Annotated in this window: 105 protein-coding genes, 2 tRNA genes and 1 pseudogene; 50 read left to right on the forward strand and 58 right to left on the reverse strand. The window is 60.4% G+C overall.

The window, feature by feature from the left end; translation table 11 throughout:
* Positions 1-174: 174 nt before the first annotated feature.
* A complete protein-coding gene (locus AC1DJO_RS15835) occupies positions 175-1,515 on the forward strand; it encodes a PIN domain-containing protein (RefSeq protein WP_477971643.1) in 1,341 nt (446 codons plus the stop codon).
* Positions 1,516-1,536: 21 nt separating this feature from the next.
* A complete protein-coding gene (locus tag AC1DJO_RS15840; RefSeq protein ID WP_477971645.1) occupies positions 1,537-1,884 on the forward strand; it encodes a YaaC family protein in 348 nt (115 codons plus the stop codon).
* Between the two features lie 128 nt (positions 1,885-2,012).
* Here the strand turns inward: AC1DJO_RS15840 and AC1DJO_RS15845 are convergent, their stop codons facing one another.
* Entirely contained in the window at positions 2,013-4,352 is a 2,340-nt protein-coding gene (locus AC1DJO_RS15845) for a hypothetical protein (protein WP_477971647.1), read from the reverse strand.
* 116 nt (positions 4,353-4,468) lie between these two features.
* Positions 4,469-5,353 carry a hypothetical protein gene (locus AC1DJO_RS15850; RefSeq protein WP_477971649.1) on the reverse strand — a complete coding sequence of 295 codons (885 nt, stop codon included), beginning with the start codon at positions 5,351-5,353 and terminating at the stop codon, positions 4,469-4,471.
* A gap of 114 nt (positions 5,354-5,467) precedes the next feature.
* On the opposite strand from AC1DJO_RS15850, the gene AC1DJO_RS15855 reads away from it, so the two are divergent.
* A complete protein-coding gene (locus tag AC1DJO_RS15855; protein WP_477971651.1) occupies positions 5,468-6,028 on the forward strand; it encodes a hypothetical protein in 561 nt (186 codons plus the stop codon).
* Positions 6,029-6,091: 63 nt separating this feature from the next.
* On the opposite strand, the gene AC1DJO_RS15860 is transcribed toward AC1DJO_RS15855, so the two are convergent.
* Both AC1DJO_RS15860 and AC1DJO_RS15865 read right to left on the reverse strand, forming a co-directional pair.
* Positions 6,092-6,847, reverse strand: coding sequence for a hypothetical protein (locus tag AC1DJO_RS15860; RefSeq protein ID WP_477971652.1), 756 nt, complete (start codon positions 6,845-6,847; stop codon positions 6,092-6,094).
* A gap of 48 nt (positions 6,848-6,895) precedes the next feature.
* On the reverse strand, positions 6,896-7,771 hold the full coding sequence (locus tag AC1DJO_RS15865; protein ID WP_477971653.1) for a hypothetical protein: 876 nt from the start codon (positions 7,769-7,771) through the stop codon (positions 6,896-6,898).
* A 224-nt stretch (positions 7,772-7,995) separates the two neighbouring features.
* Here AC1DJO_RS15865 and AC1DJO_RS15870 point away from each other — a divergent pair, with 224 nt between their 5' ends.
* Complete coding sequence (locus AC1DJO_RS15870; RefSeq protein ID WP_477971655.1) at positions 7,996-8,664, forward strand: hypothetical protein; 669 nt, start codon at positions 7,996-7,998, stop codon at positions 8,662-8,664.
* 300 nt (positions 8,665-8,964) lie between these two features.
* Here AC1DJO_RS15870 and AC1DJO_RS15875 read toward each other — a convergent pair whose 3' ends face one another.
* The 4 genes from AC1DJO_RS15875 to AC1DJO_RS15890 all read right to left on the reverse strand — a co-directional run bounded on the left by AC1DJO_RS15875 (position 8,965) and on the right by AC1DJO_RS15890 (position 13,812).
* A complete protein-coding gene (locus AC1DJO_RS15875; protein WP_477971657.1) occupies positions 8,965-9,780 on the reverse strand; it encodes a hypothetical protein in 816 nt (271 codons plus the stop codon).
* A 319-nt stretch (positions 9,781-10,099) separates the two neighbouring features.
* On the reverse strand, positions 10,100-10,867 hold the full coding sequence (locus AC1DJO_RS15880; protein ID WP_477971659.1) for a metallophosphoesterase: 768 nt from the start codon (positions 10,865-10,867) through the stop codon (positions 10,100-10,102).
* A gap of 108 nt (positions 10,868-10,975) precedes the next feature.
* Complete coding sequence (locus AC1DJO_RS15885) at positions 10,976-11,950, reverse strand: hypothetical protein (protein WP_477971661.1); 975 nt, start codon at positions 11,948-11,950, stop codon at positions 10,976-10,978.
* Positions 11,950-13,812, reverse strand: a complete 1,863-nt coding sequence (locus AC1DJO_RS15890) for an AAA family ATPase (RefSeq protein WP_477971663.1) — start codon at positions 13,810-13,812, stop codon at positions 11,950-11,952. The genes AC1DJO_RS15885 and AC1DJO_RS15890 overlap by 1 nt, the downstream gene beginning before the upstream one ends.
* A 735-nt stretch (positions 13,813-14,547) precedes the next feature.
* Between AC1DJO_RS15890 and AC1DJO_RS15895 the strand changes: the two genes are divergently transcribed.
* The gene (locus tag AC1DJO_RS15895; protein ID WP_477971665.1) at positions 14,548-14,943 is read left to right on the forward strand and encodes a helix-turn-helix domain-containing protein; all 396 of its coding nucleotides are present in this window, start codon (positions 14,548-14,550) and stop codon (positions 14,941-14,943) included.
* A 601-nt stretch (positions 14,944-15,544) separates the two neighbouring features.
* Here AC1DJO_RS15895 and AC1DJO_RS15900 read toward each other — a convergent pair.
* The 9 genes from AC1DJO_RS15900 to bcsN form a co-directional block, all read right to left on the reverse strand.
* A tRNA-Pro gene (locus tag AC1DJO_RS15900) sits at positions 15,545-15,618 on the reverse strand.
* Positions 15,619-15,626: 8 nt separating this feature from the next.
* A tRNA-Pro gene (locus AC1DJO_RS15905) sits at positions 15,627-15,721 on the reverse strand.
* A gap of 90 nt (positions 15,722-15,811) precedes the next feature.
* On the reverse strand, positions 15,812-16,426 hold the full coding sequence (locus AC1DJO_RS15910; protein ID WP_477972009.1) for an HAD family hydrolase: 615 nt from the start codon (positions 16,424-16,426) through the stop codon (positions 15,812-15,814).
* A 96-nt stretch (positions 16,427-16,522) separates the two neighbouring features.
* Positions 16,523-17,563 (reverse strand): trans-3-hydroxy-L-proline dehydratase, encoded by a 1,041-nt coding sequence (locus tag AC1DJO_RS15915; RefSeq protein WP_477971667.1) that lies wholly within the window; start codon positions 17,561-17,563, stop codon positions 16,523-16,525.
* A gap of 55 nt (positions 17,564-17,618) precedes the next feature.
* Positions 17,619-20,057, reverse strand: a complete 2,439-nt coding sequence (locus AC1DJO_RS15920; RefSeq protein ID WP_477972011.1) for a cellulose synthase — start codon at positions 20,055-20,057, stop codon at positions 17,619-17,621.
* Entirely contained in the window at positions 20,054-21,100 is a 1,047-nt protein-coding gene (locus AC1DJO_RS15925) for a glycosyl hydrolase family 8 (protein ID WP_112517006.1), read from the reverse strand. Before AC1DJO_RS15925 ends, AC1DJO_RS15920 begins: the two co-directional genes overlap by 4 nt.
* Positions 21,097-23,664 carry a cellulose biosynthesis cyclic di-GMP-binding regulatory protein BcsB gene (locus tag AC1DJO_RS15930; protein ID WP_477971669.1) on the reverse strand — a complete coding sequence of 856 codons (2,568 nt, stop codon included), beginning with the start codon at positions 23,662-23,664 and terminating at the stop codon, positions 21,097-21,099. The genes AC1DJO_RS15925 and AC1DJO_RS15930 overlap by 4 nt, the downstream gene beginning before the upstream one ends.
* The gene (bcsA, locus tag AC1DJO_RS15935; protein WP_112537473.1) at positions 23,664-25,862 is read right to left on the reverse strand and encodes a UDP-forming cellulose synthase catalytic subunit; all 2,199 of its coding nucleotides are present in this window, start codon (positions 25,860-25,862) and stop codon (positions 23,664-23,666) included. Before bcsA ends, AC1DJO_RS15930 begins: the two co-directional genes overlap by 1 nt.
* A 52-nt stretch (positions 25,863-25,914) precedes the next feature.
* Positions 25,915-26,916 carry a cellulose biosynthesis protein BcsN gene (gene bcsN, locus AC1DJO_RS15940; protein WP_477949760.1) on the reverse strand — a complete coding sequence of 334 codons (1,002 nt, stop codon included), beginning with the start codon at positions 26,914-26,916 and terminating at the stop codon, positions 25,915-25,917.
* 306 nt (positions 26,917-27,222) lie between these two features.
* Between bcsN and AC1DJO_RS15945 the strand changes: the two genes are divergently transcribed.
* Both AC1DJO_RS15945 and AC1DJO_RS15950 read left to right on the forward strand, forming a co-directional pair.
* Positions 27,223-27,444 carry a hypothetical protein gene (locus AC1DJO_RS15945; RefSeq protein WP_477971671.1) on the forward strand — a complete coding sequence of 74 codons (222 nt, stop codon included), beginning with the start codon at positions 27,223-27,225 and terminating at the stop codon, positions 27,442-27,444.
* A 66-nt stretch (positions 27,445-27,510) separates the two neighbouring features.
* The gene (locus AC1DJO_RS15950; protein WP_477971673.1) at positions 27,511-27,828 is read left to right on the forward strand and encodes a DUF1236 domain-containing protein; all 318 of its coding nucleotides are present in this window, start codon (positions 27,511-27,513) and stop codon (positions 27,826-27,828) included.
* Between the two features lie 63 nt (positions 27,829-27,891).
* Here the strand turns inward: AC1DJO_RS15950 and AC1DJO_RS15955 are convergent, their stop codons facing one another.
* The 6 genes and pseudogenes from AC1DJO_RS15955 to AC1DJO_RS15980 form a co-directional block, all read right to left on the reverse strand.
* Positions 27,892-28,482, reverse strand: coding sequence for a MerR family transcriptional regulator (locus AC1DJO_RS15955; protein WP_112389606.1), 591 nt, complete (start codon positions 28,480-28,482; stop codon positions 27,892-27,894).
* Between the two features lie 110 nt (positions 28,483-28,592).
* Complete coding sequence (locus AC1DJO_RS15960) at positions 28,593-28,931, reverse strand: integration host factor subunit alpha (protein ID WP_112389605.1); 339 nt, start codon at positions 28,929-28,931, stop codon at positions 28,593-28,595.
* 110 nt (positions 28,932-29,041) lie between these two features.
* Positions 29,042-30,013 carry a beta-ketoacyl-ACP synthase III gene (locus AC1DJO_RS15965; RefSeq protein ID WP_477971675.1) on the reverse strand — a complete coding sequence of 324 codons (972 nt, stop codon included), beginning with the start codon at positions 30,011-30,013 and terminating at the stop codon, positions 29,042-29,044.
* Positions 30,014-30,032: 19 nt separating this feature from the next.
* Positions 30,033-31,079: a phosphate acyltransferase PlsX gene (gene plsX, locus AC1DJO_RS15970; RefSeq protein ID WP_112389603.1), complete on the reverse strand. Its 1,047-nt coding sequence runs from the start codon at positions 31,077-31,079 to the stop codon at positions 30,033-30,035.
* Between the two features lie 101 nt (positions 31,080-31,180).
* A complete protein-coding gene (locus AC1DJO_RS15975) occupies positions 31,181-31,735 on the reverse strand; it encodes a DUF177 domain-containing protein (protein WP_112389602.1) in 555 nt (184 codons plus the stop codon).
* 10 nt (positions 31,736-31,745) lie between these two features.
* Positions 31,746-32,335 (reverse strand): annotated as a pseudogene (locus AC1DJO_RS15980) (ubiquinol-cytochrome C chaperone family protein).
* A 191-nt stretch (positions 32,336-32,526) separates the two neighbouring features.
* Between AC1DJO_RS15980 and AC1DJO_RS15985 the strand changes: the two are divergent.
* A complete protein-coding gene (locus AC1DJO_RS15985; RefSeq protein WP_112389600.1) occupies positions 32,527-33,051 on the forward strand; it encodes an outer membrane protein assembly factor BamE in 525 nt (174 codons plus the stop codon).
* Between the two features lie 78 nt (positions 33,052-33,129).
* On the opposite strand, the gene AC1DJO_RS15990 is transcribed toward AC1DJO_RS15985, so the two are convergent.
* The 3 genes from AC1DJO_RS15990 to ribH all read right to left on the reverse strand — a co-directional run bounded on the left by AC1DJO_RS15990 (position 33,130) and on the right by ribH (position 36,413).
* Positions 33,130-35,271 carry a sodium-translocating pyrophosphatase gene (locus AC1DJO_RS15990; protein WP_112389599.1) on the reverse strand — a complete coding sequence of 714 codons (2,142 nt, stop codon included), beginning with the start codon at positions 35,269-35,271 and terminating at the stop codon, positions 33,130-33,132.
* Positions 35,272-35,472: 201 nt separating this feature from the next.
* Positions 35,473-35,955: a transcription antitermination factor NusB gene (gene nusB / locus AC1DJO_RS15995; protein ID WP_112517016.1), complete on the reverse strand. Its 483-nt coding sequence runs from the start codon at positions 35,953-35,955 to the stop codon at positions 35,473-35,475.
* Entirely contained in the window at positions 35,952-36,413 is a 462-nt protein-coding gene (ribH, locus tag AC1DJO_RS16000; protein WP_112389597.1) for a 6,7-dimethyl-8-ribityllumazine synthase, read from the reverse strand. The genes nusB and ribH overlap by 4 nt, the downstream gene beginning before the upstream one ends.
* Positions 36,414-36,747: 334 nt before the next feature.
* On the opposite strand from ribH, the gene AC1DJO_RS16005 reads away from it, so the two are divergent.
* The 3 genes from AC1DJO_RS16005 to AC1DJO_RS16015 all read left to right on the forward strand — a co-directional run bounded on the left by AC1DJO_RS16005 (position 36,748) and on the right by AC1DJO_RS16015 (position 38,282).
* Positions 36,748-37,107, forward strand: coding sequence for a hypothetical protein (locus tag AC1DJO_RS16005; protein WP_112389596.1), 360 nt, complete (start codon positions 36,748-36,750; stop codon positions 37,105-37,107).
* 118 nt (positions 37,108-37,225) lie between these two features.
* Complete coding sequence (locus tag AC1DJO_RS16010; protein ID WP_477971677.1) at positions 37,226-37,729, forward strand: cupin domain-containing protein; 504 nt, start codon at positions 37,226-37,228, stop codon at positions 37,727-37,729.
* Between the two features lie 19 nt (positions 37,730-37,748).
* Positions 37,749-38,282, forward strand: a complete 534-nt coding sequence (locus tag AC1DJO_RS16015) for a GNAT family N-acetyltransferase (RefSeq protein WP_477971680.1) — start codon at positions 37,749-37,751, stop codon at positions 38,280-38,282.
* On the opposite strand, the gene AC1DJO_RS16020 is transcribed toward AC1DJO_RS16015, so the two are convergent.
* The 5 genes from AC1DJO_RS16020 to AC1DJO_RS16040 form a co-directional block, all read right to left on the reverse strand.
* On the reverse strand, positions 38,245-38,865 hold the full coding sequence (locus AC1DJO_RS16020; protein ID WP_112517018.1) for a riboflavin synthase: 621 nt from the start codon (positions 38,863-38,865) through the stop codon (positions 38,245-38,247). The genes AC1DJO_RS16015 and AC1DJO_RS16020 overlap by 38 nt on opposite strands.
* Positions 38,865-40,148: a bifunctional diaminohydroxyphosphoribosylaminopyrimidine deaminase/5-amino-6-(5-phosphoribosylamino)uracil reductase RibD gene (gene ribD, locus AC1DJO_RS16025; RefSeq protein ID WP_477971682.1), complete on the reverse strand. Its 1,284-nt coding sequence runs from the start codon at positions 40,146-40,148 to the stop codon at positions 38,865-38,867. Before ribD ends, AC1DJO_RS16020 begins: the two co-directional genes overlap by 1 nt.
* Before the next feature lie 3 nt (positions 40,149-40,151).
* Complete coding sequence (gene nrdR, locus AC1DJO_RS16030; RefSeq protein WP_112389591.1) at positions 40,152-40,628, reverse strand: transcriptional regulator NrdR; 477 nt, start codon at positions 40,626-40,628, stop codon at positions 40,152-40,154.
* Between the two features lie 9 nt (positions 40,629-40,637).
* The gene (glyA, locus tag AC1DJO_RS16035; protein WP_112517020.1) at positions 40,638-41,936 is read right to left on the reverse strand and encodes a serine hydroxymethyltransferase; all 1,299 of its coding nucleotides are present in this window, start codon (positions 41,934-41,936) and stop codon (positions 40,638-40,640) included.
* Positions 41,937-42,285: 349 nt separating this feature from the next.
* The gene (locus AC1DJO_RS16040; RefSeq protein ID WP_112389589.1) at positions 42,286-43,593 is read right to left on the reverse strand and encodes a L,D-transpeptidase family protein; all 1,308 of its coding nucleotides are present in this window, start codon (positions 43,591-43,593) and stop codon (positions 42,286-42,288) included.
* A 632-nt stretch (positions 43,594-44,225) separates the two neighbouring features.
* On the opposite strand from AC1DJO_RS16040, the gene AC1DJO_RS16045 reads away from it, so the two are divergent.
* A complete protein-coding gene (locus AC1DJO_RS16045; RefSeq protein ID WP_477971684.1) occupies positions 44,226-44,495 on the forward strand; it encodes a hypothetical protein in 270 nt (89 codons plus the stop codon).
* A 216-nt stretch (positions 44,496-44,711) separates the two neighbouring features.
* On the opposite strand, the gene ldtR is transcribed toward AC1DJO_RS16045, so the two are convergent.
* Together ldtR and AC1DJO_RS16055 are read right to left on the reverse strand one after the other, a co-directional pair.
* Positions 44,712-45,227, reverse strand: a complete 516-nt coding sequence (gene ldtR / locus AC1DJO_RS16050) for a transcriptional regulator LdtR (RefSeq protein ID WP_112389587.1) — start codon at positions 45,225-45,227, stop codon at positions 44,712-44,714.
* Positions 45,228-45,357: 130 nt separating this feature from the next.
* Entirely contained in the window at positions 45,358-45,795 is a 438-nt protein-coding gene (locus AC1DJO_RS16055) for a DUF6163 family protein (protein ID WP_112389586.1), read from the reverse strand.
* Positions 45,796-45,927: 132 nt separating this feature from the next.
* On the opposite strand from AC1DJO_RS16055, the gene hemB reads away from it, so the two are divergent.
* The 5 genes from hemB (at position 45,928) to AC1DJO_RS16080 (ending at position 49,143) form a co-directional block, all read left to right on the forward strand.
* Positions 45,928-46,941 (forward strand): porphobilinogen synthase, encoded by a 1,014-nt coding sequence (gene hemB / locus AC1DJO_RS16060; protein WP_477971686.1) that lies wholly within the window; start codon positions 45,928-45,930, stop codon positions 46,939-46,941.
* 70 nt (positions 46,942-47,011) lie between these two features.
* The gene (locus AC1DJO_RS16065; RefSeq protein ID WP_477971688.1) at positions 47,012-47,470 is read left to right on the forward strand and encodes an RDD family protein; all 459 of its coding nucleotides are present in this window, start codon (positions 47,012-47,014) and stop codon (positions 47,468-47,470) included.
* A 167-nt stretch (positions 47,471-47,637) separates the two neighbouring features.
* Complete coding sequence (locus AC1DJO_RS16070) at positions 47,638-48,414, forward strand: arginyltransferase (protein WP_477949768.1); 777 nt, start codon at positions 47,638-47,640, stop codon at positions 48,412-48,414.
* Between the two features lie 118 nt (positions 48,415-48,532).
* Positions 48,533-48,754, forward strand: coding sequence for an AbrB/MazE/SpoVT family DNA-binding domain-containing protein (locus tag AC1DJO_RS16075; RefSeq protein ID WP_112517335.1), 222 nt, complete (start codon positions 48,533-48,535; stop codon positions 48,752-48,754).
* Positions 48,754-49,143, forward strand: a complete 390-nt coding sequence (locus tag AC1DJO_RS16080; protein ID WP_477971690.1) for a type II toxin-antitoxin system death-on-curing family toxin — start codon at positions 48,754-48,756, stop codon at positions 49,141-49,143. Before AC1DJO_RS16075 ends, AC1DJO_RS16080 begins: the two co-directional genes overlap by 1 nt.
* On the opposite strand, the gene AC1DJO_RS16085 is transcribed toward AC1DJO_RS16080, so the two are convergent.
* Positions 49,132-49,587 carry an SRPBCC family protein gene (locus AC1DJO_RS16085; protein WP_112389583.1) on the reverse strand — a complete coding sequence of 152 codons (456 nt, stop codon included), beginning with the start codon at positions 49,585-49,587 and terminating at the stop codon, positions 49,132-49,134. The genes AC1DJO_RS16080 and AC1DJO_RS16085 overlap by 12 nt on opposite strands.
* Positions 49,588-49,748: 161 nt before the next feature.
* Positions 49,749-52,007, reverse strand: a complete 2,259-nt coding sequence (gene parC / locus AC1DJO_RS16090; protein ID WP_477971692.1) for a DNA topoisomerase IV subunit A — start codon at positions 52,005-52,007, stop codon at positions 49,749-49,751.
* A gap of 217 nt (positions 52,008-52,224) precedes the next feature.
* On the opposite strand from parC, the gene AC1DJO_RS16095 reads away from it, so the two are divergent.
* Positions 52,225-53,412 carry a hypothetical protein gene (locus AC1DJO_RS16095; protein WP_112389581.1) on the forward strand — a complete coding sequence of 396 codons (1,188 nt, stop codon included), beginning with the start codon at positions 52,225-52,227 and terminating at the stop codon, positions 53,410-53,412.
* Positions 53,413-53,552: 140 nt separating this feature from the next.
* Here AC1DJO_RS16095 and aspS read toward each other — a convergent pair whose 3' ends face one another.
* Complete coding sequence (gene aspS, locus AC1DJO_RS16100) at positions 53,553-55,343, reverse strand: aspartate--tRNA ligase (RefSeq protein WP_477971695.1); 1,791 nt, start codon at positions 55,341-55,343, stop codon at positions 53,553-53,555.
* 242 nt (positions 55,344-55,585) lie between these two features.
* Here aspS and AC1DJO_RS16105 point away from each other — a divergent pair, with 242 nt between their 5' ends.
* The 5 genes from AC1DJO_RS16105 (at position 55,586) to AC1DJO_RS16125 (ending at position 61,190) form a co-directional block, all read left to right on the forward strand.
* Positions 55,586-56,977, forward strand: a complete 1,392-nt coding sequence (locus AC1DJO_RS16105) for a multicopper oxidase family protein (RefSeq protein WP_477971697.1) — start codon at positions 55,586-55,588, stop codon at positions 56,975-56,977.
* A 286-nt stretch (positions 56,978-57,263) separates the two neighbouring features.
* Positions 57,264-57,389, forward strand: a complete 126-nt coding sequence (locus tag AC1DJO_RS16110; protein WP_310298238.1) for a hypothetical protein — start codon at positions 57,264-57,266, stop codon at positions 57,387-57,389.
* Between the two features lie 99 nt (positions 57,390-57,488).
* A complete protein-coding gene (rnd, locus tag AC1DJO_RS16115) occupies positions 57,489-58,634 on the forward strand; it encodes a ribonuclease D (protein WP_477971699.1) in 1,146 nt (381 codons plus the stop codon).
* Between the two features lie 78 nt (positions 58,635-58,712).
* Entirely contained in the window at positions 58,713-59,786 is a 1,074-nt protein-coding gene (locus tag AC1DJO_RS16120) for an adenylate/guanylate cyclase domain-containing protein (RefSeq protein WP_477971701.1), read from the forward strand.
* Positions 59,787-59,831: 45 nt separating this feature from the next.
* Positions 59,832-61,190, forward strand: coding sequence for an esterase-like activity of phytase family protein (locus AC1DJO_RS16125; RefSeq protein ID WP_477971703.1), 1,359 nt, complete (start codon positions 59,832-59,834; stop codon positions 61,188-61,190).
* 60 nt (positions 61,191-61,250) lie between these two features.
* Here the strand turns inward: AC1DJO_RS16125 and AC1DJO_RS16130 are convergent, their stop codons facing one another.
* Both AC1DJO_RS16130 and AC1DJO_RS16135 read right to left on the reverse strand, forming a co-directional pair.
* On the reverse strand, positions 61,251-62,129 hold the full coding sequence (locus tag AC1DJO_RS16130; RefSeq protein ID WP_477971705.1) for an aldo/keto reductase family oxidoreductase: 879 nt from the start codon (positions 62,127-62,129) through the stop codon (positions 61,251-61,253).
* A gap of 99 nt (positions 62,130-62,228) precedes the next feature.
* Positions 62,229-62,801, reverse strand: coding sequence for a TetR/AcrR family transcriptional regulator (locus AC1DJO_RS16135; protein ID WP_477971707.1), 573 nt, complete (start codon positions 62,799-62,801; stop codon positions 62,229-62,231).
* 129 nt (positions 62,802-62,930) lie between these two features.
* Here AC1DJO_RS16135 and AC1DJO_RS16140 point away from each other — a divergent pair, with 129 nt between their 5' ends.
* From AC1DJO_RS16140 to AC1DJO_RS16150, 3 genes are all read left to right on the forward strand, one after another.
* The gene (locus AC1DJO_RS16140; protein WP_477971709.1) at positions 62,931-63,494 is read left to right on the forward strand and encodes a DUF308 domain-containing protein; all 564 of its coding nucleotides are present in this window, start codon (positions 62,931-62,933) and stop codon (positions 63,492-63,494) included.
* Positions 63,495-63,629: 135 nt separating this feature from the next.
* Positions 63,630-64,556 (forward strand): LysR family transcriptional regulator, encoded by a 927-nt coding sequence (locus AC1DJO_RS16145; RefSeq protein WP_477971711.1) that lies wholly within the window; start codon positions 63,630-63,632, stop codon positions 64,554-64,556.
* 133 nt (positions 64,557-64,689) lie between these two features.
* Positions 64,690-65,367, forward strand: coding sequence for a glutathione S-transferase family protein (locus AC1DJO_RS16150; protein ID WP_477971713.1), 678 nt, complete (start codon positions 64,690-64,692; stop codon positions 65,365-65,367).
* A gap of 12 nt (positions 65,368-65,379) precedes the next feature.
* On the opposite strand, the gene ppx is transcribed toward AC1DJO_RS16150, so the two are convergent.
* The 4 genes from ppx to AC1DJO_RS16170 all read right to left on the reverse strand — a co-directional run bounded on the left by ppx (position 65,380) and on the right by AC1DJO_RS16170 (position 71,000).
* Positions 65,380-66,903: an exopolyphosphatase gene (gene ppx / locus AC1DJO_RS16155; RefSeq protein WP_112517040.1), complete on the reverse strand. Its 1,524-nt coding sequence runs from the start codon at positions 66,901-66,903 to the stop codon at positions 65,380-65,382.
* 10 nt (positions 66,904-66,913) lie between these two features.
* The gene (locus AC1DJO_RS16160) at positions 66,914-69,118 is read right to left on the reverse strand and encodes an RNA degradosome polyphosphate kinase (protein ID WP_477971715.1); all 2,205 of its coding nucleotides are present in this window, start codon (positions 69,116-69,118) and stop codon (positions 66,914-66,916) included.
* A 65-nt stretch (positions 69,119-69,183) separates the two neighbouring features.
* On the reverse strand, positions 69,184-69,882 hold the full coding sequence (gene hdaA / locus AC1DJO_RS16165) for a DnaA regulatory inactivator HdaA (RefSeq protein ID WP_477949782.1): 699 nt from the start codon (positions 69,880-69,882) through the stop codon (positions 69,184-69,186).
* On the reverse strand, positions 69,879-71,000 hold the full coding sequence (locus AC1DJO_RS16170; RefSeq protein ID WP_112517043.1) for an AI-2E family transporter: 1,122 nt from the start codon (positions 70,998-71,000) through the stop codon (positions 69,879-69,881). Before AC1DJO_RS16170 ends, hdaA begins: the two co-directional genes overlap by 4 nt.
* 242 nt (positions 71,001-71,242) lie before the next feature.
* Here AC1DJO_RS16170 and purM point away from each other — a divergent pair, with 242 nt between their 5' ends.
* Entirely contained in the window at positions 71,243-72,316 is a 1,074-nt protein-coding gene (gene purM, locus AC1DJO_RS16175; protein WP_477971717.1) for a phosphoribosylformylglycinamidine cyclo-ligase, read from the forward strand.
* Entirely contained in the window at positions 72,313-72,972 is a 660-nt protein-coding gene (gene purN, locus AC1DJO_RS16180; protein ID WP_477971719.1) for a phosphoribosylglycinamide formyltransferase, read from the forward strand. The genes purM and purN overlap by 4 nt, the downstream gene beginning before the upstream one ends.
* A gap of 266 nt (positions 72,973-73,238) precedes the next feature.
* On the opposite strand, the gene AC1DJO_RS16185 is transcribed toward purN, so the two are convergent.
* The 3 genes from AC1DJO_RS16185 to AC1DJO_RS16195 form a co-directional block, all read right to left on the reverse strand.
* Positions 73,239-74,408: an alpha-D-ribose 1-methylphosphonate 5-triphosphate diphosphatase gene (locus AC1DJO_RS16185; RefSeq protein WP_477971721.1), complete on the reverse strand. Its 1,170-nt coding sequence runs from the start codon at positions 74,406-74,408 to the stop codon at positions 73,239-73,241.
* A 99-nt stretch (positions 74,409-74,507) separates the two neighbouring features.
* On the reverse strand, positions 74,508-75,101 hold the full coding sequence (locus tag AC1DJO_RS16190) for an NUDIX domain-containing protein (RefSeq protein ID WP_477971723.1): 594 nt from the start codon (positions 75,099-75,101) through the stop codon (positions 74,508-74,510).
* Complete coding sequence (locus AC1DJO_RS16195; protein WP_477971725.1) at positions 75,098-77,221, reverse strand: molybdopterin-containing oxidoreductase family protein; 2,124 nt, start codon at positions 77,219-77,221, stop codon at positions 75,098-75,100. The genes AC1DJO_RS16190 and AC1DJO_RS16195 overlap by 4 nt, the downstream gene beginning before the upstream one ends.
* An 83-nt stretch (positions 77,222-77,304) precedes the next feature.
* Here AC1DJO_RS16195 and AC1DJO_RS16200 point away from each other — a divergent pair, with 83 nt between their 5' ends.
* Together AC1DJO_RS16200 and AC1DJO_RS16205 are read left to right on the forward strand one after the other, a co-directional pair.
* Positions 77,305-78,174, forward strand: coding sequence for a 23S rRNA (adenine(2030)-N(6))-methyltransferase RlmJ (locus tag AC1DJO_RS16200; protein WP_477971727.1), 870 nt, complete (start codon positions 77,305-77,307; stop codon positions 78,172-78,174).
* Positions 78,175-78,231: 57 nt separating this feature from the next.
* Positions 78,232-78,825 (forward strand): glutathione S-transferase, encoded by a 594-nt coding sequence (locus AC1DJO_RS16205; RefSeq protein ID WP_477971729.1) that lies wholly within the window; start codon positions 78,232-78,234, stop codon positions 78,823-78,825.
* Between the two features lie 57 nt (positions 78,826-78,882).
* On the opposite strand, the gene AC1DJO_RS16210 is transcribed toward AC1DJO_RS16205, so the two are convergent.
* A complete protein-coding gene (locus tag AC1DJO_RS16210) occupies positions 78,883-79,518 on the reverse strand; it encodes an outer membrane protein (RefSeq protein WP_112389558.1) in 636 nt (211 codons plus the stop codon).
* Positions 79,519-79,882: 364 nt separating this feature from the next.
* Here AC1DJO_RS16210 and AC1DJO_RS16215 point away from each other — a divergent pair, with 364 nt between their 5' ends.
* The 5 genes from AC1DJO_RS16215 (at position 79,883) to AC1DJO_RS16235 (ending at position 84,343) form a co-directional block, all read left to right on the forward strand.
* On the forward strand, positions 79,883-80,650 hold the full coding sequence (locus AC1DJO_RS16215; RefSeq protein ID WP_310298191.1) for an SDR family oxidoreductase: 768 nt from the start codon (positions 79,883-79,885) through the stop codon (positions 80,648-80,650).
* Positions 80,647-82,689, forward strand: a complete 2,043-nt coding sequence (uvrC, locus tag AC1DJO_RS16220; protein ID WP_477971731.1) for an excinuclease ABC subunit UvrC — start codon at positions 80,647-80,649, stop codon at positions 82,687-82,689. Before AC1DJO_RS16215 ends, uvrC begins: the two co-directional genes overlap by 4 nt.
* Positions 82,690-82,799: 110 nt before the next feature.
* Positions 82,800-83,387, forward strand: coding sequence for a CDP-diacylglycerol--glycerol-3-phosphate 3-phosphatidyltransferase (gene pgsA, locus AC1DJO_RS16225; RefSeq protein ID WP_112389555.1), 588 nt, complete (start codon positions 82,800-82,802; stop codon positions 83,385-83,387).
* Positions 83,387-83,641, forward strand: a complete 255-nt coding sequence (moaD, locus tag AC1DJO_RS16230) for a molybdopterin converting factor subunit 1 (RefSeq protein WP_477971733.1) — start codon at positions 83,387-83,389, stop codon at positions 83,639-83,641. Before pgsA ends, moaD begins: the two co-directional genes overlap by 1 nt.
* 240 nt (positions 83,642-83,881) lie before the next feature.
* Positions 83,882-84,343, forward strand: coding sequence for a molybdenum cofactor biosynthesis protein MoaE (locus AC1DJO_RS16235; RefSeq protein ID WP_477971735.1), 462 nt, complete (start codon positions 83,882-83,884; stop codon positions 84,341-84,343).
* Between the two features lie 16 nt (positions 84,344-84,359).
* On the opposite strand, the gene AC1DJO_RS16240 is transcribed toward AC1DJO_RS16235, so the two are convergent.
* Positions 84,360-85,256 carry an ABC transporter permease subunit gene (locus tag AC1DJO_RS16240; RefSeq protein ID WP_477971737.1) on the reverse strand — a complete coding sequence of 299 codons (897 nt, stop codon included), beginning with the start codon at positions 85,254-85,256 and terminating at the stop codon, positions 84,360-84,362.
* Between the two features lie 67 nt (positions 85,257-85,323).
* On the opposite strand from AC1DJO_RS16240, the gene AC1DJO_RS16245 reads away from it, so the two are divergent.
* The gene (locus tag AC1DJO_RS16245) at positions 85,324-85,869 is read left to right on the forward strand and encodes a CGNR zinc finger domain-containing protein (RefSeq protein ID WP_477972013.1); all 546 of its coding nucleotides are present in this window, start codon (positions 85,324-85,326) and stop codon (positions 85,867-85,869) included.
* Positions 85,866-86,375, forward strand: a complete 510-nt coding sequence (locus AC1DJO_RS16250) for a hypothetical protein (RefSeq protein WP_477971739.1) — start codon at positions 85,866-85,868, stop codon at positions 86,373-86,375. The genes AC1DJO_RS16245 and AC1DJO_RS16250 overlap by 4 nt, the downstream gene beginning before the upstream one ends.
* A 248-nt stretch (positions 86,376-86,623) precedes the next feature.
* On the opposite strand, the gene ndk is transcribed toward AC1DJO_RS16250, so the two are convergent.
* Both ndk and AC1DJO_RS16260 read right to left on the reverse strand, forming a co-directional pair.
* Positions 86,624-87,046 (reverse strand): nucleoside-diphosphate kinase, encoded by a 423-nt coding sequence (gene ndk / locus AC1DJO_RS16255; protein WP_016553456.1) that lies wholly within the window; start codon positions 87,044-87,046, stop codon positions 86,624-86,626.
* An 84-nt stretch (positions 87,047-87,130) separates the two neighbouring features.
* The gene (locus AC1DJO_RS16260) at positions 87,131-87,820 is read right to left on the reverse strand and encodes a glutathione S-transferase family protein (protein ID WP_477971741.1); all 690 of its coding nucleotides are present in this window, start codon (positions 87,818-87,820) and stop codon (positions 87,131-87,133) included.
* 234 nt (positions 87,821-88,054) lie between these two features.
* Here AC1DJO_RS16260 and AC1DJO_RS16265 point away from each other — a divergent pair, with 234 nt between their 5' ends.
* The 5 genes from AC1DJO_RS16265 to AC1DJO_RS16285 all read left to right on the forward strand — a co-directional run bounded on the left by AC1DJO_RS16265 (position 88,055) and on the right by AC1DJO_RS16285 (position 93,280).
* Entirely contained in the window at positions 88,055-89,101 is a 1,047-nt protein-coding gene (locus tag AC1DJO_RS16265; protein ID WP_477971743.1) for a GGDEF domain-containing protein, read from the forward strand.
* A 50-nt stretch (positions 89,102-89,151) separates the two neighbouring features.
* Positions 89,152-91,035 (forward strand): ABC-F family ATP-binding cassette domain-containing protein, encoded by a 1,884-nt coding sequence (locus tag AC1DJO_RS16270; RefSeq protein ID WP_477971745.1) that lies wholly within the window; start codon positions 89,152-89,154, stop codon positions 91,033-91,035.
* Between the two features lie 129 nt (positions 91,036-91,164).
* The gene (locus AC1DJO_RS16275) at positions 91,165-91,983 is read left to right on the forward strand and encodes a polysaccharide deacetylase family protein (protein WP_477971747.1); all 819 of its coding nucleotides are present in this window, start codon (positions 91,165-91,167) and stop codon (positions 91,981-91,983) included.
* A 95-nt stretch (positions 91,984-92,078) separates the two neighbouring features.
* Positions 92,079-93,005: a Gfo/Idh/MocA family protein gene (locus AC1DJO_RS16280; protein ID WP_477971749.1), complete on the forward strand. Its 927-nt coding sequence runs from the start codon at positions 92,079-92,081 to the stop codon at positions 93,003-93,005.
* 56 nt (positions 93,006-93,061) lie between these two features.
* On the forward strand, positions 93,062-93,280 hold the full coding sequence (locus AC1DJO_RS16285) for a hypothetical protein (RefSeq protein ID WP_112517064.1): 219 nt from the start codon (positions 93,062-93,064) through the stop codon (positions 93,278-93,280).
* A 9-nt stretch (positions 93,281-93,289) separates the two neighbouring features.
* On the opposite strand, the gene AC1DJO_RS16290 is transcribed toward AC1DJO_RS16285, so the two are convergent.
* Together AC1DJO_RS16290 and AC1DJO_RS16295 are read right to left on the reverse strand one after the other, a co-directional pair.
* Entirely contained in the window at positions 93,290-93,739 is a 450-nt protein-coding gene (locus AC1DJO_RS16290; RefSeq protein WP_112390874.1) for a DNA polymerase III subunit chi, read from the reverse strand.
* 20 nt (positions 93,740-93,759) lie between these two features.
* Positions 93,760-95,253, reverse strand: coding sequence for a leucyl aminopeptidase (locus tag AC1DJO_RS16295; RefSeq protein WP_477971751.1), 1,494 nt, complete (start codon positions 95,251-95,253; stop codon positions 93,760-93,762).
* A gap of 187 nt (positions 95,254-95,440) precedes the next feature.
* On the opposite strand from AC1DJO_RS16295, the gene AC1DJO_RS16300 reads away from it, so the two are divergent.
* The 7 genes from AC1DJO_RS16300 to rsmA all read left to right on the forward strand — a co-directional run bounded on the left by AC1DJO_RS16300 (position 95,441) and on the right by rsmA (position 103,892).
* Positions 95,441-96,190 (forward strand): phosphatase PAP2 family protein, encoded by a 750-nt coding sequence (locus AC1DJO_RS16300; protein WP_477971753.1) that lies wholly within the window; start codon positions 95,441-95,443, stop codon positions 96,188-96,190.
* A gap of 97 nt (positions 96,191-96,287) precedes the next feature.
* Complete coding sequence (locus tag AC1DJO_RS16305) at positions 96,288-97,463, forward strand: LptF/LptG family permease (protein ID WP_477971755.1); 1,176 nt, start codon at positions 96,288-96,290, stop codon at positions 97,461-97,463.
* On the forward strand, positions 97,460-98,548 hold the full coding sequence (gene lptG / locus AC1DJO_RS16310) for an LPS export ABC transporter permease LptG (RefSeq protein WP_477971757.1): 1,089 nt from the start codon (positions 97,460-97,462) through the stop codon (positions 98,546-98,548). The genes AC1DJO_RS16305 and lptG overlap by 4 nt, the downstream gene beginning before the upstream one ends.
* Positions 98,548-100,911 (forward strand): LPS-assembly protein LptD, encoded by a 2,364-nt coding sequence (locus AC1DJO_RS16315; protein WP_112537519.1) that lies wholly within the window; start codon positions 98,548-98,550, stop codon positions 100,909-100,911. The genes lptG and AC1DJO_RS16315 overlap by 1 nt, the downstream gene beginning before the upstream one ends.
* Positions 100,912-101,096: 185 nt before the next feature.
* The gene (locus tag AC1DJO_RS16320) at positions 101,097-102,035 is read left to right on the forward strand and encodes a SurA N-terminal domain-containing protein (protein ID WP_477971759.1); all 939 of its coding nucleotides are present in this window, start codon (positions 101,097-101,099) and stop codon (positions 102,033-102,035) included.
* Between the two features lie 4 nt (positions 102,036-102,039).
* A complete protein-coding gene (gene pdxA / locus AC1DJO_RS16325) occupies positions 102,040-103,065 on the forward strand; it encodes a 4-hydroxythreonine-4-phosphate dehydrogenase PdxA (RefSeq protein ID WP_477971761.1) in 1,026 nt (341 codons plus the stop codon).
* Positions 103,065-103,892, forward strand: coding sequence for a 16S rRNA (adenine(1518)-N(6)/adenine(1519)-N(6))-dimethyltransferase RsmA (gene rsmA / locus AC1DJO_RS16330; RefSeq protein ID WP_477971763.1), 828 nt, complete (start codon positions 103,065-103,067; stop codon positions 103,890-103,892). The genes pdxA and rsmA overlap by 1 nt, the downstream gene beginning before the upstream one ends.
* Positions 103,893-104,103: 211 nt before the next feature.
* On the opposite strand, the gene gmk is transcribed toward rsmA, so the two are convergent.
* The 7 genes from gmk to fabD form a co-directional block, all read right to left on the reverse strand.
* The gene (gmk, locus tag AC1DJO_RS16335; RefSeq protein WP_112390867.1) at positions 104,104-104,766 is read right to left on the reverse strand and encodes a guanylate kinase; all 663 of its coding nucleotides are present in this window, start codon (positions 104,764-104,766) and stop codon (positions 104,104-104,106) included.
* Positions 104,767-104,769: 3 nt separating this feature from the next.
* Positions 104,770-105,657, reverse strand: a complete 888-nt coding sequence (locus AC1DJO_RS16340; RefSeq protein ID WP_112517073.1) for a YicC/YloC family endoribonuclease — start codon at positions 105,655-105,657, stop codon at positions 104,770-104,772.
* A gap of 14 nt (positions 105,658-105,671) precedes the next feature.
* Entirely contained in the window at positions 105,672-106,892 is a 1,221-nt protein-coding gene (gene mltG / locus AC1DJO_RS16345; RefSeq protein WP_477971766.1) for an endolytic transglycosylase MltG, read from the reverse strand.
* A 116-nt stretch (positions 106,893-107,008) separates the two neighbouring features.
* Positions 107,009-108,271 carry a beta-ketoacyl-ACP synthase II gene (gene fabF / locus AC1DJO_RS16350; RefSeq protein WP_112390864.1) on the reverse strand — a complete coding sequence of 421 codons (1,263 nt, stop codon included), beginning with the start codon at positions 108,269-108,271 and terminating at the stop codon, positions 107,009-107,011.
* 93 nt (positions 108,272-108,364) lie between these two features.
* Positions 108,365-108,601 (reverse strand): acyl carrier protein, encoded by a 237-nt coding sequence (locus AC1DJO_RS16355; protein WP_003502080.1) that lies wholly within the window; start codon positions 108,599-108,601, stop codon positions 108,365-108,367.
* A gap of 287 nt (positions 108,602-108,888) precedes the next feature.
* Positions 108,889-109,626, reverse strand: coding sequence for a 3-oxoacyl-[acyl-carrier-protein] reductase (gene fabG, locus AC1DJO_RS16360; RefSeq protein ID WP_112390863.1), 738 nt, complete (start codon positions 109,624-109,626; stop codon positions 108,889-108,891).
* Between the two features lie 30 nt (positions 109,627-109,656).
* Positions 109,657-110,601, reverse strand: coding sequence for an ACP S-malonyltransferase (fabD, locus tag AC1DJO_RS16365; RefSeq protein ID WP_477971768.1), 945 nt, complete (start codon positions 110,599-110,601; stop codon positions 109,657-109,659).
* Between the two features lie 205 nt (positions 110,602-110,806).
* Here fabD and AC1DJO_RS16370 point away from each other — a divergent pair, with 205 nt between their 5' ends.
* On the forward strand, positions 110,807-111,850 hold the full coding sequence (locus AC1DJO_RS16370) for an aldo/keto reductase (protein WP_477971770.1): 1,044 nt from the start codon (positions 110,807-110,809) through the stop codon (positions 111,848-111,850).
* Positions 111,851-112,153: the final 303 nt, after the last annotated feature.

The raw sequence follows: 112,153 nt of genomic DNA on the forward strand, positions 1-112,153 counted from the left end.
TCCGCTTCAAAAACAGTTCCAAACAGTTCCGCACATGAGCCCAAAACAGCAAAGGAGAAACGCAAGAGCTTGACCATCAAGACCGACACGAACGATACCTAAAAGGCGGGTCACTTCTCAGTGCAAATCCCGGGTCAACTCTCAGCGCAAATCAACAGACTGTTTTCCATCACAATGAAAGAGGGCGATCTATCGCCAGTTCTTGAGATGGTACGTCGGCTCTCGGAAAGAGGCAAGAAGGCGCTCGACCTTTACGTGAGTTCGGACATCCCCTTCCAGCTTGTCGCAGGCTTGTTCAGCGACAACCCGATCGCGTTCGCTGGTGGCATTGTCGAGATGGACGATGACGTTCGCACCTGCCTTGGCAACGATCTGGAAAGAGAGGCAGCTTACCAGCTCATCAGGAATAGCGAACGCCGCGGCGTCGTATTGGACGCTCATGCGGCTTGGACCGCTGCGACCCTCGACGTATTGGATGTCATCGAGGCTTCCCTTGGGCCAATGTACCTCCCACAATCTGCTCTCGACAGTCTGACAGAGTTCCGGGGGCATGATGACATCCGGAAATCGCCCTCCCTGACGCTCGTGAATAGAAACGGAGAAACACTCCGTCGGGAACACACCAAGGAGAGCATCGAGGAACGCGAAAAGTACGTCGACCAGCAAATCGGCAAGATCAAGAAAGCTTGTACCGTCGCACCTGTCGCAGCGCCAAATGACATCGAGCCCTTCGAAAGCATGATCTTGGAGCAGTGCGGAGAGCGTGTGTTTGATGCCGTTTACCTTTGCACCGATGGTCGGATATTATTGTCGGAAGACCTCCGCTACAGGCAATTTGCCAAGCTGATGCGCGTGGAAGGGCTTTGGACACAAGCGCTCTTGATGGAGGCCCTGAGCCGATCGGCCTTGTCGCCCCAACGATACGCTGACGCTGTCGTCAGCCTAGCCATCCTCCGCCATGCCCCGGTAGCCATCGACGCGCCCCTGATACGATTGGTCATCGACCATGATCCAAGCGGTGACCTGCGGACGCTCGAGGCGCTAGCTCGGTATATTGGCAGTCGAGGCGCGGATTACTTGTCTCATACTGGGGTCGTGCAGGAATTTATCAACGCGACCGCGGATGATCGATCCCTTGATCGGCTAGTGCGGCAGCGGTCGATCAGCATTCTACTGTGCAAACTAATCCGCCACACTGAAGACCGATGGCCCTGGGTGATGGCAGCCCTAGAAGAGCAGCTTCGCGTAGAAGACATGCAATATTTGAGAGGATGGCTCCGGGGCCATTTCCTGAATTCATCGCTAGTCTATGCCGCTCGCCGGCGTGTCAGCGCTTATGTCGTCCAGCAAGCCTTGGCCGCGAGTCGGCTCCTGTCTGACACGACGCCGGAGCGTGCACCGCTCGAGAGCGATGTCGCCCCCATGGTGACGCTGTCAACTACTCCGCGGCCACCGCGGACGACGGGGCGGCCAAGCCTTCCCCCAAGCAAGCGTAGGAAACGATGGCGAAGCTAAGACCAGCCTTTGGAGGAACCGATGGCTAAACAGGAAGTACGGTTGAAAGGTAAGGTCTGCCGACCACACAAGGCAGCAATTGCTCCGCTTCTGGATTCCCGCACCGCTTTGACTGACAGTCACTGGCAGTTTGTGGAGCTATCGCTCACGCGCGAGAAGCAGACAGACGCTCTATTGTACTGGCGTCAAGCGCGCGAATTCCATGCGGCCGCGAAAGACCTTTCCTCTCAAGCGTCTCCCCTGCCGCTCTACTGTTGCTATCTAAACGCAACGAAATGCCTACTGACTTCCAAGGGTGCAGTACCATCCTCACCATGGACTCAGGGAGAAGAAGCGGACGGCGAACGCACGGATCGATCTTTCGAATGAACGAGTCAAGCTTCTTGGCCGGGGTGTCGGTGGCGGAATCACGCCAACTGCATTGACAATTTAGCAATACGTTGGAGATAGTCCGGACGCACATACGCCATCGCCCGGACCGCTACCGACCTCACAGATCAAATTTTCGCGGCAACCGGCGACGTGTCGGCCGCAGCTCCAGTGGAACCAACGTCAGGGGCAAAATAGATGCGGGAGGTCGCCTCGGCCATGTCAAACGCGCTGGATGCGTAAATGTCTCCGAAATCTTTGCGCCGGTCATAGAGGTGGTACGGCTCAAGCTCCTGATGGGACAGGAGGATCACCCGGCGAGAGAACTCGGTATTGAGTGACTTGGCTAGTTCAATTTCATCCGCCGTAAACGCTGATAGCTTGGCAAGCATGATATACACCGCGAAGCGCTCTTTTGGAAAAGCGTCCGCAACTGCTCGCAGATGGTCAACGTCGTTGGCGTCGATCGCTCCTCCCGCATCTTTGCATTCACCGACAATCACCGCCGGCCTCAACGACCTTCTTTCGTGAGTCAAAACCACAAAGTCCGTCTCGCATACCGGGAGACCACTGGCCGCATCGAGCGGTTTGAGGTCGTATGACGCTCCGAAGCCATTGGTGTGAAACGTACTGCGTAGATTAACGTAGAGCTGCTGCAAGACCATGGCCACGGGAATGGCACCTGCAGCGTTCCTTTCGACCCCAAGCACGCCGGTTCGCCTATAGGCAAACTGTCCCTCCACCAACTGACGCGTAGCGTCAAAGTCTTCGCCACACAGTGGGCATCCGGCTCTCTGCTTCAGAGTGTCGAGAGGAGTCCAACTCCCAAGTTGACACGTTGGGCAGCGCAAATCCGCACCAATCCTGAAAAGACCTTTCTCAACTAGATGCGTGAAAACCATGGGTGGCGTAAGGTCCGTACCTCGACCTCGCCGTTCGATAAAGAGCTGCTTATGATCGGCGAAAACTGAACCGGTGACGTCGTCCTTGGAGCCAATTTTATTGGTAGCGTCATTTTTCGAAAAGGAATGTGTTGGACCGAATGACTTTATCAGCTTGCGTACACCGGGAATCTTGAAGGCGCGGACACCATCCAGGCCTCCCATGCTCGTAACGAGTTGGCGTGTTATCAGGCCGCTACCACTCAACTTAGCCCCGAACCCAGCGAGAGCGAACATTCGCTCAATCAGCGCTGGAATTGGCATGGCATTGAGCCGAAGATCGGATTCGGCGGTGTCGATGATGACACCAATATGTTCTGGCTCGAGCCGCAGGCTATCGTAACCAAAGACCATTTCTCGTCCAGCAAACTCGTTTAGCTCCGGAATGCATGGCGGGGAAAACGTATAATTGCTTCCGTCGCCGCCGCCTCCCAAGACCTGCACAGAGGCGACGAGTTGTTGCTCGTAGAACCATGTGTTCGAAGCGAACGGCTTATCCTTCAGCGCAAAACTTAAACGAGGCGATTGGCTCGATCCGCCGAACACGGCAAGGGCCGACTCTGTTCCGAAGTGCATCTTGGCCGGATGGACGTTGTGCCCGTTCCATGTGTGCTCGCTGACGCCACACGAAGTCCACGGTCCAGCACCCATAGTGTCGAGTGCGTTTTCACGATTGGCGTCAAGCGACCAGATCGCCGGTTTGTTGTGAAAGTCGTCGGCCCCAGCCAAACGGGCACGCAGGTTTGCTTCGGTGTCCGCTTTCACTAGGTCAAACCGTGCATGGTGATCGAGATCATGCCACGTTAATTGGATACCACAGGCTCGAAGGTTCCAGAATGTGACCAAGTCATCGACGTTGGTCGCCCTTCCCAGATAAAATCCCGGAAAGTCCCATCCTCCACGCGCGGAATAGTGTGGCGTTAGATCGTAGCGGCTCAGATGGGCTATACCTGGATGCTGAACAACCTCGACAGGTATGACGCCGCCATTCGCGATCGGCAAATCAATTGCTTGCACTGCCTGATCCAAGATGTCGCGGTAGTCGATTCCGACAGCGTGTGCGGCCGGATATTGGCCGAACTGCATAAGAAAAACGTCTGCAAGCGTATCGTCAGGGTCCCACGTGGCGACGCGAACTCCATGATCTACCATCGTCTTCCATTCGGGATCATCTCTCCGATGAACCATCAAGTTCCGTACGTCTAGTACCGTAGCCGTCCCTTCTCCGTCTCCATGTGCTGGATGAAATAAGCTAGGCGGAACTCGATGATTCTGAAGATATGCGTACTTCCCTTTAAACGCCCCGAGATCGGCATGCTCCCCCAGCGGAGTAACAATGTCCGGCCGGAACAGTTCGATAAGACGGTGCGCTTCCGGTCGATCGATCAGCACGATGGGATTGTATCGACCGCCCCACAAGCAATGGGTATACCTGACAGCAGCACGAATGCTGTCGAGGTCGCTGGAGTGTACCGCGAACGCAATTCGCAGCGGACGATATACGACGTCTACTCGGGCTGTTTCCATTTTCTACTTGTGCCATTGCATCCCAGTTCTGCCAATGGGCCGCATCGTTCCACTACAACCTAAGCATTTGACGATGCGTGTCCAACGCCCAGCAAAGGGGTGAGGAAACCGTATGATCATTGATCCAGGGCGTCAAACCTTAGACGCAGGACAAAGTCCTCTAAATTCAACGCCTGCTTATCGCAAAAGTCATTTATGTCGTACCAGCTTACATAGCGCGACGGCTGCATGATTCGCACGTGCGGCTCTTCGTCACCACGAGAGTTACTGTAGTGATCAATATCACCCACGCCGTACCGACTGAGAGACTTTCCCTTCTGCTTGAGCTCGGCATGTTTCAGGCCTAGAACGGCAGCAGCATCGTTGACATGGACAAGGGTGGCGTCCCCGGATTTAAGCTTAATCGCTCGACGAATTATCGCCAGAATAAACGCCCGATCATCGGGTGGCACGACACTCATTGAATCGATGAATTGGGAAAACTCTCTTTTACGTTTGTCCACCTCGCTTGGTCTGACGCAACAGTCAGGGAGTGTAGCCTCAAGTCGAACAAATGTTTCTGGCTTAGTCGGTCTAAGGCTGTCGGTCACATCAGTGTAACCGTCTTTGAAAGCCTTGCGAAGTGACGCGCCTACACCCTTCAGTTTTCCCTCGTGCTCTGACTTGATCTTTTTCACGACCTCGAGTGTGTATTCCTTCTCGTAGATTTTACTGTCAATTTGGGTGTGGTGTCCTCCGCACATAAGAACCAAATTCGCGACCTGTCGCCGGTCATTGTTCGTCATATTTTCATCAAACCGTGCGCCCTCCGGCATCGCAGCGCGAATATGACATATGTGTCCAAGTACAACGCCGTTACCATCGATAATGAGGTTGTCACATTCAGGCATGGCGCACTGATTACCCGAGAGAAGATAGAGCTGTCGTAACACCTCTGGCGATGGCGTTAGCCGCTTAGGTTTCTCGGCCTTTGGTTTTTTTGGTCTCGGTGCTTTTATCACGCCAAACATCCTCCCCATGCTACCCGCCGGCGATTTATCAATTGAGCTGCGACGAGTGTCAACTTATTGCTTGCGCTCGCTTATTGAGGACGATGGATAGGGAGGTAGTTGAATATGTCTTACGCCACGTTGATGACCCTTGCAGAGCTGCACTTCGAATGCGGACTTATCGGAATAGTTGAATTCTCAGAGCGCTGTGACATCGCCGCATGGGTGTTTGGCCTTCCCGGTTTCATAGACGATCCTCGTGACAGCGAAACTGCGGATCGAGACGCTGTGTCCAATGGCGAGGAAAACGAGCCTTGCCCCGTTTTTCGACTGGAGAGAAACGACGATCAGAGCGATGCTTCCTTATCCGACTACCTCCACTTCATGTTTCGCGGCTGGGTATTCACCAAAGCTGATCCCGATTTCTATCCGTCGACGCCGCACGGACACTGGCTCGACCAAAACCGCCCATGGCCGAAGATGGACCCGTATAACGGACGGGTCTTCAAGCGGAAGAACGTAGAGGCTACGGGAGAGCGTCTGAGCAAAGATGACCTCAAGCTTCTCTGGTCAGACGAGAAGTTTAAAGACTTTTGCCGCAGCCACATCGTCTGGTACATGGAAGAATTTCCACACCATCGGTTCCGCGTTGGAAGAGAAAAGCTATTCCGCTGGCCGCGGAATTGAATTCGCGCGCAGTGAAATTCCTGGAGGACAGACCTCGGTTTCCCGAAAATGGCCTAGAGCAATCTACCGAAATGCCAGCCGTAAATCTGGCCGAAAGACATGTCGCTGTGGCGCATAGGCCAACGTCGTAGCCAAGGGGAGCGTTGGATCATGCGAGAGTGGCAGGATGACTGAGTAGTTTCTAACAACGACTGTCGCTTTGCCACGCGCACCGTCCACATGGACTCTAAGTGGATCACTCCAGTAGGCCGCGGTTTCGGCCCTGTATTCCCTCTGGGGATCGCCCCGAAGAACCATCTGACTCGTCGTTGGTATGTGTTTGGTGAATGATCTCGGATTGAAAAACTGGTTTCGCATGGCAAGGCCGCCGGCTGTTAAGGCAACCCGATAACCGAACTGCTTGAAGAGAGCGAGGTAGCCGACGACCAGGAGAGCAATGATGTGGGCGTCAGAAAAGCGTTTAGGGAACGGACCGGGCTTGAGCAGCTCAGTGAGATGCCCGTCAAAATGCCGCCCTTTCCAGCTGTTGCATCCGTTCCCATATGGTTTGCCGCCGATGACTATTGTCTCACTGCAAAGAAGACCCAGACCGCTTCGATCGTTTTTTACCACTGCTTCGCGAACGCCTGCGGGGTCGTTCCTGACAGCTTGCTGCGGCAAAATATGCTCCAAGGAGAATTTCTCAAACTTGAGGGGCCTGCAACAAATCGGGCAGAGTAATGTGTCTGCATCCTGGAAAATCGGCATAAGGCGCACGAGGTCTTCGCGCATCGCTGTCCAGAGCTTCAGCTTGATGTCGGGAAGTTGAACGTCACCCATCCAGCGAGCACCCCCCTGTTTCCCAAGCGCGATATCGGCCGTCGCCGCTCATGGGATCATTCCTATCAGCCGATCGATTGGGTTTTGCAAATCGTATTGGAGGTGCTTTCCCGACCGAAAGGCTTCCTCGACATCGGGGCGGTCATTCGCGTAGAACACGGCGTTCTTGGCGTAGACTTGAATCGTTCGGTTACAAAAATCCACCTCTTCTGGACCAAGAACCAGTGTCATGAACCTTGGCTCCGTCGTATAGGCCATAGGTCTCGCATAAAGCATCGACAGGTGGGGCGTCAGCGGAACGAGAATTCTTGGCGACATAGGGGGGCCGCCTGGCGAGAGTACGTTATGACAAAACCCGTCGCCGAAAATGAATTCCCGATCTGGAGAAAATAGCGCCACAAACTTGCCGCAAGTTCCGATGTCTTTAACGGCAGCCCGGTGCATGTTCCGCATATTCATGCCGATTATGAGATTTCGCTCGCGCTCTTCCAAGGGGCCGCGAAAGCGCTCCGCCAATGAGACCGCCGCTTCGCGTGTCATGGGGCTACGGACGGCGAGCGACACCAGTCCTTCTACGAGAAGTGCAACTTGTTCATCCGCGACTGAACAAGAAATGATCCTACGCGCTACCGATCCCGTTCGATGCTCACGGGGCAAAGTGTCCAGCCACTGGATTACATACTTAAAGTTGGAATCCGCGGTATCGAATTCCTTTTCGAAAGATTCGTCCCAGACCGTGTGCTCGTTCGGGTCTGAGCTGAGCTTGATGTGATGGCCGTTTCCGATAACACCAAATTGCTTGGGGGGCGCGACACGCTCGGTTCCATCCGGGAGCAGCCAATGCACGACGCCTTGTTCATTCTTCCAAAACGCGGAGACAGATTCTGGCCACCAATGGTGTCGTTCAGACTTGAGTACTGCCATCTCTCGGGCTTCGCTAGGTAGAACCTGGGGTACTTGCGCCACCTGACAGTGGTCTGATTCGTATTGGATTTTCAATGCCTAGCTCTGCGTCCTTCCCACACCTGATAGTTCTGGCCGCAAGTTCGCCGAACGTCTGGCGACCGCGCGAGAAACTCACCCCATTGGAGGATTAATGTCGAGAATACTTGTGTTACAGATCACGCTACGGGTTTCGAGGAGAGAGAATGCGAGAATTGATGTTGGCCCTCGTGGTGACGCTGTCACCGGCAGTTGCCCTCGCGGAATGCGATTTCGACAAGCCCCTGGGCTCATGCCGTGCGACGATATCGATCGACAGCACTTCGGGATCGAAAGGAAGCTATTCAGCCGAAGCGACGGTGAAAAGCTCGGCTTCCCTTTGCTCGAAGGTGGAATACTTCCTCGACAACACCCCGCAGACTACCATTATCAAGAGCGGCACCAGCGAAGACGAGAGCCTGTTCGGGACCAAGCCAATCACTAAAAAATCGCTGCAGATCAGGAGATGCACTAAGTACGCCTCGAAAGTATCTGAGGGGAAGAGGCCGGGCGGAGGCGAGGTCGCCGACGGCGGGGCACGCTATTTCCAAGGAAGATGGACAGGATCGATCGGCTGGGGCATAGCGCGCGGACCCGTCACCTTGGACATCTCGGTCAGTGGAAGTCATGGGAGCGGGTCATCGCAATCCAGCGTCGGGGGGCCGCAACGGATTGATGGGACAATTTCGGGCAACCGGATGACGTACCAGCACGTCGACGAAGACGAGACCGTTACAGTCGTACTCATCAAGGTGAGCAACAATACTCTTTCCTACGACGCGTCGTCGGCGCAAGGGGGTGTGATCCACGTCACCGGCAAGCTTAACCGCCAGTAGGACGTCGATTTCGGGTATCGATCGACGGCATGTTCGCCTGAGGAGCCGCGACGAGAAACTAGCATCCCTCGCGGGAGGTTTCTTCATCCTGGTCAGATGCGTTAGTCTGCTTCGTTGCGTCCGACGACGCATCATTCATCACTGGCACCACCATCAGGGTAGATGGTGGAAACAGTGCGCATTAACGCCTGCTGCTCTCACAAAAAGCGACAAGGAAACCAAACCTGTCGGATTACAGACCTCAGGGCACAAAGATACGAGAAAGCAAAAGGCTGCTTCCTGATCCGCCGAGGTGGAGCATCATTGGTCACGAGCGTCAGCTAGGTCGACCAAAAATACATAAAGCGCCTCGATGAAGTGGGCCCGGCTTATCACGTATGCGATTTTGTCGGTATCCGGTGGACCGTCATCTGGGTTTATGTACCGGACGAGTTTATCGATTTCCTGGAATTCAAAAACGTATTCCAGTTGGTCGTTCAGAAAATCGAGCCATTCCGGCGGAGCGAACCCTGCTACCGCCGCTTCCCTGTCGCTCGTGAGCCCACGAACCGCAATGCTCAAAAGTCTTTCTCTATTAGCCTTGGCAACGATCTCATCACCGATTGGAACATCGGGATGCTTTCTCGCGGCCCTTCGGAGCATTTCCATCAGGAACGTGGGAAGCGCGGCTCTGAATTCGTCGAAGTGTAAATTCTCGACACCAAGGTCCCATGCGGCCATCAGGCTATCAAAGTCTTGGCCAAGCCCTGCACATAAAAGCTCTCCTCTGACATGGGAAAGTTGTCTGTCTCGGATATCCGGTTTGCCTTTGAAGTTCGGTAGATAACGACCGGAGCTTTTCCATTCGTAGAAGCTGTCGAACGAATACACCATTCCCTGGATGCGTATTTGGATGACGACGAGCCTTTCGTGGGTGACGTCAGCCCAAATCTCATACTCGCCAACAAGATAGTTTTCGATATCTCGGTAGATGGCCAGGATTGGTTCGTAGTCGAAAGGTCCTTCTTGCGCGAGGATGCTCCAAATGCCGTCTACCCCGCTACCGTCCAGGTGCCGCCATCGACCGGTGGCGTGATGGACGGTCACGCCGCTTGCGCACTTTGAATAGATTTCCACTCCTGGCCTTCCCTCCAGTGGCCGAGGGCACGCTCTCGGCTAACCACACTTGCTTCTTCGTATCAAAGGAAGCAAATCTGACAGAGAAAGTCAAATAACCCATTGAAGTCTTTAATTATTTTCGATTTATGCGGTTTGGCCAAGTCTTCGATTTCCGCAATCATTCGTCGTCGTATGGCATCGTGAAATGAACCAGGAATCTAGTTTCCCAAGACCTCAAAGGCTTTTCGGTCGACGCCCCCTCAAACCGTCGTTGGGTGTTCTGACAGGCCATGCCGTACCCAGCGACCATCACCAGCGCCGTACGGAGTCACTCCATCTAAATCTCGATCACTAAATTCGCGTCGAAAGCGGTCGCCTCACCAGGGTATCCTCGTGGATTGCAGACGATCCTGGTGAATCCAAGCATGTAGTCCATTCTTTGATGGACGTGGCCGTGGACCCATAGGTCGGGCTCGGCCTCGCGGATGAAGGTATCGCAATCGGAGGCATAACACGGTGCCAGTGTATCATCCCGGAACCACCGCGATATCGACCGAAGAGACGGCGCATGATGGGTGACAACGACCTTTTTTCTGACGTCGGCCCGAGACAAGCTCTCCGTCAAGAACTTGATGGAAGCGTCATGTCTCCGGAATGCATTTATGGGTTTGAATTTTCTGAACGGTTGTTTGGAGAGGTTGATCCGCTTGTAGTCGTTCATTCCCTGTTGAGCGAACCACATTGACGTTTCGGGATTGCTACCGAATAGCCGGAAATCGGTCCAAAGGGTCGCGCCGGCGAAAAGAACGTCGTCAATGACTACACCGCGGTCGTCGAGGAAGTGGATGCTCGGATAGCGGTCGCGCAACGCATTCGCCGCGGCGATGCTGTCTATCAGGAAGCTGCGGTAGAACTCGTGATTTCCAGCGACGAAGACCACCGGCACATCCGAACCAAAGCTTTTGGCAAGCCACTCAATGCTGGGCACAATGCCCCTGTCGACGACGTCGCCCGCGCATACAATGACGTCGATGTCACCTGGCGGAGTCGCGGGGAACGGTCTGCCGAACTCGAGATGAATGTCTGAGAAAATCCAGATTTTCATCGAAAAAGCACGGATTGAGCGGCGTTTACGGATATTGAGGTCATCGATCTCTCCAAGAGTGGCGGTGGATTATGCCGATAGCGTGCGATCTGTCCGCGCCTCACCAACCTATTCATTTAGAAATGGAGCATGCGGCAGATATCGGGCCGCGAAATGCCGACGCATGTTGATTGACAGGGCATCGTATTCGATCAGAAGTGTCCTGTATGACTCCTCGACCGAAAGCCATCCGCAATCCAGACGCCATCTACGATGGAAAACCCGATCGAGACTGTGACTGCTCCAAAACCTGAGAGACTTGAGGGCGTCTTGTCGGGTCTTGGTTTTCGGTGCGGTCTGGAGCCACTCCACGATACTCTCTTCGGTTATCACCGCCGTCTTCTCGATCTTCGCCGCAATATCGTCAGGGACGGTTGCAAGAGCCGCCTCCCGAGCACGGGTGAACCGCCGGTCTTTTGTGAAATCAAGGCCCCACTCCGACGGGTTGTCACGCCAGAATATTGTTTCGGCTCGCTCCGTCCATCGAGCACCAAGGACAAGGTCGAGGCTTTCGAACGCGCGAAACGCCTCCGGGGCCAAATATGCGGGGCCGCTGCCATGATCCGCCCTAATATTCGGACGTCGAAGTCCTGTTGGACTAGGTCGGTCGCGCGCTCCTGTGAAATGTCGATACTCAAGCAAGCTCACTTGCGCTGCCAAACAGACGATCACTGTCGCGACATCGTCCAATCGCGGAAGAATGCTAGGAAGCGCAGGCTCCGGATTGATTTGGATACCACCGCCGCCATCGAGAACTGCTTGACCTAGTGCGACCAATGCCTGGCAAGCAGATTGAAGAGCGTCGATATAGAGATGGTCCCAGTGATTGGCAGCCAAGTCCGGTAGGGCCGCCCACAGGAATTCGACCACGGGATCGAACCACTTGGGAGGCGATGGGAGTTGAGTCCCGCCGCCACGATCAGAAACTTTAATTCGCCTACCCAATGGTTCAAATCCGGCATCATCGAGCATCTCGCCGAGCGAACCCGCATATAGCTTACTCGACGCTGCCCGCCGGCCAGTAGATGTTGTTCGTTTCGCCATCACGTACCCGTCCTGAGCTGTGGCTTGGCAAGGCTGACAACCGTGCGCCTGTTGCTTTGCAAGACCTGGGCGACTTCGGGCCCGGTAACGGTCGAATTCGCCATCAATCTGTCGACGAGCGCGTCCAACGCCGGACGCTGCCTTTGTATGATGGACCTCGTCCTTGCAAGCTCGCTTTCCAACAACAAGTGGACCTGTTCTCGAAGTTCTGGATTGTACAAGCGCATGCGCGCGAACTCGCGTAGATCAGGAGCTTCTACCGCCAGCGTGCGGCCCATGCCTTGTGTACCCTCTATCATCGTCGCCAGATCGGTCGCCCTATTCAGGTCGGCCTCACTTGAACCCGATGCCCCGTCCGCGAAGCTTCCGAAGACTTCCATCTCTGCTGCGATACCCCCGAGGAAGACAGCTATGGTGTCGAGGTAGGTGGTCTTGGTCCTGGCCCGCACCAGTGAAGGTTTTGAATCGACGCTGCCAAGCACCCGGCTCTCGCCGCTGACCCACCATTTGGAGATCGCGATGCCTGAGACTTCATGGCCAATTTCATAGCTGACCAAGGCATGGCCGGCCTCGTGGACCGCGATCACCTTGACATATTCTTCTGGAAGCTTCTCGGTAACTGGAAGCTGATCGAAGATGTGGAGCGCACTAAAGCTTATACGTTGACGGCGGGCTGCTCGTCTCGCATCCCTGACAAGACGCTCGATCTCTGCGCCCGAGAACCCATCGGTAGCGAATTCAAACATCTCCGCATCAGCGGACGATAGCTCGATTCCAGTGTGAAACTTCAGAATGCCGCGACGCGAGGGGCCGTCGGGAAGCGTTAGCTCCAGATGCCGGTCAAGCCTTCCGGCTCGCAGAAGGGCGGCATCGACGAGCCGAGGATGGTTGCACGCAGCAACCACGACTACGCCCTCTCGACGTTCGAAGCCATCGAGCTGCTCAAGTGCACCTGTAATCACACCGTTGTGGTAGCCTGCGTTCCGGTCAGAAGTCGTACGTTTCCCCAAGGTGTCGAATTCATCGATGAACAAGATCGATGGTGCCTTATCCCGCGCCGCCTTGAAGGACGCTCGCATGGCTTTAAGATGCGCGTCCAGAGCGCCAGCTTCCTGCCATTTAGAAACCGAGCCATAGATGATCGGTACTTTGCAGGAATTGGCGAGAGCACTTGCGAACAGCGTTTTCCCGATGCCTGGGGGCCCGGAAAGAAGGACGCCAGCGTCGACGTCGTTCCAATCTATGAGACCAGATTTGTAATCTGCGAGGTCTTTCGCAAGATTTCGCCCCCACTCCACCGCAGGACCAAGGCCATGCATGTCATCAAGCGTGGGGCTCTCATCGCTGAAGGCCCTAGCGCGCTCGACCTCCTTGAGCCTCGCAGTTTCGCGTCGAAGACGTTCCAGAGCTTGAAGTGGACCACGCCGGTCTTGGAAGGCAGAGTGGAGCCGTGGCCAAGGTGCGGAAATTAGAAGCTCAACCAGCTTGTCGTCGATGGGAAGTCCAGCCCGGCGTAGTGCCGCCTTTGCGTACTCTGGAGAACGAGGCTCGACTTCGACCACGGCATCCGAAAACAGCCGCTCGTCGTCCGTAAGTCTGTACCCGGGAGGTGATAGAAAAATGCCTCGCCCGTTTTTCTCAGCGAGCGACTGATCACGATACGGCGAATTCGACCACTCGAAGATGTAGGTCTCCCAGTCCGACGACTTCCAAATCTCTCTCGCGAAAACTTGGGCTGCCTGCGAGTAGATGGGTTGATAGTAGTCCTCGTTGAAGATCAGGGTCGCTATGAACTTCCGCTCTATTCCATTCCAGGGCCGCAATGCGGCCGCGACCGAGCAGTATGCCATGTAGACCGGCACTGTTACGTACCGCCATTCTCGAGCACTCGTATTCCAAGGCACGCGGGACCGCTTGCCTGACGCATGGTTTGGCATCTTCGTTTCCAGTAGTGTGAAATTTGATCGGAGCGCGGCAGCTCCCGCTTGCGAGGATTTTAGTGCCTGTCGTCGGAACGGGGACTCCCTCCCAGCCCATGGAATAAGTGAATAAAGTCGCTGGGATGTGCGGGTGACGGTGCCAAGTCTGTCGACAAGGAAGCGCGCGCTGATGCAGGCGCGCGAGCGTTGGCAACGATAAGGTCAGCAATGGAAGACCAAACCGAGGATGTGTGGGGCCAATCTGCATTAAAGAGTTCAGGAGGCGACACCGCCGGATGCCGAACTTCAACGCGGGCCTCTAAATCCCCCGGCGAGTTTGAAAGGTATCTCATCTTCCAAACCAAGCCACCTCGCCAACCCTTAAACGGAACACAAATAGGCGAATCACTTCGGCGCATAAAAACCATCGTGTCTCCTGTGCATTTTTCATTCATGGAACATGTTTATACAGTGATTCATGAACAAATAAAGACCTTGATTCACGATGATTGACAACTAATGCTGCGAACCGGTTTTTCGTCGGGAATGAAGACGCCCACGTCACCAGCAGCGCTTCGTGTCGCACGATCCCTTACGAGACTTCACATCTCCGAAGTGTCTGAAATCTTGAAAATTCCACGACGGGCTATCGCAGCAGCGGAGCTCGGAACCTCTACTATGAATGAACACAACGTGCGGCTCCTCGAATTCTACGAATCGAGGGGCATCGAGTTTCTGGGCGAATTGAAGTTTGGGCGAGAGGTCGCGCGAGCTGGCGCTCGATGGCGGGCACCATCAAACGTCGACTTCACTGACGGTGAGCAATATCACACTGAGAAAGCTGGAACGTCTTTCGCTGCAGCTAGAAACCTGCTTGGCCTTAAACAAAGTCAAGTCGCTGCGGAGTCTGGTCTCGCGTCAAACGCCATCGGCAAACTGGAAACCGGTCAGCCTTGGCCGAGTGCCGTAGAGAAACTCCGCGCATTCTACATCGACAAAGGCGTCGAATTCCTCGGATGGAGTGACGCGCGCAGCCAGCTGAACTACGGCGTCGGCGTTCGTTGGCAATCGTGACCTTGTTCGTTCAATGACCACTACAACACCACAGGTCCCGGCTACTGGCTTATGAGCGGGAGCGTGCCTTTAAGGTGAGACCGACGAATCCTACTGGAAATGGCTACCCCGTTTACGCCCCGCAAGAGATAGCCCAACTTCGATCGTCATCGGCAGGACACGACGCTTCTTGACGGCGGGTTCGACGTGGATAGCCCGACACGGTTGATCTCCCTGTGAACAAGCCCACTCCCTGCGGTCGCGGGTCCATGGGCTCCGCCATTTGGTCGGCCCATGGGCCGTCTTTTCTTGTGAATTGGGCTGATCGCTCCGGCTATTACAAAGAATCGATATCCTGATCAGCCCAATTAAGCGGAATGCGCCTAGTCGGCGCATGCTTTTTATCTGAATAAAGTGTTCAGTTGGAGCCCGCTGCGAGGTCGGTGAACACGTCCACACTCATAACCCTTTGAAAGGTATGTATATGAACACGCGCATCGACTTCGTATAACGTTGTGCGCAAATCGAAGAGCCATGACATAAAAAAAGGCCGACGAAGAAGTATCTCGTCGGCCTTTCGGTATGTAAAAGGAAGGCGACCTAGCCAACCCTTTGAAAAATATCGGAATGGCCGGATTTGAACCGACGACCCCTTGACCCCCAGTCAAGTGCGCTACCAGACTGCGCTACATTCCGTCATGCCTTGGCTCGGTCGGTTTGAACACTGTCGCTGAGTCCGTATAATGAACCTGCGACCCCTTGACCCCCAGTCAAGTGCGCTACCGGGCTGCGCTACGCCCCGACCTGCCTAAACGGCTTGCATCGTTTAGTTTTTCGACGGCTTGAATGCAAGTGGAAAAAGGAGCTCCACCTGCAAAAAGCCGTGGCCCTATTTTGCAGTCGAGAGGACGAGTGCGCCGGGCTTGGCTTCGGCGCGGTAATCCACGTAGCTATCTGTTTCGGCGTGCGGTGTTTCGAACGGCGTTGCGTGGGTGGTGGTGATGACCACGACATCGGCACCGGCCGCCTCGCCTGCGAGGATCCCTGCGACGGCATCTTCGAACACGAGGCAGCGGGCCGGATCGACGCCGAGGCGCTTGGCGCCGAGGATGTAGCATTCCGGGCTCGGCTTGCCTGCGGAGACTTCTTCTCCCGTGACCATCACCTTCGGCAGCGGAATGCCCGCCGCCTTCAGGCGCTTGAAGGCGAGTTCGGCAGGGGCGGACGTCACGATCGCCCAGCGGTCGTCGGGGAGGCTTTTCACGAAATCGATGGCGCCGGGTATCTCGATGATGCCTTCGACATCTTCCATCTCGGCATCCAGCAGCAGCTTGGCCTCGTGGAAGGGATCGACGCCCGGCAGGCCGAGATTGCGGACAGTATCGGAGGCGCGCACGCCGTGCACCGTCTTCATGAAGACCTCAGGCTCCAGGCCGTGGCGCTTTGCCCAGTCGCCCCAGACGCGCTCCACGACGGCGATCGAATTCACCAGCGTGCCGTCCATGTCGAACAGGAAGGCGTCATAGTCTTTGCCGAAGATATTGGAATTGGGCACTGCGTATTCCTTGTCTGCTAAATGAGTGGCGGGCCTTGGCGCGGTTCAGCCGCTTTGCTTTTCCATCGGCCAGGTATCGGACAGGCGGTATCCGGACGGATAGGGATCGGACGGATCGAGCATCAGCTGCTGCGTTCCGGTCACCCAGGCGCGGCCGGATATGATCGGCACGATGCCGGGCTTGCCGCCGATATCGGCTTCGGAATCGATCGAGCAATGGAACTCGGAGCCGATGATCGAGCGGCCGGTGAATTTGTCGCCGACCTTCATCTGACCCTTGGCATGGAGAACCGCCATGCGGGCCGAGCAGCCGGTGCCGGTCGGCGAACGGTCGATCTTGCCGGGGCGGATGGCGACGGCGTTGGCGCCGGTCAGGATACCGTTCTCGACGACGACGGGGGCCGCGAACTGGCAGAAGGAGATGTGGTCCCAGCCGCTGTTGACGGGGTGGACGAAACCCAGCTGCTCGTTGGCCGCCTTGGTGATCTTCATGCCGAGTTCGGCGAGATCGCGGGCCTCGTGCGGGGCGATCGCAAAACCCAGAGCATGGGCATCGACGATGACGAAGCTGTCGCCGCCATAGGCGGTATCGACGGTGAGCGTGCCGAGCCCCTCGACCTCAAGCCTGGCATCGAGCTTGTCGGCGAAGGAGGCGACGTTCTTGACGCTGATGCGCTCGGCCTTGCCGTTCCTGCAGGTGGCCGTGACCTCGATGAGACCGGCCGGCGGCTCGATGATCATCTTCGTTTCCGGCTCCTGCATCGGGATGATGCCGGTATCGAGCAGCACGGTCGCGACGCAGATGGAATTCGAGCCGGACATCGGCGGCGTGTCTGCCGGCTCCATGATGATCCAGCCCATCTGTGCCTTCGGGTTCTTCGGCGGCACCAAGAGGTTCACATGACGGAAGACGCCGCCGCGCGGCTCGTTGAGCACGAAGTTGCGCAGCGTCTCGTCGCTGGCGATGAAGCGGGACTGGTCCCAGACAGTCTCGCCCGGCGGCGGCGCGACGCCACCGACGATCACATCCCCCACCTCGCCTTCGGCATGGCAGGTAACGACATGGATGACCTTGGATGTTCTCATCGCGCGAGTCCCTCTTGCGGAACCTGTCTATCCGCGGCAGGCGCGATTGCCAAGGTCAGTAAACGGTATCGGGGTGCGTTGCGTTGCGGACATCGGCCAAGCYGCGGTTGGCATCCTTGCTGCCGGTCGCAGCAGCCGCCTCGAAGACGCGCGTGGCGTCGCCATACATCTTGAGGTTCAGGTAGCAGTAGCCGCGCAGCACCATCAGGTCGATGGTTTCCTGCTTCAGCTGGGCGCGCTGGTCGAGGAAGATCAGCGTCTCGCGGTAGCGCTTGGCGCCATAGGCCGAAAGCGCCCGGTCGGCGAGAATGGCAACCTGGAGCTCGGCGGCGCGCTGGCGGTTCTGCGGTGCCCGGGTTGCGGCAACGGCGGCGTTGTTGGAAAGGCCGGCGCGCAGGTAGGCAAGGCTCTGGCCGTAGGCGGCATCTTCGCGGTTCTGACGAACCGGGCTCTTCAGCGCTGTCTCGAAGGCACCGATCGCCTCCATCGGGCGGTTGAGGTCCATCAGGCACCAGCCACGGTTCAGCGCATCGCCCGGGTTCAGCATATCGGCGTCAACGGTCGTGGAGCAGCCGCGCGGCTGGCGGCCGCCGCGTTCGACGTTGCGCGTCTGCAGCGGCTCGGCATAATCGGCGACCGGGGCGCGCGGGCGCGGGCGAAGTGCAGCCTGCTGCTGCTGTTGAACGGGCTGCTGCTGGTATTGCTGGACTGGCTGATACTGCTGGTATTGTTGCGGCTGCGCCTGCACCGACTGCATCTGTTGCTGCACCGGCTGTACGGCTTGTTGCTGAACAGGTGCGACCGCGGCAGGAGCGCCGGTCTGCGGTGCCTGGCCGGGCCCCGGAAGCGGCTGCGATGTGTTCGGCGTCAGCGACGAGGTATCGTCGAGCGTTGCGATACGCTGCGAATGACCGGCCCAGAGACGCTGCACTTCGGCAACGCCTTTGCGGTCGTTCAGCTGCTCGCGGGTGATCGCCAGGCCGTAGGCGGACGGCTCGTCATCCGGCTTCCAGCGCAGCGCCGTCTCGAACCAGCGGGCAGCTGTCTGCGGCTGGTTCAGCGAGCGCGCATACCAGCCGAACTGCTGGGCGGTCGGGACATATTTCTGGGCGATGATTTCGGCGGCCATGCGGCCCAGCACATCCTCGCTGAGATTGGCGGGCGGCTGAAGCGCCATGACGTTGGCGGTCGCGGCCAGATAGGTGTCCATGGCGTCTTTGGAGTCCGTGCGCCATTTATACATGACGTCTTCGGCTTCCTGCGGCGCCTTTCTGTCGATGAGGGCCAGCGCCAGACCTTCGGACGCGGATGCGCTGTCTTCCTTGGTGCGGGCGGCGCGGAACCACTTCTCGGCGTCCTCGGCATTCTGGCGGCGCAGCTGATACCAGCCGAGCAACAGCGCATCGGCCGGCTGGCCCTGCGCTTCGGCAAGCCGCTCGACCCGGGAGATATAATCGGGCGCCACCATCAGCTTGTCGTCGGCATTGCCCTCGGCGAGGAAGCGGCGGGCCAGATCATCACGAATGGCATCGAATTCGCGGGCGCCGCTAACGGCAGGCTGCTCGAGAGCGAGCAGCGACTGCATCGGCTGGTAGGGCAGAACGGACGCCGCCTTCTGGATCGTCGCCAGGCGCTCCTGCGCATTGGTGCAGTTCTTCAGGATGTAGCTATAGGCATCGACGCCGCGCTGCTGGCGGTCGCTGCTGACGAAGGCTTCGGCAACGCGCCAGAGAACGTCGATATCACTGCAGGTCAGCAGGCTCGGAGTCGCCGAGCCGATATCGATGACCGTCGCGTATTGCTTGAGATCGGAGGCATTGACCAGCCGCGCCCGCGCTTCGGCAACGTCGAGGCGGTCGAGCAGGTCTGCGGGCGGCTGCCAGGCTGCCTCGGCCGTCTGCCGATCGGCGATCGCCTTGCGAAGCTCCGCGTAGCGGCCTTCGGAATAGAGCTGCCACATGGTTTCGAGCTGCCTGTCGCCGCTTTGCGGAACGGCGAGCGGATCGGCTGGCGGCACCCAGTTCGGGTAGAGCGCCTGGAGACGCGAGATTTCGGCCTGCAGACGCACCTTGTCGCCGCGGCTGGCGAAATAGCGCAGCGCGCTCTCATCGACCTTCGGCTGCGCCTGCGATTGCGGTGCGGATGTCTGCTGCTGGACGGGCTGCGGCGGCGTCTGCTGGGCGGTCTCGACCGGCGTCATCGCTGCGCTGGCGGGCGGCTGAGGCTGCGGTGTTGCGATAACGGGGGCTGGCGCCTGCGTCTGCGCCGTGAGGACGGGTGCTGCGGCCTGCAGACGATCGGTGATTGCCTGGACGTCGATCTTCGGATCGGCCGGCGCATCCGGCCCCTTGATCCGCTCCATCAGCATCAGGTTCGGAGCCTTCTCCTCTTCGCCCATCCCGAAACGCTGCTGAAGCGCCGCACGATCCTTCAGGCCGGTGATGACACCAGCCACCACGACCGCGGCGGAAATTGCAACGAGAGAGGACTTCACAGACACTCCGGATGTTTCTCCCCGACAAAGGCCAGCCCGAGCAGCTGGAGGGTGGACGGATAGTAGAGCGCTGGCGAGAACTGCAAGGCTGATTCTGGCAGCCTTGTGCCATTTACTACACAGGCCACAACATCGTTAACAATTCGATAACCGGCATCGGAAAGCGCGGCTTTCGGTTTACCTGTCGTTAGATCGATGGTGGCCGGAGCACCGTCTACCGTCATCCCCTCCTGCAGCCGGGAGAGCAGCGCCTTGTCGGCAATGCCGGCGCGGGCGAGATAAAGCGGGATGCGAACCGAGTTATAGGCAAACTCGGCATCGAAGCCTTCGGCCGGGGCCGGCATGCGCGCCAGGCTCACCCATTCGGCGGGCAGTTTGCGCGGGCCGAACTGCATAGAGCGCAGCAGCGCCAGCCCGTCATCCGTCAGTTTCTGCCACTGATCGGATGGCGCGAGCAGCGCCATCACCGGCAGGGCCTCATAGATCCAGTAGGACGGGTTGATGACCGGGCCGTCCTTGCGGCCCGGCGGCATGAAGCCTTCCACACCCGGCATCAGCAGCGTCCGCCCGCCCGATTGCACGACTGCCTCTGTCAGCAGCGAATGCGCCATCTTGGCGGCAGCCTCGATATAATCAGGCTTGTTCCAGGCCGTGCCTGCCAGCGCCAGGGCATAGGCGATCAAGAGATCGCCGTCGGACGCGTTGTTGGTGTCGGTGACATGCGGCTTGGAGGCCGGATCCCATTTCCACACTGCCAATCCATCATTGCGCAGCAGCAGCTCGGTGCGGGTGAAATACCAGATCTGCTCGAAATCGGACGGGCTGTTCGCCAGATAGGAAAGCAGCAGGCCATAGCCCTGCCCTTCGCTATGGCTGATATTGCCGTTACCGTTGTCGATGACGCGGCCGGTCTGATCGACGAACTGCGTCTTGTAGGCGGCCCAGGCCTGCGGGGCGACGAGCACCTGCTGAGCGGCCACCGGCTGCCACAGCACGGTGAGCGCGACGGCGCCTGCCATCAGCCGTGCCGCGAGCGCCCTCATTTTCCGCGCCCCAGCCGGCCGAGCATGCTCGATGTCGTAACGCCGATCAGGATAGACAGGACGACGAGGAGGAAGGCGTAGGACAGGATGTTGGTCGACAGCCAGTTAGCGGCGATCAGCCGGTAGTTGGCGATCGTACCGGTCTGCGAGGGAACGAAATCGAAGCGCGTCACCGGCACGCTTTCGACCTTGCCGGTCTTCGACGAATAGGTGGTGATATGGCCGGAGATTTGCGGCCAGTTCGCCTGCGAGGTCAGCGCTTCGGCGCCTTCGCGCAGATCCTTGGCGGATGGCGCGGTGACCAGCGTCCAGGTGCCACCGCCTTCGGGGCTTGCCCCCTGGGCGACCATCATGGTCGCGACGTTCGACGGCGCGAAGACTTCTTCCGCGCCGGGCACGAATTGCAGCGAGCTCAGCGAGATATCGAAGTTGCGGCGCATCCACTCCTGGAAAGCCGTCACCTGGCCGCTCCAGGCGCCACCGCTGACTTTCGAGCGCCATTCATCGAAGGCTGCATTGGTATCCGTCTGCGCCGCCTGGGTGTCGGGCACCGGGCGCCACGAGGCCTGGCTGGCGGTCGCCACGTTGACCTGCGAGAGCGCGGTCGCCGGAAGCTGCGAGATCGAGCCGATGAAGATCGCGTCGCGATCGCCGATCGTGCTTGGCGACGCCGAGGTTTCGATATCGATCGGGTGACCGGCGACGCTTGCCATCTGGCCAAGCAGCGTCGCGGTCGCCGACAGCGTATCGGCATCGGCGCGATCGATGAACAGCGGCATCGGTCCGGTCAGCCGTCCGTAGGGATAGGCGGTGCCTGCCATCGCCGCGAGATTGGGCCGCTGGCCGACGCGGGCGAAATCCGGCATGTGGAATTCGGTGGTGTCGAACAGGGCGAAACGCGGCGTGCTGGCGGCCGTCGAGCCCGGCACGCAGGCGGCATCGTCCTTGGTCTGCAGGATCGCCTCAAGCGCGAGCTCGTTCAGGCCCGGCTTGAAGTGCCGCATGGTCACGCGGATCGGCAGATGGCGCAGGATGCCGCCGCCGGTCGAGGTGATCGGCACGGTCGAGGCAATGTTGCCGTTCACATAGATATCGATATGGCTGCCGGGCAGCACATTCTCGGTATAGGCAGCATCGAGCAGCACCGTCGCCTCGCCATAGGCATTGGCGTAGAAATCGGCGGGAACGGCGACGTTGAAATCGGTCCTGAACCGGCGGCCGGAGAATTCGGTGGTCTTGACGCCGAGTTGCTGGAAGCTGAGTCGGGTATCCTCGAAGAGCAGCGGCGCATCCGGCGCCGTCCAGCGCTGCGTCGTCAGTACGTCGCGGCGGACCGCCGGCGAGCGGTCGGTCGGCGACACGATCGTATCGATCGCCGCCGAGATTGCCGGCCAGGACGGACCGCTGATCAGAAGCACGGTCGCGCCGCTCCGCGGATCGGTGGCAAAGGTGGCAAGCGGGGCAGCCTGAACGGCCGGCGGCAGTGCCGGGAAGTAAGGCGCAAGCTCGGCCGGCGTCCCGACGAGAACACTGAGCTTTCCGGCCCCACCTGCAGGCACCCGGTCGGTGCTGAACGAGAAGGTCTGGTTCGGCATTCCGCTCAGCACAGAGAGGCCCTGGGTCAATCGCAGCAGCGGCTTGGTGGTGCCTGGCTGTTCGAGCGCCGGGACCAGCAGGTCGAATTCGGTTTTGCCGGCGCCATCGACACCGATCGCGCGGATCGCATCGGTGCTCGAAAGCTTGGCGGCATCCTGTCCGGCGAAACTGAAATAGGTCTGTGACGGATCGATGTTCGACCAGAGTTCATAGGTCGACTGGATGCTGCAATCGGTGCGGTGGCGCTGATTGGTCTCGAAGGTCAGAAGATTGGCGCCTGGCTGCAAGAGACCGCGCGGCACGTCGAAACTGACCGAGGACTGGCTGTCGGGCGAGCCGACCTGCTGCTGGCCGACCGGCCGGTTGTTGATCAGCACCGTCAGCTGCGAGGCCTCGGGGGCGACGACGATCGAGTTCTGATAGGCGAAATTGAACTTTGCCGGTGCAGCCGCCTGCTCCGGCGTCAGATAGACGGTCCAGGACTTGCGGTCGTACTCGCCTTCAAGGCCGAACTTTGCTGCCGGTACGACGTAACGCACGACATTTCCGGCCGCACGCGCAGCCGAGGCCGCATCCGGCGCTGCCGCTTGCTCGGCGGAGGGCGCCTGCGGCGCCGGTTGCTGGACATTGACCGGCACGGCAGGAACAGGCGCTGCCGGGACCGACGCCGGCGCTGCGGCCGGTTGCGAAAAGACGGGCGGCGTTGCCGGAACGGCGGCCGTTGGCGCGGCTTGCGGGGGTGTTGCCGGGATGGGTGCGGCGGAGACAGGGGCGGCAGGAACGGGTGCCGGCTGTGGCGGAATGGCGGCTGGCTGCTGGGCGGGAAGCGTCAGCCGCGGCACCATCGGCTGCAGCCCGGTCGGGCGTTCACCGGACATGTCGAAAGGCGCAGGCGCCTGGGCGGTCTGCGCATAAGCGATCGCCGAGGCGCTGAGAAGCAGGGCGGAGGCAGCGGCAAGCTTCTTCATCAGCTGTTCGCCTTTGCCGTCTGTTGCTGCTGCTGAGCCTGTTCGCGCTCCGGCCGCATGCTGCGGAAGAAGTAAACCAGGCCGCGGCTCGTCTGATAGAGCGACAGGCCGAGGAACCAGATGGTGCCGCGGATCAGCCCCGGATTGCGGCGGCGGCCCTGCTGGAACTGCGTCCACTGATCGGAATTGGCAAACATTAGGTCGGCGATCAGCCGGTGATCGAGCGCGCTCTTCGGAATATATTGGCAGCCGACCGCGGTGATATCGCCCGAGGGCTCGATGTTGCGGACGATGAGCGGCAAGGTTTCGAGATCGGCACCGCTATAGGGACGGAACCGGATCTCGCCTTCGGCGCCGATCGCCATCAGGTCGAGCTGCTTGTTGAACACGTGCAGACGGGCGCCATGGACCGAGACGTCCTCGATCGAGGCGGTATACCACTTTCCATTGACGCCGAGTTCGCAGCGCCGATTGACGCGCACGCGCCGCGACGAGGAACGCTCGCCACGCTCGGAGACCACACCCAGTGCACAGCCGGCCATAATCAGGTTGATGATGTTCCAGCCGCCGACGACGAGCGTCACGTCGGCCTTATAGGGCTCGGCATAGATGCGGTAGATGGTGATGATCAATGCGATTATCTGCACCGCGAAAATCACGAAGAACGGACGGCTGATTTCCGACAGGCGGCTGACGGCGATCGATTCGTCCTTCGCCGTCACCTTGAAGGTCGGCTTGCGTGGATTGAGCATCACGGAGACGACGGCGGGCAGCAGATGAACGGTCTGCACATACTCGTAGAGCTCGGAAATCCATGGCCAGCGGAACGAACCATAGAGATAGTTCTGCATCATCAGGTTCACGAGCATGTAGGCTAGCGTATAGGCCAGGAACTCGCCGCCCGATGCGGTGAAGATTTCGAGATCGAAGAACAGGTAGAAGAGCGGCGCGAAGAGGAAGATCGTGCGCGGGAACGGGAAGAGCCAGAACAGCGTCGAGGACATGTAGCAGAGGCGCTGCGGGATCGTCAGGCCGCGCTTCAGGAGCGGGAAGCGGAAACGCAGGATCTGCATCATGCCCTGTGCCCAGCGGCTGCGCTGGCCGATGAAGCTGGCGAAGGTGGCAGGCTGCAGGCCAGCGATCAGCGGCTTGTCGACATAGATCGAGTTCCAGCCGGTGCCATGCAGCGCCAGCGCCGTTTCGCAGTCCTCGGTGATGCTGATACCGGAGAAGCCGCCCTGGCTTTCCAGCGCCCGGCGGCTGAGAACCGCAGCCGAGCCGCAGAAGAAGGCGGCATTCCACTTGTCGAGGCCGCGCTGGATGATGCCGTAGAACATCTCGTTCTCGCTCGGCATGTTGTCGAAGGTGCGCAGGTTGCGCTCGAGCGGATCCGGATTGATGAAGAAATGCGGCGTCTGGACCAGGAAGAGCTTCGGGTCGTCGTCGAAATAGCCGACCGTTTCCAGCAGGAAGTCGCGCGCCGGGGCGTGGTCGGCGTCGAAGACGGCGATCAGTTCGCCGGTCGAGTGCTTCATGCCGTTGTTGAGATTGCCGGCCTTGGCATGCTCGTTGCGCTCGCGGGTCAGGTATTTGACGTCGAGATCTTCGCAAAGCTGCTTCAACTCATTGTGCCGCGCGGCGGCGGCCTGGGCTTCGACAAGCTTGTTGGAATTGCGCTTCTGAAGCGTGCCACCGTCATCAAGCAGCCAGACATGCAGCTTGTCGGCCGGATAATCCATTGCCTTGGCGGCTGCCAGAGTGTTGGCGAGCAGATGCGCGTCTTCGTTATAGGACGGCACGAAGACATCGACATGCGGGTGGCGGTCATTGCGGGCAGCGCGCGACGGGCGCGGCGGCAGCGGCGTGGCGACGATGAAAAGGCTGAGCGCCAGCATGGCGACCGAATACATTTCAGCGAGGTAGAGAAGCAGACCGGGAATGAAATTCTCGAGCTGGTTGACCGGCGGCAGGGTGTTCGTCGTTCGCCAATAGACATAGCGCAGAACGATAGAGGTACCGAAGGCGAGCGCGATCAGCCGCCAGGTCCCCTCGCCCTTCATCACCTTGATGATCGCCATGATGGTGACCACGGTGATGCTGGCGATGAGCTGCGTCTGCAGATTCACCGGCAGAGTGATCAATGCGATCACGCAGAGCGAGACAACCGCCCATATGAGGATGCTTCGGGCCTTATGCATCGACGTCCCTTCGAAATAACAAAACCGGGCCTGATGGCCCGGGCATGCCCGTCTATCTCCGGCAGGCGGCCGTCATGGCCGCATCGCCTATGCAGTCTGGCGAGGGGACGGCGACACCGCCTGCCCGCGCGGATTGTTGTGCGGGAGCCGCAGGCTGCGCTGGAGCGCCCGGGACTACCACCTGTGAACTCTGCGCCGGCGCATCCGGAAGCGGCACGCGCGGCCCGACCGGCGCCAGCTGCTGCACCACGGTCTGCGGTGCAGTGGCCGGCTGAGCCGCCACGACGGTGCGCCGCACGGCAACGCGGTTGACGGCCGGTGGTGCGGGCTCATAGCCCAGCGGCATCGACATCTGGCGATAACCGCCATCATCTGGATAGATCGGGCTGCCGGTCCGGCCGAGCGTCGGATCGGCGCCGCGGACATCGCCGTAGGGGTTCCAGATTTCGCCGTTCAGCGTACCGGTGATCGTATAGCCATACATGACGGCCAGCAGCTGCCGCTCGCTGGCGCGGGCGTCACACAGCCGGAGCTTGACCTGGATCATGCCGAAATTGCGCGCCTGGGTATGCGCCGCATGGCTGGACCGGATCTGCTGCCAGCCGTAGATGCAGGTATCGCCGCCACGGCTGCGGCCGGAGGCATAGGAGAACGGTCCGTAGCTGTTTTGCAGGAATGTCGTGTTGCGTGCCATCGCGACACCGGGGACCGCGCCAAAGGCTTCGCGCGACATCGCGGTTTCGCCGAGCATCTTGTAGCCGGCGCCGCCGGTATCCGGATTGGAACCGCTGGCGCCGAGAAACTGAACCTTAAGAAAGTTCTGACCGGGAACGGAAGACGAGGTGAAGAGCGCCAGCGTCTGCTCGACACCGTTTCCGCGCTTCGTCTCGATGACGCTGACGATCGACGGACCACCCGGCGGCGGCAGAACAAGCGCCTTTTCGCTGGCCACGGCCTCGGGCGCCGACGGCTGCTTGACGCTGCCGCTCGTCGAGGTACAGCCGGACATGACGCCCGCGACCGCAACGATCGATATCAGATTCAGCAAACGCATGTCAGGGAGCCGCCGTTATCGTCTTTCCTGTTCCCCAGACGGGGAGATTCGCGCGACGGTTTCTCGAATCAACGAGCCGCCCGCATTCAGGATGGAATAAACGACGCTTATGGTTAATCACTTATTAATGTGATACGCAGACTTCGCATGGACAGAAGTTACCCTGGCCATTTCAGACAGCGCCAAGCTGCGGACGAATAATGTTTTTTAGTAACATCTCAATTACCATTGCCGCGCTTGCTGGTTGAAATGCGTCGCCGCCGCACGCACATTGACCTATATGCAGGAGGAGATGCGGAGGTTTCCATGAACGCGATCACAGAACGCGCGATGCACGATCCGGTCGCCCCTGACGAGGTCGATGTGCTGCAGGGCGTCTTCGATGCCATCATTGCGGAACGCCGTCTCAACAAGCAGAGCGTCGATGCGCTTCAGGTCGCCCGCGATGTGATCCGCTTCTACTTCGACGGCATTCACAACCACGACACGTTGCTGGACATGGTGCGTGCGGAGCAAGCGGCGGGCTGAGTGTGGGGAACAACGAATATCCAGCGGCGTTTTGATCTCAGCTGGGTAGGAAAAGGAGTTCACACCATGCGCAAGACCATGCTGGCCACGGCCGCCGTATTTCTGACGGTCAGCTCTGCCGCGTTCGCGCAGAGCACTGTCATCGTCACCGATCCCGCGCCGACAGGCGCAATTGTCCTTCCAGGACAAGTCCGCACCTATGTGATGGAGCAGCAGGTACCGTCGGTCGTCTATGATGGCGATGTCGTCGTCGGCACGACTCTGCCTGACACCGTCGAAGTCCACACTGTTCCGGATGCAGACGGCTATGCCTATACGGTCATCAACGATCGCCGCGTGATCGTGGAGCCGCAGACGCACCGCGTCATCCAGGTTCTCGAATAACGTCTACACAAAAAGCGCGGGAGCAGATACTTCCGCGCTTTCGACTTCCGTGGATCCAATTGATTAGCGCACCTGATCGAGCAGGCGCTTGCATTCCAGGAGATCGTAGAGCGCTTCCTGAAGCAGGGCCCGGTCTTCCTTGCCGACGCTGGATTTGCCGATCGATACGTCGGCCTGTTCGTCTTCACCGCTGACGAAATTGAAGAAGCGGCGGGTGATCGGCGCTTTGGCGCGCCCGACCAGCTGATCCTCGTCGGCCATGCTGACCCGCGGCTCGGACGAGGCCCCTGCTCCATCCTTGGAACTCGCAGCCAGCGCCTCGACGCTCGCAAGATCGCCATGGGCGACCGAGACCACGAACTTGTTGCCATTGGTCTTCAGGAGTTTCTGCACGCCCTTGATCGTATAGCCATGATCGTAAAGCAGATGCCGGATGCCCTTCAGCAGATCGACATCCTCAGGACGATAATAGCGGCGTCCACCGCCGCGCTTCATCGGCTTTATCTGCGGAAAACGGGTTTCCCAGAAGCGCAAGACGTGTTGCGGCAGATCAAGGTCATCCGCAACTTCGCTGATGGTTCGAAAAGCATCAGGGCTCTTGTCCAACGTCCTACTCCCTACGCGACCTCGGTGGCGGTCCAATCCGCGACTCATCATATTTCAACGGTTTGAAGCGTCGAATTCAAGTCACGTCTTCGCGTTCCCACAGATCGCGGGCAATGACATCAATGATTTATCGATTATGCACAGTGCCCGGGATGGGCTCAGGAGGCCGGATTGACGGGCTTCTGCTTCACCTTGCGAAGGGTATGCGCCTTGAGAATCCGGGTCTTCAGGACGTTTGACGCCTTGAAGGTCATGACGCGGCGGGGTGAAATCGGCACTTCTTCGCCGGTCTTCGGATTGCGGCCGATGCGCTCGTTCTTGTCGCGGACCTGGAATGTCGCGAAGGACGAAAGCTTGACGGTCTCGCCGCGGACGATCGCGTTGCAGATCTCGTCGATCACGGTTTCGACAAGCTCGGCGGATTCCGTTCGCGAGAGGCCTACCTTCCGGAAAACCGATTCCGCCAGGTCTGCTCGCGTCACTGTCTTTCCGGTCATGGTTTCCCCGCCCAAACTACAAAATATCTTATGAAAGCGAACAAAGACTATTTGTCTTGTGCCTTACGGTCAAGCTCTTGTTCGTCGCCAGTTTTTCGCGATTTATGCCGTTACCAGCGCAGCAATACGGCGCCCCATGTGAAGCCGCCGCCCATGGCCTCCAGCATCACCAGATCGCCCTTCTTGATGCGGCCGTCACCGGCCGCAACGGCGAGCGCCAGCGGAATGGAAGCCGCCGAGGTGTTGCCATGGAGATCGACGGTAACGACGACTTTTTCTGGGGCAATGTTCAGCTTCTTGGCCGAACCGTCGATGATGCGCCGATTTGCCTGGTGGGGGACCAGCCAATCGAGATCGTCAGACGTCGTGCCGGTCGCCTCGAAGGCTGCGGTAATGACGTCGGTGATCATGCCGACCGCATATTTGAAGACCTCGCGGCCTTCCATGCGCAGTTTGCCGACAGTGCCGGTGCTCGACGGGCCGCCATCGACGAAAAGCTTGTCCTTGTGGGAGCCGTCAGAGCGAAGATGCGCGGTCAGAACGCCACGGTCCGAGGTCTTGCCCTCGCCTTCTGCGGCCTCCAGCACGATCGCGCCGGCACCATCGCCGAACAGAACGCAGGTGGTGCGATCGTTCCAGTCGAGAATGCGGGAGAAGGTTTCGGCGCCGATGACCAGCACGCGCTTGGCGAGACCGCCGCGAATATAGGCGTCCGCCGTCGTCACCGCATAAACAAAGCCGGTGCAGACAGCCTGAACGTCGAAAGCGAAGCCATGGCTCATGCCGAGACGGTTCTGGATGTTGACGGACGTCGCGGGAAACGTGTTGTCCGGCGTCGAGGTGGCACAGATGATGAGATCGATGTCGGCGGGCGTCAGGCCGGCGTTATCGAGGGCGGCACGGGCCGCGGCCTCGCCGAGCGACGAGGTCGTCTCGCCCTCGCCCGCAATGTAGCGCTGGCGGATGCCGGTGCGCTGGACGATCCACTCGTCCGACGTATCGACAACGTCCTCCATGTCACGATTGGTCATTACGCGTTTCGGAAGTGCGGATCCGAACCCGCGAACCACTGAACGGATCATAGTTGCTAAACCCCGTCGCTCACGCAGCTTCCGGCCCGATCGGGGGCAGCCGCTTGGCGTGATATTTCTTAAGATCGTTTTCTATTTTCTGATTGAGGCCATTCTTGGCCATGTCGTAACCGACTTCGATCGCGGCAGCGATGCCTTCGGCATTGGCGCCGCCATGGCTCTTGATGACGATGCCGTTGAGACCGAGGAACACGCCGCCATTGACCTTGCTTGGGTCCATCTTTTCACGGAGCAGATCGAAGGCGCTCTTGGCAAGCAGATAGCCGATCCTGGCCATCAGCGTGCGCGACATCGCCTCGCGCAGCAGCGTGCTGATCTGTTTGGCGGTGCCTTCCGCCGTCTTCAGGGCGATATTGCCGGAGAAACCCTCGGTGACGACAACGTCGACCGTGCCCTTACCGATATCGTTGCCCTCGACGAAGCCGGAATATTCGAGCGACTCGATTCCCGCTTCGCGAAGCAGGCGACCGGCCTCCTTGACTTCGTCCTGACCCTTGACCTCTTCAACGCCAACATTCAGCAGACCGACCGTCGGGCGTTCGAGATCGAAAAGTGCACGCGCCATGGCGCCGCCCATCAGAGCGAAGTCCATCAGCTGCTGCGCGTCCGCGCCGATCGTGGCACCCACATCGAGAACGATGCTTTCGCCGCGCAGCGTCGGCCAGATCGCGGCAATCGCCGGACGCTCGATATTGGCCATCGTCCGCAGACAGAATTTTGACATGGCCATCAGCGCGCCGGTATTGCCGGCCGAAACCGCAACATCGGCCTCACCGGTCTTTACGGCCTCGATGGACCGCCACATGGTCGAGACATAGCGGCCGCGGCGCAGCGCCTGGCTGGGCTTCTCGTCCATGCGGACGGCAAGCTCGCAGTCATGGAAAACAGACTTGTCGCGGAGTTTGGGAAAATTCGCCAGAACCGGATCGCACTGCTCTTTCAACCCGTAGAAAGCGAAGGAGATATCCGGATGCCGCTCCAATGCCTTTGCGGCACCTGGGATGACAACCTGGGGACCAAAGTCGCCACCCATGAGGTCGAGAGAAATTCTAATCACGCGTCCCTGATCCTTCTTTTCGCCGGGGAGGCGAAATTTCGGCCAAAATACCGGTTTTCGTAACGCTTACAACTCAAATATGTCAAATACCCAACGGGTATTCAGTCCTTCTTCCAGTCTTTCAGCGCAGCGAACGGCGAAGGCTTCTTGTCCTTCTGGCCGTCATCTTCGATGTGTCCGGAAAACTCGATGCCAGCCTTGCGGGGATAGGGATCGATTGCCAGGGCCGCAAATTCAGTCACCACGGCGCCGGCATCGATACTGTCGCCAACAAAGGCTTCCGGCAGATCGGGACCATCGGGATCCAGCACCATCTCGCCGGCATCATTGGCCGGGCGGCGGGCAAGCTTGGAATTTTCAGGCACGAAGATCTGCTCGAATTGCTCGTCGATATCAGAGGGCACCGGTTCGAGCGTGACGACGCAGGCCTGAACGATCTTGGCTCGCACCCTGCCCTTGACGCGGATGCCGTCCTTTTTCCAGCGGTTGATCTGCAGCTCGGCGCGCATTTCGTCGACCGCCAGGATATCCCAGCTCTCGGCCAGCGCCTTGCGCTCCTTCTCGTCCGCCTCAAGGCGAACCTCGACGGGGTTTGCCGAGACATGGCCAACCTTCACGAGGTAGGAAAAGGGAATGGCGTCATCCTGATGTTTCATTACGTCCTCCTCAGACCGCTTCCGGCAGCGTTGCTGAACCGGTGGCGATCTGGTCTTCGGATTGTCCGGACAGAGCAGCTTCCGCCTTGAACATCCAGCCGCTCAGTGCGCTCATATCAGCCGGGGCTTCCGCCTTCGGGTGGATATTGCGGGACAATGCCGTGGCAAGCTCCTCGCTATTTCCTGCGTCCATCGCCTTCGAATAGGCTTCGAGACGGCCATAGAACATGCCGGCGAGTTTCTTCATGCGCTTCGGCACGCTGTTGTCGCCGATACCGAGCTCGCGGATCGAATAGTCGATATCCTGAAAGAAGGCATCGACGATCTCCTGGGCGATCTCCTGGCCGCTCGTGCCGGAGGCGCGGGTGCGGCGGAAGAACAGGATCATGACAAGCGACAGCATCTCGAAACGGCCCATGACCGTGTCGGGCACATTCATCGTCTCATAGAATTCGGGCATACGGGCCGCAGCCGTCAGCGTCGAATACTGCCGTTCGACGATCGCCTGATTGTTGTTTTTCTTACGAAAGAGCCCGAAGATCATTGTTTTTTCCGGAAATGCCTCATTCTTCACGCGGAGTTGCGTGGGCCGTGTTGCATGAATTCGAAAGCTGGTTTACCGAAGCAGGCGCGAATTGCAATGCCGAAGGTGGCCACTTTCGGGACAGCGCCCTTTCAGGGCTGCGACGCGGCGAATTGGGAGAATTCGACCCCGGAAAGGCCACAAAGGTTTTGCATCAGCGGTGCTCAAGCATGGCCCAAAGCCGCCTACCGATACTCAAGGGGAGTAGATGTCGTTGAAGAAACGGTATTTCAAGTCTGACGTAAAGTTCTTCAGCAGCGCGGCCATTGCGATCATGATTGCTTCAGCGGGACTGACCGGCTGCCAGACCGGCACCGTGCTGAACGGCGGCTATGTCGTCGATGCGGAGTCGCTCAACCTCGTTCCCGAGGGTTCCAGCCGCGAGCAGGTCCTGCTTTCGCTCGGCACGCCTTCGACGACCGCGACCTTCGACAACGAAGTCTTCTATTATATCTCGCAGCGCCGCACGCGCTCCGTCGCCTTCCAGAAGCTGAAGGTGGTGGACCAGACGGTTCTCGCCATCTATTTCGACAAGGACGGCGTCGTGGCGCGGCGCGCCAACTACACGCTCCAGGACGGCAAGGTGTTCGACACGATCTCGCGCGTCACGCCGACCGGCGGCCGCGAACTCACCTTCCTGCAGCAGGTTCTCTCGGGCGGCGCAGGCAGCGCGGCAAAGAGCCTGTTCGGCACACCGGACGGCAATCCTCAGAACCCGGCAAGCATCAAGTAAGACTGCGATTGCAGGAACAATCAAGAAACCCGCCGGATCGCTCCGGCGGGTTTCTTCGTTTCAGGCTATCGCCTCCCCTTACATGCCGGCGAGGATCGCAAGCAGCAGAAGTGCGACGATATTGGTGATCTTGATCGCCGGGTTGACGGCCGGACCAGCGGTGTCCTTATAGGGATCGCCGACGGTATCGCCGGTGACGGATGCCTTGTGGGCTTCCGAACCCTTCATGTGGCGGTTGCCGTCCTTGTCGACGAAGCCGTCTTCGAAGGACTTCTTGGCGTTGTCCCATGCCCCGCCGCCCGAAGTCATCGAGATGGCGACGAAGAGACCGTTGATGATCACGCCGAGCAGCGAAGCGCCGAGCGCCGCAAAGGCCGAGGCCTTGGAGCCGGAGATCAGGAGAACGCCGAAGTAGACGACGATGGGCGCCAGAACCGGCAGCAGCGAGGGGATGATCATCTCGCGGATTGCCGCCTTGGTCAGCAGGTCGACGGCGCGGCCGTAGTCAGGCTTTTCCGTGCCCTGCATGATGCCCGGCTTTTCGCGGAACTGCTTGCGCACTTCCTCGACGATGGCGCCCGCCGCGCGCCCGACGGCCGTCATGGCGATACCGCCGAACAGATACGGGATCAGGCCGCCGAACAGCAGGCCGGCGACAACGTAGGGGTTCGACAGATCGAAGGAGATCGTGCCGATGCCTGCGAAATACGGATACTGGTCGCCATGGGCGGCGAAGTATTGCAGGTCGTTGGCATAGGCGGCGAACAGCACCAGCGCGCCGAGACCGGCAGAACCGATTGCATAGCCCTTGGTGACGGCCTTCGTCGTATTGCCGACGGCGTCGAGCGCGTCGGTCGACTTGCGCACTTCAGGCGGCAGATGCGCCATTTCGGCGATGCCACCGGCATTGTCGGTGACCGGACCGAAGGCATCGAGTGCCACGATCATACCGGCAAGGCCGAGCATCGAGGTGACTGCGATACCGGTGCCGAACAGGCCGCCGAACTGGTAGGTCGCCAGGATACCGCCAACGATGACGATGGCGGGAAGCGCTGTCGATTCCAGCGATACTGCAAGGCCCTGGATAACGTTGGTGCCGTGACCGGTCACCGATGCCTGTGCGATCGAGACGACGGGGCGCTTGCCGGTGCCTGTATAGTATTCGGTGATGACGACAATGAGCGCCGTAACCACAAGGCCGACCAAACCGCAAATGAAGAGGTTCGTGCCAGTGATCTCATGTCCGGCAACGGTGCCGAGCGAGCCCCAGCCAACGGTCAGCGATGTGGCAATACCAAGACCGACGATCGACAGCAGGCCGGTGACGATCAGGCCCTTGTAGAGAGCGCCCATGATCGAACCGTTCGAGCCGAGCTTGACGAAGAAGGTGCCGATGATCGAGGTGATGATGCAGACGCCGCAGATCGCCAGCGGATAGATCATCGCCGATTGCAGGATCGGTGCGCCGGCAAAGAAGATCGCCGCCAGCACCATCGTCGCGACCACGGAGACCGCATAAGTCTCGAACAGGTCGGCCGCCATGCCTGCGCAGTCACCGACATTGTCACCGACGTTATCGGCGATCGTGGCCGGGTTGCGTGGATCATCTTCCGGGATACCCGCTTCCACTTTACCGACGAGGTCGCCGCCGACGTCAGCACCCTTGGTGAAGATGCCGCCGCCGAGACGAGCAAAGATCGAGATCAGCGATGCACCGAAGCCGAGCGACACAAGCGCATCGATGACCTCGCGCGATCCGGATTCATGACCGAGAATGCCTGTCAGGACGTAATAATAGATCGACACGCCGAGCAGCGCGAGACCGGCAACGAGCATACCCGTGATGGCGCCGGACTTGAAGGCGATATCGAGGCCAGCCGCGAGGCTGTGGGAGGCGGCCTGAGCCGTGCGCACATTGGCGCGGACGGAAACGTGCATGCCGATGAAACCGGCAGCGCCTGAAAGCACGGCGCCGATCAGAAAGCCGATCGCGGCCGTCCCGGAGAGAAGCAGCCATGCTGCAATGAAAACAACGATACCGACGACCGAAATCGCCTTGTACTGACGCGTGAGATAGGCCTGTGCGCCTTCGCGGATATAGCCCGCGATTTCTTGCATGCGGCTATTACCCTGATCGGCGGCCAGCACCGAACGGGTCGTCCAGATGGCATAGACCACCGAGAGCAGACCGCATGCGATTACGCATAAAAGAATGTTCATTTCGCTCTTTCCTCCAAAAGTGCTGCCGGTGCACTTCTCCGCCCCGACCACGAACGCAGCCGAATCGTCTTCTCTCCTCAGAAACGCTCTAGCTTTGCGTGCGGAGATTGCTTGGTGGAAAACACGACGTCAAGACCGCAGAGGCTAAAACCCTTGCAGCACAACGGATTGAGAGATTTGGTCCGATAGAAGACGCGAAGTCTATTTCCGCGTGTCGCCGCGTACCTGCTTGGCGATGCGGTCGAGGACGGCGTTGACGAGCTTGGGCTCATCATCCTCGAAGAACGCCTGGGCGATCTCCATATATTCGGTGACGATCACGGCGACAGGCACGTCCTTGCGGTCGGTCAGCTCGAAAACGCCGGCGCGCAGGATTGCACGCACAGTGCTGTCGAGGCGCGAAAGCGCCCAGTCGTCCTGCAGCGCGGACGCGATCAGCGGGTCGAGGCGCAACTGTTCACGCACGACGCCCGAGACGATGGAGCGGAACCACGACGGATCGGCCTTGAGATAGGTTTCGCCGTCGATTTCCTGGCCGAGGCGATGCGCCTCGTATTCGGCGACGATTTCCAGAACGCCGGTACCGCCGATATCCATCTGATAGAGCGCCTGAACGGCAGCAAGACGCGCAGCGCCCCGCTGGTTTGCCGCCTTTACCTGACGCTCCGGAGTTTCATTGCTCATTCAAGCCCACCCAGTTTCTTCTTCAGCTCGATCATCGTGAGAGCTGCACGGGCGGCAAAGCCGCCCTTGTCCTTGTCGGAGCGGCGGACGCGTGCCCAAGCCTGCTCGTCGTTTTCAACCGTCAGAATGCCGTTGCCGATGGCAAGCGACTCGCTGACGGCGAGATCCATCAATGCGCGCGACGACTCATTGGAGACGATATCGAAATGATAGGTTTCGCCGCGAATGACCATGCCGAGGGCGACAAAGCCGTCATACAGCACGCCACCATTATCTGCGCCGTCGAGCGCCATGGCAATCGCCGCCGGAATTTCCAGCGCGCCGGGAACCGTCACCACGTCGAAGGTCGCGCCGGCTTCCTTCAGCGCGAAGCTCGCACCTTCGAGGAGTGCGTCAGCCATGTCGTCGTAGAAGCGTGCTTCAACGATCAAAATGTGGGGAGCATCGGCCCGCGCCATGTGTCACCTTCGGTTTTAGAGAACTCGCCATGCGGCAGGCCGCGGTCAAAACATGCCTTCGCGCGAATGGCAAGCAAATTCCGATCATGGCTGAAATGCAAAACCTGAAATCCTTGCAAGTGCATAGAACCAAGCCATGCTGCAGCGCATCAACATGCGGTTTCCACCGCCCCGAATAAGGCATAAAAAAGGCAACGAAGATGAAGAATAATTAACGCGATTTCAGTGACTTAAGCCATTGAAGGGGCGGCTTTGGCGCCCCAATTCCTTTCTCGTAACGCCGACGATCCCCTGCACGACAGCCGACCGTCCGGGCAGATGAAAGGATACTACCATGAACCGCGTTGCCAAACTCGCCATCGTTTCCGCCCTCTCCTCCCTCGCCTTTGCCGGCGTCAGCCGTGCGGAAAGCCTTGGGATGAACTCCGCCCCCGGCATCGAGCAGACCTTGCGCTCGTTCCAGGGCAACTTCGCCGTCCAGCAATATCAGGACTGGCGCAACATCGACAGCATGGACCAGTTCGGCCCGCGCTCGGCCCCGATCCGCGATGCTCAAGAAGTCCACCAGATCCAGGCCTCGATCGACGCCAACAGGAGCCTTACCCGAAAGCTTGCTGATCAGGGCATCAGCGTCAACAACGTCATCAACGTCGAACAGGCGGCCGATGGCAGCCTGACGATCTTCACCGATTGACATCAACCACGACCAGGGAAAGGCGGCGTGCTGAGCGCCGCCTTTCCCTATATCTCTATCCCCGCTCTTGAAAACCACTGCCGAATGATGGTCTGTTGCCCTCCAAGGGAGACGAAACATGCCATCAGAAAAGACGACACCCGTCATCAACCCCGCCGGGTTGGAACTCGAGCACTGGACACAGGGCACCCTTTACGAGAGCACCGACATTTCCTTCGGGAAGCTTCTCGGCCTTTCCAATCTCGGCGTCAGCTATAACGAGGTGCCTCCGGGCAAATCGGGTTGCCCCTTCCACAATCATCATGTCGAAGATGAGCTGTTCATCGTTCTCTCCGGAAGCGGCGAATACCGCTTCGGTGCCGAACGGCACGCGATCTCCAAAGGATCGGTTCTCGGCGCACCGGCCGGCGGGCCCGAGACGGCGCATCAGATCCTCAATACCGGGACCGAACCGCTGATCTACATGGGCGTCTCGACGATGTCGCCGACGGAGATCGTCGAATATCCCGACTCCGGGAAGTTTCTGGCCAAGACCCGCAAGGATGGTGGCTACCCGAGCTTCCGGGTCATCGGCCGCACCGATGAAAGCCTGGACTACTGGCATAACGAGCCTGGCGCATAAAAACAGAAAGCGATTTTCGATGTTGAATATTCCGACGATCGAGACGGAGCGCCTGATCCTGCGCCCGCACCGCAAGACCGATTTCGAGGCCTACGTCACCTTCTGGGCTGACGAGGACGTGGTGCGCCACATCACCGGCGTGCCGAGCACACGCGAACAGACCTGGGCGCGGCTGCTGCGCGCCACCGGCATGTGGCACCATATGGGCTTCGGCTTTTTGGCCATCGAGGAAAAGGAAACCGGCCGCTTCGTCGGCGAATGCGGCTTTCTCGAAACCCGCCGCGAGATGACGCCCTCGATCGAGGGCACGCTGGAGACCGGCTGGGCGCTGTCGCCGAACTTCCATGGCCGCGGCTATGCCAGCGAAGCGCTGCAGGCGATGATCGCCTGGGCCGAGCAGCGCTTTCCTGACATGGAGATGACCTGCATTATCTCGCCGGAAAACGCGCCGTCGATCCGACTTGCGGGAAAGCTCGGCTTCCGCGAAGTGACGCGCACCGATTACAACGGTGAGATCATTCTGTTTTCGCGGACGGAAACTCTGCGAGCCTAGCGGCGTAGCGGGCCATGGTATCGACTTCGAAATTGACGAAGTCGCCCGCCTTGCGCTCGCCCCAGGTTGTCACCTCGAGCGTATGGCGGATCAACAGCACGTCGAAATCGGTGCCATCGACGGCATTGACGGTCAGCGACGTGCCGTCGAGGGCGATCGAACCCTTGGGAGCGACAAATTTCGCCAGATGTTCGGGTGCCCGCAGGCGGTAACGGGTGGCATCGCCTTCTGCCGTCACCGAGAGGATTTCGGCCTTGCCATCGACATGGCCGGAAACGATATGGCCGCCGAGCTCATCGCCGATTTTCAGCGAGCGCTCGAGATTGACCCGGCTGCCTTCTTTCCAGGTAGCGATCGTCGTCAGCCGCAACGCCTCTTCCCAGGCCTCGACCTCGAACCAGCGGCCGTTGCTGCCTTCGGCGGGCAATCCCGTGACCGTCAGGCAGACGCCGGAATGCGAGATGGACGCGCCCATGTCGATGGTCGCCGGATCGTAACTCGTGGCGACGCGCAGCTTGACGCCCTCGTTCATCGCGGAAACGGATTCTATCCTGCCCATATCGGTAACAATGCCGGTGAACATCAAAGCTCTCTTTCGTATTCGTCCATTCGGTCGGGCCCGAATGCAAATGTGCCCCTCAGGGCGAAACCGGATGGCATATCGGTCTTCGTCACCGGCGATTCAATACCGTCAGTGCCGATCACGACGTCACCCTGGTAGAGCTGGATGCGATCGATGAGACCGGCGTCGAGGAAAAGCCTTGCGGTCCCGGCGCCGCCCTCGATGATCAGCGAGGAGATGCCACGGGATGCGAGCGCCGGGAGCAGGACTTCCGGGTGATAGGGATTGCAGTAGAGAATTTCGATGCCGAGCGCTTCGAGGGCGGTGCGGCGGGAGTCCAACTCGCTGGTGTCAGTGGTTGGGTTACCCCCCTCTGCCCTGCCGGGCATCTCCCCCTCAAGGGGAGAGCTTGGCTGGGGGCGGCCGCTCGTTCCAGTTTCGCTTGTTTGGGGAGATGCTATCCGTGAGTCGATCTCCCCCCTTGAGGGGGAGATGTCCGGCAGGACAGAGGGGGGTGTTCCCTCGACGACAGCCAGATCCGATAGCTCTTCCCGCGCCACCACAATCACCGGCACATCCCGCGCCGTCCGCGCCAGCTTGCCGGTCACCGGCAGCGACAGAATCGGATCCAGGACGATGCGCACCGGCGAGCGGGTCTCCTGTCCGGCGATCCGCACCGTCAGTTCCGGATCGTCGGCAATGGCCGTGCCGATGCCGATCAATATCGCGTCCGATTCCGCCCTGAGCTTCTGCACCTCGGCGCGCGCGGCCGGCCCGGTAATCGCCACCTGCCCCTCGCCGCGGCGGCCGATCATGCCGTCGGCGGAAACCGCAAGCTTGAGAGTCACATAGGGCCGCTTCTTCGTCTGGCGTGTGAGATAGGCGGCGAGCGAGCGCCTGCCCTCCTCTTCCAGAACGCCGGTATCCACTGTGATGCCGGCATCCTCAAGCATGGCGATGCCGCGGCCGGACACGCGCTCGTCGGGATCGGTAACGCTGATCACCACGCGGGAGACGCCGGCCGCAATCAGCGAATTGGCGCAAGGCGGTGTCTTGCCGAAATGTGAGCAGGGTTCGAGCGTTACATAGGCGGTGGCGCCCTCGGCACGGATGCCTGCCTCGGCAAGCGCCTGCGGCTCGGCATGCGGGCGGCCGCCGATTGCCGTGGTGCCGCGCCCGACGATCTCGCCATCCTTGACGACGACGCAGCCGACAGACGGATTGGTCGAGGTCTGGCCAAGATGCAAAAGGCCGAGGCGGATCGCCTCGGCCATATAGCGTTCGTCATCTGTCGAAGTGCTCATCGCTCAGCTATCCAGCGTATCGCGGCCGATCTTGGCGTTGATCTCCGAGATGACCTTTTCGAAATCCTCGGCATGCGAGAAATCGCGGTAGACGGATGCATAGCGGACGAAGCCGACGTCATCGAGGCTTTTCAGCGCCTCCAGCACCTGCAGGCCGATGGCCTCGGAGCTGATTTCCACTTCGCCCGAACTTTCGAGACGGCGGACGATTCCGGAGACGGCCCGCTCGATCCTGTCGCGATCGACCGGGCGCTTGCGCAGCGCGATCTCGAAGGAGCGAACCAGCTTGTCGCGGTCGAACGGCACCTTGCGGCCGGTCTTCTTGACGACCATCAGCTCGCGCAGCTGCACGCGCTCGAAGGTCGTGAAGCGGCCGCCGCAATCGGGACAGATACGCCTGCGGCGGATGGACGTGTTGTCCTCCGCCGGGCGTGAATCCTTGACCTGTGTGTCTTCCGATCCGCAGAATGGGCAGCGCATGCGCTATCCTTAGCCGATGTAATCGTACATTGGGAAGCGGTTGGTGAGGTTCATCACCTTGTCCCGCACGGCGGCTTCGACACCGGCATTGCCTTCGTCGGAATTCGCGGCCTTCAGGCCGTCGAGAACCTCGACGATCAGCTTGCCGATTTCCTTGAATTCCGCTTCCTTGAAGCCGCGGGTCGTACCGGCAGGCGCGCCGAGACGGACGCCCGAGGTGACGAAGGGCTTTTCAGGGTCGAACGGAATGCCGTTCTTGTTGCAGGTGATGAAGGCGCGGCCGAGCGCCTGTTCGGCGCGCTTGCCCGTCGCGTTCTTCTTGCGAAGGTCGACCAGCATCAGGTGGTTGTCGGTGCCGCCGGAAACGACATCGAGGCCGCCGGCGATCAGGGTTTCGGCAAGCGCCTTGGCGTTCTTGACGATCTGTGCCGCGTAATCCTTGAACTCGGGCTGCAGCGCTTCGCCGAAGGCAACTGCCTTGGCAGCGATGATGTGCATCAGCGGACCGCCCTGGAGACCCGGGAAGACGGCCGAATTGAACTTCTTCGCCAGATCCTCGTCATTGGTGAGGATCACGCCACCGCGCGGGCCGCGGAGCGACTTGTGGGTCGTGGTCGTGGCAACGTGGCAATGCGGGAACGGCGACGGATGCTGGCCACCGGCAACGAGACCGGCGATGTGGGCCATGTCGACCATCAGATAGGCACCGACGCTGTCGGCGATCTCGCGGAAACGCTTCCAGTCCCAGATGCGGGAATAAGCGGTGCCGCCGGCGATGATCAGCTTCGGCTTGGTTTCCTCGGCCTTGCGGGCAACTTCGTCCATGTCGAGCAGGTTGTCGCCTTCGCGCACGCCGTAGGACACGACGTTGAACCACTTGCCGGACATGTTGACAGGCGAACCATGCGTCAGGTGACCGCCCGAATTGAGGTCGAGACCCATGAAGGTGTCACCGGGCTGCAGCAGCGCTAGAAACACGGCCTGGTTCATCTGCGAACCGGAATTCGGCTGAACGTTGGCAAAGTTGACGCCGAAGAGCTTCTTGGCGCGCTCGATCGCCAGTTCTTCGGCGATGTCCACATACTGGCAGCCGCCATAGTAACGCTTGCCCGGATAACCTTCGGCGTACTTGTTGGTCATGATCGAGCCCTGGGCTTCCAGAACCGCACGGGAAACGATGTTTTCCGAGGCGATGAGTTCGATCTCATGGCGCTGGCGGCCGAGCTCCTTGCCGATCGCGCCGAAGATCTCAGGATCGGTATCGGCGAGCGAACGATTGAAGAAGGTCTGTGTGGAAGCATTGGTCATGGCGGGCTCCTCAACTTGAATGGCCGCAGCTTTAGCCTTCCGTTTGCGCCAGAGCAATACGAAGAACGACATTTGCTGGGCAATCTACGCGCGGTGCCAAGGTCTTGGTGTACCGGGAGGGCGCGCCCTCCTCCTTGGCCCTCATTCCTGTGCCTGTCACAGGAATCCAGCCACGGCGCGTCCGCGCCGTGAATGAAACTTCTTAGCTTAAAAGAAGGGTCTTCCGCGCCCAAGGACTTGGGCGCACTGGATCCCTGTGACAAGCACAGGGATGAGGGAGGTGAGGTTTTGCCTCAAACAAAAAAGGCCGCGCAATCGCACGGCCTTTCCAAACTCAAAACACCAGCCCTTACTGAACCGGCTGTTCCGTTGTCGCCGTCGTATCCAGCGCCAGTTCGGCATTGCCGTCCATCTGGTAGATGTCGTCGCGGAACTGGACGACGCCGTCGGGCATGCCCCACGCGGAGATGTAGACGAAATAGACCGGCACTTCTTCAGAGAGCTTGATCGGCGTGTTGACGCGGCTGGCGATGACCTGCTCCATCTGCTGGCGCGGCCAGCCCGGGGTCTCGCCGAGCAGCCAGGTCGTCAGGTCGCGCACATTCTGGACCCGGACGCAGCCCGAGGATTCGAAGCGCATCAGCTTGTTGAACAGGCCCTGCTGCGGCGTGTCGTGCATGTACTCGCCGTTCTTGTTGTAGAAGTTGATCTTCGTCGAGGCCATGGCGTTGATCTTGCCCGGGTCCTGACGGAACATCAGGTTCGGGGCCTTCTCGGCGTTCCAGTCGATGGTTTCAGGGGCGACTTCGGTGCCCTTGCCGTCGATCAGGCGAATGTTGTTGCGCGTCAGGTAGGTCGGGTCCTTGCGCATCAGCGGCACGATGTCCTTTTCGACGATCGAGCGTGGCGCGGTCCAGTAAGGATTGAGGATGACCTCGTAGATCTTCGAATTGACGAGATGGGTCGGGCGGCTCAGGCGGCCGACGATGGCGTTGTGGCGGGTGGCGACGGCGCCATCCTGAACGGCTTCGACGTAAGCTGCCGGAATATTGACCATGACGTGACGGCGGCCGAGCTCTTCCGGGAAGGTCTGCAGGCGGATCAGGTTGGTGTTCAGCTGCTGCAGGCGGACATCGACCGGAATGTTCATCGCCTTCAGCGTGAACTCGCCGATAACGCCATCGGACGGCAGACCGTGACGAGCCTGGAAGCGCTTGACGGCACCGTCGACATAAGAATCGAACGAGGACGACATGCCGGCTTCCTGCGGAAGGTCACCGGTGGCGAAGAGACGCTGGCGCAGCGCCTGGACCGACTGATCGGTGACGCCGAGCTGCAGGCGCTGGTCGGCAGGCGGATTGACCGTCGGCCAGCCGCCGGCAGATGCGATCTGCTGGTACTGGGCGATCGCCTGCTGCATGCTGGAAACGGATTGGGGACCGAGGATCGGGGTATTAGAAACAATGGCGTTGGCGGTGCGCGATGCGGCCTTGGCATCGAACTGATCGTCCCAGTCGCCGCGGCGCGGCGCGTTGATCAGCGCGTCGACGGCCGTCTGCGCCAATGCCGGGGCGGCCAGGGCGCTGACGCCGAACGTGGCCGCGGAGGCCAGAAATGCGCGGCGCGAGAGAGCTTCAATTCCGTTTTTCTTCGACATAGTCCCAACCAATGAATGCCGCAGGCTTGAGAGGAAACCGCGGGCTTTGCGAGTCACTGCGCGATAACGCAGACCACTATCATTCCGTTCTCTGGCGCATCACAAAATTTCCGCCACCGGGCATCACAAGATTGCGAGCCGGAAACGTGAAGGCGTGAAATGCTGTCTGAGGGCGCCGTCTACCGTCTTTCCGCTGCCATACCAATATGGCCAATTCGTGTCGCCTGCCCTTTCGAAGATCTACCGGCGGTAGGTTCAAGACAGGTGAACGGCACGGACCAAACCATATCAATGCGTAAACGGTGCTGGTTAATAACGGCTAAAAAACGGCCTGAATACAGGCGATTACGCTTGGGTCGGATGCGTTGCAAAGATGACACGCTGGTGGTGAGTGAGGTTAACTAAGGCAAAATCCGGCCTTGCGTGGCTCCGTCGCCTTGCGACCCACCAAGGACTGGCGGAGGCAAGCGCCAATGCTATTTCCGATTGTCATGCCCCAATCAAAACAATCTAAACGCGAGCAACCGCAGATTATTCGCACCTGAAAGGCAGCGGTACCCCCAAGTTTTGCGATGGCGACGTTCGGCAAAGGCCGATAACGTCTTCACGATTCGGTGCCACAGGAGCTGACAATGGTTGAACGGAAATACGTTGTGACTGCTGAAATCTTTTCTCGCGAAGAGGACGGCACGAGCCAGGAAGACGGCTCGCGGGTCTACAAATCCTACCTGAGCAGGGAAACTTGGTCCTTCCCCGAGACCGCCACCCTCGGCGAAATCATGAAGGCAGTCGATGACGCCAGCGGATATGCACATAGCGTCACCATCACGCCTGATCGCTATTCCCATAAGCTGCACCTTGAAGAGCGTCATGCAGCGCTGAAGGCGAGAGACAGAAACTAGGGCTCTGCCCCGACGCGCCGCAGAAACCCTCACAAACTCGGCCTGATATTGAGCCAGTGGCCGGGATGCAGGGCCGACCGGACCCACGCGGCTCCGTTTTTACGGGCGCACAATTGACTCACAAACGGACGTAACGGGGCGCCTTCTCTCGCCCCGTTACGTCCGTTTTGCCACTTTGAATTGTTACCGAGCCATCGGGAATAACAGCTCAGGAACTTAGAGGCGGTACATAATGCTGTCGTTCCAGAAGCGGTCGAGGCGCTGCAGGAGCTTGTTCATCTGGGTGAATTCGTCAGTGCCGATGCCGCCGACCTTGTCGATCGAGGTGATGTGGCGTTCGTAGAGCTTGGCGACCGTTTCGGCGATCTCGGTGCCGGTTTCCGTCAGGCTGATGCGGACGGAGCGGCGGTCGATGCGCGAGCGCTGGTGGTTGATGAAGCCGAGGTCGACGAGCTTCTTGACGTTGTAGGAAACGTTGGAGCCCAGGTAGTAACCGCGCGAGCGCAGCTCGCCGGCGGTCAGTTCCGAGTTGCCGATGTTGAAAAGCAGGAGCGCCTGGATGGCGTTGACGTCGCTGCGGCCCTGACGGTCGAACTCGTCCTTGATGACATCCAGAAGACGGCGGTGAAGACGTTCAACAAGATGAAGGGATTCCATGTAAAGATCACGGATGTCCTGGTCCTGCTGGTCACGGAAGTTCGATACCGCCTGCGGCTTGATTTTCGTGTTCATGATGACTGCCTCACTGTTTGTTTGGCGGTGTTGGTTTTCTTCCCGCCTTGAGACAGACCCTATCGAATACAAATAAAATTCTACTTAAACTGCAGGCTTAACAGCACCTTACCGGAAACCTCCCGTTGTATCAGGGTAAATCAACGCTTACCTGACGGCGCTGCCTGCGCTTCTCGAACCACAATGCGATGCGGAAAGCCAGGTACATCAGCGCCACCAATCCATGTGTCAAAACAATGAGTTTGTTGGAGCCGAAGATCTCCGGCAGGACGCCGTGCATCAGCACCTGCAGGCCTGCGGCGAGCACCCAGACGACCGGTCCCCAGGACACCGTCAGCCATAGGCCAAGCGAGGCAACGGGGAAGACGACGGCCAGCGTCGTGGCGCAAACTTTCCAGGGCAGACTGAGCAGATCGAAGCGGCCGGCTCCAACAAGCGAGTAGCCGACCAGCATGCCCCAATATTGCAGGCCGAACCAGAAACAGGTGATCGCCACCAGCCTCAGGAAGAGGATGAACATCAGGTCGGTCAGCGTGCGTTTCGGCAGGGCCGGAGAATCGTTTTCCATGGGGCGGACTTTATGTTTGCCTTCTGCACTTCGCCAGACGGGATCAGGCGGCGCGGCCAATCGTCCGGTTTGGATTTCGAAGATGGCATGATAATGAGCGCGCCAGCAAATGGAATGGCCAGGGACAAGACAATGCAGGACAAGACCCACCTCGTCGACGACATCACCGGACACCGCCGCATGCGCCGCAACCGCAAGGCCGACTGGACGCGCCGCCTGGTGCAGGAAAACCGGCTGACGGTGGACGATCTGATCTGGCCGGTCTTCGTCGTGCCCGGCAGCGGCATCGTCGAGCCGATCCCGGCAATGCCGGGTGTCAACCGGATGAGCGTCGACAAGCTGGTGGAAGCCGCCAGAGAAGCGGCCGATCTCGGCGTTCCCGCGATCGCCACCTTCCCGAATATCGAGATGGAGCTGCGCGACGCCACCGGCTCGAACAGCCTCGAGGTCAACAATCTGATCAACCAGGCGACGATCGCGCTGAAGAAGCATGTGCCCACTATCGGCGTGATCACCGATGTGGCGCTCGACCCGTTCACCAGCCATGGCCATGACGGCATTCTGCGCGATGGCGAGATCGTCAACGACGAGACGGTCGATCAGGTGGCGCGTGCAGCGGTGATGCAGGCCGATGCCGGTTCCGACATCATCTCGCCCTCCGAAATGATGGACGGACGCATCGGCGCCATCCGCTACGCGCTGGATGCGGCTGGCCACCAGAATGTCGGCATCATGAGCTATGCGACGAAATTCGCCTCCGCCTTCTACGGCCCCTACCGCGAGGCGATCTCGACCGGCGGCCTGCTGAAAGGCGACAAGAAGACCTATTATATCGACCCCGCCAATGGCACCGAGGCGATCCGCGATGCGGCACTCGACGTCGAGGAAGGCGCCGACATGCTGATGGTCAAGCCCGGCCTGCCCTATCTCGACATCTGCTGGCGGATGAAGGAAGCCTTCGGCCTGCCGACCTTCGCCTATCAGGTGTCGGGCGAATATTCGCAGATCAAGGCGGCGGCGGCGAACGGCTGGATCGATGGCGACCGGGCAATGATGGAGACGCTGCTCGCCTTCAAGCGCGCCGGCTGCGACGGGATCCTGACCTATTTCGCGATCGAGGTCGCGCGCAAGCTCGCCAAAGGCTGAAAATCGCGCATCATTGCATCTCCAGCCGCCGACACCATATCAGTGGCATCGTTTTTCAAAGGAGACCTCGATGAGCCTGAACCCCAATCCCGCCTACGCCGCACCGGACGACTGGCGCGCCTATAGCGGGACGCTCAGCCGGCGGGTCTTTGCGTTCATCCTGGATTACATCATCGTGCTGCTGCTGTGCATTCCGGCAGCGGTCGTGCTGTTTTTCCTGTCGATCGTGACGCTCGGCCTCGGCTTCTTCCTCTATCCGGCGCTCTTCGTCCTGGTGGCGGGCATCTATTTCGGCCTGACGGTCGGCGGCCCCTCGCAAGCGTCGCTCGGCATGCGGGCGATGGGCATCCAGATGATGCGCGTCGACGGGCGTCCGCTCGATTTCCTGACGGCGATCGTTCACCTGGCGCTGTTCTGGATTCTGAACTCGGTGCTGACGCCGCTGATTCTTCTGGTCGGCCTTTTCACCGAACGCAGCCGGATGATTCACGACTTCCTGGTCGGTACCGTGACGGTGCGCACCAACTGATTACGGAAATAAAGTCCCCGGCTGGCCTTTGCGTGCCAGTTCGGGGCGCCATATCAAATATCTACGACAAAATGATAGCGCGGAGAAACCGGCCGCGCTGTTGACGTTTTTTATTCTTAAGTCATGCTGTCAAGATTGACGGTCACCGAAGGAACCATCCGCGTCAGATGAATACGCAGACCACGCCATCCCCTCAGTTTTATCTGACGGCACCGGCTGCATGCCCGTATCTGCCGCAGGAGATGGAGCGCAAGGTCTTTACGCATCTGGTCGGCCCGCGTGCGGCCGAGATGAACGACATCCTGACGCAAGGCGGTTTCCGCCGCTCCCAGAACATCGCCTACCGCCCGGCCTGCGAAGCCTGTCGCGCCTGCGTCTCCGTGCGCATCCTGGCGCAGGAATTCCAGCCGACGAAATCGATGACGCGGGTGATGGGCAACAACAGCGATCTGATCGCCACCGAATTTCCGGCCCAGCCGTCCAGCGAGCAATATTCGCTGTTCCGCCGCTATCTCGACTATCGCCACCAGCAGGGCGGCATGTCTGACATGACTGTGCTCGACTATGCGATCATGGTGGAGGACACCCACGTCAACACGCGCATCATCGAATACCGCAAGCGGGAGGAAGGCTCCGGCCTCGAGAGCCGGCCGCGCGGCGAGCTGATCGCGGCTGCATTGACGGATACGATGAGCGACGGCCTGTCGATGGTCTACTCCTACTTCAACCCCGACTACGACCGCCGCTCGCTCGGCACCTACATGATCCTCGACCATGTGAAGCGCACGAAGGCGCTCGGCCTTCCACATGTCTATCTCGGTTACTGGGTCCAGGGATCGCGGAAGATGGATTACAAGACCCGCTTCCAGCCACAGGAACATCTGACGCCGCGCGGATGGGAGCGTTTCGATCCATCGGTGCTTGCCGAGGGCGGCACGGATTAAGCAGCCCCTCCTCTCTCTCATTGACGCGCAGCGGCAGGCGGCGAGCTTTGGAACAGAAGCCTGATTGAAGGCTGCCTTACCAGGTGTTATAACGTCGTTATCACAGAGGATTTCGATGATGAACGTAACCATTCGCAAGATCGGCAATTCGGAAGGCATTATCATTCCGAAGGAAATGCTTGACGGGCTTGGTGTCAAAGCTGGTGACGCCATGCAGTTACGCGCAGAGAATGGCCGTCTGACTATGGAGCCCGTGGCGGAAGATATCTCCGAGGATCTTGAGGCTGCGCGTCATTTTATGGAAAAATACAAAAACGCCTTGAAGAAGCTTGCCGAGTAATGGCGTTCAAGTTTCTAAGCCGGAAGGCGGTCGAAGAGCTTCACCGTATGCAAATCCAGCGCTTCGGCGGTCTTGAGGGCCTGCGTGACGAAGGTCTGCTGGAATCGGCCATCGCCAGACCGCTTCAGAAGGCGCACTACGGTTGCGAAGACGTCATTGAGCTCGCCGCAGCCTATCTTTTCGGCTTGGCCAGAAATCACGCATTTTTCGATGGCAATAAGAGAATTGCCATCGTTGCTTGCGGCGTGTTCCTTCTAAAGAATGGCTTCGAGCTCGAAACGAGTGACGCGAGGCTCTATGAGTTCGTCATGAGCGTCGCGGCGGGTGACGTGGGAGAAGACGGCGCCGCCCGCTTCCTCCGTGATTTAAGTGTACCGCTAGCTCGCTAGCCGGTCGACCTGGTCGACTTCCCGTTCCAGACCTTCCATCACATGCGCCCAGCCCTGACGGGTCTTTTCTTCGTGGGCTGCCCATTCCGAGCACATTTCGTGCGTCAGCGTCAGGCGGCAGCCGCTGCCCAGCTGTTCGAAATCGATCTGGACGCGGTCGGTGCAATGGTCGTGATCTTCGACGGAGAAGCTGAAGACCATGCGTTTCGGGCGGTGCAGTTCCAGGAAGATGCCGCTGTGGCAGGCATCGCCGGTCGGGCGGCGGTCGACGACGAGGAAGCGTCCGCCGACATGTGCGTCGATTTCGGCACGAATGACATGGCCATCATCGGTGGCGAAGAGGAAGCGCCTGGCTATCGCCGGATTGAGCCAGGAATCATAGACCACCGACGGCGGCGCTCTATAGGTATGCGTAACGGTGAGTTTGATCTTCTCTGCGGACATCGATTTTCCTCCGTGTGACAGGCCCAATGCACGCCGCAGGTTCTCTGCGGGGCCATTCCGTCCGCCTTCGGAATGGAGCCGTTCCCAGTTTTTTGGTGACAGGACTGAGATAGAGGAGGCAAACCGCTCGCCAAGAGCGGCTCGCCAAAATGTTACCGGTGTCAACCGGCGAATTTGCCGCTACGCGGGAAGCCCTTCGGGACGGTGCGTCCGGCCGTGGCGCGGTCGGCCAACCATTCGGCAAGCTCGTCCTTGTTCTTGTTGAACATGCGGCCTGCACTGTCTTCCCAGGAGAGGCCGGCATCGATCGCGAAGCAGCGGACATCGGAGATGCCGCCATCCTTGTAGCGCTGCAGGCGCACGCCCTTGCCGCGGCCCATTTCGGGGATCTGCGCCAGCGGGAAGACCAGCAGCTTGCGGTTTTCGCCGACGACGGCCACGTGGTCGCCACTAACGGGAACCAAGAGCTTGGTCTCATCGGGCATCGAGACGTTCATGATCTGCTTGCCCTTGCGGGTATTGGCAGCCATTTCCGCTTCCGCAACGACGAAGCCGTTGCCGGCCGTCGAGACGATCAGCTGTTTGCGGGCGGGATCGTGAACGAAGGCGGTCAGCACGTCCTGATCGTTGTCCATGTCGATCATGATGCGCAGTGGTTCGCCATGGCCACGGCCGCCTGGCAGCTTGTCGCCGCCCAGCGTGAAGGCTTTGCCGCCGGTGGTGACGATCAGGATCTTGTCGGTCGTCTGCGCCGGGAATGCGACCTTCAGCGCATCGCCTTCCTTGAAGGTCAGCGACGCGGTATCGGAGATATGGCCCTTCAGAGCGCGGATCCAGCCCTTTTCGGAGACGACGACGGTGATCGGTTCCTTCTCGATCATCGCCTGCTGGATGGCATCTTCATCGGCCTCAGGCGCATCGGCGAACTGGGTGCGGCGGCGGCCGAGCTCGGTCGCCTTGGCGAATTTCTTCTTCAACTCGCCGATTTCCCAGGCAACCGTCTGCCACTGTTTCTCGTCGGAGGCGAGCAGCGCTTCGATGCCGGCCTTCTCGGCGGTCAGTTCGTCGAACTCCTTGCGGATCTCGAATTCCTCGAGCTTGCGCAGCGAGCGCAGCCGCATGTTGAGGATCGCCTCAACCTGATTGTCCGTCAGGTCCCAGCGGGCGATCATCACCGGCTTCGGCTCGTCTTCCTCGCGAATGATGCGGATGACTTCATCGATATTCAGGTAGGCGATCAACAGACCGCCGAGGATTTCAATGCGCCGTTCGATGGCGGCAAGGCGGAAGCGCGAGCGGCGCTGCAGCACGTCGCGGCGGTGATCCAGCCATTCCTTCAGCACTTCGTTCAACGCCATGACGCGCGGAACGCGGCCCATCGACAGCACGTTCATGTTCAGCGGGAAGCGGCTTTCGAGCTCCGTCAGCTTGAACATCGATTCCATCAGGATCGTCGGATCGACGGTGCGGTTCTTCGGCACCAGAACGACGCGTACGTCTTCGGCGGACTCGTCGCGGATATCTTCCAGCAGCGGCAGCTTGCGGGCGATCAAGAGCTCGGCGATCTTTTCGATCAGGCGCGACTTCTGAACCTGGAAGGGGATTTCGGTGACGACGATCTGGTAGCCGCCGCGCCCGAGATCCTCGGTCTCCCACTTGGCGCGCGTGCGGAAACCGCCGCGGCCGGTCTTGTAGGCCTCGATGATGCTGGCGCGGCTATCGATGATGATGCCGCCGGTCGGGAAGTCGGGCCCGGGAATGAAGGACTCGACCAGCGTCTCGACCGTGGCATCCGGATGCTTGATCAGATGCAGCGCGGCATCGCAGAGTTCGTGCGCATTATGCGAGGGAATGGAGGTCGCCATGCCGACGGCGATGCCGGACGAGCCGTTGGCGAGCAGGTTCGGGAAGGAACCCGGCAGAACCGTCGGTTCCTCGTCTTCCTCATTATAGGTCAGGCGGAAATCGACGGCGTCCTGTTCGATACCGTCGAGCAGCAGCGCGGTGACCTCGGTCATGCGAGCTTCGGTGTAACGATAGGCAGCCGCATTGTCGCCGTCGATATTGCCGAAGTTCCCCTGCCCGTCCACCAGCGGATAGCGCTGCGAGAAGTCCTGCGCCAGGCGCACCAGCGCGTCATAAACCGACTGGTCGCCATGCGGGTGGAACTTACCGATGACGTCACCGACGATACGGGCGCATTTCTTGAAGGCGGCGTTGGGGCGGATGCCCATCTCGCTCATCGCGTGGATGATGCGCCGGTGCACCGGCTTCAGGCCGTCGCGCACATCAGGAAGAGCGCGGTGCATGATGGTCGACAGCGCATAGGCCAAGTAACGCTCTTCGAGCGCGGCCTTGAGGTCAACCGGAAGAATGCTGTCGTCGTCCCCGCCGGAAGGCGGCAAAATCTCTTGTCCCATAGGCCTTGCCTAGCCTAGAAGGCTCTCCACGGCAAGGAATCGGGGGGCTTGCGCCTGTGGATGACGTGCCAGAATGACATCATGTGGCCATCAAGCATCGCCACGTCATTTGGACTTCGTTTGCTTTGCGTATCAACTAAAATTTAGAGTTCGCACAAATATAACGCGCCTCGACCTCGCAATAGACTAGCCCTAACCGCCACCAGAGGATTTCGTCATGACATTTTACCGGACCACCCGGCTTATGCTTTCCGGCGCAGCATTCCTGTCACTCGCCACCAGCGCGTTCGCCCTCGACGGCCAGGATCTGCTGAAAAAGCTGAACGCTGCCTATATCGCGCAGGGCGGCACGATCGTTGCCGATGGCGTCGATGTCAACGACACGACGGTGACGCTGAAGAATGCCGGCTTCAAGCCTGCCGCCGGCGAAGCGCTGAAGATCGGCGACATCACGCTGACAGGTGTCGAGGAAGACGAGGACGGCGGCTACTATATCGAAGAAGCGACCTTCCCCGACATCAACGTCACCGAAGACGGTGCGACCGTCAGCGCCAGCGATATGAAACTCGGCGGCATCTCCATCCCGGCTGATGCGACGGGCGACGGCATCGATTCCATGCTACTCTATGAGACGGCGCATACCGGCCCGTTCAAGGTCACCAAGGACGGCAAGGACGTGTTCTCGCTGGCCGAGACCGACATGAACCTGACGGTTCGCGAAGACGAGTCCGGCTTCGACTTCGACGGCGCCTTCAAGAGCATGAAGGCCGATCTCAGCAACGCTCCTGACCCGCAGTCAAAGGAAGCGATCGAGAAGCTCGCGCTCGAGCATGTCAATGGCGACATCACCATGAAGGGCGCCTGGGATCTGGCTCCCGGCACGATCGACATTTCCGAGTTCGCCTTCGACGTCACCAATGTCGGCCGCCTGAACCTTGCCTTCAAGATTTCAGGCTACACGCCCGCCTTCATGAAGTCGCTGCAGGAAGCCGCCAAGGCCTCCGAAGCCAACCCGAACAAGGAAGAAGCCCAGCAGGCCCTCGGCCTTGCCATGCTCGGCCTGCTGCAGCAGCTGTCCTTCAACAGCGCCGAAATCCGCTTCGACGACGCTTCGATCACCAAGCGTGCGCTCGACTATGCCGGTTCCAAGCAGAACATGACCGGCAAGCAGATGGGCGACGCGCTGAAGGCCATGGCACCGCTGGCCGTTGCGCAGCTCAACGTTCCCGAACTGCAGAACGCCATTTCGGCAGCCGTGAACACTTATCTCGACGACCCGAAGAGCTTCGTCGTCAGCGCGGCACCAGCGCAGGCCGTGCCGTTCCCGACGATCATGGGTGCCGCCATGGGCGCTCCGAACACGCTGCCCAACGTTCTCGGCGTGAAGATCAACGCGAACCAGTAAGATCAGGCAAATCCGGCCTGCATTCTGATGACCCGGCCGTTCAGCGGCCGGGTTTTTCTTTGCCGCCAGAACCCTCAAAAAAGAAAGAGCCGCCTTCGCGTGACGAAGGCGGCTCTTCGAAATGAGTGAAGGAGCTAGGCTCAGTCCTTCTTCGGCTGCGGCATGACGCGCAGCGACAGTTCCATGAGCTGCTTCGGCGTTGCCGGCGACGGCGCGTTCATCAGAAGATCTTGTGCCTGCTGGTTCATCGGGAACAGCGTGATCTCGCGCAGGTTCTTGGCGCCGAGCAGCAGCATGACGATGCGGTCGATGCCGAATGCGCAGCCGCCATGCGGAGGCGCGCCGTACTGGAAGGCGCGGTACATGCCACCGAAGCGCTCTTCGACATCTGTCTGGCTGAGGCCGACCAGTTCGAAGGCCTTGACCATGGCTTCCGGAGACTGGTTACGGATCGACCCCGAAGCGATTTCGAAGCCGTTGCAGACGGCGTCGTACTGGTAGGCCTTGAGCGACAGCGGCTCCTTGGTCTGCAGCGCCTCGAGACCGCCCTGCGGCATCGAGAAGGGGTTGTGCGCGAAGTCGACCTTCTTGTCCTCCTCGCTCCATTCGTAGAACGGGAAGTCGATGATCCAGCACAGCTCGAAGCGGTCGCGATCGACGAGGTTCAGGTCTTCACCGGCCTTGGTGCGGGCTTCGCCTGCGAACTTGTAGAACTTGGCAGGTTCGCCAGCGACGAAGAAGGCGGCGTCGCCTGCCTCAAGTCCGAGCTGAACGCGAAGGGCTTCAGTACGCTCTTCGCCGATGTTCTTGGCGAGCGGGCCGGAGCCGCCGACCTTGCCGTCCTCTTCCTTCCAGAAGATGTAGCCGAGGCCCGGCTGTCCCAACGACTGCGCCCAGGCATTCATGCGGTCGCAGAATGCGCGCGAGCCGCCTGTCTTAGCCGGGATTGCCCAGACTTCGACCTTCGGGTTTGCGGCGATCATGCCGGCGAAAACCTTGAAGCCGGAGCCGGCGAAATGTTCGGTGACGGCCTGCATCTCGATCGGGTTGCGCAGGTCCGGCTTGTCGGAGCCGTATTTGCGGATCGCGAGGTCGTAGGGGATGCGCGGCCATTCCTTGGTGACCGGCTTGCCTTCGGCGAACTGCTCGAACACGTTGGTGACGATCGGGGCCATCGTATCCCAGACGTCTTCCTGGGTGACGAAGCTCATTTCGACGTCGAGCTGGTAGAATTCGCCCGGCAGACGGTCGGCACGCGGATCTTCGTCGCGGAAGCACGGCGCGATCTGGAAGTAGCGGTCGAAACCGGCAACCATCAGCAGCTGCTTGTACTGCTGCGGCGCCTGCGGCAGAGCGAAGAACTGGCCGGGATGGATGCGGCTCGGAACGAGGAAGTCGCGCGCGCCTTCCGGCGAAGAAGCCGTCAGGATCGGCGTCGTGTATTCGCCGAAGCCGGCCGAGGCCATGCGGTTGCGGATATCCGAGATGATCTGCGTGCGCTTGACGATGTTCTTGTGCAGCGTGTCGCGGCGCAGGTCGAGGAAGCGGTACTTGAGGCGAACGTCTTCAGGATAATCAGGCTCGCCGAAGACCGGGAGCGGCAGTTCCTTGGCAATCGCCAGGACTTCGATCTCCTGGGCGTAGAGTTCGATCTCGCCGGTCGCCATGGTCTTGTTGACGGTATCTTCCGTGCGGGCCTTCACGAGACCATCGATACGGATGACCCACTCACCACGCACGATTTCGGCGGTCTTGAAGGCCGGAGAATCCGGATCGGCGACGACCTGGGTGATGCCGTAGTGATCGCGAAGGTCGATGAAGAGCACGCCGCCATGGTCACGAACGCGGTGAACCCAGCCGGAAATCCGGACGGTCGAGCCGACGTCCGACTTGCGGAGGGCGGCACAGGTGTGGCTGCGGTAGCGATGCATAATCTCAATTCCCGGTATCTGCTGAGACGGCTGCAAGGGCAAATTCCACCCTCAAGCGCCGACAAGAAAATCGGGCGGAAAAGCGCATGGACGGTCTGATTTGTCAAGGCTTGGCGGACATTCGCGCCGGTTAGACGCCGGTTTATTGTGGTGGCGGCTGCGGCAGTTTGGCTGGCACTTGCTTATTGATGAAACCGCCAGTCAACTTTAAAGATGGCGCATCCCTGCCGCCGGAGCGTTCCATGCCTCTCCTCACCCGCCGTAACCTTCTGAAAGCTTCCGCAGTCGCAGGCGCCTATGGCGTGGGCATCGGGGTCGCCGGCAAATTCGGCTTTGCCGAGGCCGCACCCGAGTCGCAGGTGCTGAAGGCGGTGAAGACGCAGGCGGCGCTGACCGAGTTCGGGCCGACTAAGGACATCATGACCTGGGGCGACCAGGGCATGCCGCCGGTGCTGCGCATGGCCCGCGGCAAGCCCTATGCGGCTAAGCTGACGAATACGCTCGACGAGCCGACGACGATCCACTGGCACGGCCTGCGGATCGACAACCGGATGGACGGCGTACCGTTCATGACGCAGCCTTATGTCTATACGAACGACAGCTTCGACTATAACTTCACACCGCCGGATGCCGGAACCTTCTGGTATCACCCGCATTGCAACACGCTGACCCAGATGGGCCATGGGATGACCGGCGTCATCGTCGTCGAAGATCCGGCCGATCCGGTCTTCGACGCCGAAGTGGTGCTCAATCTGCGCGACTGGCGGCTTGGCGGCGACGGGCAGTTCATTGCCCCGTTCCGGCCGCGCGATGCGGCCAAGACCGGCACCTACGGCACGGTGCGCACCGCCAACTGGCACCAGGAGCCGCAATATGATGCGCCGTCAGGCGGTCTCGTGCGCCTGCGCATCGCCATCACTGACGTCACCCGCATCTATTCGCTGAAGATGGAGGGCGCCGAGGCGACCGTCGTCGCCATCGACGGCAATCCGGTGCCGAAGCGTTTTCCGCTCGAACTACTGCAGATCGGCCCCGGCCAGCGGCTGGATCTCGCGGTTCGCATGCCTGACAGCGAAGGTGGCATCGCCACGCTCGAGGACATTCGCGGCACGAACCCGAAGACGCTTGCAAGCCTGCGCGCCACCGGACAATCGCTGAAGCGGAACGCCGGAGATCTTGGGGCGCTTGCTGCCAATCCCGTGCCGGAGGCCGATCTCTCGTCCGCCGAAAAGATCCCGCTGCTGCTCAGCGCCACGGCAGAGAATGCGCCCGCCGACAGCATCTGCGGCACGCTCGGCTACAGTTTCTGGGCGATCAACAAGGTTCCGTGGCCCGGAGACACGCCGGATCCGACAGCGCCGCTCGCCGAACTCAAGCAGGGCAAGAGCTACATCTTCCAGCTCGAAAACGTCACCCCTCACCTGCACCCGATCCATCTGCACGGCATGAGCTTCAAGGTGATCTCGTCGTCGACGCGCGAGGTGATGCCCGTCGTCTCCGACACCTATCTGATCCAGCCCGACGAGAAAGTGCAACTCGCCTTCGTCGCCGACAACCCGGGCGACTGGCTGCTCCATTGCCATATCATCGAGCACCAGAAGACCGGCATGACGAGCTATGTCAGGGTCGTTTGAGGTGATTGCGTAATGAACGCTTAGATTGTATAAAAATGCGTGACATCCATATTGGAACAGTCTGCACCATGAGCCTTGTCCACAATGAGCGGACCAAACTGACCGCTACTTACATAAATGGCGTTGCGATCGCGGTTTTCGCCGTTGGCTCATTTGCACCCGCAATCGCTAGTCTGAATAACACCAGCAGTTTGCTGTCCGTAGGCAACCTCGTAGTCGTGATTTGCTTGGGAGCTTCCGGCGCACTACATTTCCTTGCACGGAGAACTCTGAAAGGCCTTTCGCCATGACCATTGATCAATTTCTGAATATGTTGATCGTGCCGGTAGGTGGCCTTGTGCTCGGCTTGACCGTGTTCCTCGCGACCAGAGGCGATCGCAAACACAACGAGAAGCCTCATCCCGGCGAATAGCCCACATCCGTACGGCAAGCAGCGCCTTCAACGTATTGACATATCACTTCGAAAGGAGAAGGAAGGTTAAACGTCCTTTTTCCTTGTGAATGAATTGATATGATCGAAACAACCGCCGAATTGGCGGCCGCCTGCAAAGAGCTGGCCAAGTCCGACTTCATCACGATCGACACCGAGTTTCTGCGTGAAACCACCTTCTGGCCGGAGCTCTGCCTGATCCAGATGGCGAGCCCGACGACCGAAGTCATCGTCGATCCTTTGGCCAAGGGCATCGACCTGACGCCGTTCTTCGAGCTGATGGCGGACACCAAGGTTCTGAAGGTGTTTCACGCCGCGCGGCAGGATATCGAAATCATTTTCAACCGCGGCGGGCTGATCCCGCATCCGATCTTCGACACGCAGGTTGCAGCCATGGTCTGCGGCTTCGGCGACAGCGTTTCCTACGACCAGCTCGTCAGCCGCACCAAGGGTGTGCAGATCGACAAGTCTTCGCGCTTCACCGACTGGAGCCGCCGCCCGCTTTCCGAAAAGCAGCTGGATTATGCGCTGGCCGACGTCACGCATCTGCGCGACGCCTATCTCTATCTGAAGGACGAACTGGAGCGCGAAGGCCGCTCCTCCTGGCTTTCGGAAGAGATGGATGTGCTCGAGGCGCGTGAAACCTACGACATGCATCCTGACGACGCTTGGCAGCGCCTGAAGATGCGCCTGCGCAAGCCGCAGGAACTGGCGATCCTGAAATATGTCGCCGCCTGGCGCGAACGCGAGGCCCGCGCCCGCAACGTGCCGCGCTCGCGCGTGCTGAAGGACGACGCGATCTACGAGATCGCCCAGCAGCAGCCCAAGGATACCGAAGCACTCGGGCGCCTGCGGACCATCCCGAAGGGCTGGGAGCGCTCCTCGTCCGGCGCCGCTGTCCTCGAAGCCGTCAACGAGGCGCTGGCGCTGCCGAAGGCCGACATGCCGCATGTGCCGCGCCACACCCAGGCACCGGAAGGCGCTGCGGCTGCCGTCGAGCTGCTCAAGGTCCTCTTGAAGCTGATCTCCGAAAAACATGGCGTCGCGCCAAAGGTCATCGCCAATAGCGAGGATCTCGACAAGATCGCTGCCGAAGGCGAAAAAGCCGAGGTTTCGGCTCTGCATGGCTGGCGCCGGGAGCTGTTCGGCGAGCCTGCGCTGCAGCTGATCAAGGGCGAGATCGCGCTGCGTTTTGCCGGCCGGAAGGTGGATACCGTCCCTCTCTGAGGGTTCTTGCCTTTGAAATGCCTTGACCGGCCACCTACATGGCCGGACACTATACGGCAAATCAAGGCGATAGCGCTGATGCGAGAAATATCACCGGTACAGAACTGGCTCCTGCTTTCGATTGTCATGGCCGGCAGCGGCGTTCTCTACGACGTGCTGTTCTATGGCGACAGCAGGCCGTTCATCGGGGCAACCTTCGCACTGTTCATCGGCATGCCGATCCTCGCCTTCGAGCGCAAGGCGATCCTGCGTGGCCTCTCACGCCGGATCCAGCGGCTGCCGACGCTGACCTATTTCCTGGCGCAGCTGTTCATCTATGAAATCCTGATGAGCCTCGGCTTTGCCGTTGCCGGGCTTTTCCTGCGCGGCATCGGCGCCATCCCGTCGACATCCTGGGTCGAGGCGATCGTCCTGCCGTTCAACGTCTTCATGTATGCGCTCGTCGTCTGCGCCGCGGTGATCTTCGTCGTGCGTGTCCGCGAACTGCTCGGCCGCGACGTCTTCCTTGCGATGCTGACCGGCCGCTACCGAAACCCTGTGAGCGAAGAACGCATCTTCCTGTTCATCGACCTGGTGGATTCGACGCCCTTTGCCGAGAAGCACGGCGACCTGCGCGCCCAGCAGATGCTGAACTCGCTGTTTGCCGCCTTTGCAGAGCCCGTCCGGCGCAACCGGGGCACGATCGACGATTATGTCGGCGATGCCGCGATCATCACCTGGCCGCTTGCCCGCGGCATGAAGAACGGCCGCTGCGTACGTTGCGTCTTCGATATCCTGAACGCCATCGAAGACGAAGCGGAGGGCTGGCTGAAGCGCTACGGGCAGGTTCCGCGGTTGCGCGCCGCCCTGCATGGCGGCTTCGTCATCACCGCCGAGATCGGCATCGATCATCACAAGATCACCTATTTCGGCGATACGGTGAACACCACGTCGCGGCTGGAGTCGCTCTGCAAGGCGCTGAACCGGCCGATCCTCATCTCCAGCGAACTCGCCGGCCGCATAACGCTGCCGGATTTCGTCAATGCCGAGGATCTGGGCATCCATGCCCTCAAGGGCCGCGGCCAAGGCCTCGGCGTCATGGCGCTGGCGCAAGCCATCCCGCTTTCGGCGCAGTCACCAAAGCTTCACTCAACAGTCAACTCGGCGACATAGATCGGCTGCTAATCGAGACCGCCACTTCATTTTTTGGGGGTCTCCATGAAGAAAGCTCTTTTCGCTTCCGTTTCCCTATTGCTTCTGATCGCCACGTCCGCTTCGGCCGACCAGCAGGAATTTACCGCCACGCTCGCAGGCCAGGCGATCCTGCCTGCCAACACGATGACACCCGCTCCTGCCGATGCGCCCGAATTCCTGAAGCGTTCCGGCAAATTCACGACTGTTGACCGCAAGCGCACCGAAGCGCTTGGCACCGTACCGGGCAAGGATGGCGCCCGCGTCACCGATCTCAAGCTGCCGTTCGACGGTCAGCCGATCCAGGGCTTCTCCGGTATCAAGACGATGGCCGACGGCACTTTCTGGACGCTGTCCGACAACGGCTTCGGCTCCAAGTTCACGTCTTCCGACTCGATGCTCTTCCTGCACCAAATGACGTTCGACTGGGCCTCCAACAAGGCCGAGGTCGTCAAGAACCTCTTCCTTTCCGATCCGAACAAGATCGCCCCTTTCCCGATCGTCATGGAAGGCTCGGACACCCGTTATCTGACCGGCGCCGATTTCGACATCGAATCCGTCCAGCCGGTGGCCGACGGTTTCTGGATCGGCGACGAGTTCGGTCCCTATCTGCTGAAGTTCGATGCCAAGGGCGCGCTCACCGACGTCATCCCGACCACCGTCGATGGCAAGCCGGTGATCTCGCCTGACAACGCGCTGATCCAGCTGCCGGGTACACCTGTCGGCAAGAACCCGGTCTTCAACCTGAAGCGCTCCGGCGGCTTCGAGGGACTTGCGATGTCGAAGGATGGAGCCAAGCTCTACGGCCTGCTCGAAGGCGCGCTCTTCCAGGACGACGGCAAGATGGAAACGGTCGATGGCCATACCGCGATCCGTGTCATCGAATTCGACGTCGCCTCGAAGAAGTGGACCGGCCGCAGCTGGTTCTATCCGTTCGAAGACAAGGGCGCCTCGATCGGCGACTTCAACATGCTGGACGAGACGACCGCTCTGGTCATCGAGCGCGACAATGGCGCCGGCACCAAGGACAAGGCTTGCGCCGATCCGAAGCAGCCGAAGCCGGATTGCTTCGAGGCGCCTGCAGAGCTGAAGCGCGTCTACAAGATCGAGTTCAACGACGCCAATGTTGGCAAGGCGGTCCGCAAGATCGGCTATATCGATCTGCTCAATATCAAGGACCCCGACAACAAGAAGAAGGCCGGCAGCAAGGACGGCGTCTACGACATGCCGTTCGTGACGATCGAGAATGTCGATCGCGTCGATGACACCCACATCATCATCGGCAACGACAACAACCTGCCCTTCTCGGCCGGCCGCGCCGTCGACAAGGCTGACAACAACGAATTCAGCCTGCTCGAAGTGGGCGAGTTCCTGAACGCGAAGTAATTCGGGTCCCGAGATACGATGAGGGCGCCCGGTGAAAGCCGGGCGCCCTTATTTTATGCATTATGCGCCCTTGGCGGCTCCGATGCCGTCGAGCTTCTTCACAGCATCAGTGGGCAGAACGATATCGGCGACCGCAAGGTTTTCGCGGAGATGGCCGCGCGACGATGTGCCGGGGATCAGCAGGATGTTCGGCGATCGCTGTAGCAGCCACGCGAGCGCCACCTGCAATGGCGTTGCGCCGAGTTCACCGGCAACCTCCGAAAGCGTCGACGACTGCAGCGGCGAGAAGCCGCCGAGCGGGAAGAACGGCACATAGGCCGTGCGCTCGGCGGCCAGCTGCGCGATCAGCGCATCGTCTTCACGATGGGCGAGATTATACTGGTTCTGAACGCAGACGATCTCGGTGATCTTCCTACCGTCGGCAATCTGCCTGGCGGTCACGTTGGAAAGCCCGACATGCTTGACGAGGCCTTGGCGCTGGAGATCGGCCAGAACGGTCAGCGGTTCCTCCAGCGAGCCTTCCGCCGGACCGTGAACGTCGAACATCGCACGAAGGTTGACCACTTCGATGACATCGCGACCAAGGTTCTTCAGATTGTCATGGACCGCCTGCGTCAGCGCTTCTTTCGAGAAGGCCGGGTTCCAAGAGGCATCGGCGCCACGCGTCGCGCCGATCTTGGTGACGATGACGAGATCGTCCCGATACGGATACAAGGCTTCCTTGATGATCTGGTTGGTGACGTGGGGGCCATAGAAATCGCTGGTATCGATGTGATCGACGCCGCTTTCGACGGCTTCGCGCAACACGGCAACCGCCTCGGCGCGATCCTTCGGCGGGCCGAAGACGCCCTTGCCTGCGAGCTGCATGGCGCCGTAGCCGAGCCGCTTCACCTTGCGGTGGCCGAGAGCGTATGTGCCGGACTTTTCAAGATTGGACATGGTCTATCTCCGTTTGAATAACACGAGAGATAGGGCAAGCGGACCGAAGCGATAACCGCAGACAATCCGAACGGGCTGTCCGGATTTCCGGACAATGAATTACGCTTTCAGCGCAGCGACCTGCGGGCCGATGACCGCGGCGAAGAGTTCAGGCTTGTCCAACGCCCGGGCGGAGAGCATGGCCCCGTGAACCGAAGCCATGAATATCTGTGCATGGGCTTCCGGCGAAGCGCTGAGGCGAAATGCATCCTGCCTAGCCCCGGCTTCGAGAACCGTCTCCAGCCATCTGGCGAGATATTCGAAATGGCCGCGAACCAGCGATGCGACATCGGGAGGAAGCATCTGGATCTCGCTTGCCAGCATGGCGCACATGCAGAATGGCAGCGAGGCATCGGCGATGCATTTCTGCCAATGGCCGACATAGGCATCCAGCTGTGCCGCAGGCTGCGGGATCTGCTCGAGCACTCCTCCGAGGCCGGACTTCACCTGCCCTGTATAGCGGCCGACAAGGGCGGAAACGAGTTCGGCCTTTGTCGGGAAGTGGTGATGGATGCTCGCCTTCCGAATACCGATCGCATCCGAAATATCCGCATAGCTGAAGCCATTATAGCCGCCGGCGATAATGCGGGATTGCGCGATATCGAGGATTTTTTCTGAGGTCGATTGCTCCATAATCATGACCTACCTTTTGGTAGGCAAAAATGTCAAGCCGCCCACCCGTATCGAGAAAAACATCAAAACCATTGACTCCGCAAGTTTGCCTACCTATTAGTTGGTAGACACAAAAATAGGGAGCCTGACATGCAAGTTCAATCCTCATCGCAGACCACCTGGCTGCGGTCCTACTATTTCGCCCGCGCAATATTCTCGATTGCCTGGGTGGCCGCAGCCGTTGCCCTTGGTGCGCATCCCGCCATCGCGGCTATCCTGCTCGTCATCTATCCGGCCTGGGATGCCGCTGCCAATCTGGTCGATGCCAGAGCCAATGGCGGTCTCAAGGTAAACCCGTCCCAAAGCCTCAACGTCGCCGCCAGCACCGTCATGACAATCGTGGTCATTCTCGCGGTGATGAAGGACAATCACGCAGTTCTCGCAGCCTTCGGCATCTGGGCGATCCTGTCGGGGCTGCTGCAGCTCTACACCGGCGTGCGCCGCTGGCGCTCGTACGGCGCGCAATGGGCGATGGTGCTGAGTGGTGCGCAATCGACGCTGGCCGGCGGCTTCATGATCAGCCAGTCCCTCGGCACTCAGATGCCTGGCATCCTGGACATCGCGCCTTATGCAAGTTTCGGCGCATTCTACTTCCTCGTGTCAGCGATCTGGCTGACCATTGCGGCCTATCGCACTTCTAGCGTGAAGGCCTGAAATCCTCGCCGGAAACAACAGTCTCGGCCGGTCTCCTGATACCGGCCGAAGGCTCGCCCGCGACGCGGACGGCAATCCACCTATGACAACGTGTTTCGCTCCTATATTGAACGGCAATGACCGTGATCAGGGAGCATGCGATTGAGCCAGCGAATTTCCGATTTCGATTCCGGACTGCTGATGACGCTCGATGCGCTTCTCAAGGAGCCGAACGTCACCCATGCGGCGGTCCGGTTGAATATCAGCCAGTCGGCGCTCTCGGCACGATTGACCCGCTTGCGGCACCTGCTGAACGATCCGCTGTTCATTCCCTCCGTTTCCGGCCGCGGCATGACCCCGACGCCGCACGCGATCGCCCTTCAGCCGGAACTGACGCGGCTGCTGGAGCGCTTCGAGGACTTCGTCAACACCGCCCATCTCTTCGATCCCCTGACGAGCAAGCGCGTCTTCCGGATCGCCGCAACCGACAATCCGGCGGCAATCCTGGCGCCCGATCTCATTCCGCTCATCAAGTCGCACGCGCCTGAGGTGAAGATCGCCTTCACCCTGCCCGACAAATCGAGGATTGCCCGGCTGCTGGAACAGGGCGAGATCGACCTGTTCGTCGGGGCCGCAGAGGATGGCTCCAACGAGCTGATATCAAGCACATTGTTCGAAGAGAAGTTCATGACCGCCCAGCGGCGCGGTCATCCGCGCGGCACGGGAGAGCTTGGTCTCGACGAGTTCTGCCGCCTCGATCACCTACTGATCTCGACGACTGGCGGCCATTTCACCGGAATGATCGACAACGCGCTGGCGGAAATCGGCCGGGAGCGCCAGGTTTCGGTATCGGTTCAGAGTTACGCAATGGCGCCTCTCGTGCTCGCCAGCACCGATTGCATCTGCACATTGCCGCTGCGGTTCCTCCGGCGCTTCGCGCAATCGCTCGACCTTTTCGAGCCGCCGGTCCCGCTCTCCCCCTTCAGCATGAATGTTTTCTGGCATCCGAAGATGCGCGCCGATCCCGCCCATATGTGGCTGCGCAAGATGGTGATGAGCGTCTCGCGGAAAGGCGGCATGTGAATGTCCGGAAGGCATCCATCCCGGCGCTAGGTGCGATCCACCGGATCGATTGGTAAGACGTCCCGGGCATCGGCATCTTCAGCCTGAACCTTCCATCGTCGAAGGTTGCGATCAGCGCTTATGAGGATTTCTGATGCTTGATTTCTATTTCCATGCGACACCGAACTCGATGAAGGTCGCGGTTCTGCTGCAAGAACTGAACCTTGCCTTCACCGTCCGCCCGGTCGATATCTTCAAGGGCGAGCAGCACGCGCCGGCATTTCTGAAGATCAATCCCAATGCCAAGGTTCCCGCTCTCGTCGACGACGGGGTCACGATCTTCGATTCGCATGCCATCCTGCTGTATCTCGCGGAAAAGCATGGCCGCTTCATTCCGGCCGGGATCGGCGGCAAGGCAGCGATGCTGTCGTGGCTGCAGCTGGTGGCGACCGGCCTCTCGCCCTTCTCGGGACAGGCGATCCACTTCCTGCACTACGCGCCGGAAGATCTGCCCTATGCGAAGAACCGCTACGTCAAGGAACTGGAGCGGCACTACCGCGTCTTCGATGCCAGACTTTCGCAATCGCCGTGGCTCGCGGGCGACGAATACACGATCGCCGACATGGCCCTCTGGGGCTGGGCGGCTTCGGCCGGTTACGTGTTCGGCGAGAGAGGGCTTGAAGACTATCCGCACGTCGCGCGCTTCATGCAGCACATGTCGGAGCGACCCGCGGTCCAGCGGGCGCTGGCGATGAAAGAGGATCATAGCTTCAAGCATACGCTGGATGAGGAAACGCGCCGCGCCCTCTTCCCGCAGAACGCGGCGGCGTAAAACCGGGGCTACTTACTCGAAAACGAAAGCCAGCCGCTTGTTGGTCAGCTTCGACAGCTGCTGCAGGCGGCCTTCGAGGCGTTCGCCGGTGAAGTCGTGATAATCGTGCGGGACGACCAGCTCGATATCGACATCCGGCTGTGAAGACTTGCGGAAATGCAGGTTCTTCACGACGCCGGGCATCGATGCCGAGAACAGATAGACGACCCTGAGCAGGCCGCCGAGCAGCTTGGCACGCTCAACGAATTGCGGACCGGCGATCTTTGCCAGCGGCGCGGTCGAGCCATCGTCATGCAAGCCTTCGAAGCGGTAATAATTGGTGAGCGCGATGAAGGCTCGGCCCGGATGGCTGATACCGACAAAGGAGGAATGGGCGATTAGGTTCAGCGCCTGAAGACCGCGGTAATCCGGATGGGCGCGCCAGCTGATATCGGCGAGCAGACAGGCGGCCTGACGGTAGCGCCCCTCTTCTTCGGTCTCCGAAATCCCGAAGGACGGGATCATCCGCCCAGTCCATTCGGCAAGCTCGCGGGCATGTTCCGGCGAGCGGGCGCGCAGGATCGCAAGTTCGCCGGCAGCAGCCAGCAGCGGATCGGCACGGCGTTCGCCTTCGGACAGCAGCGAATAGAGATAGCCTTCGCGCACGCCCTGTGCCGAGAAGGAAATGATCGAGGGCTTCATGGCGCTCAGCACTTCCTTCATCGCTACAGCGCCGAAGGGCAAAAGCGCGCGGCGGTGTTTGGACACGGCCTGGAAAGCCGGATCCTTGCTGTCCCTTGCCACTTCAACCTGATCGAGAAACTGCATCATGCCTTCGAGTGTCACCTCGTATCCCTGCATCATGTGCAGCGGATATTGGCTGAGCTCCATATGCAGCTTGGCGATGTTTCGCCATGTGCCGCCGACGGCATAAAAGGTCCGACCTGCTCCCTTTTCGAGGATCTTCCCGGCGCTGCGAACGTGCTTGCGCGCGAAGGCGCGCGCCTTGTCGAGCGAGCCTCCCGCATATTCCGACAGACGAAGGCCACCGAGCGGCAGGGTGATCCCCTTGCCGATCTCGCGCTCCTTGATATCGATGAGCTCGAGCGAGCCGCCGCCGAGGTCGCCGGCTATGCCATCGGGATGGAAGAAGCCGCTGATGATGCCGAGCGCGGAGAAGCGGGCCTCTTCCTCGCCGGAGAGAACGCGCACCTTGCGCTTCAGAATGGTTTCGGCCTTGTGGATGAAATCGGGACCGTTGGACGCCTCGCGGGCCGCAGCCGTCGCCAGCACGTACATCGTCGCCGCACGCGCCTGATCGGAGAGAGCCTTGAAGCGATGAAGGGCGGCAAGCGCCCGTTCGACGCTCTGCTCATCCATCTTGCCGGTCAGCGCGATGCCTTTGCCAAGGCCGCACAGCACCTTCTCATTGAAAAGGATCGCCGGCGAGCGGGACATGCCTTCGTAGATCACCACGCGGATCGAGTTCGATCCGATATCGACGACGGAGACCGGGGCTATGCCTGGCAGGCGCCCCTGGGCTTCTGATTCAACCATGCAGGTCCAGTTATCTCTTGGTCCGGCCGGAAAGCAGACCGGCGATCAGCTTGGGCGCACTGGATTTCAACGCTTCACCGCGGCCGGAAAGGCTGGGGTTTGTCATGAAATACTGCTGCGCGTTGAACGGCTCCTCGCCCTTGCGCACCTCCATGCGCCTGGACGTTCCGTCGGGCAATATCTCGTAGCTTTGCTGATTGTCAATGATATTGCCCAGCATGATCTGGGACAGAACCTGTTCATGCACAGTCGGATTGGTGAGCGGCACCAGCGTTTCGACGCGCCGGTCGAGATTGCGCGGCATCATGTCGGCCGAGCCGATATAGACCAGCGCCTTATCCGACGGCAGGCCATAACCATTTCCGAAGCAGAAGATGCGGCTGTGCTCGAGGAAGCGTCCGACGATCGATTTGACGCGGATATTTTCCGACAGACCCGGAACCTGCGGACGCAGGCAGCAGATGCCGCGCACCACCAGATCGATCTCGACGCCGGCATGGCTTGCCGTATAGAGCGCGTCGATGATTTCAGGGTCGACGAGCGCATTCATCTTCATCCAGATTGCCGCCGGGGCGCCGTTCTTGGCGTGCATGATCTCTTCGTCGATATGGCGAAGGATGCGCGAGCGCAGCGTATAGGGCGAGACCGCGAGCTTCATGCTCTCTTCCGGTTCGCCATAGCCGGTGATGAAATTGAAGATGTTCGCCATATCATGGGCGATGACGGGATTGCAGGTGAAGAACGACAGGTCGGTGTAGATTTTCGCGGTGATCGGGTGATAGTTGCCGGTGCCGAGATGGCAGTAGCTGCGCAGCTTGCCCTCCTCACGGCGTACGACCAGCGACATTTTCGAATGGGTCTTCAACTCGATGAAGCCGAAGACGACCTGCACGCCGGCGCGTTCGAGGTCGCGGGCCCAGCGGATGTTGGCTTCCTCGTCGAAACGCGCCTTGAGCTCGACCAGCGCCGTCACCGACTTGCCGGATTCGGCAGCATCGATCAGCGCACGCACGATCGGGCTGTCGTTCGAAGTGCGGTAAAGCGTCTGCTTTATCGCCAGGACATCAGGATCGCGCGCAGCCTGGAGCAGGAACTGGACCACCACGTCGAAAGACTCGTAGGGATGGTGGACCACCATGTCCTTTTCGCGGATGGCGGCGAAGCAATCACCGGCATGTTCGCGGACGCGCTCGGGAAATCGGGCGTTGTAAGGTTGAAAACGGAGATCGTCGCGCGGCGCCTTGGTGATCTCCGACAGCGTGTTCAGCGCCAGGAGACCGGGAAGAACGGCGACGCGATTGTCGGGAACGGCCATCGCCTGGACGACGAATTGGCGGAGCGAGGGCGGCATTTCGGAATCGGTCTCGATGCGGATCGCCTTGCCGCGTCGGCGACGCTTCAGCGCCGTCTCAAAGAAGCGCACGAGGTCTTCGGCTTCTTCCTCGACTTCGATATCGCTATCGCGGATGATGCGGAAGGTACCCGAACCCTGCACCTCATAACCCGGATAAAGCCGGTGGATAAAGATGTTCGCGGCGTCTTCGAGCGTGATGTAGCGGATGGTGTTGCCGTCATCGGGCAGGCGGACGAAGCGGTCGAGTGCGGGCGGCAGGCGCAGCAGCGCCGTCATCGGCTCGCGGCCATGCTTGCTGGTCAGTTGCAGGCCGATCGAAAAGCCGAGGTTCGGAATGAACGGAAACGGATGCGCCGGGTCGATCGACAGCGGCGTCAGCACCGGGAAGATCGCCTGTTCGAATTCGGTCGCCAGCCACTGGCGATCAACGTCGCTCAGCGCGCCCGGGCGGACGATCAGGATATCTTCGCGGGCCAGATATTGCTGAAGCACCGCGAGCGAGGCCTGCTGCTCCATCTGCAGATTGTCGATTTCCTGCAGGATGGCGTCCAGCTGCTCGGCCGGCGTCTTGCCGTCGGGCGTGCGGACCGCGATATTCTGGCGGACCTGCGCCTCCAGGCCTGCAACCCGGACCATGAAGAATTCGTCGAGGTTGGCGGCCGAGATCGAAAGGAAGCGGACGCGCTCCAGCAGAGGATGCTCGGTATTCAGCGTTTCTTCAAGGACGCGGCGATTGAACTGCAGCCAGGAGAATTCACGGTTGATGAAGCGCTCCGGGCTTGAGAGCAACTCTTCCAGCGGGGGGACGGCGGACGGCGCTTCCGGCTTCGGTTCCTGATGCTCGGCAACTGCACTGTCCATATGTCGGTCCGTCCCGTTTATTCGTCCCTGCGAATTATATCAGTTTCACGACGGAACTGTGACAGTCAATCGAGCGGGCCTGAATTTCCCAATTCATTCAATACTTCAGCCGCCATCGCCCGGGTGATCTTGGTCCCCCGCGACCAGGCAAGCCGGTCGAGCCGCTCGACGATCGTCTGGGCGGCATTCAGCGAGCGTTCCATCCTGTTGACGATATAGAGCACGAGTTTGTCATCTATATTAAGCTGGCGGTCGGCAAACAGCTTGACGATGACCTGCGACAGCAACTCTTCGTCGGGCTCGCCGATCTCGACGACGGTCGCCGCCTTCAACCGCGAGCGCAGATCGGCAAGCTCCACCGGCCAGGACATCGGCCAGAGGCGGCTCGTCATCATCAGGCTGTGGCCGTTTTCGCGCACGCTGTTGATGACATGGAAGAGCTCGGTATCGTCGAAGCCTTCGCGATCGACGTCCTCGAACAGCACCGGGCCATTGGCGGCCGCGATCGCCGCCTGCGCCCCGGCCTTCGGATGAATGCTGGTGGCGTTGCTATGCTCTTTCCAGATGGTCGCCAGATGCGATTTCCCGGAGCCGACCGGACCTGCGAGAATGACAACCGGCGACGGCCATTGCGGCCAGGCATCGACGATGGTGACCGCGGCACTCAGCCGGTCGGAGATCAGGAGATCGTCGCGCCCGCTTGCGGTATCATGAGAAAAGACCAGCGGAAGCTGCTCTCCCGCCTTGCGCTTTACGTCGTTCATTTCGTGTCGGCTTTGGACTTGCGGATAACAGATGGCTTCGACTGACCCGCGTAAAGATCACTCTCAAGGTAGCGCGACAGCGCGAAGCGGACAAGAACGCCGACGGCAGCGGCGGCCGGTACGGCAATCAGCAGGCCGACGAAACCGAACAGCGCGCCGAAGGCAAAGAGCGCGAACATCAGCCAGACCGGATGCAGGCCGACGCTGTGGCCGACGAGCTTCGGCTGCAGGATATTGCCTTCCAGGAACTGGCCGCTGAAGAAGACCGCCAGCACGGCGCCGACCCAGATATAATCCGGCCAGAACTGCACGATGGCGACGCCGACGGCGATTAGTAGGCCGAGCATCGAACCGACGTAAGGAATGAAGCTGATCATCCCGGCGAAGAGGCCGATCAGCAGGCCGAAATTGAGGCCGACCAACGACAGGCCGACGGCATAATAGATGCCGAGGATCAGGCAGAGCGAGCCCTGCCCGCGGATGAAACCGGCAATCGCCTGATCGATCTCGCGGGCGATCTGGTGGACGTTGGCGACGTAATCGCGCGGGATATAACGGTCGATCTGCGCCACCATGCGGTCCCAGTCGAGCAGCATGTAGAAGGCGACGACGGGCGTGACGATCAGCAGCGAGATCAGGTTGACGACGGCAAGGCCGGAGCTCCAGATCTGCGCGAAAAGGCCGGTCATGAAGCCGACGCCCTGCGACAGGATTTCCGAGAAATTGTTCTTGATGGTGCCGAGCTGGCTCTTGATCCAATCCGGCAGCAGGGAGTTCTGCGAATTGGTGATGAACTGCTGCAGCTGATCGATATAGCCCGGGAATTTGCCGGCGAAGTCGGTGAACTGGCTGGCCAGGATCGGGATCAGCGTCATCAGCGCCACGACGATGACCAGAACGAAGGAAACGAGAATGACGACCGTCGCCATCATGCGGCTGAGGCCGATCTTCTGCAGCCTGTCGGCGACCGGATCAAGGAAATAGGCGATTGCCATGCCCGCCAGGAACGGCAGCAGGATGGAGCTGAAAACCAGCAGGAAGAGGATGAAGAAAACGAGCACGCCGAGCCAGAAGAAGACCTGGCGCTTCAGACTCGTACCGCTGACCTGATTTGGCATCGATTACCCCGTTCATCCCGCATCGCGGCGCGATCTTGGCCGCGACCGCCTTTGAAGCACATAGGATGCGGCCCGGAAGATGGTCAACCCTGCTGCCGAAAAACCGCGCCGCGCCTATGAAAAGAGCGGGAAATTGGGGCTTTTCTCCATGCACCGCCTTGCATAAAGCGCACTCTCATGCAATTGCGACCCGCATGTGACACAGGGTTAAATCCCGCCTGAACCAGCCATCGGAGATCAGCATGAGCCAGTCTGGAAAAAACGGCCTGACCTATAGCGATGCGGGCGTCGATATCGATGCCGGCAACCTGATGGTGGAGAAGATCAAGCCCGCCGTGCGCTCGACGCGCCGCCCGGGCGCAGACGGCGAGATCGGCGGCTTCGGCGGCCTCTTCGATCTGAAGGCCGCAGGCTTCAAGGATCCGGTCCTCGTCGCCGCCAATGACGGCGTCGGCACCAAGCTGAAGATCGCCATCGACGCCGACTATCACGACACCGTCGGCATCGACCTCRTCGCCATGTGCGTCAACGACCTCGTCGTCCAGGGCGCCGAGCCGCTGTTCTTCCTCGACTATTTCGCCACCGGCAAGCTCGACCCGAACCAGGGTGCGGCGATCGTCGAAGGCATTGCCGCCGGCTGCCGCGATGCAGGCTGTGCGCTGATCGGCGGCGAAACCGCCGAAATGCCGGGCATGTATTCCTCCGGCGACTACGACCTCGCAGGCTTTGCCGTCGGCGCTGCCGAGCGCGGCGAACTTCTTCCGGCTGGCGACATTGCCGAAGGCGACACCATTCTCGGCCTCGCCTCCTCGGGCGTCCATTCCAACGGCTTTTCGCTGGTGCGCAAGATCGTCGAACTTTCCGGCCTCGGCTGGGATGCACCGGCACCCTTTGCCGACGGCAAGAAGCTCGGCGAAGCGCTGCTGACGCCGACCCGCATCTATGTGAAGCCGCTCCTGAAGGCGATCCGCGAGACCAAGGCGATCAAGGCGCTCGCCCACATCACCGGCGGCGGCTTCCCGGAAAACATTCCGCGCGTGCTGCCGAAGCATCTGGCTGCCGAGATCGACCTGTCTGCCGTGAAGGTTCCGGCCGTGTTCTCGTGGCTCGCCAAGACCGGCGGCGTCGAAGCCAAGGAAATGCTGCGCACCTTCAACTGCGGCGTCGGCATGATCGCCGTTGTCTCGCCTGAAAACGTCGAAGCCGTCACCAAGGCCCTCGAAGCCGAAGGCGAAAAGATCGTCGTTCTCGGCCGGATGATTGCCCGCGCCGATGGCGCCAATGGCACGCAGTATCAGGGTATGCTCGGCCTATGAGCACACCGCGCAAACGCGCTGTCGTCTTCATTTCCGGCAGCGGCTCCAACATGATGGCGCTGGTCGCGGCCGCCAAGGCTGCGGACTTTCCGGCCGAGATCGTCGGCGTTGTCTCGGACAAGGCGGATGCGGGCGGCCTCGCCAAGGCGGCCGCCGAGGGCATCCCGACCTTCGCTTTCGTGCGCAAGGACTATGCCAGCAAGGAAGCCCACGAGGCGGCGATCTTCGAAGCCCTCGGCACGCTGTCCCCTGATATCCTCTGCCTCGCCGGCTATATGCGCCTACTGAGCGCCACCTTCATCCAGCGTTACGAGGGCCGGATGATCAACATCCACCCTTCCCTGCTGCCGCTCTTCCCGGGCCTCCACACCCACCAGCGCGCCATCGACGCCGGCATGCGGGTTGCCGGCTGCACCGTGCATTTCGTCACCGAAGGCATGGACGAAGGCCCGGTGATCGGCCAGGCGGCTGTACCGGTGCTATCAGGCGATACCGCGGATGCCCTGGCCGGCCGCGTGCTGACCGTTGAGCACCAGCTCTATCCGCAGGCGCTCCGCCTGTTTGCCGAGGGCAAGGTGCGGATGGAAGGCGGCAAGGCTGTGGGGAGCGGTAGTACGGCTTCGGCGGGGACAGATCGGGTGATTTCGCTGATTTGATGGATTGGCGGAGGCTTAGTCTCACACGGCAGCTACTTTTGCGCCAACGCTCCCGCCCCTTCCCTCATTCCTGTGCTTGTCACAGGAATCTAGCCACCGCGCGTCCGCGCGGTGAATGACTCACTACCCTTCAAAATAGTCTCCCGCGCCCCAGGACTGGGGCGCACTCGATTCCTGTGACAAGCACAGGAATGAGGGTGCGAGTGGAGTGAGCGCCTCTGGATAAGGCGCCCTTCTTCACCTGTCGGGAGGCCTGCTGCAGACCCTCAGGCCGCAATCGCCTGAAGCGGATGCAGCGTCCCGTCGCTATAGACAAACTGTCCGGCCCGGAAGGTGGCGCGGATGCGGTGCACATCGCCCTTCTCCACCGCCACCAGATCGGCGCGCTGCCCGATGGCGATCTCGCCGCGATCCAGAAGGCCCGCAGAACGCGCCGCGTTCGACGTTGCCATGGCAACCGCTGCCGGCAGATTGCCCTCCATCGCGTCGGCGATCTTGAAGATGCCAGGGACGAATGCGGCCGGGTGGTAATCGGCAGCGATAACGGACAAGAGGCCGGCGCTTGCGGCATCGAGCGCGCTCAGGTTGCCGGACATCGACTGGCCGCGGAGCGCGTTCGGCGCGCCCATCAGCGTCCACAGGCCACGACGGCGGGCTTCCTCGGCGGCATCGAGCGTCACCGGGAACTCGCTGATCGTCACGCCGAGATCATGCATTTCGGCAACCTTGGCGGCGCTGTCGTCATCGTGCGAGGCGAGCGACAGCTTGTGGCGCAGCGAAAGCGCGACGATCTCGCGCAGCTTGACGTCGATTGCCGGATCCTCGCGCATGGCGATGCGCTTCTGGACGACTTCGAGCGCCATCTCCCTGGTGATGGCGCGGCGCTCCGACATGCTGGTGACATAGGCTTCGATATTGTTGTATTGCCCCTGCCCCGGCGTGTGGTCGGTCAGCGACACCATATCGACCTGATCGGCGGCGAGCAGCTTCTCCAGCGCCGGAGCAGCGCCGACATTGGTGATCTCGTAGCGGGCGTGAACCTTGTGGTCGATCAGCAGCGAATGGCGCAGCCGGTTGATGCCTTCGATGACGGCGGAGGTCGTTTCCAGCGAACGGACGTGGCCGTAGACGCTTTCGGTGGCAAAGGAGATCGCCGCATAGGCTGTGGTGACGCCTGCGGCCGCGAGCTTCTTGTCGAGCTCATGGATACCGAAATCGATCGGCATCATCGCATTCGGACGCGGCGCGATCTCGCGCTCGATCATGTCGCCATGCAGATCGACGAAACCCGGCATCAGAAACCGTCCGCCACCATCGATGGCAGCACCCGCGACAGCCTCGTCGCGAATTTCGGCGATGACACCATCCTCGACCCGCACCGAGCCTTGGCTAATGATTTCACCGGGAAGGACGAGCGTGAAATTACTGAGCCACATGGTTTTCTCCTGATTGGGGCAAGGCGGGGACAAACCGCAGCGCATAGGCCGGATTCGTGACAGGCGGATGAAACGCCGGAGCGCGCCATTATTTTCCGGCTAACGCCACGTCTCTCTGTTCATCGCCGCCCATTGCAGCAGGATGATCGTCTTCATGTCCAGAATTTCGCCACTTCCGATCATAACAAGCGCATCATCGAGCGGGATTTCCAGCACTTCGATATCCTCATGCTCCTCCGCCAGTCCGCCGCCATTGGAGACGCGGTCCGACGTGTCGATTTCGGCGGCGAAGAAGTGCACCACTTCGCTGTTGGAACCGGGAGAGCTATAGGCCTTGAACAGGAACCGGACGTCGCGGACCTGAAAGCCGGTTTCTTCCATCGCTTCGCGGCGGATCGCCGCTTCCGGTTCGTCGCCATCCAGCAGACCGGCCGGGGTTTCGAACATGAAGGGTGCCTCGCCGTGGAGATCCGGCGGCAGTCGGTATTGGCGCACAAGCACGACGGTGCCGCGTTTGGGATCATGGAGCAGGATCGTTGCGGCAGGCGTGCGATGATAGACCTCGCGGTCGAGGCGGTGGGTAACACCGTCCGAGTCCGTGTAATCGATCTTGTAGGCGCTAAGCTTGGTCCAGCCCCGCGACAGCACGGTTTCGTTGACGATTTTCGCGCCAGCCTTCTCGAATTTCGTCATGCGGCGTCCTTGCGTAGCCAGACCTTGTTGTCGTGCACAGCGGCGCCGCCATAGGGCGCGACGGGGTCGGCGCCGGTCAGCACGTTGATGCCCTCGCCATCGACATGCGCCTTGTTCGGCCACAGTCCCTCGGCGATAAGAACGCCGGGCTTCACCTCTTCGGTGACCTTCACGTGGATACGCAGGTCGCCTCTGGTGTTGCCGATACGGACGAGGTCCCCGGCTTGCAGGCCATGCGCCAACGCATCCTCAGGATTGACCATCAGTTCCGGGCGTCCCTCCTTCTGCCGCGAGGTCTTGGTTTCGGCGAAGCTCGAATTCAGGAAGTTGCGGGCTGGAGAGGTGGCGAGCCGGAACGGATGCTCGGCATCGGCCAGTTCGATGACATCGACCTGATCCGGAAATTGCGGCAGCTCCTCGTGCGGGCCAAGGGCGCCGACGGCTGCCGGCGGCTTGTTCGGTGCGGCACCGTTCACCCAGTCCGGACGGAAATGGAACTTGCCGTCAGCATGGGCGAAACCGTTGAGGAAATGCGCGTCGTCGAAATCCGGCTGGCGGTCGAACCACTTGTGTTCGAGGAAATAGTCGTAATCGGGAAGATTGCTGTCCTTCAGAACGCGATCGACCATATCACGCGCCGTGAAGCCGAAGCCCGGGCGATCGGAGACGCCGAGGCGCTTTGCCAGCTCCTCGATGACGAAGAGGTTGCTGCGCACGGTTTCCGGCGGCTCGACCAGCTTGGGGCCGAGCAGGATGTGGTTCTGGCCGCCGGCGCGGTAGATGTCGTCGTGTTCGACGAACATCGTGGCGGGGATGACGATATCGGCCATCTCGGCGGTATCGGTCATGAACTGCTCGTGGACGGCGACAAAGAGATCGTCGCGGGCAAAGCCCTGCTTCACGAGGCGCTGTTCGGGGGCGATATTCACGGGATTGGTGTTCTGGATCAGCATCGCGGTCACCGGGCCACGATGGCGGAGCGCCACGGCATCGCCGGTCAGCGCCCGGCCAATCTGCGACTGGTCGATCATGCGGATATCCGCATCCTTCATCGACTTGCCGGTGAGTTCCGCGTTGTTCATGCGGAAGATATCGCTGTTCGAATGGAAGGCGCCGCCGCCCTCGTATTGCCAGGAGCCCAGCACAGTGGCGATCGAGGCGGCCGCATGCATGGCGACCGCGCCGTTGCGCTGGCGGGTAAAGCCGTAGCCGAGGCGGAAGAAGGTCTTCCTTGTCTGGCCGACAAGGGCCGCGAATGCCTCGATCTCGTTGACGGACAGACCGGTGATCGCAGCCGCCCATTCCGGCGTCTTGGTCTTCAGATGCGCTTCGAAACCGGCGGGATCGTCGGCGAATTTCGCCATATAGGCCCGGTCGGCATAGCCGTCGCGGAAGGCGACATGCATGACGGCGCAGGCGAGTGCGGCATCGGTGCCGGGCCTGACGATCAGCGCCATGTCTGCCTGCTTCATCGTCGGGTTGTCGTAGATATCGACGACGACGATCTTGGCGCCGCGTTCCTTGCGCGACTTGATCGCGTGGGTCATGACGTTGACCTGTGTCGCGACCGCATTCGTGCCCCAGATGACGACGCAATCGGTGCGGGCCATCTCGCGGGGATCCGGGCCGCGCAGCGTACCGGTTGCCATGGTGAAGCCGGTCCAGGCGGGATTGGTGCAGATCGACGAGAAGAAGCCGGAATAGCGCTTGGCGTGGCGCAGACGCTCGATCGAGTCGCGCTGTACCCAGCCCATCGTCCCGGCATAGAAATAGGGCCAGACCGCTTCGCTGCCATGCCTGGCTTCCGCCTTCACGAAGGCATTGGCAATTTCATCCAGCGCGTCGTCCCAGGAAATCTGCTGCCAGCTCCCCGCCCCCTTGGCGCCCTTGCGGCGCTGCGGGTGCATCAATCTGTCCGGATGATAGAGCCGCTCGGCATAGCGCGCCACCTTGGCGCAGATGACGCCCGACGTGTAGCTGTGATCGCCCGCGCCGCGCACGCGCCCGATCCGGCCGTCGTCGGTGATATCGACCTCCAGCGCGCAGGTGGAGGGACAGTCGTGGGGACAGGCGGTGTGCCCGACCCGGGATTTGGCGTGAATGGGGGTCGCAATGTTCATGTGATTTCTATATGCCAACCGGAAAGCGGCCAAAAGCCGGAAAGTGCGCCGATCAGGCGAATTCATGACAGGCATCAGCAACGATGAACTACCGCCATATCTATCATGCGGGCAATTTTGCCGATGTGCTGAAACACGCCGTCCAGGCCCGGCTGATCCGCTATCTGCAGAAGAAGGACGCAGCCTTCCGCGTGCTCGATACGCATGGCGGCATCGGTCTTTACGACCTGTCTTCTGAAGAGGCGCAGAAGACCGGCGAATGGCAGACCGGCATCGGCAAACTCATGGAAGCCGATCTGGATCCGCAGGTCGCCGAACTGCTGGAGCCTTATCTTTCGGCGGTTCGCGAGCTCAATCCTGACGGCGGTATCCGCTATTATCCCGGTTCGCCAAAGCTTTCGCGCATGCTGTTCCGGCCGCAGGATCGCTTGTCGGCGATGGAGCTGCATCCCGAGGATTTCGCGCGGCTGCACCGCCTTTTCGAAGGCGATCATCACGTTCGCATCACCGAGCTCGACGGCTGGCTGTCGCTCGGCGCGCATCTGCCGCCGAAGGAAAAGCGCGGCATGGTTCTGGTCGATCCGCCCTTCGAAGAGGATGGCGAATACGACCGGCTGGTCGATGGACTGGTCAAGGGCTATCGCCGTTTTCCGGGCGGAACCTACTGCCTGTGGTACCCGCTGAAGAAGGGCGCACCGGTCAAGGAATTCCACGAGGCACTGCAGGCGACCGGCATTCCGAAGATTCTCTGCGCCGAACTCAGCGTGCGCAGCGACCGCGGCATCACCGGGTTGACCGGCTCGGGGCTGGTCATCGTCAATCCGCCGTTCACGCTGAAGGACGAGCTGCACCGCATGCTCCCTGCCCTCAAGGATATCATGGCTCAGGACCGCTATGCGTCACACCGTGCCTTCTGGTTGCGCGGCGAGGACAAGGCCGCCGGGAGCGATTGACCATGACAGTGGCGTGCGGAATAGTCCGCCGCGCCAACGCATTTCGATAGGTGAAACATGAAGCTTCTTTGCGCCACGACATCGCCCTACTCCAGCAAGGTGCGCATGGCGGCGCATTATCTCGAGCTCGATGTCACCGAGATTCGCGTCGATACCAATGCCGGTCCGGCGATCCTCGTCGATAACAATCCGCTCGGAAAGATCCCGACGCTTTTGAYAGACGATGGCACGTCGGTGTTCGACAGCATCGCCATCATGCACTATTTCCACCGGCTGAAGAAACGGAAGCTCTATCCGGAAAAGAACGGCAAGCGCACCGAGGCCGAGATCCTCGAAGCGCTCTGCGACGGCATCTGCGACTGCCTGCTGGCGATCGTCTATGAGCGCCGCTTCCGCGATGAGGAAAAAATCCACCAACCCTGGATCGACCGGCAGTGGAAGAAGGCCGTCAGCGGCCTGAACCATATCAGCGCCCATCCGCCGAAACTCGGCAAGAAGCTGCATGGCGGCCATTTCGCTCTTGCCGCGACGATCGGCTATCTCGATCTGCGCTTCAAGGGACAGTGGGAGGCCGATCATTCGGAACTGATCGGCTGGCTGAGGACTTTCGAGAAGAAATTCCCCACCTATTCCGATTTCAAGCCGCAATAACCAGACACAAAAAAGCCGGGGCAAAACCCCGGCTTTTTCGTTGATCAGATGATCTGATTAGAACTTCACGCCGATACCGACCTTGACGCTCTGTTCGTCGTAGCCGCGCGATACGTTCGTGCCGCCCAGATTGTAGTCCTTGTCCTGGTAGTCGCTGAAGCGGTATTCGACGCGAGCCGTGATGTTGCTCGTGACGAAAGCTTCTGCACCAACGCCGACGGTGTAGCCGTAAGCCATCTTGCTGTCGGAGTCGCCGAGGCCGCTAACCTTGTTGTTGGTCGCAGCCAGACCGGCCGTGCCGTACAGCAGGAAGGGGTTCAGGTCGTAACCGACGCGGCCACGAACGGAGCCGTTGAAACGGTTCTTTTCGGTGATGCCACCAGCCGAGTGATCAAGGCCGGAATAGCCGAGGTCGGCTTCAACACCGTAAACGATCTGGCCAGCCTGCCAGTTGTAGCCGGTGTAAAGCTGACCGCCCATGGCGTAGCCATTGCGGCTGTTGTTGAAGTCACCCATGTTGTAGGTGCCTGCACCGCCGAGGTAGAAGCCTTCCCAGTTACCGGCCGGGGTAACCGGCTCGTTCTGGGCTACCGGAGCTTCCGGGACCTGGTCAACTGCATCGGCAGCGTTTGCAGCGGTGAAGCCGGCTACGACGAAGGCAGAAGCCATCAGGCTAGCAATGAGTGTACGCATACTTGTCTCCTTTCAGTCTCGCGCTCTTCGTCAACTGTTTTACACCGAAGCATTCGCGAGCAATTACTAGATGTCCCTCTCGGATCGAGGGTGAAAGTGGAGCCCAATTGCGGATTTGAAAGAGCCAAATTGTGAAATGATTGTGGCGGCGGGGTGGCTGAAATTCGATGTTGCTATAGCGCAACAGACTATTTGTTAACCATAACGAATGGTTAAATCATGAATACTTATTTTACTGATATATATTCTCAAATAATACATAGAATATCGCCACCCACAACGCAATCGCGGCACCCTATTTATCTAATGTGTACCCGCCCCTATATAGGAAGCACCTAGACTCACGGGTTAAGAAGGCAAGCTTTTGAGCGAGAAGAGACTTAGGGCAGCCCTGATAACGGGTGCAGCCAAAAGAATAGGACGCGCCATTGCCAAGGATTTGGCAGATAACGGCTTTTCGGTTGCCATCCATGCCAACGGCTCGCTCGCCGAGGCGGAGGAGTTTGCGGCGGAATTGCGGCAAAGCGGTCATCGGGCCGTTGCGGTCCAGGGCGACCTCACAAAAATAAATGAGACGGAAAAGCTGATTCAAAAGGCCTCCGACGCGCTTGGACCGCTCGATCTGCTCGTCAACAACGCCTCGATTTTCCACGAGGATTCGCTGCGGGCCTTCGATGCCGGGATATGGGAAGAGCATTTTGCCGTCCATCTCAGGGCGCCGTCGATTCTGGCTGCGAAATTCGCCGAGCAGCTGCCGCAGGCTGCCGATGGACTGATCGTCAACATCATCGACCAGCGCGTCTGGGCGCTCCGGCCGAGCTTCTACTCCTATACGCTGTCGAAATCGGCACTCTGGACGGCGACGCAAACCATGGCCCAGGCGCTGGCGCCGCGCATCCGGGTCAATGCCATCGGCCCCGGGCCGTCGATTCCAAGCGAACGTCAGCTGCAAGAAGACTTCCAAGCGCAGGTCGCAGCCCTTATCTTGAAGAGGGGTCCTGAACTGGAGGAATTCGGACGAACGATTCGTTTTCTGTTCGAAACGCCCTCGGTCACAGGCCAGATGATTGCACTCGACGGCGGCCAGCATCTCGCGTGGCAGACGCCAGATGTGCTGGAGATCAAGGAATGAATGCCAAGAAGCTGCCGGATGGCGGTGTTCTTTATGACGAGATTGACGAAACGGATGACGATATCGAGGTGGAGGGTGAACCTTCCGCCGCGCCGATCTCTGCCGATATGGACTGGAACGAGGGCGGTATCAACGAAACCGGTCTGACCGGCCAGGAGCTGATCGGCGAATTCGTCAAGCGGCTGCCAAACAGCCCCGGTGTCTATCGCATGTTTAATGCCGATGGCGACGTGCTCTATGTCGGCAAGGCGCGCAGCCTGAAGAAGCGCGTCAGCAACTATGCGATGGGGCGCGTCCACTCGAACCGTATCGCCCAGATGGTCCGCCAGACGGCCCATATGGAATTCGTCACCACCCGCACCGAAATCGAGGCGCTGCTTCTCGAAGCGAATCTGATCAAGCGCTTGCGGCCGCGCTTTAATGTGCTGCTGCGCGACGACAAGTCGTTTCCCTATATCCTGATCACCGGCGATCACCGGGCACCGGCGATCTTCAAGCATCGCGGTGCACGTGCCCGCAAGGGCGAGTATTTCGGCCCCTTCGCCTCTGCCGGTGCCGTCGGGCGGACGATCAATTCGCTGCAGCGCGCCTTCCTGATCCGCACCTGTACCGATAGCGTCTTCGAGACGCGTACCCGTCCCTGTCTGCTCTATCAGATCAAGCGCTGTTCGGGTCCCTGCACCCACGAGGTCAGCGATGCAGGTTATGGTGAGCTGGTGCAGGAGGCGAAGGACTTTCTCTCCGGCAAAAGCCAGAAGGTGAAGGCGCATATGGCGGAGGCCATGAACGCCGCCGCCGAGGATCTCGATTTCGAGCGCGCCGCCGTCTATCGCGATCGCCTCGCCTCGCTATCGCATGTCTCCAGCCACCAGGGCATCAACCCGGCCGGTGTCGACGAGGCCGATGTCTTCGCCATCCACCACGAAGGCGGGATTTCGTGCATCCAGGTGTTCTTCTTCCGCACCGGACAGAACTGGGGCAACCGCGCCTATTTCCCGAAGGCCGACCCGCAGTTGACCAGCGCCGAAGTGCTGAGCGCGTTCCTGGCGCAGTTCTACGACGACAAGCCGGTACCGAAACAGATCATGCTGTCGGAAACCGTCGATGAGATGGAGCTCCTGTCCGCCGCACTCGGCGAGAAGGCCGGGCACAAGGTCTCGATCCTCGTGCCGCAGCGCGGCGAGAAGCGCGATCTGGTCGATCACGTCGTCGGCAATGCCCGCGAGGCGCATGGGCGCAAGCTCGCCGAAACCGCATCGCAGTCACGGCTGCTCGATGGCTTCAAGACCACCTTCAACCTTCCCTATGTGCCGCAGCGCGTCGAGATCTACGACAACTCGCATATCATGGGCACCAATGCCGTTGGCGGCATGGTGGTCGCGGGGCCTGAGGGTTTCGTGAAGAACCAGTACCGGAAGTTCAATATCAAATCGACCGACATCACGCCCGGCGACGACTTCGGGATGATGAAGGAAGTGATGACGCGCCGCTTCTCGCGGCTGATCAAGGAAGAAGGGATTCCTGATCGTTCGCAGCCCGTTGCCGCAGGGATCGACGCCGCCGACATGCCCTTCCCGGCCTGGCCCGACGTTATCCTGATCGACGGCGGTCAGGGGCAGATGACGGCTGTCAGGGCGATCCTCGAAGAACTCGGCATCACCGACAGCGTGATCGCCATCGGCGTGGCCAAGGGTGTCGACCGCGAAGCCGGCCGCGAACGCTTCTTTCCGCCGGGCAAGGAAAGCTTCTCGCTGCCGCCGCGCGATCCGGTGCTCTATTTCATCCAGCGCATGCGCGACGAGGCGCACCGCTTCGCGATCGGTTCGCACCGGGCGCGGCGCAAGAAGGAGATGGTCAAGAACCCGCTGGACGAAATCGGTGGCATCGGGCCTTCGCGCAAACGCGCGCTGCTGCAGCATTTCGGCACGGCAAAGGCCGTTTCGCGCGCGGCGCTTTCCGATCTGATGGCGGTCGAGGGCATTTCGGAGGCAGTGGCCAAGGTGGTGTACAATCATTTTCACGACGACGCCGCGAAATAGGCTGTCACGGTCGCAAATTCCACGCAAAGGGCAGCGAAAACCAGAAAGAATGTTGACGGTCGAGGGCCAAAGCCGTCATCTACGGGCACATCATTTCAGAGAACAGATTCATGGCATCGCGCGCATACAATATCCCGAACCTGCTGACCTACGGACGCATTCTTGCGGTACCGCTGATCGTCATCTGCTTCTTCGTCGAGGGACGGCTGCAGAGCTCGGATCTCGCCCGCTGGGTCGCCTTCTGGATCTTCGTCATCGCCTCGGTCACCGACTTTCTCGATGGCTATCTGGCGCGCATCTGGAACCAGACGTCGAATATCGGCCGCATGCTCGATCCGATCGCCGACAAGCTGCTGGTCGCCTCGATCCTGCTGCTGGTTGCCGCCGACGGCACGATTGCCGGCTGGTCTATCTGGGCGGCAATCATCATTCTGTGCCGCGAAATCCTGGTCTCCGGGCTGCGCGAGTATCTGGCGGCGCTGAAGGTCAGCGTTCCCGTGACGCGGATCGCCAAGTGGAAGACGACCCTGCAACTGGTCGCCATCGCCTTCCTGCTAGCGGGGCCGGCCGGTGACGCTGTCCTGCCCTACACGACGCAGATCGGCATCGGCCTTCTCTGGGTTGCCGCCATCCTGACGATCTATACCGGCTACGACTATTTCCGCGCCGGCCTGAAGCATATCGTGGACGAAGAGTGATGACGCGTCTTGTCTATTTCGCCTGGGTGCGCGAGCGGATCGGCAAGAGCGAGGAGGAGATCGATCTCCCCGCCTCCGTCGTCACCGTCGCCGATCTTCTGAGTCATCTGAAAGGCTTGGGCGAAGAGTATGAGACCGCGCTTCAATATGAAAACGTCATCCGCGTAGCGCTTGACCAGGAGCATGTGGAGCACGACGAAACGATCGGCACGCCTCGCGAGATCGGGATCTTTCCGCCGATGACGGGTGGGTGAGAAGCGACGACTGCTCGCACCCGGAAAGCTGATGATGGGCAGGATCGCACACCCCAATCTCCCCCTCATTCCTGTGCTTGTCACAGGAATCCAGTGCGCCCAAGTCCTTGGGCGCGAGAGACATTTGTCTTCGTTCGGAGTCATTCACCGCGCAGACGCGCGGTGGCTGGATTCCTGTGACAAGCACAGGAATGAGGGAGAATCTGGCGAGTCCAGCGGATCAAGGCGAGAACTGCACCAATGACCACCTCCCCTACCATCCGCGTCCAGCGCGACGACTTCGAGCTGCAGCGCGAACTCGACCTCCTCTCCAAGGGTAAACCCGGCATCGGCGCCATCGTCACCTTCACCGGCCTCTGCCGCGACGAAGGCGGGACGCTGTCGGCGCTGGAGCTGGAACATTACCCCGGCATGGCCGAGGCCGAGATGGCGCGGATTGCCAATCTCGCGATCGAGCGCTTCGCCCTCAAAGGCCTGACCGCCATTCACCGCTTCGGCAAGATCGCCGCCGGTGAGAATATCGTTCTCGTCATCGCCGCAGCCCCACATCGGCAGGCCGCCTTCGATGGCGCCAATTTCGTCATGGATTACCTGAAGACGTCGGCACCCTTCTGGAAGAAGGAGCATGGCGAGGACGGCAAGACAGGCGAATGGATCGCCGCCAAGGACGGTGACGATGCCGCCCGCGACAAGTGGAAGTGACTGGGCCTGAACGTCTCTAGGGAATCGCCCGCTCGCGCCTGCTCATGACCAGAAGGAAAACCAGCAGCGAAAAGACGACGAAGTCGCGCCACAGAAACGGGCCGTAGGCCGTCCAGAGGGTTTCGGCAAAGCCGATGCCCGCTGCCCCGCCCGCCGATTTCAGCGGATCGGAATAGCCGCCTGCAGCCGAAATCATCAGCACCTTTAGGCCGAACAGCAGGCCGGCGCCGAAATCCATCGAGCCGTAATAGAAGGTGGTGAGGATGCCGCAGACCGTCGCCACGAAGGCAGCGGCGACATAAGCGACAAGGAATACCTTGCTGGCGCTGGTGCCGCAGAGTTCTGCGGCCATGGGATCGTCGGTGACAGCCCGCCAGATGCGCCCGAGCGATGTGCGGCGCAGGATTAGCGTTCCCACCGCGATCAGCAGCATCATCAATCCGGTATTGACCAGCTGGATATAGGTCAGCGTCACCTTGAAGGCCGCATCGCTCCAGAACACCACGGTACCATTCAGCAGCGGCGGCAGCCAGATCTCGCGGGTCTCCGATGCCAGCCGCGCCGTTTCCATCAACAGGATGGTGACACCGAGCGCGGCGACGATCACGGTGTTGGCGGAACGGCGCACCAGCGGCTGCATGATGCTGCGGCCGATCCAGAAGCCGGTCAGCAGCGAATAGACGAAGGACATGGCAACGCCGATCGCCAGCGCCGCGGGCAGGATCAGCCAGAGGCGATTATAGGCGAAGTCGGTGAACAGCAGCAGCATCTGCCCGGCAAAGGCGAACATCGCGCCATAGGTGATGTCGGCACGCTTGGTGACGCCGAAGGCGATCGCATAGCCGAAGGCCAGCGCGGCGTAGAGTGCCGCAAGAGGCACCGCATTCGCCAGCTGCTGCAGAAGATAGGCCATTCCAGTCCTCCGGATTTCCGGTAAAATAATAACTGGCAAAATGGCTTTTACCAGTTATATTTTCATCATGAGCTTTACCTGGACCCAGCACCGCTTTTCCGGAGGCGCACTCGCGCTTGATGTCGCCAACAGCGTGATCCTGCGCCATGACACCGAACAAAGCGTCGATCGCTTCGCAACACCTGATCAGCTCGACAGCTTTCCGGCCGCGGCAGCGGCATTTTGCGCCGAGCGGGCGCTGTTCGGTGATATGATGCCGGTTGAAGCGGCGAACCGCCCGGCCTTCATTGGCCTCCGTGAGGCTACCGATCGCTATTTTCGCAGCCGCGTGGCCGGTGAGGATGATGATGGCCTTCTGGCCGATCTGCTCGAGCGGATTGCCGCCGCATTGCGCGGGGCTGCGCCCGGCGGGCTCGACGCGGCGACGGCACATTCGGCTCTGCGGCTGATCGCCATGCCCGATCCCGAGAGAATGAAGATCTGCCGCAACTGCGGCTGGCTGTTCATCGACCGCAGCAAGAACAGAAGCCGCGCCTGGTGCGACATGACCGTCTGCGGCAACCGGGCGAAGGCTAGCCGCCACTACCGGCGCAAGAAGGAGGAGACGCCATGAAGATCAACGCGATTGCCGCGCTCGGCCTTTCGGCCCTGCTGATCGCAGGCTGCCAGCGCGAGATGGAGAAGATGGTCGAGGTATCCGGCCACATCTTCGTCTTCAACTACCGCGTGGCGACCGCCACCTATCTGGTGACGCTGCGCAAGACCTCGCCGATCCCTGACGGCACTGTGGCGATTGCTGAATTCGAGGACCCGGCGGGCGGCGATCCGATCGTGCTGCAGGAAAAGATCTTTCCCGCCTGGGACAAGATTACGCTGCAGAGCCCTGCAATCCATTGCGTGCGCAAGGACAAACCTTACGGGGCAAAGATCAAGCTGGTGGCCGCCGATGGAAAGACGCTGCAGGAACTGCAGACGCAGTTCGTCTCCGATGTCGATCAGGCGGCGATGCTGCCCAGCAAGCCGCTGGTGGTCGGACCGTTTTATACGAAGAACCCGGAGGTGTTTAAGGCAGACGGGACGGTGGATTATTCGAATACGGACAAGTGCCCGGCGGCTTGAGAGCTACATGCAACATTGCGCCCGCGGCCCCCTCATCCGCCCTGCGGGCACCTTCTCCCCGCTGGGGAGAAGGGGAAAACGAGAGGCTGCGGCAAATCCCTTCTCCCCTCGGGGAGAAGGTGGCGGCAGCCGGATGAGGGGGCCGCGGGCGCCAAGTTCGCCGCGTCAACTCAAACAAAAAGCCGGAGCAAAAGCCCCGGCTTCATGAGTCATTTCAATCACATCAGCCCTCAGGCTGACATTCCGATTCAGCCGACGATTTCGGTGTCGGAGAACCAGTACTTGATTTCCTGGGCAGCGGTCTCGGGAGCGTCCGAGCCGTGAACCGAGTTCTCGCCGATCGAGAGAGCGTGAACCTTGCGGATCGTGCCTTCGTCAGCGTTTGCCGGGTTGGTCGCGCCCATGATTTCGCGGTTCTTCAGGATGGCGCCTTCGCCTTCCAGAACCTGAACGATGGTCGGGCCGGAGGTCATGCCTTCGACGAGTTCGCCGAAGAAGGGGCGTTCCTTGTGAACGGCGTAGAAGCCTTCAGCTTCGCGCTTGCTCATCCAGACGCGCTTGGAAGCGACGACGCGGAGGCCGGCATCTTCGAGCATCTTGGTGATAGCGCCCGTGAGGTTGCGCTTCGTTGCGTCCGGCTTGATCATCGAAAAGGTGCGTTCAATCGCCATTGGGTCAAATCCTCTGGTTTAGCGGGGAAAAGTGGGCGGTCTTTACCCGCCCCAACTCCCGAAAACAAGGGGGACGCGGCAATTTCACGCCGCTGTCACACCGCGCGCCCTGCCACCATGCAGGTCGAGGCAGCGATCGAGCCATGCGACGACCGGGTCATCGGCTGATAGCATCGACAATCCTGCCGTCACCCGCAGCCACTGCAGGGCGCCGAAGACGATGTAATCGGCAAAGAGCGGGCTCTCGCCGCCGATGAAGGGCTGGAACTTCAGCATGTGGCGCATCGGCTCGAGTTTGGTGGCAAAGGCCGCCTCCTCGGCGGCGCGGTCCGCCACCACATCCTCAAGCTTCCTGCCGAGCCGCTCTTCGCGGCTTTGGCGGAAATAGGCCTTGTCGCCTTCGTCAAGCGCACCGTGAATGTCCATCAGCGCCATCTTCATGATCGCCGTGTGGATCACCATCTGCGAATAGCCTTCGACCATCCGCGACAGCGCCTTGCCGCCCTCGCCGCCGAAGAGCGACGGCCGGTCAGGATAGGCATCCTCGAGATAGAGCGCGATCGCGAAGCTGTCGGAGACCAGATGGCCGCCGTCATCGAGCACCGGCAGGGTCTGCGAGAAACCGCCGCCGATCCTGGCGATGCCGGCATAGGTCGTCGGGATCTCGTCGAAGGCCAGCCCCTTGTGCGCCAGCGCCATCACCGCCTTCCAGCAATGCGGCGAGAAGAAATGCTGCGGGCGGGCGCCGCAGAGGGAATAGAGCGCAAGGGTCATGGCCGTCCTCTCGTGAATATCAGCCGCATTTCACGGCAAAGCGGCGCCGGGATCAAATGACGAAATCTGATGGGCGCCATCAGCTTCGGTGCTTGGCGCTTCAAGGTTGCATTAACCGCATTTGCGCCTTTCCGGTGGTGAAGAGCGGGAGATACTGAAAATTCAAGCTATTTTAAAATCTGCGGCGCATAGCGAAAGGATAAGCCGCCGCTAAAGCAACGCCAGGGACCGGTGATGCAGAACACAACCAGAAATGCAGCACAGCGCGAGGGCGCCCGCCCTAGCCCGCAGAACGATGCGCAGAAGATCGCCGAGCATATGGCGCGGCTGAACATCGCCGGCCTGCCGCGGAATTACGAACTGCTGCACGAAGCCGTCTGCGGCCGCAACACGGCGCTTGCTACCGATATTTCCGCCCTTGGCAACCATCCGGCTCAGGCGCGGCTCGATGAACTCGGCCTCAAATATAGACTCGTCAGCCATTGCGGCCTTGCCGCCGAAACCGCCGGTACCGAAGCGAGCAAGCTATTGCGCGAAGCCGCCGACCGGCTGTCCGATGGGCTGAAGCAGAAATATGCCTTCGCGCGCGCCGCCGAAACGCTGCTGCAATCGCTCTCCGGCAATTCCGAACAGGGGCTCGATGCCTTCATGAGCGAGATGGAATATCTCGCCTCCTCGCTGGCGTCGGTGCTCGCCGCCGAGACCGAACTCGAAGCCAAGCTGCTCTCCGATGTCGAACGCATCGAGGCGCTGGAACGCGGCGTTGCCGCGGTACAGGCCGCCTCGGTCACCGATCCTTTGACCGGACTGCCGAACCGCATCGCGCTCACCAACGCCATCGGCGAGCTCTACGAGCGCGACGAAGGGGCTGCCGGCAGCGCGCTCATCATGGTCGATATCGACGACTTCCGGCAGCTGAATGCCAAATATGGCGCGCAGGCGGGCAACAAGCTGATGAAGAAGCTGAGCAACCTGTTCCGCAAGTCGATCAAGAAGAACGACTTCGTCTCGCGTACCGAGGGCGACGAGTTCGCCTTCATCTTCGCCAATGTCGGCATGCGGGACGCCATCGCCATTGCCGAGCGGCTGCGCCAGTCCGTCGAAGAGAACATGGTGTTTGCGACGACGGACAAATCCGATCCGGGGACGCTCAGCATCTCGCTCGGCATCGCGCTCAGCGGCGATGCGGCAACCGGCGCGCAGCTGCAGGCCAATGCCCGCGTGGCGCTGCTCGCCGCCCAATCCAACCGCCGCCAGCCCATCCAGGCCTTCGGCCGCTGACAGCGTCTGACCCCTTGCCTTGACCGGCTGTTTCGGCCAAAACGCCGCGCATGATCACGATCACTGAAATCTCTGCCCGCATTGCCGGGCGCCTGCTTCTCGACCATGCCAGCGTGACGCTTCCGGCGGGCACCAAGGCCGGCCTTGTCGGGCGCAATGGCGCGGGTAAATCGACGCTCTTCCGTATCATCACCGGCGATCTCGGCGCCGAGACCGGGTCGGTCTCGATCCCCAAGAACGCCCGCATCGGCCAGGTGGCGCAGGAAGCGCCGGCCACCGAGCAGTCGCTGATCGAAATCGTGCTGTCGGCCGACAAGGAACGTGCGGCCCTTATCAAGGAAGCCGAAACAGCGACCGACGCCCATCGCATCGCCGAAATCCAGACGCGCCTCGTCGATATCGACGCACACTCGGCCGAAGCGCGCGCTGCCAGCATTCTTGCCGGTCTCGGCTTCAACCAGGAAGCCCAGCTCAGGCCCGCCTCCTCCTTCTCCGGCGGCTGGCGCATGCGCGTGGCGCTTGCCTCGGTGCTGTTTGCCGAGCCCGACCTGCTTTTGCTCGACGAGCCGACCAACTATCTCGACCTCGAAGGAACGATGTGGCTGGAAGACTACGTGCGCCGCTATCCGCACACCGTCATCGTCATCAGCCACGACCGCGACATGCTGAACAACGCGGTCAGTTCGATCGTCCATCTCGACCAGAAGAAGCTGACCTTCTATCGCGGCGGCTACGACCAGTTCGAGCGCCAGAAGGCGGAAGCCGACGAATTGCAGATGAAGGCCAAGGCGAAGAACGATGCGGCGCGCAAGCACCTGCAGAGCTTCATCGACCGCTTCAAGGCCAAGGCCTCCAAGGCTCGGCAGGCGCAGTCGCGCGTCAAGGCGCTGGAGCGCATGGGCACGGTTGCCGCCGTGATCGAGGATCATGTCCAGCCGATCACCTTCCCCGAGCCCGAAAGACAGCCGGCCTCACCGATCGTCGCCATTCAGGGCGGCGCCGTCGGCTACGAACCCGGCAAGCCGATCCTCAAGAACATCACGCTGCGCATCGACAATGACGATCGCATCGCCCTGCTCGGCTCGAACGGCAACGGCAAGTCGACCTTTGCGAAGTTCATTTCCGGACGCCTCGCGCCTGACGGCGGCGAGCTGAAAGTGGCATCGAACCTGAAGATCGGCTTCTTCGCGCAGCATCAGCTGGACGACCTCGTTCCCAACGAGACGCCGGTCGAGCATGTGCGCCGGCTGATGCCGACCGAGCCCGAGGCCAAGGTCCGCGCCCGTGTGGCGCAGATGGGACTGGCGACCGAAAAGATGGCAACGGCCGCGAAGGATCTCTCCGGTGGCGAGAAGGCGCGGCTGCTGATGGGGCTGGCTGCCTTCCATGCGCCGAACCTGCTCATCCTCGACGAACCGACCAACCATCTCGATATCGACAGCCGCCGGGCGCTGATCGAGGCGCTGAACGACTATGAAGGCGCCGTCATCCTGATCTCGCACGACCGTCACCTGATCGAGGCGACCGTCGACCGGCTCTGGCTCGTCAATAACGGCACCGTTTCGAGCTTCGACGGCGACATGGACGAGTATCGCGACCTGATCGTCTCCTCCGGCAAGAAGAAGGACGACAAGCCGCAGAATGCCGACGATCCGGCGACCAAGGCCGAACAGCGCAAGCTGAACGCCGACAAGCGCGCCTCCTTTGCGCCGCTGAAGAAAAAGATCAACGAAATCGAATCGTTGACGGCCAAGCTGGAGAAACAGATTCAGGCGCTTGATGCAGAGCTTGCGGATCCGGCGCTTTACGAGAAGACGCCTGCCAAGGCGGCCGAAAAGGCCAAGCAGCGCGGCGAGACGGCAGCGAAACTTGCAGCTGCCGAGGAGCAGTGGCTGGAGCTTTCCTCCGAGTATGAAGAGGCCATGGCAAGTTAGCCACAGACCCCGAAAAAGGCTGCGGCAGAACGGCACAAGTTAACGGCCGGGCATCCGATTTAAACCGATCGTTAACCATAATTCGAAAGGTTGTCTCAACATTCATTACTGATTTGTTGAGCCCCTTTCATGTCCCGTATCGCCCTTCTTTCGAGTGTCCTCATCTCGCTTGCCCTTTGCGGCTGCCAGACGACCAAGCAGCCTGCTCCCGACAAGACGATCAAGACGTCTTCGATCAAGACCGAAGAGAGCGAAGCCGGTTTCCCGAAACCCGCCAATCTGGCCTTCGGCGAAACCCATCATCTGGCCGGCCGCGTGCTGACGGTTTCCTCGCTGAAGGATTTGAAGCTCGAGCCGAAGGAGGTCGTGCTCTCCTTCGATGACGGCCCGATCCCCGGCCGGACCGACCGGGTACTGGCAACGCTCGACCGCTTCGGCGTCAAGGGCGCCTTCATGATGGTCGGCGAGATGGCGGCACTGCATCCGGAACTGGCGCGCCGCGTTGCCATGGAAGGCAACACGATCGGCAGCCACACCTACAAGCACCCCAACCTCGACACGCTGTCCTTCGACCAGGCGATCGCCGAGATCACCCGCGGCGAAGCGGCCGTGACCAAGGCGACCGGCACTGACGTCAATTTCTTCCGCTTCCCCTATCTTGCCGACAGCCGCAAGCTTCGCGCTGCCGTCGCGGCGCGCGAGATGATCGTCATGGATGTCGATGTCGATACCAAGGACTATTTCACCTCGACGCCGGAACAGGTTGCCGACCGCGCCATGAACCGGCTGCGCCAGCGTGGCCGCGGCATCATCCTGATGCACGACATCCACAAACGCACCGCGGCGATGCTCCCTGCCCTGCTCGCGCGGCTGGAAGCCGAGGGCTACAAGGTGGTGACGCTGAAGTACAAGAAAGATAACCGCGCCGTCGAAATGGCCTCGCTTTGAGGGTGACATGACGGCTTGCCCGGCTGTTGCATTCTGATAAAACAAGCGCCCAATAAATCATACTTTTGAGCGAAACACCGGAGCGAACACCCGTCATGTCCCCCATCAACCTCGCCATCGTCGGCGTCGGCAAGATCGTCCGCGACCAGCATCTTCCTTCCATCGCCAAGAATGACGATTACAAGCTCGTCGCCACGGCGAGCCGCCATGGCACTGTGGAGGGTATCCAGAGCTTTACGACGATCGAAGCGATGCTCGAAGCGGTTCCGGAGATCGACGCCGTCTCGCTCTGCATGCCGCCGCAATACCGCTATGAAGCGGCCTACAAGGCACTTTCGGCCGGCAAGCACGTCTTCCTCGAAAAGCCGCCGGGCGCAACGCTGAGCGAAGTGGCCGATCTCGAAGCGCTGGCCGCCAAGAAGGGTGTCTCGCTGTTTGCCAGCTGGCACTCGCGCTATGCCGCAGCCGTCGAGGCCGCCAGGGACTTTCTCGCCAAGACCGAGATCAACAACGTCCACGTCATCTGGAAGGAGGATGTCCGTCACTGGCATCCGAACCAGGACTGGATCTGGCAGGCAGGTGGCCTCGGCGTTTTCGACCCCGGCATCAACGCACTGTCGATCGTCACCCACATCCTGCCGCGGGCGATCTTCCTTACCGGCGCAACGCTGGAATTCCCTGAGAACCGCGATGCGCCGATCGCTGCCGACCTGCATTTCCGCGACGCCGGAGCGATGACCGTCCACGGCGAATTCGACTGGCGCCAGACCGGCAAGCAGAGCTGGGACATCATCGCCGAGACGGCAGCGGGCCGGATGGAACTTGCCGAAGGCGGCTCGAAGCTCTCGGTCAACGGCGAACTGACGTTCTCCGCACCGGAAGAAGAATACCCGTCGCTCTACCGCCGCTTTGCCGAGATCATCAAGGCCGGCCAGTCCGACGTCGATCTGGCACCGCTGCGCCATGTTGCCGACGCTTTCATGCTCGGCAAGCGCAAGTTCGTGGAAGCCTTCCACGATTGATCACAGGGCACTGCGGCCTCTGAGCGCCGCATCTCTATCTGAAAGCGAGGGCGGAGATGGCCGAAAGCAAAGCGGAAATGACCGCCCTCCTCAAGGAAGTCGCCGACAGCCCGAAGCGCGACAACAGCGCCTATCACGCCGCCATGGCCGAGGCCCGGCAGGCCTTCGAGAAGGCCGAAGCCGCACTCGGCGGGCCGGTGACGCTGAAGACCAAGGCAAAGCTGAAGCGCAACGGCGACTATGTCGTGAAGTGGACGTTCAAGCGGGACGGCTGAGCGGCGCGGCTACGCCTTCTTCTCCCAGCGCCCCTCGGGCGTCTGCTGCCAGTATGTGAGGGTATGGCCCTCGCCCTTCAGCTTCTTCCACTGGGCGCGCGCGCCTTCAAGCTGCTCCTGATCGTAACCGTCGAACATGAAGACAATGCGCTCGTAGGTATCGGCCACCGGCGGCTCGGCGCCATCGACAATGAAGCGGACCGTGGCCTGGTTGGCGTTGTCGCCGGTTACCGTCAGGAGCACGGGCTGGTTTGCGGCCTGCTCGCTCTCATCCGTGCCGTGCGGCAGGAAGCTTTCTTCACGGTAGGTCCAGAGATGCGCATCGAGCGCATCACGCCGCGCCGGCTCCTTGAGCTGAATGGCGACGCGCCAGCCGCGCTCGACGCTCTTGTCGACGAGCGGCGGCAGGGCGTCTTCCAGCTTGGATTCCGTCAGATGGTAGAAAAGGACTTCGGTCATGCCTGCATTCCGGCCTGTGATCAGGCCTCGTAGTGGTCGCGGACGAGCTGGTCGAGCAGCCGGACGCCGAAGCCGGAGCCCCAGGACTGGTTGATCTCATCCTGCGGCGAGCCGAGCGCGGTGCCGGCAATATCGAGATGCGCCCAGGGCGTTTCCTGCACGAAACGCTTCAAGAAATGGGCGGCGGTGATCGAACCCGCATAGCGGCCGCCGGTATTCTTCATGTCGGCGAATTTGGAATCGATCATCTTGTCGTAGTCTCGCCCGAGCGGCATGCGCCAGAGCTTCTCGTTGGCCGTCAGACCGGCGGATGTCAGCTGCGCCGAAAGCGTGTCGTCATTCGAGAACAGGCCGGCATGGACATTGCCGAGCGCCACCATGATGGCGCCGGTCAGCGTCGCCAGATTGATCATGAAACGCGGCTTGAAGCGGTCATTGCAATACCAGAGGGCATCGCAAAGCACGAGGCGGCCTTCGGCATCGGTGTTGATGATCTCGATGGTCTGGCCGGACATCGAAGTGACGATGTCGCCCGGGCGCTGGGCGTTGCCATCCGGCATGTTCTCGACCAAGCCGATGATGCCGACGGCGTTGACGTCAGCCTTGCGGGCGGCGAGCACATGCATGAGGCCGATGACGGCGGCGGCACCGCCCATATCACCCTTCATGTCCTCCATGCCGGCAGCCGGCTTGATGGAAATGCCACCGGTGTCGAAGACGACGCCTTTGCCGATGAAGGCGATCGGGCGGTCTTTCGCCTTGCCGCCCTTCCAATGCATGATGGCAAGGCGCGGCGGGCGAACGGAGCCCTGGGCGACGCCGAGGAGCGCGCCCATGCCAAGCCGCTTCATCTCGCGCTCGGTCAGGATTTCCACTTCGACGCCGAGCTTTTCCAGCTCCTTGGCCTTGGCGGCGAATTCGACCGGACCTAGCACATTCGGCGGCTCGTTGACGAGATCACGGGCCAGGTTGACGCCTTCGGCAACCGCCTCGGAATCCGCCAGTGCCTTCTTGGCGCCGCTCGCATCCGCGGTGACGATGGTGATCTTCGCCGACTTGCCGTTGGCCTTTTCGTCTTCTTCCGACTTCTTCGTCTTGTAGGTGTCGAAGCTGTAGGCGCGCAACAGCATGCCGAGCGAGAAGTCGGCGGCGGCCTTTGCAGTGATGGCAGCGCCTGGCGCATCGATGAAGATAGTCGCCTTGTCGGCGCCCTTGACCTTGGCGGCGGCGATACCGCCGAGCTTCAGCCAGTCATGCGACGTCAGGTCCTGCGGCTTGCCGATGCCGATGACGAACAGGCGGTCGGCGGGCGAGCCCTCGGGCGCGACGAGATCGAGCGCCGACATCGCCTTGGCCGAAAACTTGGCAATCTTGGAAGCCTTGGCAATGATGCCGGCCGGATCAACAGTTTCGGCACCGGCTGCCAGTTCGCCATCGCCTGCCTTCAGAAGGACGGCAAGACCGCCGCTGATCTTGGCCGATTTAGCGAATGAAATATCGAATTTAACAGACATGTCTTCTCCCTGCGGATTCGCAAAGGAATCCCGTTTGGCGGCGATCATTCCGGGTTTCAGGGGCGAAAACAAGACGTGATCGGAAGCCCATGGACAAATCCACGCCGCCAAGGCAGAAAGCCACCGCGCCGCAGGAAGGCTCCGAGAACGGAAGACGTTACCAGTGATAGCAGCCCTCAAGACCTATATGTCAGCCCGGAGAATCGGCTTTCCGCCTGCAGCGACGGACATCTTCGTGGCGCTGTTCTGTCTCTGGTGGGTGCTGCTAATCATCTTCTCGGCATTCCCGCAGATCGATCTTGCCACCTCGCGCTACTTCTTCACACCTGCAACCTGCGACGCCACCTCACAGGCCGGCGATATTTGCGGCGCGTTCATGGCGGCCAATAACTGGTTTCTGAAGAACCTGCGCATGATCTTCTTCCGGCTGCCCTATGTGGTCGCGATCATCCAGCTTTGTATGCTGATCGCCTGCTACACGCAGCATGGCTCGACCTTCAAGGCCGCACGGGCACGCAATCTGAAAATCGCATTGAGCTCGCTGCTGATCGGCCCGGGATTGATCGTCAATGTGATCCTGAAGGAGCATTGGGGCCGCCCTCGCCCGGTGTCCGTGATCGATTTCGGCGGCATGATGGATTTTGTGCGGGCCGGATCCTTTGCGGGAAAATGCGTCAGCAACTGTTCCTTCATCTCCGGCGAAGCGGCGAGCGCCGGATGGCTGCTCTGTCTGCTGATCTTCATCCCGCAACCGGCCAGAACCGGCCTTTTTCTGCCAATACTGGCAATTTCGCTGCTGACACCAGTGATGCGGCTTGCTTTCGGCGGTCATTTCCTCTCCGACATCGTGCTCGGCTGGCTGCTTGCCGTCGTCGTCTTTGCCGGGATCTATGCCTTCACAGATTCGTCACACCGGGCAAAAAATTCTGAAATTTGAATGAATTTTTCAAGCGGACAGGTCGCAAAAGCGAAACAAACATCGTAGATGGATTCCGCTGCAAGGCGCTCGCCTCGCAGACCGACCAAGGGCAGGCATGAAACTTCTCGAGATTTACATATTGCGGCGTGTCGGCCAGATGTTCCTCGTAGCGCTGTTGCCAGTGCTGGCGATCATCTGGACGACTCAGGTGCTGCAGCGCGTCAATCTCGTAACCGACAGTGGTCAGTCGGTTGGATCCTTCGCGATGCTCGCGACACTGATCCTTCCCTCGATCATTCCGGTCGTCCTGCCCTTCGCGCTCGTTATCGGCATTACCCAGACGCTGACGACGATGAACAACGATTCCGAACTGACGGTCATCGATGCGGCAGGCGCCAAGCGCAGCATCCTCGTGCGTCCCATTCTACTGCTTGCCGCGCTGATCAGCGTCTTTTCGTTCTTTGTCGACAACGTCGTCGAGCCGAAGGCCAAGACCGGCGTGCGCCAGATGGTCGCCGAGACCTACGCTGACCTGCTCTCGACAGTCATCGAAGAGAAAAATTTCCGTAAAATCGATGATGGCCTCTTTGTTCAAATCTCCGAACGCCTAGCAGGGCGCGTCTTGCGCGGCCTGTTCGTCGTCGATGAACGCGATCCCGCATTCGACATGATCTATTATGCCCGTGAGGGTGCGGTTGATCCGAGCGGCGCGTCGCTGCTGATGAAGGACGGCGAAGTTCAGCGAAAGACCCGTGATGGCAACGTTTCAATCATCCGCTTCGATTCCTATTCATTTGACCTGTCGGATCTGACTGAAAACCGTGGCCAGGCGACGCTGCGCGCTAGCGACCGGGACCTGGGATACCTGCTCAATCCCGATACGACAGACAAGGATTACATAGCGAAACCGGGCACTTACACCGCTGAACTGCACCGGCGCCTGACGGATTGGACGCTGCCTTTCGTCTTCGCCCTGATATCGCTGGTGATTGCCGGCGATGCGCGATCTCACCGTCAAGCACGGCTCCACCCGATGATCGGAGCGCTTAGCCTTTCGTTTGCGCTTCGCTGGGCGTCGTTCTACGCGGCAAACGAGATAGATACCCGTCCCACGTTTATCGCCATCCTCTACGGCATTCCGGTCGTCGCTTCGGTCATCTCCGTCGTGCTCCTGAACCTTCACGGACGCTTCTCTGTGACCACGGGCATCGGAAGCGTTTGGCTTTGGATTCGAACGGCCGCGTCCTCCTATCTTCCCAGAAAGAATGGAAATTCGGGAGGGAACGCATGATTTTCGGGACACTCGGACGTTATTTCTTTCGCCGCTACCTCACGACCACGATCTGGTTTTTTCTCGGCATTATCAGCATTGTGTTTCTGATCGACTTTAGCGAAACGGCGACGAGAATGTCCGGCCTGCCGGGCTATACTGTTGCCAGCGGGCTTGTCATGACGGCTGTGCGGCTCCCTCTGCTGCTTCAGCAAACCGTTCCATTCATCGCGCTGTTTGTCGGGATGACGGTTTTGATCGGGCTCAACCGCAAATATGAGCTTGTCGTTACGCGTGCTGCCGGCATCTCTGTCTGGCAGTTCATGACACCCTTTGCCGCCGGAGCCCTGCTGCTTGGCGTATTTACCGTCGCGGTCATCAACCCCATCGCTGCCTGGGGGCAGCGTCAAGCGGCGTTGCTGGAAACGGATTGGCGCGGGCAGGACAAGATCGCCAACGCGTCATCGCAGATACCCTGGATTCGGCAGATCAGCGGCCATGATGACGTGATCATCGGAGCAAAATCGATTGTCGAGAATGGTACGCTGCTGATGGACGCCGTCCTCGTCCACTTCAATTCCGATGGGGAAGTGATCCTGAGGCAGGACGCGAAGTCCGCAAAGTTGGAAGATGGTTACTGGCTTCTTAAGGACGTTGTCGAGCGTCGGCCGGGCGAAGTCGTGCAGCGTAAGGATACGCTACAACTGCGTACCAATTTGAAGCAGGACTTTGTCAGAGAGCGTCTCACGCCACCTGAAACCATTGCTTTCTTTGATCTTTCGAACAGAATAGCAATAGCGAAGTCATTCGGCGTTCCGACCAAGGCGCTGGAGACCCAATTCCACTCACTGCTGTCGCAGCCACTGCTGCTCGTGGCGATGACTCTCATTGCTGCAACAGTGTCCCTAAAATTTAGCCGGTTCAACCAATCGAGGTCCGTGATTCTGGGTGGAATCCTCTCAGGCTTCGTGCTTTATGTGCTGACCGTGCTTGTGAAAGCATTTGGAAGCAGCGGAGTCGTACCGCCTTTCGTGGCGGCCTGGATTCCGGTAGTCGTCGCGCTCGCATTCGGTGCAACGATTCTGCTTCATCAGGAGGATGGCTAGTGGCGGCAGGCAACCGCAAGACTTTGAGTAAACACATGGTTGCCCTGCTTGCAGGCGTGACTCTGCTTAGCTACTCCGGAAGCATTCCAGAAGTCTTCGCACAGGAAAATCAGGCATCGCAAAAGCTCCAACCGAAGGTTGAAGCCGGTCAAAAGCTCGTGCTTTCGGCCAACGAACTGATTTACAACAAGGACTCGCAGGTCGTTTCGGTGATCGGCGGCGTCCAGATCAATTATGCCGGCTACAAACTTGTGGCCCAGCGCGTCGAATACAACCAGAAGACCGGCCGCATGATGGCGCTCGGCAACATCGAGATGATCAGTCCCGATGGCAACCGGATGTATTCTGACAAGCTCGATGTGACCGACGACTTTGCCAACGGTTTCATCAACGCGCTGCGCATTGAGACGGCGGACAACACCCGAATCGTGGCCGAAAGCGGCGAGCGCGTCGGCGGCACGCAGATGATCCTGAATAAGGGTGTCTACACGGCCTGCCTTCCATGCGCCGAACAGCCGGACAAGGCGCCATTCTGGCAGGTGAAAGCCCAGCGCGTCATTCAGAATGGCGAAAAGCATACGATCCGGCTCGAACATGCGCGGCTGGAGCTTCTCGGTACGCCGATTGCCTACCTTCCCTGGATCGAAGTTCCAGACAATACGGTCAAGCGCAAGTCGGGCTTCCTGTTCCCGACCATGAGCACATCGCAGAACCTGGGCTTCGGCCTCTCTGTTCCGTATTACTACGTCTTCTCTCCGAGCATGGACGCAACGGTGACCGGTACCGGCTATACGCAGCAGGGTTTCCTGCTCGATACCGAGTTCCGGCAGCGCTTTGAAAACGGCACGCACACGCTGCGCATCGCTGGCATCAATCAGCTTAGTCCGGAAAGCTTCACGGCGGGTACGAGCGACCAGCGCGACGATCGCGGCATGATCGCGTCGAAGGCGGACTTCAAGATTAATCCGCGCTGGAGCTTCGGCTGGGACGTCATGTACCAGTCGGACAACAATTTCTCGCGAACCTATGAGCTGAAGGGCTACTCGGGGACGACGCAAACCAACCAAGTTTACCTGACAGGTCTCGGCAAGCGCAATTACTTCGACATGCGCGCTTTCTATTTCGACGTGCAGGACGCCGATCGGACGAGCGAAAGTGAAAAACAGCAGGCCATCGTCTATCCGACGATGGACTATCACTATGTCGCGCCGCAGCCGCTGGCGGGCGGAGAGTTGTCGCTCGACGTCAACCTGACCAATATTTCGCGTACGCACGACGACTTCTTTGACAACCCTCTCGGCGAGGACCGCTTCTCGCTCAAGGGGCAATACAGCCGCCTTAGTGGCGAACTGGAATGGAAGCGCACTTTCGTTACGCCGGCTGGCGTTCTCATCACGCCGCTTCTTGCCGCGAGGGCCGATGCCCTCTCGGTGAATATGGATGACCCGAACTCGATCAGCGGAACGTCCGTCTACAACGGCGACTTCGATAACGGCGATGCAGCAACTCGTGGGATGATCACAGCAGGCCTCGAAGCCCGTTACCCATTCCTGATCACCACCGACAACAGCACACATGTGATCGAGCCGATCGCGCAGATTTACGCTCGGCCCGACGAGCCTCTTGCAGGCGCATTGCCGAACGAGGACGCACAGAGCTTCGTCTTCGACGCGACCAACCTCTTCGACCGGGACAAGTTCTCGGGCTATGACCGTATCGAGGGCGGCACGCGCGCCAATATCGGCTTCCAGTATACCGGCTCGTTCGACAACGGTTACAAGCTGCATGGCATCTTCGGCCAATCCTATCAGCTGGCTGGCAAGAATTCGTTCGCCAGCCCGGATCTGGTCAATGTCGGCAGCGAATCCGGCCTTGAGACCACACGTTCGGATTATGTGGGCCTCGCCGGAATCGAGACGCCGCAGGGGCTGGCGCTGGCTGCCTCTTATCGTCTCGATGAAAAAGATCTGTCACTCAACCGGGGCGACTTCACCGCCGGTTTTCAGAATGACACGTTCCAGAGTCAGTTGATCTACACTCACATTACCGCGCAACCGGACTATGGCCTGTCCAGCGATGCGGATGAAATCCAGACGAAGGCGAGTGTCAAATTCAAGGACTACTGGTCGATCTTCGGTGGTATTGCCTGGGATCTCAACAATGATGTCATTTCGAAGAAGAGCATCGGCCTCTCTTATGAAGACGAATGCACGATCTTCACCATCGCCTACACCGACAAGCGCGACATCAGCGACGAGTCGGCAAGCGATTGGACAATCGGTGCCAGGCTGACGTTCCGGACCCTCGGCGACATCAAACTCGGGGACTTCGACAACCCGGACAGCAAGATTTATAACAACTAAGACAGATGACATGGCGGCGAAAGAAAGAGAGCCTTTCTTTCGCCGCAACAGTTTTGCAGGACATTGCCGTCAGCAATTATCTGAGGCATAGGAAAGCATCATTTCTGCCGGAATGACTGTCCGGTTGCCGCGATGGAAGGAAATAGGCGCACATTGAACTGTGCCGTCTAGGGAAGGGTCGATAGATGTTTGGCGCCAGAAAGGCCGTAACGGCATTGTTTGCAGGAGCTGCGATGTGCATCGCAGCGGCAGCCTACCAGCCCGCTTTTGCAGCGAGCGAAGTCAAGGCCGTCGTCAACGGGACGGCGATCACCAGCGGCGACGTCGCCAAGCGCGTCGCCTTCCTGCGGCTTCAGCATCAGAAGGCGGATGCTAAGACGGCGCAGGAATCCCTGGTCGACGAAACGCTGAAGCGTCAGGAGATCGCGCGTATCCGCATGTCGGTCTCCAAGGATGAAGTCGATCAGTCCTTCGCGCGCTTCGCACAAGGCAACAAGCTGACGGTCGCCCAGCTGACCGATATTCTGACCAAAGCCGGCGTCGGCGCCGATCATTTCAAGCAGTTCATCGCCGTCCAGATGAGTTGGCCCCGGTTGGTCAATGCGCGCTACGGCTCTTCGGCCCGCATGTCGAGCAGCGATCTCGTGTCGCGCATGATGGACAACAACAAGCAGAAGCCTGAAACCACAGAATACATGCTGCAGCAGGTGATCTTCGTCGTCCCGCCGGCAAAAAAGGGCATCATGGCGAAGCGCAAGAGCGAGGCGGATGCGTCGCGTGCCAAATATCCGGGCTGCGATCAGGCCAAGGTCTTTGCGGCCACTATGCGTGACGTTTCCGTGCGCGATCTCGGCCGCATGCTGGCACCGCAGCTGCCGGCTGACTGGAAGCCGCTCATCGAGCAGGCGAAGGGCAACACGACGACGACACGCGTCACCGAGAAGGGCGTCGAATATCTGGCGATCTGCAGCCAGCGTCAGGTGTCGGATGATACCGCTGCCGAAATGGTGTTCCGCCAGGAAGATCTCGACAAGGCGAAGTCCAACAAGGAATCGCCGACCGACGATAACGCCAAGAAGTATCTCGACGAACTGCGCTCGAAGGCGCAGATCATCTATCGCTGACACCATGACAGTCCCGTTCTCGCGACCATTGGCGCTGACGCAGGGTGATCCGGCAGGTGTCGGCCCCGATATCACGCTGATGGCGTGGCTGCGCCGCCGCGAACTCGGCCTTGCGCCGTTCTTCTTCATCGGCGATCCAGATGTGCTTGCAGTTCGTGCACGGCAGCTGGATCTCATTGTGCCTGTCCGCCATGCCGACGCCGCGTCAGCGGGCGAGATATTCGCGGAAGCGCTGCCAGTACTTCCGATTCCTGCCGGTGTCGAAGTCGCTGCGGGCGAGCCGCATGTTTCCACGGCCGCCGGAACGATCGCGGCGATCGAGACCGCCGTGTCGCTGACCCAGAAAGGCGAGGCACTCGGCGTCGTTACTAATCCGATAGCGAAGTCGGTTCTCTACGAAGCAGGCTTCAAGTTTCCCGGGCATACCGAGTTCCTGGCCGATCTCGCCGCACGCGCGATCGGAAAGCCTCTCACGCCCGTCATGATGCTCGCCGGACCGAAACTGCGCGCCATTCCCGTCACCATCCATATTCCAATCAAGGATGTGGCCCAGGCGCTCACTGGCGAATTGATCGCTGAAACCTGCCGCATCGCCCATGCCGATCTCAGAGACCGCTTCGGCATCGCGCAGCCGCGTCTTGCCGTCGCCGGGCTCAACCCGCATGCCGGTGAGAGTGGGCTGATGGGGCGCGAGGACGAGGACATCATCCATCCGGCGATCCAGCAGCTGCGTTCGGAGGGCATCGACGCCATCGGCCCCCTGCCCGCCGATACGATGTTCCACGACGAGGCACGCGCCCGCTATGACGTCGCCATCTGCATGTATCACGATCAGGCGCTGATCCCGGCCAAGGCGCTCGGCTTCGACGATTCCGTCAACGTGACGCTCGGCCTCCCCTTCGTGCGCACCTCGCCGGATCACGGCACTGCTTTTGGCCTCGCCGGCACGGGTATCGCCCGTGAGCACAGCCTCGTGGCAGCGCTGAAGCTCGCTGCACAGCTCGGGCGCAATGCCGAGAGCCATCGCTGATGGCCGCACTCGACGGCTTGCCGCCGCTGCGCGACGTTATCCAGCGTCACGGGCTCGATGCCCGCAAGGCGCTCGGCCAGAATTTCCTACTCGATCTGAACCTGACGCAGAAGGTTGCCCGCACCGCCGGCAACCTTGAGAATGCGACCGTCTTTGAGGTCGGCCCCGGCCCCGGCGGCCTAACGCGGGCGATCCTGGCGCTCGGCGCCAAGAAGGTGATCGCCGTCGAGCGTGATCCGCGCTGCCTTCCCGCTCTTGCGGAGATCGCCGATCATTATCCAGGACGGCTCGAGGTCATCGAAGGCGATGCCCTGAAGACGGATTTCGAGGCGATGGCGTCCGGCGGTCCGGTCAAGATCATCGCCAACCTGCCCTACAATGTCGGTACCCAGCTACTGGTGAACTGGCTGCTGCCGAGAAAATGGCCACCGTTCTGGCAATCGCTGACGCTGATGTTCCAGAAGGAGGTCGGCGAGCGGATCGTCGCAACCGAAGACGACGATCACTACGGCCGCCTCGGAGTGCTCGCAGGCTGGCGGACGCAGGCACACATGGCCTTCGACATCTCGCCGCAGGCCTTCACGCCACCGCCGAAGGTGACGTCGACCGTCGTGCATCTGACGCCTCGCGAAAATCCGGTCCCCTGCTCCGTCACCAATCTGGAGCGCGTCACGCATGCCGCCTTCGGCCAGCGCCGCAAGATGCTGCGCCAGAGCTTGAAGCCTATTGGCGGCGAGGCATTGCTGGCCAAAGCCGGCATCGATCCGCAGCGGCGGGCAGAGACGCTTTCGGTGGATGAGTTTTGCATGTTGGCGAATAGCCTGTAAGGGGACTTTCTACGCCGTCCCCTCATCCCTGTGCCCTTAGGGCTGCGCCCACGGGACATCACAGGGATCCAGCGCGCCCAAGTCCTTGGGCGCTGAAAACACTTCTTCAAATTGGAAATGAGTCATTCACCGCGCAGACGCGCGGTGGCTGGATTCCCGTGACGAGCACAGGAATGAGGGAGTGGCAGTCAGGCCAAATGAAAGCCGTCCCTCAGAGAACCGGCGTCTCTTCCAGCAGCTTGGTGACGAAATCGAAGACGCCGTGGCCGCGGTCGCGGCGGAGGCGCTCGGCCTTGACGATCGACTGCACGGAATCGAAAGCTTTCTCGAGATCGTCGTTGACGATCACATAGTCGTATTCGCGCCAGTGGCCGATTTCGGCGCGGGAATTGGCCAGCCGCTGGGCGATGACTTCTTCAGAATCTTCCGCGCGGCGGTGCAGGCGCGACTGCAGCTCGGTCATGGTCGGCGGCAGGACGAAAATCGAGACCACGTCGGCCGACATCTTCTCCTGCAGCTGCTGAGCGCCCTGCCAGTCGATGTCGAAGAGCATGTCGCGGCCCTCGCCCATTGCCTTTTCGACAGGCTGGCGCGGGGTGCCGTAGAAATTGCCGTGAACCTCGGCCCATTCGAGCAGCGAATCGGAATCGCGCAGCACCTCGAACTCGCGGATGCTGACGAAGCGATAGTGGATGCCCTCGACCTCGCTCGGGCGGCGCTGGCGCGTGGTGACGCTGACCGACAGACCGATCTGGCTATCCTGCGCCAGGAGCGTGCGGGCAATCGTCGATTTACCGGCGCCCGACGGCGACGAGATGACAAGCATCAGGCCGCGGCGTGCGATCTGAATGGGCGACGTTTTCGTCGGTTGCATGGATCACTCCAGATTCTGGACCTGTTCGCGGAACTGGTCGATGACGACTTTCAGTTCAATGCCGGCGGCGGTGACCGCCGAAGCATTCGATTTCGAACAGATCGTATTCGATTCCCGGTTAAATTCCTGTGCAAGGAAATCCAGCTTGCGGCCGACAGGGCCACCTTTTGCCAGCAATTCGCGGGCAGCGGCGACATGCGCCTTCAGCCGGTCGATTTCCTCGCGAAGATCGGCCCGCGTCGCCAGCAATGCGGCTTCCGCGTGAAGCCGGTCGCGGTCGAATGCGGCTGAACTCTCCAGCAGCAGGGAGACCTGCGCCTTCAGCCGCTCGGCGATTTCCTGCGGCGAGCGCGACGGATCGCTCTCGATGGTCCTGGTCAGCGTCTCGATGGTTGAGACATGATCAAGAAGGATGCGCGACAGCGCGGCTCCCTCGTGCTCGCGCATGAGCTTCAGATCGGCAAGGGCCGCGATGAGGCCGTTCATAACCTCAGCGTCACGCGCCGCGACCGCTTCTTCGCTGTCTTCGGTTTCGCGGAATTCCACGAGACCGCGGATCGACAGCAGCGTATCGAGCTTCAGTGGTGCCGGATCGATGATGCCGGCCAGCTGATCGCGCATCGTCAGGACGGTCGCCAGCGCTTCCTGATTGAGGACGGTCTCGAAGCGGTTCTCTCCGGCAGACACCGAAAGGTTGGCCTGCATGTTGCCGCGGCTGAAGGCCTCGCCCGTCATACGGCGGACATCGACTTCCATCCGCTCGAGGCCGGGCGGCAGGCGCAGGCGCAGGTCGAGGCCCTTGCCGTTGACGGACCGCAGCTCCCATGCCCAGCGCCAGCGGCCGCTCGTTCCCTCACGCCGCGCAAAACCGGTCATGGATTGCAAAGCCATCCGAATCTCCGAAATCAGTTGGTTTTCTTTTTCTTCTGGGCGGCAGGCGCATCCGCCTGTGCTTCGGGCTGACCGTCGACGGCGATGTTCGGGTCGGCGCCCTTGTCAGACTCCAGCTTGCGCCAGCGCTTGACGTTGGAATTGTGTTCGTCGAGCGTTGCCGCAAAGACGTGACCGCCCGTGCCGTCGGCGACGAAATAGAGATCCTCGGTCTTCCACGGGTTGGCGACGGCTTCGAGCGCATCACGGCCCGGATTGGCGATCGGCGACGGCGGCAGGCCCTTGATGATGTAGGTGTTGAAGGGTGTGTCCTTCTTCAGGTCCGACTGGTAGATCGGCCGGTCGGCCGGCTTTCCGTCGCCGCCGAAGAGACCGTAGATGATCGTCGGATCGGACTGCAGGCGCATGCCCTTGCCGAGACGGTTGAGGAAGACGGAGGCGACATGGGCGCGTTCATCCGGCACGCCGGTTTCCTTCTCGACGATCGAGGCGAGCGTCACCATCTCTTCCTTGGACTTCAGCTGCACCGAGGGGTCGCGCTTGTCCCAGATCTGGTCGAGCAGCTTGGTCTGGGCCGCCGCCATCTGATCGACGATTTCGCTGCGCTTGGTGCCGCGGGAGAACTTGTAGGTGTCCGGCCTCAGGCTGCCTTCGGCCGGCAGCACGGTCGGCAGCTCGCCTTCCAGCACCTGGTCGTCATTCATGCGGTTGAACATCTGGCGGACGGTCAGGCCTTCTGGGAAGGAGATCGAATAGAGGATCGACTTGCCAGACTTCAAAAGCTCCATGATGTCGTTCATGGAGGCCTTGGCCTTGATCTCGTATTCGCCGGCCTTCAGGCTCTCGCCCTCGTTCAGATGGGTCGCCGTCAGATAGCGGAAGATGCGGGYATCAGAGATGATGTTGTTGCGCTCGAGGTTGCTCGAGATCTCGGAGAGACCGGCGCCGCTGCGAACGATGAAATTGGTGTTGGTTTCGAGAGGACCGGGATCCTGGTAGCTCGAGATCGCGTAATAGAACGCGAAGACGGCCGCCGCGCAGCCGAGCACCACAATGGTCATGACGAAATTCAGGAAGATGACGACCTGGCTACGAGCCTTCTTGGAGCGCTTCGGCGGCTCGGGAACGCGTTCCGGGCGCAGCGCTTCAGTCGGCGATTTCGGAATGATCCGGCCGTTCTGCGCCTGCTGATCGCCCTGACCCGGCGTTTCGTTCCCTTGGTTCGTGTCGCTCACCCGGCAATCCTCTATATTTGGCCCCGTCTGCTTTTTAAGAAGCAATACGGCAAAAAACAGGTGGGCCGTCTCCACAAGGGGCCGGCCCTGCCTTCGTGCTGTGCCAAAAAGCGCCGTTACGCGCTGTAGCGGCGCAGAACCAGCGATGCATTGGTACCGCCGAATCCGAAGGAATTCGACAGTGCCACATTGATTTCCCGCTGACGAGCCTTGTGCGGCACGAGGTCGATCGCCGTTTCCCGCTCAGGGTTGTCGAGATTGAGCGTTGGCGGCGCGACGTTGTCACGGATCGAAAGTGTCGCGAAGATCGCCTCAATGGCACCGGCAGCACCCAGCAGATGGCCGGTCGCCGACTTGGTCGAGGACATCGAGATCTTCGACGCCGCATTGCCGACCAGCCGCTCGACGGCGCCGAGCTCGATCGTATCGGCCATGGTCGAGGTCCCGTGGGCGTTGATGTAATCGACATCGGCAGGCGTCAGGCCGGCGCGCTTCAGCGCCATGGTCATGCAGCGCTGTGCGCCCTCGCCGTCTTCGGACGGCGCGGTGATGTGATAGGCGTCGCCGGACAGACCGTAGCCGACGACTTCGGCATAGATCTTGGCGCCGCGCGCGAGCGCATGCTCGAGCTCTTCGAGAACGACGATGCCAGCGCCTTCGCCCATGACGAAGCCGTCACGGTCCTTGTCGTAAGGGCGCGATGCCTTGGTGGGGCTCTCGTTGTGCTGCGTGGACAGCGCCTTGCAGGCGGCAAAGCCTGCCAGCGAGATGCGGCTAACAGGCGATTCCGTACCGCCGGCAACCATGACATCGGCATCGCCGAATGCGATCAGACGGGCAGCATCGCCGATGGCGTGCGCGCCGGTCGAGCAGGCGGTGACGACGGAGTGGTTCGGGCCGCGCAGCTTGTGGCGGATCGAAACCTGGCCGGACACGAGATTGATCAGACGGCCGGGAATGAAGAAGGGCGAAATGCGGCGCGGACCCTTGTCGCGCAGCGTGTAGCCGGCTTCGACAATGCCTTCGATGCCACCGATGCCGGAGCCGATCAGAACGCCGGTGGCGATCTGGTCTTCGTCGGTCTGCGGATGCCAGTTGGCATCCTTGAGCGCCATGTCGGCGGCCGCCATGCCGTAGATGATGAAGGGATCGACCTTGCGCTGCTCCTTCGGCTCCATCCACTCATCGACGTTGAATGTTCCGTTAGTGCCGTCGCCGACGGGAATGCGGCAGGCGATCTTGGCGGGAAGGTCTTCGACCTCGAATTCGGTCACCAGGCGGGCACCATTTTGACCTTCGAGCAGGCGCTTCCAGGTAATTTCAGTTCCGCATCCCAAGGGTGATACCATGCCGGTACCGGTGATAACGACCCGTCTCATCGAGTGCCCCCGCCTATCGTCTTTCTTTGAGTTGGGCCTAGCCCCAAATAAAAAGGGCGGACTCGTGGCCCGCCCTTTGAAAATCGCTCAGGATTAAGCCTGGGCCTTCTCGATGAACTTGACTGCATCGCCGACCGTCAGGATCGAGTCAGCTGCGTCGTCAGGAATTTCAACGCCGAATTCTTCTTCGAATGCCATGACCAGTTCGACGGTGTCGAGCGAGTCAGCGCCCAGATCGTCGATAAAGCTTGCGCCTTCGACAACCTTGTCGGCATCGACGCCAAGATGATCAATAACAATTTTCTTTACGCGTTCTGCGATATCGCTCATGTCGGTTTCCTCGACCTTATGTCCTGATCAGAGTGCCTTCTGGCACCCCTACCCTGTTTTCAGCTTACCGCGCCTTCTCGACGCGTTCAGCAAACTCGTTGGCCCGGCTTGCGGTGTCGCTGGCTGGCTGAAAGCCTGCCGGTTCGCCTTGTTTCCCGGGACGACTGTTCACAGTCATTGGCCCGCTTAACATGGTTTATGTCTGCCGCAAAGCCAGAAAATCAACCCCGCCAGATTGGTCAACACGCTATTGACGTGAAAAACGCCGGGAGGGCCGGTTTCCCGTTTCAGATCATGGCCATGCCACCGTTTACGTGCAGCGTCTGGCCCGTCATGTAGCCCGCTTCGTTGGAGGCGAGATAGGCGACGGCGGAGGCGACTTCGGCGCCCGTGCCCATGCGCTTCATCGGGATCGCGCCCATGATCGCGTCCTTCTGCTTGTCGTTCAGCTTGCCGGTCATGGCGCTTTCGATGAAGCCCGGCGCGACGCAATTGACGGTGACGTTGCGGGTGGCGATTTCCTGCGCCAGCGACTTGGTAAAGCCGACCATGCCTGCCTTGGAGGCGCAGTAGTTGGCCTGGCCCGGATTGCCTGTCACCCCGACGATCGAGGTGATGTTGATGATGCGGCCGAAGCGGCGGCGCATCATCGGATGCGTCAGCTCGCGGGTCAGCAGGAAGGTCGAAGTCAGGTTGACCTGGATGACGCTGTCCCAGTCCTCATCGCTCATGCGCACGAAGAGACCGTCCTTGGTGATGCCGGCATTGTTGACCAGGATATCGACGCCGCCGAGCTCTTCTTCGGCCTTGGCGCCAAGCGCCTTGACTTCGTCGCGGTTCGAAAGGTTCGCCGGGAAGATCTTGACCCGATCGCCGAGATCGGCCGCCAGTGCTTCCAGCTTCTCGACGCGCGTGCCGTGCAGGCCGACGATGGCACCCTGCTTGTGAAGGAGGCGGGCGATTTCCTCGCCGATGCCGCCGGATGCGCCTGTGACGAGAGCCTTGCGGCCGGTAAGATCGAGCATGGGGGCGTTCCTTATGTCTGGTGGGGCCGATCAGGCCATGAGGGCGGCGATGGCCGCGTCGATATCGGCGGCCGTGTTGACTGCGATGCCATTGACCGTCTTGTCGATGCGGCGCGCCAGACCCGTCAGCACCTTGCCGGAGCCGAGTTCATAGAGCGTCGTGACATTGTTGGCGGCAAACCATTCCACCGTTTCGCGCCAGCGGACCTGGCCAGTGACCTGCTCGACGAGCAGCTTGGCGATCTCATCGGCATTGGTGACCGGTGCTGCGCGCACATTGGCGATAACAGGCACAATAGGATCGGACTTCGAAACGCCGGCAAGCGCGTCGCGCATCGCGTCGGCGGCAGGTGCCATCAGCGTCGAATGGAAGGGAGCGGAGACCGGCAGCAGGATGGCGCGCTTGGCGCGCTTTTCGGTGGCGAGCGCTGCCGCTTTTTCGACCGGCGCCTTCTCACCTGAAATCACCAGCTGGCCGCCGCCATTGTCGTTGGCGATCTGCACCGAACCGAGGGCAGAGGCTTCTTCGCAAACGGCGATCACATCGGCATGTTCGAGGCCGATGATCGCCGCCATGGCGCCGACACCGACGGGCACGGCTGCCTGCATGGCATTGCCGCGGATGCGCAGCAGGCGGGCGGTATCTGCCAGCGAGAACGTGCCTGCGGCGCAGAGAGCGGAATATTCGCCGAGCGAGTGGCCGGCGACATAGGAAACCTTCGACTTGAGATCCAGGCCCTTGGCCTGCAGCACACGGATGACGGCCATGGAGACGGCCATCAGCGCCGGCTGGGCGTTTGCCGTCAGCGTCAGCGTCTCTTCGGGACCTTCGAACATGATGGACGACAGCTTCTCGCCGAGCGCCTCGTCGACTTCATCGAATACCGCGCGGGCTTCGGCGAAGTTTTCGGCAAGCTCCTTGCCCATGCCGACAGCCTGGCTGCCTTGGCCCGGAAATGTAAAAGCGACCGTCATTTCAATATCCCTATTATGTCATTTGGGCGATTTCGCCTCCAATTGACGTTCTTTCCTGAGGAGTCAATAGCCCGTTCGCGGTCTCCAGAGCCTTTTGCAGGTGCGAGAAACCGGGCTTTTTGCACTTGCGCTCGCTCAATTCCCGCCTAAATTTGCGCCGCCCTCCCGTAGAGTATCCCACTCTCACTGCTTTCAAGGTTTTCCGATGAAGTTCAATACATTAGGCCGTACCGGCATTTCCGTCTCGCAAATCTGCCTGGGCACCATGACCTGGGGCACGCAGAACAGCGAAGAAGAAGCTCACGAACAGATGAATTACGCTGTCGAAAAAGGCGTAAACTTCTTCGATACGGCCGAACTCTACCCGACGACGCCGCTTTCGGCCGAAACATACGGCCACACCGAGCAATTTATCGGCAGCTGGTTCGAAAAGACCGGCAAGCGCAAGGACGTGGTTCTCGCCACCAAAGTTGCCGGTCATGGCCGCTCCTATATCCGCGGCGGCGAAGGCGCCGATGCCAAGAACATGACGCTCGCCGTCGAAGCGAGCCTCAAGCGGCTGAAGACCGACTATATCGACCTCTACCAGATCCACTGGCCGAACCGCGGCCATTTCCATTTCCGCCAGAACTGGCACTACGATCCCTTCAAGCAGGATCGCGCCAAGGCTGCCGCCAATATTCTGGAGATTCTGGAGACGGCGGGTACGCTGGTGAAGGACGGCAAGGTGCGCGCCATCGGCCTCTCCAACGAGACGACCTGGGGCATCCAGAAATATCTGACGCTCTCGGAGCATAAGGGCCTGCCGCGCGTCGCCAGCGTCCAGAACGAATACAACCTGCTCTATCGCCATTTCGATCTGGATCTCGCCGAGCTATCGCATCACGAAGACGTCGGCCTGCTCGCCTATTCGCCACTCGCCGCCGGCATTCTTTCCGGCAAGTACCAGAACGGCGAAAAGCCCGCGGGATCACGTGCTTCGATCAACGGCGACCTCGGCGGCCGCCTGCAGCCGCTGCAGGAAGCGCCGACCAAGGCCTATCTCGAGATCGCCGCCAAGCACGGCCTCGACCCATCGGCTATGGCACTCGCCTTCTGCCTCACCCGCCGCTTCATGGCCTCGGTCATCATCGGCGCGACGACGATGGACCAGCTGAAGATCGATATCGGCGCCACCGACGTAAAGCTCTCGCATGAGGTGTTGGACGAGATCGAGAAGGTGCACCGGCAGTATCCGATGCCGCTGTAAAAGAAGAAGCAAGCCGCGCAATCCTTGCGCGGCTTTTCTCTTTGGTAGAGCTGCCATCCGAGCTTTACTCGTTAATTCACCTGTTACCCTTGCCTTCTCCCGAAAAACCCGTATAAGCGCCCCTGTTCGCAAACCCGGTCTTCTGGCTGGTGGCTGAACGGAGGGCCGGTTTCCGCGAGGGAATCGTCGGAACGGAAGCGTTCCAGCCTCCCGTGTCTCCGCTCTCGACCGTCTCGGAAACGCTTTTCTTGCCTGGGCTCGCCCATCAGGAGCAGTCGTTGAGGCTTAGCCGCCGAAGTTCGG

Source organism: Rhizobium sp. 05N430 (assembly GCF_056396985.1).

Bases quoted from the DNA above. Each gene is read 5' to 3' on its own strand.
- AC1DJO_RS15835 (WP_477971643.1), top strand. From the start codon at position 175: ATGAAAGAGGGCGATCTATCGCCAGTTCTTGAGATGGTACGTCGGCTC.
- AC1DJO_RS15840 (WP_477971645.1), top strand. From the start codon at position 1,537: ATGGCTAAACAGGAAGTACGGTTGAAAGGTAAGGTCTGCCGACCACAC.
- AC1DJO_RS15845 (WP_477971647.1), bottom strand. From the start codon at position 4,352: ATGGAAACAGCCCGAGTAGACGTCGTATATCGTCCGCTGCGAATTGCG.
- AC1DJO_RS15855 (WP_477971651.1), top strand. From the start codon at position 5,468: ATGTCTTACGCCACGTTGATGACCCTTGCAGAGCTGCACTTCGAATGC.
- AC1DJO_RS15860 (WP_477971652.1), bottom strand. From the start codon at position 6,847: ATGGGTGACGTTCAACTTCCCGACATCAAGCTGAAGCTCTGGACAGCG.
- AC1DJO_RS15865 (WP_477971653.1), bottom strand. From the start codon at position 7,771: ATGGCAGTACTCAAGTCTGAACGACACCATTGGTGGCCAGAATCTGTC.
- AC1DJO_RS15870 (WP_477971655.1), top strand. From the start codon at position 7,996: ATGCGAGAATTGATGTTGGCCCTCGTGGTGACGCTGTCACCGGCAGTT.
- AC1DJO_RS15880 (WP_477971659.1), bottom strand. From the start codon at position 10,867: ATGAAAATCTGGATTTTCTCAGACATTCATCTCGAGTTCGGCAGACCG.
- AC1DJO_RS15885 (WP_477971661.1), bottom strand. From the start codon at position 11,950: ATGGCGAAACGAACAACATCTACTGGCCGGCGGGCAGCGTCGAGTAAG.
- AC1DJO_RS15895 (WP_477971665.1), top strand. From the start codon at position 14,548: ATGAATGAACACAACGTGCGGCTCCTCGAATTCTACGAATCGAGGGGC.
- AC1DJO_RS15910 (WP_477972009.1), bottom strand. From the start codon at position 16,426: ATGGACGGCACGCTGGTGAATTCGATCGCCGTCGTGGAGCGCGTCTGG.
- AC1DJO_RS15915 (WP_477971667.1), bottom strand. From the start codon at position 17,563: ATGAGAACATCCAAGGTCATCCATGTCGTTACCTGCCATGCCGAAGGC.
- AC1DJO_RS15925 (WP_112517006.1), bottom strand. From the start codon at position 21,100: ATGAGGGCGCTCGCGGCACGGCTGATGGCAGGCGCCGTCGCGCTCACC.
- AC1DJO_RS15930 (WP_477971669.1), bottom strand. From the start codon at position 23,664: ATGAAGAAGCTTGCCGCTGCCTCCGCCCTGCTTCTCAGCGCCTCGGCG.
- bcsA (WP_112537473.1), bottom strand. From the start codon at position 25,862: ATGCATAAGGCCCGAAGCATCCTCATATGGGCGGTTGTCTCGCTCTGC.
- bcsN (WP_477949760.1), bottom strand. From the start codon at position 26,916: ATGCGTTTGCTGAATCTGATATCGATCGTTGCGGTCGCGGGCGTCATG.
- AC1DJO_RS15945 (WP_477971671.1), top strand. From the start codon at position 27,223: ATGAACGCGATCACAGAACGCGCGATGCACGATCCGGTCGCCCCTGAC.
- AC1DJO_RS15950 (WP_477971673.1), top strand. From the start codon at position 27,511: ATGCGCAAGACCATGCTGGCCACGGCCGCCGTATTTCTGACGGTCAGC.
- AC1DJO_RS15955 (WP_112389606.1), bottom strand. From the start codon at position 28,482: ATGAGTCGCGGATTGGACCGCCACCGAGGTCGCGTAGGGAGTAGGACG.
- AC1DJO_RS15960 (WP_112389605.1), bottom strand. From the start codon at position 28,931: ATGACCGGAAAGACAGTGACGCGAGCAGACCTGGCGGAATCGGTTTTC.
- AC1DJO_RS15965 (WP_477971675.1), bottom strand. From the start codon at position 30,013: ATGATCCGTTCAGTGGTTCGCGGGTTCGGATCCGCACTTCCGAAACGC.
- AC1DJO_RS15975 (WP_112389602.1), bottom strand. From the start codon at position 31,735: ATGAAACATCAGGATGACGCCATTCCCTTTTCCTACCTCGTGAAGGTT.
- AC1DJO_RS15985 (WP_112389600.1), top strand. From the start codon at position 32,527: ATGTCGTTGAAGAAACGGTATTTCAAGTCTGACGTAAAGTTCTTCAGC.
- AC1DJO_RS15990 (WP_112389599.1), bottom strand. From the start codon at position 35,271: ATGAACATTCTTTTATGCGTAATCGCATGCGGTCTGCTCTCGGTGGTC.
- nusB (WP_112517016.1), bottom strand. From the start codon at position 35,955: ATGAGCAATGAAACTCCGGAGCGTCAGGTAAAGGCGGCAAACCAGCGG.
- ribH (WP_112389597.1), bottom strand. From the start codon at position 36,413: ATGGCGCGGGCCGATGCTCCCCACATTTTGATCGTTGAAGCACGCTTC.
- AC1DJO_RS16005 (WP_112389596.1), top strand. From the start codon at position 36,748: ATGAACCGCGTTGCCAAACTCGCCATCGTTTCCGCCCTCTCCTCCCTC.
- AC1DJO_RS16010 (WP_477971677.1), top strand. From the start codon at position 37,226: ATGCCATCAGAAAAGACGACACCCGTCATCAACCCCGCCGGGTTGGAA.
- AC1DJO_RS16015 (WP_477971680.1), top strand. From the start codon at position 37,749: ATGTTGAATATTCCGACGATCGAGACGGAGCGCCTGATCCTGCGCCCG.
- AC1DJO_RS16020 (WP_112517018.1), bottom strand. From the start codon at position 38,865: ATGTTCACCGGCATTGTTACCGATATGGGCAGGATAGAATCCGTTTCC.
- ribD (WP_477971682.1), bottom strand. From the start codon at position 40,148: ATGAGCACTTCGACAGATGACGAACGCTATATGGCCGAGGCGATCCGC.
- nrdR (WP_112389591.1), bottom strand. From the start codon at position 40,628: ATGCGCTGCCCATTCTGCGGATCGGAAGACACACAGGTCAAGGATTCA.
- glyA (WP_112517020.1), bottom strand. From the start codon at position 41,936: ATGACCAATGCTTCCACACAGACCTTCTTCAATCGTTCGCTCGCCGAT.
- AC1DJO_RS16040 (WP_112389589.1), bottom strand. From the start codon at position 43,593: ATGTCGAAGAAAAACGGAATTGAAGCTCTCTCGCGCCGCGCATTTCTG.
- AC1DJO_RS16045 (WP_477971684.1), top strand. From the start codon at position 44,226: ATGGTTGAACGGAAATACGTTGTGACTGCTGAAATCTTTTCTCGCGAA.
- ldtR (WP_112389587.1), bottom strand. From the start codon at position 45,227: ATGAACACGAAAATCAAGCCGCAGGCGGTATCGAACTTCCGTGACCAG.
- AC1DJO_RS16055 (WP_112389586.1), bottom strand. From the start codon at position 45,795: ATGGAAAACGATTCTCCGGCCCTGCCGAAACGCACGCTGACCGACCTG.
- hemB (WP_477971686.1), top strand. From the start codon at position 45,928: ATGCAGGACAAGACCCACCTCGTCGACGACATCACCGGACACCGCCGC.
- AC1DJO_RS16065 (WP_477971688.1), top strand. From the start codon at position 47,012: ATGAGCCTGAACCCCAATCCCGCCTACGCCGCACCGGACGACTGGCGC.
- AC1DJO_RS16070 (WP_477949768.1), top strand. From the start codon at position 47,638: ATGAATACGCAGACCACGCCATCCCCTCAGTTTTATCTGACGGCACCG.
- AC1DJO_RS16075 (WP_112517335.1), top strand. From the start codon at position 48,533: ATGAACGTAACCATTCGCAAGATCGGCAATTCGGAAGGCATTATCATT.
- AC1DJO_RS16080 (WP_477971690.1), top strand. From the start codon at position 48,754: ATGGCGTTCAAGTTTCTAAGCCGGAAGGCGGTCGAAGAGCTTCACCGT.
- AC1DJO_RS16085 (WP_112389583.1), bottom strand. From the start codon at position 49,587: ATGTCCGCAGAGAAGATCAAACTCACCGTTACGCATACCTATAGAGCG.
- parC (WP_477971692.1), bottom strand. From the start codon at position 52,007: ATGGGACAAGAGATTTTGCCGCCTTCCGGCGGGGACGACGACAGCATT.
- AC1DJO_RS16095 (WP_112389581.1), top strand. From the start codon at position 52,225: ATGACATTTTACCGGACCACCCGGCTTATGCTTTCCGGCGCAGCATTC.
- aspS (WP_477971695.1), bottom strand. From the start codon at position 55,343: ATGCATCGCTACCGCAGCCACACCTGTGCCGCCCTCCGCAAGTCGGAC.
- AC1DJO_RS16105 (WP_477971697.1), top strand. From the start codon at position 55,586: ATGCCTCTCCTCACCCGCCGTAACCTTCTGAAAGCTTCCGCAGTCGCA.
- AC1DJO_RS16110 (WP_310298238.1), top strand. From the start codon at position 57,264: ATGACCATTGATCAATTTCTGAATATGTTGATCGTGCCGGTAGGTGGC.
- rnd (WP_477971699.1), top strand. From the start codon at position 57,489: ATGATCGAAACAACCGCCGAATTGGCGGCCGCCTGCAAAGAGCTGGCC.
- AC1DJO_RS16120 (WP_477971701.1), top strand. From the start codon at position 58,713: ATGCGAGAAATATCACCGGTACAGAACTGGCTCCTGCTTTCGATTGTC.
- AC1DJO_RS16125 (WP_477971703.1), top strand. From the start codon at position 59,832: ATGAAGAAAGCTCTTTTCGCTTCCGTTTCCCTATTGCTTCTGATCGCC.
- AC1DJO_RS16130 (WP_477971705.1), bottom strand. From the start codon at position 62,129: ATGTCCAATCTTGAAAAGTCCGGCACATACGCTCTCGGCCACCGCAAG.
- AC1DJO_RS16135 (WP_477971707.1), bottom strand. From the start codon at position 62,801: ATGGAGCAATCGACCTCAGAAAAAATCCTCGATATCGCGCAATCCCGC.
- AC1DJO_RS16140 (WP_477971709.1), top strand. From the start codon at position 62,931: ATGCAAGTTCAATCCTCATCGCAGACCACCTGGCTGCGGTCCTACTAT.
- AC1DJO_RS16145 (WP_477971711.1), top strand. From the start codon at position 63,630: ATGCGATTGAGCCAGCGAATTTCCGATTTCGATTCCGGACTGCTGATG.
- AC1DJO_RS16150 (WP_477971713.1), top strand. From the start codon at position 64,690: ATGCTTGATTTCTATTTCCATGCGACACCGAACTCGATGAAGGTCGCG.
- ppx (WP_112517040.1), bottom strand. From the start codon at position 66,903: ATGGTTGAATCAGAAGCCCAGGGGCGCCTGCCAGGCATAGCCCCGGTC.
- AC1DJO_RS16160 (WP_477971715.1), bottom strand. From the start codon at position 69,118: ATGGACAGTGCAGTTGCCGAGCATCAGGAACCGAAGCCGGAAGCGCCG.
- hdaA (WP_477949782.1), bottom strand. From the start codon at position 69,882: ATGAACGACGTAAAGCGCAAGGCGGGAGAGCAGCTTCCGCTGGTCTTT.
- AC1DJO_RS16170 (WP_112517043.1), bottom strand. From the start codon at position 71,000: ATGCCAAATCAGGTCAGCGGTACGAGTCTGAAGCGCCAGGTCTTCTTC.
- purN (WP_477971719.1), top strand. From the start codon at position 72,313: ATGAGCACACCGCGCAAACGCGCTGTCGTCTTCATTTCCGGCAGCGGC.
- AC1DJO_RS16185 (WP_477971721.1), bottom strand. From the start codon at position 74,408: ATGTGGCTCAGTAATTTCACGCTCGTCCTTCCCGGTGAAATCATTAGC.
- AC1DJO_RS16190 (WP_477971723.1), bottom strand. From the start codon at position 75,101: ATGACGAAATTCGAGAAGGCTGGCGCGAAAATCGTCAACGAAACCGTG.
- AC1DJO_RS16195 (WP_477971725.1), bottom strand. From the start codon at position 77,221: ATGAACATTGCGACCCCCATTCACGCCAAATCCCGGGTCGGGCACACC.
- AC1DJO_RS16200 (WP_477971727.1), top strand. From the start codon at position 77,305: ATGAACTACCGCCATATCTATCATGCGGGCAATTTTGCCGATGTGCTG.
- AC1DJO_RS16210 (WP_112389558.1), bottom strand. From the start codon at position 79,518: ATGCGTACACTCATTGCTAGCCTGATGGCTTCTGCCTTCGTCGTAGCC.
- uvrC (WP_477971731.1), top strand. From the start codon at position 80,647: ATGAATGCCAAGAAGCTGCCGGATGGCGGTGTTCTTTATGACGAGATT.
- pgsA (WP_112389555.1), top strand. From the start codon at position 82,800: ATGGCATCGCGCGCATACAATATCCCGAACCTGCTGACCTACGGACGC.
- moaD (WP_477971733.1), top strand. From the start codon at position 83,387: ATGACGCGTCTTGTCTATTTCGCCTGGGTGCGCGAGCGGATCGGCAAG.
- AC1DJO_RS16235 (WP_477971735.1), top strand. From the start codon at position 83,882: ATGACCACCTCCCCTACCATCCGCGTCCAGCGCGACGACTTCGAGCTG.
- AC1DJO_RS16240 (WP_477971737.1), bottom strand. From the start codon at position 85,256: ATGGCCTATCTTCTGCAGCAGCTGGCGAATGCGGTGCCTCTTGCGGCA.
- AC1DJO_RS16245 (WP_477972013.1), top strand. From the start codon at position 85,324: ATGAGCTTTACCTGGACCCAGCACCGCTTTTCCGGAGGCGCACTCGCG.
- AC1DJO_RS16250 (WP_477971739.1), top strand. From the start codon at position 85,866: ATGAAGATCAACGCGATTGCCGCGCTCGGCCTTTCGGCCCTGCTGATC.
- ndk (WP_016553456.1), bottom strand. From the start codon at position 87,046: ATGGCGATTGAACGCACCTTTTCGATGATCAAGCCGGACGCAACGAAG.
- AC1DJO_RS16260 (WP_477971741.1), bottom strand. From the start codon at position 87,820: ATGACCCTTGCGCTCTATTCCCTCTGCGGCGCCCGCCCGCAGCATTTC.
- AC1DJO_RS16265 (WP_477971743.1), top strand. From the start codon at position 88,055: ATGCAGAACACAACCAGAAATGCAGCACAGCGCGAGGGCGCCCGCCCT.
- AC1DJO_RS16270 (WP_477971745.1), top strand. From the start codon at position 89,152: ATGATCACGATCACTGAAATCTCTGCCCGCATTGCCGGGCGCCTGCTT.
- AC1DJO_RS16275 (WP_477971747.1), top strand. From the start codon at position 91,165: ATGTCCCGTATCGCCCTTCTTTCGAGTGTCCTCATCTCGCTTGCCCTT.
- AC1DJO_RS16280 (WP_477971749.1), top strand. From the start codon at position 92,079: ATGTCCCCCATCAACCTCGCCATCGTCGGCGTCGGCAAGATCGTCCGC.
- AC1DJO_RS16285 (WP_112517064.1), top strand. From the start codon at position 93,062: ATGGCCGAAAGCAAAGCGGAAATGACCGCCCTCCTCAAGGAAGTCGCC.
- AC1DJO_RS16290 (WP_112390874.1), bottom strand. From the start codon at position 93,739: ATGACCGAAGTCCTTTTCTACCATCTGACGGAATCCAAGCTGGAAGAC.
- AC1DJO_RS16295 (WP_477971751.1), bottom strand. From the start codon at position 95,253: ATGTCTGTTAAATTCGATATTTCATTCGCTAAATCGGCCAAGATCAGC.
- AC1DJO_RS16300 (WP_477971753.1), top strand. From the start codon at position 95,441: ATGTCAGCCCGGAGAATCGGCTTTCCGCCTGCAGCGACGGACATCTTC.
- AC1DJO_RS16305 (WP_477971755.1), top strand. From the start codon at position 96,288: ATGAAACTTCTCGAGATTTACATATTGCGGCGTGTCGGCCAGATGTTC.
- lptG (WP_477971757.1), top strand. From the start codon at position 97,460: ATGATTTTCGGGACACTCGGACGTTATTTCTTTCGCCGCTACCTCACG.
- AC1DJO_RS16320 (WP_477971759.1), top strand. From the start codon at position 101,097: ATGTTTGGCGCCAGAAAGGCCGTAACGGCATTGTTTGCAGGAGCTGCG.
- pdxA (WP_477971761.1), top strand. From the start codon at position 102,040: ATGACAGTCCCGTTCTCGCGACCATTGGCGCTGACGCAGGGTGATCCG.
- rsmA (WP_477971763.1), top strand. From the start codon at position 103,065: ATGGCCGCACTCGACGGCTTGCCGCCGCTGCGCGACGTTATCCAGCGT.
- gmk (WP_112390867.1), bottom strand. From the start codon at position 104,766: ATGCAACCGACGAAAACGTCGCCCATTCAGATCGCACGCCGCGGCCTG.
- AC1DJO_RS16340 (WP_112517073.1), bottom strand. From the start codon at position 105,657: ATGGCTTTGCAATCCATGACCGGTTTTGCGCGGCGTGAGGGAACGAGC.
- fabF (WP_112390864.1), bottom strand. From the start codon at position 108,271: ATGAGACGGGTCGTTATCACCGGTACCGGCATGGTATCACCCTTGGGA.
- AC1DJO_RS16355 (WP_003502080.1), bottom strand. From the start codon at position 108,601: ATGAGCGATATCGCAGAACGCGTAAAGAAAATTGTTATTGATCATCTT.
- fabG (WP_112390863.1), bottom strand. From the start codon at position 109,626: ATGCTCGATCTTACCGGCCGCAAGGCTCTCGTCACAGGCGCATCCGGC.
- fabD (WP_477971768.1), bottom strand. From the start codon at position 110,601: ATGACGGTCGCTTTTACATTTCCGGGCCAAGGCAGCCAGGCTGTCGGC.
- AC1DJO_RS16370 (WP_477971770.1), top strand. From the start codon at position 110,807: ATGAAGTTCAATACATTAGGCCGTACCGGCATTTCCGTCTCGCAAATC.